General features: G+C 44.7%; 110 protein-coding genes and 1 pseudogene (2 of these 111 running past the window's edge). 59 read left to right on the forward strand and 52 right to left on the reverse strand.

Annotation, left to right across the window (positions count from 1 at the left end; all coding sequences use genetic code 11):
- Positions 1-234 carry the 3' portion of a hypothetical protein gene (locus AC6R00_RS07970; protein WP_004747311.1) on the forward strand. It extends 996 nt beyond the left edge of the window, so 234 of the gene's 1,230 nt are visible here — the last part of the coding sequence; its start codon lies beyond the left edge, outside the window; it ends in the stop codon at positions 232-234.
- A 71-nt stretch (positions 235-305) separates the two neighbouring features.
- Here AC6R00_RS07970 and AC6R00_RS07975 read toward each other — a convergent pair whose 3' ends face one another.
- Positions 306-596 (reverse strand): hypothetical protein, encoded by a 291-nt coding sequence (locus AC6R00_RS07975; RefSeq protein WP_500639967.1) that lies wholly within the window; start codon positions 594-596, stop codon positions 306-308.
- 100 nt (positions 597-696) lie between these two features.
- The gene (locus AC6R00_RS07980; RefSeq protein WP_500639968.1) at positions 697-1,572 is read right to left on the reverse strand and encodes a LysR family transcriptional regulator; all 876 of its coding nucleotides are present in this window, start codon (positions 1,570-1,572) and stop codon (positions 697-699) included.
- A 100-nt stretch (positions 1,573-1,672) separates the two neighbouring features.
- Here AC6R00_RS07980 and AC6R00_RS07985 point away from each other — a divergent pair, with 100 nt between their 5' ends.
- From AC6R00_RS07985 to AC6R00_RS07995, 3 genes are all read left to right on the forward strand, one after another.
- Positions 1,673-2,044, forward strand: coding sequence for a nuclear transport factor 2 family protein (locus tag AC6R00_RS07985; protein WP_500639969.1), 372 nt, complete (start codon positions 1,673-1,675; stop codon positions 2,042-2,044).
- A 224-nt stretch (positions 2,045-2,268) separates the two neighbouring features.
- Positions 2,269-2,877, forward strand: coding sequence for a hypothetical protein (locus AC6R00_RS07990; protein WP_004747318.1), 609 nt, complete (start codon positions 2,269-2,271; stop codon positions 2,875-2,877).
- A 198-nt stretch (positions 2,878-3,075) separates the two neighbouring features.
- Entirely contained in the window at positions 3,076-3,561 is a 486-nt protein-coding gene (locus AC6R00_RS07995; RefSeq protein WP_171320293.1) for a VOC family protein, read from the forward strand.
- Positions 3,562-3,612: 51 nt separating this feature from the next.
- Here AC6R00_RS07995 and AC6R00_RS08000 read toward each other — a convergent pair whose 3' ends face one another.
- A complete protein-coding gene (locus AC6R00_RS08000) occupies positions 3,613-4,674 on the reverse strand; it encodes a permease (protein WP_500639970.1) in 1,062 nt (353 codons plus the stop codon).
- Positions 4,675-5,087: 413 nt separating this feature from the next.
- Between AC6R00_RS08000 and AC6R00_RS08005 the strand changes: the two genes are divergently transcribed.
- Entirely contained in the window at positions 5,088-6,335 is a 1,248-nt protein-coding gene (locus tag AC6R00_RS08005; RefSeq protein ID WP_500639971.1) for a peptidoglycan DD-metalloendopeptidase family protein, read from the forward strand.
- Here the strand turns inward: AC6R00_RS08005 and AC6R00_RS08010 are convergent.
- The gene (locus tag AC6R00_RS08010) at positions 6,313-7,299 is read right to left on the reverse strand and encodes a LysR family transcriptional regulator (protein WP_500639972.1); all 987 of its coding nucleotides are present in this window, start codon (positions 7,297-7,299) and stop codon (positions 6,313-6,315) included. The genes AC6R00_RS08005 and AC6R00_RS08010 overlap by 23 nt on opposite strands.
- A gap of 108 nt (positions 7,300-7,407) precedes the next feature.
- Between AC6R00_RS08010 and AC6R00_RS08015 the strand changes: the two genes are divergently transcribed.
- Positions 7,408-8,352: an NADP-dependent oxidoreductase gene (locus AC6R00_RS08015; protein WP_500639973.1), complete on the forward strand. Its 945-nt coding sequence runs from the start codon at positions 7,408-7,410 to the stop codon at positions 8,350-8,352.
- Positions 8,353-8,355: 3 nt separating this feature from the next.
- On the opposite strand, the gene AC6R00_RS08020 is transcribed toward AC6R00_RS08015, so the two are convergent.
- Complete coding sequence (locus AC6R00_RS08020) at positions 8,356-9,081, reverse strand: glutamine amidotransferase (protein ID WP_500639974.1); 726 nt, start codon at positions 9,079-9,081, stop codon at positions 8,356-8,358.
- Positions 9,082-9,274: 193 nt separating this feature from the next.
- A complete protein-coding gene (locus AC6R00_RS08025) occupies positions 9,275-9,457 on the reverse strand; it encodes a hypothetical protein (RefSeq protein WP_004749160.1) in 183 nt (60 codons plus the stop codon).
- 209 nt (positions 9,458-9,666) lie between these two features.
- On the opposite strand from AC6R00_RS08025, the gene AC6R00_RS08030 reads away from it, so the two are divergent.
- The 4 genes from AC6R00_RS08030 (at position 9,667) to AC6R00_RS08045 (ending at position 11,625) form a co-directional block, all read left to right on the forward strand.
- The gene (locus tag AC6R00_RS08030; protein WP_004747330.1) at positions 9,667-9,960 is read left to right on the forward strand and encodes an ArsR/SmtB family transcription factor; all 294 of its coding nucleotides are present in this window, start codon (positions 9,667-9,669) and stop codon (positions 9,958-9,960) included.
- The gene (sigZ, locus tag AC6R00_RS08035) at positions 9,947-10,525 is read left to right on the forward strand and encodes an RNA polymerase sigma factor SigZ (RefSeq protein WP_500639975.1); all 579 of its coding nucleotides are present in this window, start codon (positions 9,947-9,949) and stop codon (positions 10,523-10,525) included. Before AC6R00_RS08030 ends, sigZ begins: the two co-directional genes overlap by 14 nt.
- A gap of 192 nt (positions 10,526-10,717) precedes the next feature.
- On the forward strand, positions 10,718-11,104 hold the full coding sequence (locus AC6R00_RS08040) for an MAPEG family protein (protein ID WP_500639976.1): 387 nt from the start codon (positions 10,718-10,720) through the stop codon (positions 11,102-11,104).
- Positions 11,104-11,625: a DNA mismatch repair protein gene (locus tag AC6R00_RS08045; RefSeq protein ID WP_367939182.1), complete on the forward strand. Its 522-nt coding sequence runs from the start codon at positions 11,104-11,106 to the stop codon at positions 11,623-11,625. Before AC6R00_RS08040 ends, AC6R00_RS08045 begins: the two co-directional genes overlap by 1 nt.
- Before the next feature lie 88 nt (positions 11,626-11,713).
- On the opposite strand, the gene AC6R00_RS08050 is transcribed toward AC6R00_RS08045, so the two are convergent.
- The gene (locus tag AC6R00_RS08050) at positions 11,714-12,736 is read right to left on the reverse strand and encodes an acyltransferase (RefSeq protein ID WP_500639977.1); all 1,023 of its coding nucleotides are present in this window, start codon (positions 12,734-12,736) and stop codon (positions 11,714-11,716) included.
- A 245-nt stretch (positions 12,737-12,981) separates the two neighbouring features.
- Between AC6R00_RS08050 and AC6R00_RS08055 the strand changes: the two genes are divergently transcribed.
- Positions 12,982-13,569: a TetR/AcrR family transcriptional regulator gene (locus AC6R00_RS08055; protein ID WP_500639978.1), complete on the forward strand. Its 588-nt coding sequence runs from the start codon at positions 12,982-12,984 to the stop codon at positions 13,567-13,569.
- 108 nt (positions 13,570-13,677) lie between these two features.
- Positions 13,678-14,526, forward strand: a complete 849-nt coding sequence (locus AC6R00_RS08060) for an alpha/beta fold hydrolase (protein ID WP_171320277.1) — start codon at positions 13,678-13,680, stop codon at positions 14,524-14,526.
- Between the two features lie 42 nt (positions 14,527-14,568).
- Here AC6R00_RS08060 and AC6R00_RS08065 read toward each other — a convergent pair whose 3' ends face one another.
- Together AC6R00_RS08065 and AC6R00_RS08070 are read right to left on the reverse strand one after the other, a co-directional pair.
- Positions 14,569-15,564 carry an AraC family transcriptional regulator gene (locus AC6R00_RS08065; RefSeq protein ID WP_500639979.1) on the reverse strand — a complete coding sequence of 332 codons (996 nt, stop codon included), beginning with the start codon at positions 15,562-15,564 and terminating at the stop codon, positions 14,569-14,571.
- Positions 15,565-15,568: 4 nt separating this feature from the next.
- Entirely contained in the window at positions 15,569-16,345 is a 777-nt protein-coding gene (locus AC6R00_RS08070; RefSeq protein ID WP_500639980.1) for an SDR family NAD(P)-dependent oxidoreductase, read from the reverse strand.
- Between the two features lie 337 nt (positions 16,346-16,682).
- Here AC6R00_RS08070 and AC6R00_RS08075 point away from each other — a divergent pair, with 337 nt between their 5' ends.
- Together AC6R00_RS08075 and AC6R00_RS08080 are read left to right on the forward strand one after the other, a co-directional pair.
- On the forward strand, positions 16,683-18,071 hold the full coding sequence (locus AC6R00_RS08075; RefSeq protein WP_239855841.1) for an SLC13 family permease: 1,389 nt from the start codon (positions 16,683-16,685) through the stop codon (positions 18,069-18,071).
- A 152-nt stretch (positions 18,072-18,223) separates the two neighbouring features.
- Entirely contained in the window at positions 18,224-19,096 is an 873-nt protein-coding gene (locus tag AC6R00_RS08080) for an aspartoacylase (protein ID WP_500639981.1), read from the forward strand.
- A 44-nt stretch (positions 19,097-19,140) separates the two neighbouring features.
- Here the strand turns inward: AC6R00_RS08080 and AC6R00_RS08085 are convergent, their stop codons facing one another.
- The 3 genes from AC6R00_RS08085 to AC6R00_RS08095 all read right to left on the reverse strand — a co-directional run bounded on the left by AC6R00_RS08085 (position 19,141) and on the right by AC6R00_RS08095 (position 22,056).
- Positions 19,141-20,142 (reverse strand): CobW family GTP-binding protein, encoded by a 1,002-nt coding sequence (locus AC6R00_RS08085; protein WP_500639982.1) that lies wholly within the window; start codon positions 20,140-20,142, stop codon positions 19,141-19,143.
- A 39-nt stretch (positions 20,143-20,181) separates the two neighbouring features.
- Positions 20,182-21,516, reverse strand: a complete 1,335-nt coding sequence (locus AC6R00_RS08090; RefSeq protein ID WP_500639983.1) for a dihydroorotase — start codon at positions 21,514-21,516, stop codon at positions 20,182-20,184.
- A gap of 72 nt (positions 21,517-21,588) precedes the next feature.
- Positions 21,589-22,056: a Fur family transcriptional regulator gene (locus tag AC6R00_RS08095; RefSeq protein ID WP_500639984.1), complete on the reverse strand. Its 468-nt coding sequence runs from the start codon at positions 22,054-22,056 to the stop codon at positions 21,589-21,591.
- A gap of 161 nt (positions 22,057-22,217) precedes the next feature.
- On the opposite strand from AC6R00_RS08095, the gene AC6R00_RS08100 reads away from it, so the two are divergent.
- Positions 22,218-22,676: a carboxymuconolactone decarboxylase family protein gene (locus AC6R00_RS08100; protein ID WP_500639985.1), complete on the forward strand. Its 459-nt coding sequence runs from the start codon at positions 22,218-22,220 to the stop codon at positions 22,674-22,676.
- A 30-nt stretch (positions 22,677-22,706) separates the two neighbouring features.
- Complete coding sequence (locus AC6R00_RS08105; RefSeq protein ID WP_500639986.1) at positions 22,707-23,435, forward strand: AraC family transcriptional regulator; 729 nt, start codon at positions 22,707-22,709, stop codon at positions 23,433-23,435.
- Here the strand turns inward: AC6R00_RS08105 and AC6R00_RS08110 are convergent.
- The gene (locus AC6R00_RS08110; RefSeq protein WP_500639987.1) at positions 23,428-24,345 is read right to left on the reverse strand and encodes a LysR family transcriptional regulator; all 918 of its coding nucleotides are present in this window, start codon (positions 24,343-24,345) and stop codon (positions 23,428-23,430) included. The two genes, AC6R00_RS08105 and AC6R00_RS08110, sit on opposite strands and share 8 nt — an antisense overlap.
- A 116-nt stretch (positions 24,346-24,461) precedes the next feature.
- Between AC6R00_RS08110 and AC6R00_RS08115 the strand changes: the two genes are divergently transcribed.
- The 4 genes from AC6R00_RS08115 to AC6R00_RS08130 all read left to right on the forward strand — a co-directional run bounded on the left by AC6R00_RS08115 (position 24,462) and on the right by AC6R00_RS08130 (position 29,195).
- On the forward strand, positions 24,462-25,130 hold the full coding sequence (locus tag AC6R00_RS08115) for an SDR family oxidoreductase (RefSeq protein ID WP_500639988.1): 669 nt from the start codon (positions 24,462-24,464) through the stop codon (positions 25,128-25,130).
- Between the two features lie 82 nt (positions 25,131-25,212).
- Positions 25,213-26,391, forward strand: a complete 1,179-nt coding sequence (locus AC6R00_RS08120) for an MFS transporter (protein WP_500639989.1) — start codon at positions 25,213-25,215, stop codon at positions 26,389-26,391.
- Between the two features lie 69 nt (positions 26,392-26,460).
- The gene (locus AC6R00_RS08125; RefSeq protein ID WP_500639990.1) at positions 26,461-27,564 is read left to right on the forward strand and encodes an alkene reductase; all 1,104 of its coding nucleotides are present in this window, start codon (positions 26,461-26,463) and stop codon (positions 27,562-27,564) included.
- Positions 27,565-27,767: 203 nt separating this feature from the next.
- Positions 27,768-29,195 carry an NAD-dependent succinate-semialdehyde dehydrogenase gene (locus AC6R00_RS08130; RefSeq protein WP_500639991.1) on the forward strand — a complete coding sequence of 476 codons (1,428 nt, stop codon included), beginning with the start codon at positions 27,768-27,770 and terminating at the stop codon, positions 29,193-29,195.
- A gap of 68 nt (positions 29,196-29,263) precedes the next feature.
- Here the strand turns inward: AC6R00_RS08130 and AC6R00_RS08135 are convergent, their stop codons facing one another.
- From AC6R00_RS08135 to AC6R00_RS08145, 3 genes are all read right to left on the reverse strand, one after another.
- Positions 29,264-30,925 carry a methyl-accepting chemotaxis protein gene (locus AC6R00_RS08135; protein WP_500639992.1) on the reverse strand — a complete coding sequence of 554 codons (1,662 nt, stop codon included), beginning with the start codon at positions 30,923-30,925 and terminating at the stop codon, positions 29,264-29,266.
- 199 nt (positions 30,926-31,124) lie between these two features.
- A complete protein-coding gene (locus AC6R00_RS08140; RefSeq protein ID WP_500639993.1) occupies positions 31,125-31,511 on the reverse strand; it encodes a thiol-disulfide oxidoreductase DCC family protein in 387 nt (128 codons plus the stop codon).
- Between the two features lie 44 nt (positions 31,512-31,555).
- Positions 31,556-32,329, reverse strand: a complete 774-nt coding sequence (locus tag AC6R00_RS08145; protein ID WP_500639994.1) for a DUF4344 domain-containing metallopeptidase — start codon at positions 32,327-32,329, stop codon at positions 31,556-31,558.
- Positions 32,330-32,547: 218 nt separating this feature from the next.
- Between AC6R00_RS08145 and AC6R00_RS08150 the strand changes: the two genes are divergently transcribed.
- Both AC6R00_RS08150 and AC6R00_RS08155 read left to right on the forward strand, forming a co-directional pair.
- Entirely contained in the window at positions 32,548-33,189 is a 642-nt protein-coding gene (locus AC6R00_RS08150; RefSeq protein ID WP_500639995.1) for a CatB-related O-acetyltransferase, read from the forward strand.
- Between the two features lie 80 nt (positions 33,190-33,269).
- A complete protein-coding gene (locus tag AC6R00_RS08155; RefSeq protein WP_004743013.1) occupies positions 33,270-33,626 on the forward strand; it encodes a YibL family ribosome-associated protein in 357 nt (118 codons plus the stop codon).
- A gap of 45 nt (positions 33,627-33,671) precedes the next feature.
- Here the strand turns inward: AC6R00_RS08155 and AC6R00_RS08160 are convergent, their stop codons facing one another.
- The 3 genes from AC6R00_RS08160 to malT all read right to left on the reverse strand — a co-directional run bounded on the left by AC6R00_RS08160 (position 33,672) and on the right by malT (position 38,310).
- Complete coding sequence (locus tag AC6R00_RS08160) at positions 33,672-34,532, reverse strand: nuclear transport factor 2 family protein (protein ID WP_500639996.1); 861 nt, start codon at positions 34,530-34,532, stop codon at positions 33,672-33,674.
- Positions 34,533-34,643: 111 nt separating this feature from the next.
- The gene (locus AC6R00_RS08165) at positions 34,644-35,522 is read right to left on the reverse strand and encodes an AraC family transcriptional regulator (protein WP_500639997.1); all 879 of its coding nucleotides are present in this window, start codon (positions 35,520-35,522) and stop codon (positions 34,644-34,646) included.
- Positions 35,523-35,601: 79 nt separating this feature from the next.
- Positions 35,602-38,310: an HTH-type transcriptional regulator MalT gene (gene malT, locus AC6R00_RS08170; RefSeq protein WP_500639998.1), complete on the reverse strand. Its 2,709-nt coding sequence runs from the start codon at positions 38,308-38,310 to the stop codon at positions 35,602-35,604.
- 566 nt (positions 38,311-38,876) lie between these two features.
- Here malT and AC6R00_RS08175 point away from each other — a divergent pair.
- From AC6R00_RS08175 to AC6R00_RS08190, 4 genes are all read left to right on the forward strand, one after another.
- Entirely contained in the window at positions 38,877-41,330 is a 2,454-nt protein-coding gene (locus AC6R00_RS08175; RefSeq protein WP_004743947.1) for a glycogen/starch/alpha-glucan phosphorylase, read from the forward strand.
- A gap of 99 nt (positions 41,331-41,429) precedes the next feature.
- Entirely contained in the window at positions 41,430-43,610 is a 2,181-nt protein-coding gene (gene malQ, locus AC6R00_RS08180) for a 4-alpha-glucanotransferase (protein WP_500639999.1), read from the forward strand.
- A gap of 186 nt (positions 43,611-43,796) precedes the next feature.
- Positions 43,797-45,974 carry a 1,4-alpha-glucan branching protein GlgB gene (gene glgB, locus AC6R00_RS08185; protein ID WP_500640000.1) on the forward strand — a complete coding sequence of 726 codons (2,178 nt, stop codon included), beginning with the start codon at positions 43,797-43,799 and terminating at the stop codon, positions 45,972-45,974.
- 135 nt (positions 45,975-46,109) lie between these two features.
- Positions 46,110-46,766: a hypothetical protein gene (locus AC6R00_RS08190; RefSeq protein WP_500640001.1), complete on the forward strand. Its 657-nt coding sequence runs from the start codon at positions 46,110-46,112 to the stop codon at positions 46,764-46,766.
- A gap of 16 nt (positions 46,767-46,782) precedes the next feature.
- Here AC6R00_RS08190 and AC6R00_RS08195 read toward each other — a convergent pair whose 3' ends face one another.
- The 3 genes from AC6R00_RS08195 to AC6R00_RS08205 form a co-directional block, all read right to left on the reverse strand.
- A complete protein-coding gene (locus AC6R00_RS08195; protein ID WP_425667534.1) occupies positions 46,783-47,424 on the reverse strand; it encodes an START domain-containing protein in 642 nt (213 codons plus the stop codon).
- Between the two features lie 50 nt (positions 47,425-47,474).
- Positions 47,475-47,888 (reverse strand): alternative ribosome rescue aminoacyl-tRNA hydrolase ArfB, encoded by a 414-nt coding sequence (arfB, locus tag AC6R00_RS08200; protein ID WP_500640002.1) that lies wholly within the window; start codon positions 47,886-47,888, stop codon positions 47,475-47,477.
- Positions 47,889-47,996: 108 nt separating this feature from the next.
- Positions 47,997-48,563, reverse strand: coding sequence for a TetR/AcrR family transcriptional regulator (locus tag AC6R00_RS08205; RefSeq protein WP_500640003.1), 567 nt, complete (start codon positions 48,561-48,563; stop codon positions 47,997-47,999).
- Positions 48,564-48,661: 98 nt separating this feature from the next.
- Between AC6R00_RS08205 and AC6R00_RS08210 the strand changes: the two genes are divergently transcribed.
- Positions 48,662-49,195, forward strand: a complete 534-nt coding sequence (locus AC6R00_RS08210) for a dihydrofolate reductase family protein (protein WP_500640004.1) — start codon at positions 48,662-48,664, stop codon at positions 49,193-49,195.
- A 49-nt stretch (positions 49,196-49,244) separates the two neighbouring features.
- Here the strand turns inward: AC6R00_RS08210 and AC6R00_RS08215 are convergent.
- Positions 49,245-50,333, reverse strand: a pseudogene (locus tag AC6R00_RS08215) (hypothetical protein); the annotation flags it as partial.
- Between the two features lie 37 nt (positions 50,334-50,370).
- Entirely contained in the window at positions 50,371-50,820 is a 450-nt protein-coding gene (locus AC6R00_RS08220) for an ati2 chaperone (RefSeq protein WP_239824968.1), read from the reverse strand.
- A gap of 246 nt (positions 50,821-51,066) precedes the next feature.
- Between AC6R00_RS08220 and AC6R00_RS08225 the strand changes: the two genes are divergently transcribed.
- Positions 51,067-51,447, forward strand: coding sequence for a VOC family protein (locus AC6R00_RS08225; protein ID WP_500640005.1), 381 nt, complete (start codon positions 51,067-51,069; stop codon positions 51,445-51,447).
- A 55-nt stretch (positions 51,448-51,502) separates the two neighbouring features.
- Here AC6R00_RS08225 and AC6R00_RS08230 read toward each other — a convergent pair whose 3' ends face one another.
- The gene (locus AC6R00_RS08230) at positions 51,503-52,804 is read right to left on the reverse strand and encodes an alpha/beta fold hydrolase (protein ID WP_500640006.1); all 1,302 of its coding nucleotides are present in this window, start codon (positions 52,802-52,804) and stop codon (positions 51,503-51,505) included.
- Between the two features lie 177 nt (positions 52,805-52,981).
- On the opposite strand from AC6R00_RS08230, the gene catB reads away from it, so the two are divergent.
- From catB to AC6R00_RS08255, 5 genes are all read left to right on the forward strand, one after another.
- The gene (gene catB / locus AC6R00_RS08235) at positions 52,982-53,611 is read left to right on the forward strand and encodes a type B chloramphenicol O-acetyltransferase (protein ID WP_500640007.1); all 630 of its coding nucleotides are present in this window, start codon (positions 52,982-52,984) and stop codon (positions 53,609-53,611) included.
- Positions 53,612-53,842: 231 nt separating this feature from the next.
- The gene (locus AC6R00_RS08240; protein WP_500640008.1) at positions 53,843-54,340 is read left to right on the forward strand and encodes a DUF2867 domain-containing protein; all 498 of its coding nucleotides are present in this window, start codon (positions 53,843-53,845) and stop codon (positions 54,338-54,340) included.
- Between the two features lie 117 nt (positions 54,341-54,457).
- On the forward strand, positions 54,458-55,306 hold the full coding sequence (locus AC6R00_RS08245; RefSeq protein ID WP_500640009.1) for a pirin family protein: 849 nt from the start codon (positions 54,458-54,460) through the stop codon (positions 55,304-55,306).
- A gap of 177 nt (positions 55,307-55,483) precedes the next feature.
- On the forward strand, positions 55,484-56,077 hold the full coding sequence (locus AC6R00_RS08250; protein WP_500640010.1) for a LysE family translocator: 594 nt from the start codon (positions 55,484-55,486) through the stop codon (positions 56,075-56,077).
- 33 nt (positions 56,078-56,110) lie between these two features.
- On the forward strand, positions 56,111-56,935 hold the full coding sequence (locus AC6R00_RS08255) for a helix-turn-helix domain-containing protein (protein ID WP_500640011.1): 825 nt from the start codon (positions 56,111-56,113) through the stop codon (positions 56,933-56,935).
- A 53-nt stretch (positions 56,936-56,988) separates the two neighbouring features.
- Here AC6R00_RS08255 and AC6R00_RS08260 read toward each other — a convergent pair whose 3' ends face one another.
- Positions 56,989-58,842: an ABC transporter ATP-binding protein gene (locus AC6R00_RS08260; RefSeq protein ID WP_239852221.1), complete on the reverse strand. Its 1,854-nt coding sequence runs from the start codon at positions 58,840-58,842 to the stop codon at positions 56,989-56,991.
- A 361-nt stretch (positions 58,843-59,203) separates the two neighbouring features.
- On the opposite strand from AC6R00_RS08260, the gene AC6R00_RS08265 reads away from it, so the two are divergent.
- A complete protein-coding gene (locus AC6R00_RS08265; protein ID WP_500640012.1) occupies positions 59,204-60,181 on the forward strand; it encodes an arginine deiminase-related protein in 978 nt (325 codons plus the stop codon).
- A 60-nt stretch (positions 60,182-60,241) separates the two neighbouring features.
- Here the strand turns inward: AC6R00_RS08265 and AC6R00_RS08270 are convergent, their stop codons facing one another.
- A complete protein-coding gene (locus AC6R00_RS08270) occupies positions 60,242-60,907 on the reverse strand; it encodes a Crp/Fnr family transcriptional regulator (protein ID WP_500640013.1) in 666 nt (221 codons plus the stop codon).
- 193 nt (positions 60,908-61,100) lie between these two features.
- Here AC6R00_RS08270 and add point away from each other — a divergent pair, with 193 nt between their 5' ends.
- A complete protein-coding gene (gene add, locus AC6R00_RS08275) occupies positions 61,101-62,093 on the forward strand; it encodes an adenosine deaminase (protein WP_004743923.1) in 993 nt (330 codons plus the stop codon).
- 76 nt (positions 62,094-62,169) lie between these two features.
- Here the strand turns inward: add and AC6R00_RS08280 are convergent, their stop codons facing one another.
- From AC6R00_RS08280 to AC6R00_RS08300, 5 genes are all read right to left on the reverse strand, one after another.
- Positions 62,170-64,326, reverse strand: a complete 2,157-nt coding sequence (locus AC6R00_RS08280) for a TonB-dependent receptor (RefSeq protein WP_500640014.1) — start codon at positions 64,324-64,326, stop codon at positions 62,170-62,172.
- Positions 64,327-64,635: 309 nt separating this feature from the next.
- On the reverse strand, positions 64,636-65,592 hold the full coding sequence (locus AC6R00_RS08285) for a GntR family transcriptional regulator (protein ID WP_500640015.1): 957 nt from the start codon (positions 65,590-65,592) through the stop codon (positions 64,636-64,638).
- 198 nt (positions 65,593-65,790) lie between these two features.
- Positions 65,791-67,788, reverse strand: coding sequence for a Fe(3+)-hydroxamate ABC transporter permease FhuB (gene fhuB / locus AC6R00_RS08290; RefSeq protein WP_500640016.1), 1,998 nt, complete (start codon positions 67,786-67,788; stop codon positions 65,791-65,793).
- On the reverse strand, positions 67,788-68,681 hold the full coding sequence (locus AC6R00_RS08295; RefSeq protein ID WP_500640017.1) for an iron-siderophore ABC transporter substrate-binding protein: 894 nt from the start codon (positions 68,679-68,681) through the stop codon (positions 67,788-67,790). Before AC6R00_RS08295 ends, fhuB begins: the two co-directional genes overlap by 1 nt.
- A 17-nt stretch (positions 68,682-68,698) precedes the next feature.
- Entirely contained in the window at positions 68,699-69,466 is a 768-nt protein-coding gene (locus tag AC6R00_RS08300) for an ABC transporter ATP-binding protein (protein WP_500640018.1), read from the reverse strand.
- Positions 69,467-69,620: 154 nt separating this feature from the next.
- On the opposite strand from AC6R00_RS08300, the gene AC6R00_RS08305 reads away from it, so the two are divergent.
- A complete protein-coding gene (locus AC6R00_RS08305) occupies positions 69,621-70,829 on the forward strand; it encodes an MFS transporter (RefSeq protein ID WP_500640019.1) in 1,209 nt (402 codons plus the stop codon).
- On the opposite strand, the gene AC6R00_RS08310 is transcribed toward AC6R00_RS08305, so the two are convergent.
- Positions 70,826-71,557, reverse strand: coding sequence for a siderophore ferric iron reductase (locus tag AC6R00_RS08310; RefSeq protein ID WP_500640020.1), 732 nt, complete (start codon positions 71,555-71,557; stop codon positions 70,826-70,828). The genes AC6R00_RS08305 and AC6R00_RS08310 overlap by 4 nt on opposite strands.
- Before the next feature lie 138 nt (positions 71,558-71,695).
- On the reverse strand, positions 71,696-72,616 hold the full coding sequence (locus tag AC6R00_RS08315; protein WP_500640021.1) for a polyprenyl-phosphate transporter: 921 nt from the start codon (positions 72,614-72,616) through the stop codon (positions 71,696-71,698).
- Between the two features lie 654 nt (positions 72,617-73,270).
- Between AC6R00_RS08315 and gltS the strand changes: the two genes are divergently transcribed.
- The gene (gltS, locus tag AC6R00_RS08320) at positions 73,271-74,497 is read left to right on the forward strand and encodes a sodium/glutamate symporter (RefSeq protein WP_500640022.1); all 1,227 of its coding nucleotides are present in this window, start codon (positions 73,271-73,273) and stop codon (positions 74,495-74,497) included.
- 58 nt (positions 74,498-74,555) lie between these two features.
- On the opposite strand, the gene AC6R00_RS08325 is transcribed toward gltS, so the two are convergent.
- Positions 74,556-75,290 (reverse strand): flagellar brake protein, encoded by a 735-nt coding sequence (locus tag AC6R00_RS08325; protein ID WP_500640023.1) that lies wholly within the window; start codon positions 75,288-75,290, stop codon positions 74,556-74,558.
- 171 nt (positions 75,291-75,461) lie between these two features.
- Here AC6R00_RS08325 and AC6R00_RS08330 point away from each other — a divergent pair, with 171 nt between their 5' ends.
- On the forward strand, positions 75,462-75,743 hold the full coding sequence (locus AC6R00_RS08330; protein ID WP_500640024.1) for a GNAT family N-acetyltransferase: 282 nt from the start codon (positions 75,462-75,464) through the stop codon (positions 75,741-75,743).
- Between the two features lie 2 nt (positions 75,744-75,745).
- On the forward strand, positions 75,746-76,711 hold the full coding sequence (locus AC6R00_RS08335) for an aminoglycoside phosphotransferase family protein (RefSeq protein WP_500640025.1): 966 nt from the start codon (positions 75,746-75,748) through the stop codon (positions 76,709-76,711).
- Between the two features lie 16 nt (positions 76,712-76,727).
- Here the strand turns inward: AC6R00_RS08335 and AC6R00_RS08340 are convergent, their stop codons facing one another.
- Positions 76,728-77,219, reverse strand: a complete 492-nt coding sequence (locus AC6R00_RS08340; RefSeq protein WP_500640026.1) for a GNAT family N-acetyltransferase — start codon at positions 77,217-77,219, stop codon at positions 76,728-76,730.
- A gap of 214 nt (positions 77,220-77,433) precedes the next feature.
- Between AC6R00_RS08340 and AC6R00_RS08345 the strand changes: the two genes are divergently transcribed.
- Positions 77,434-78,612: an MFS transporter gene (locus AC6R00_RS08345; RefSeq protein WP_494504215.1), complete on the forward strand. Its 1,179-nt coding sequence runs from the start codon at positions 77,434-77,436 to the stop codon at positions 78,610-78,612.
- A gap of 7 nt (positions 78,613-78,619) precedes the next feature.
- Positions 78,620-79,549 carry a Gfo/Idh/MocA family protein gene (locus AC6R00_RS08350; protein ID WP_500640027.1) on the forward strand — a complete coding sequence of 310 codons (930 nt, stop codon included), beginning with the start codon at positions 78,620-78,622 and terminating at the stop codon, positions 79,547-79,549.
- Positions 79,550-79,593: 44 nt separating this feature from the next.
- Here the strand turns inward: AC6R00_RS08350 and AC6R00_RS08355 are convergent, their stop codons facing one another.
- Positions 79,594-80,508, reverse strand: a complete 915-nt coding sequence (locus AC6R00_RS08355) for a LysR family transcriptional regulator (protein ID WP_500640028.1) — start codon at positions 80,506-80,508, stop codon at positions 79,594-79,596.
- Between the two features lie 99 nt (positions 80,509-80,607).
- Here AC6R00_RS08355 and AC6R00_RS08360 point away from each other — a divergent pair, with 99 nt between their 5' ends.
- The 3 genes from AC6R00_RS08360 to AC6R00_RS08370 are packed head-to-tail and all read left to right on the forward strand — an operon-like array spanning position 80,608 to position 83,485.
- Complete coding sequence (locus tag AC6R00_RS08360) at positions 80,608-81,819, forward strand: argininosuccinate synthase-related protein (RefSeq protein WP_500640029.1); 1,212 nt, start codon at positions 80,608-80,610, stop codon at positions 81,817-81,819.
- Positions 81,820-81,834: 15 nt separating this feature from the next.
- Entirely contained in the window at positions 81,835-82,578 is a 744-nt protein-coding gene (locus tag AC6R00_RS08365; protein ID WP_500640030.1) for a 2OG-Fe dioxygenase family protein, read from the forward strand.
- Between the two features lies 1 nt (position 82,579).
- Entirely contained in the window at positions 82,580-83,485 is a 906-nt protein-coding gene (locus AC6R00_RS08370; protein WP_004749152.1) for a DMT family transporter, read from the forward strand.
- A gap of 32 nt (positions 83,486-83,517) precedes the next feature.
- Here AC6R00_RS08370 and AC6R00_RS08375 read toward each other — a convergent pair whose 3' ends face one another.
- Genes AC6R00_RS08375 through AC6R00_RS08385 form a run of 3 tightly spaced genes read right to left on the reverse strand, consistent with a single transcriptional unit; the run spans position 83,518 to position 85,183 of the window.
- A complete protein-coding gene (locus AC6R00_RS08375) occupies positions 83,518-84,009 on the reverse strand; it encodes an enoyl-CoA hydratase (RefSeq protein WP_500640031.1) in 492 nt (163 codons plus the stop codon).
- 30 nt (positions 84,010-84,039) lie between these two features.
- Entirely contained in the window at positions 84,040-84,705 is a 666-nt protein-coding gene (locus tag AC6R00_RS08380) for a PH domain-containing protein (protein ID WP_004743899.1), read from the reverse strand.
- Positions 84,706-84,751: 46 nt separating this feature from the next.
- Complete coding sequence (locus AC6R00_RS08385) at positions 84,752-85,183, reverse strand: c-type cytochrome (protein ID WP_500640032.1); 432 nt, start codon at positions 85,181-85,183, stop codon at positions 84,752-84,754.
- Positions 85,184-85,329: 146 nt separating this feature from the next.
- Here AC6R00_RS08385 and AC6R00_RS08390 point away from each other — a divergent pair, with 146 nt between their 5' ends.
- The 3 genes from AC6R00_RS08390 to AC6R00_RS08400 are packed head-to-tail and all read left to right on the forward strand — an operon-like array spanning position 85,330 to position 87,437.
- Positions 85,330-85,950: a cytochrome b/b6 domain-containing protein gene (locus tag AC6R00_RS08390; protein ID WP_500640033.1), complete on the forward strand. Its 621-nt coding sequence runs from the start codon at positions 85,330-85,332 to the stop codon at positions 85,948-85,950.
- Positions 85,951-85,976: 26 nt separating this feature from the next.
- Positions 85,977-86,405, forward strand: a complete 429-nt coding sequence (locus tag AC6R00_RS08395) for a MarR family winged helix-turn-helix transcriptional regulator (RefSeq protein WP_054961828.1) — start codon at positions 85,977-85,979, stop codon at positions 86,403-86,405.
- Between the two features lie 33 nt (positions 86,406-86,438).
- On the forward strand, positions 86,439-87,437 hold the full coding sequence (locus AC6R00_RS08400; RefSeq protein ID WP_500640034.1) for a succinylglutamate desuccinylase/aspartoacylase family protein: 999 nt from the start codon (positions 86,439-86,441) through the stop codon (positions 87,435-87,437).
- Between the two features lie 9 nt (positions 87,438-87,446).
- Here the strand turns inward: AC6R00_RS08400 and AC6R00_RS08405 are convergent, their stop codons facing one another.
- From AC6R00_RS08405 to AC6R00_RS08430, 6 genes are all read right to left on the reverse strand, one after another.
- Positions 87,447-89,279 (reverse strand): MFS transporter, encoded by a 1,833-nt coding sequence (locus AC6R00_RS08405; RefSeq protein ID WP_500640035.1) that lies wholly within the window; start codon positions 89,277-89,279, stop codon positions 87,447-87,449.
- Between the two features lie 138 nt (positions 89,280-89,417).
- Positions 89,418-89,570, reverse strand: coding sequence for a hypothetical protein (locus AC6R00_RS08410; RefSeq protein WP_004743893.1), 153 nt, complete (start codon positions 89,568-89,570; stop codon positions 89,418-89,420).
- Between the two features lie 63 nt (positions 89,571-89,633).
- Positions 89,634-90,929 (reverse strand): sensor histidine kinase, encoded by a 1,296-nt coding sequence (locus tag AC6R00_RS08415; protein WP_500640036.1) that lies wholly within the window; start codon positions 90,927-90,929, stop codon positions 89,634-89,636.
- The gene (locus AC6R00_RS08420; protein ID WP_500640037.1) at positions 90,930-91,604 is read right to left on the reverse strand and encodes a response regulator transcription factor; all 675 of its coding nucleotides are present in this window, start codon (positions 91,602-91,604) and stop codon (positions 90,930-90,932) included.
- A gap of 7 nt (positions 91,605-91,611) precedes the next feature.
- Positions 91,612-92,502: a sterol desaturase family protein gene (locus AC6R00_RS08425; RefSeq protein ID WP_500640038.1), complete on the reverse strand. Its 891-nt coding sequence runs from the start codon at positions 92,500-92,502 to the stop codon at positions 91,612-91,614.
- A gap of 16 nt (positions 92,503-92,518) precedes the next feature.
- Positions 92,519-93,058 (reverse strand): hypothetical protein, encoded by a 540-nt coding sequence (locus AC6R00_RS08430; RefSeq protein ID WP_500640039.1) that lies wholly within the window; start codon positions 93,056-93,058, stop codon positions 92,519-92,521.
- 182 nt (positions 93,059-93,240) lie between these two features.
- On the opposite strand from AC6R00_RS08430, the gene AC6R00_RS08435 reads away from it, so the two are divergent.
- Genes AC6R00_RS08435 through AC6R00_RS08450 form a run of 4 tightly spaced genes read left to right on the forward strand, consistent with a single transcriptional unit; the run spans position 93,241 to position 99,329 of the window.
- Positions 93,241-94,140, forward strand: coding sequence for an ABC transporter six-transmembrane domain-containing protein (locus tag AC6R00_RS08435; RefSeq protein ID WP_367937253.1), 900 nt, complete (start codon positions 93,241-93,243; stop codon positions 94,138-94,140).
- On the forward strand, positions 94,130-95,269 hold the full coding sequence (locus AC6R00_RS08440; RefSeq protein ID WP_500640040.1) for an efflux RND transporter periplasmic adaptor subunit: 1,140 nt from the start codon (positions 94,130-94,132) through the stop codon (positions 95,267-95,269). The genes AC6R00_RS08435 and AC6R00_RS08440 overlap by 11 nt, the downstream gene beginning before the upstream one ends.
- Positions 95,269-98,361: an efflux RND transporter permease subunit gene (locus tag AC6R00_RS08445; RefSeq protein WP_500640041.1), complete on the forward strand. Its 3,093-nt coding sequence runs from the start codon at positions 95,269-95,271 to the stop codon at positions 98,359-98,361. Before AC6R00_RS08440 ends, AC6R00_RS08445 begins: the two co-directional genes overlap by 1 nt.
- Positions 98,358-99,329, forward strand: a complete 972-nt coding sequence (locus tag AC6R00_RS08450) for a helix-turn-helix domain-containing protein (RefSeq protein ID WP_500640042.1) — start codon at positions 98,358-98,360, stop codon at positions 99,327-99,329. Before AC6R00_RS08445 ends, AC6R00_RS08450 begins: the two co-directional genes overlap by 4 nt.
- Positions 99,330-99,365: 36 nt before the next feature.
- On the opposite strand, the gene AC6R00_RS08455 is transcribed toward AC6R00_RS08450, so the two are convergent.
- Positions 99,366-100,325, reverse strand: a complete 960-nt coding sequence (locus tag AC6R00_RS08455) for a nitrilase family protein (protein WP_500640043.1) — start codon at positions 100,323-100,325, stop codon at positions 99,366-99,368.
- A gap of 95 nt (positions 100,326-100,420) precedes the next feature.
- On the opposite strand from AC6R00_RS08455, the gene AC6R00_RS08460 reads away from it, so the two are divergent.
- From AC6R00_RS08460 to AC6R00_RS08490, 7 genes are all read left to right on the forward strand, one after another.
- On the forward strand, positions 100,421-101,323 hold the full coding sequence (locus AC6R00_RS08460) for a LysR family transcriptional regulator (protein WP_500640044.1): 903 nt from the start codon (positions 100,421-100,423) through the stop codon (positions 101,321-101,323).
- Positions 101,324-101,508: 185 nt separating this feature from the next.
- Complete coding sequence (locus AC6R00_RS08465; RefSeq protein ID WP_004743877.1) at positions 101,509-102,882, forward strand: YjiH family protein; 1,374 nt, start codon at positions 101,509-101,511, stop codon at positions 102,880-102,882.
- Positions 102,883-103,161: 279 nt separating this feature from the next.
- Positions 103,162-103,875: a hypothetical protein gene (locus AC6R00_RS08470; RefSeq protein WP_004749148.1), complete on the forward strand. Its 714-nt coding sequence runs from the start codon at positions 103,162-103,164 to the stop codon at positions 103,873-103,875.
- A 27-nt stretch (positions 103,876-103,902) separates the two neighbouring features.
- Positions 103,903-104,376 (forward strand): hypothetical protein, encoded by a 474-nt coding sequence (locus tag AC6R00_RS08475; RefSeq protein WP_500640045.1) that lies wholly within the window; start codon positions 103,903-103,905, stop codon positions 104,374-104,376.
- 631 nt (positions 104,377-105,007) lie between these two features.
- Complete coding sequence (locus AC6R00_RS08480; RefSeq protein WP_004745678.1) at positions 105,008-105,367, forward strand: hypothetical protein; 360 nt, start codon at positions 105,008-105,010, stop codon at positions 105,365-105,367.
- A 1-nt stretch (position 105,368) separates the two neighbouring features.
- Positions 105,369-105,608: a hypothetical protein gene (locus AC6R00_RS08485; RefSeq protein WP_500640046.1), complete on the forward strand. Its 240-nt coding sequence runs from the start codon at positions 105,369-105,371 to the stop codon at positions 105,606-105,608.
- 310 nt (positions 105,609-105,918) lie between these two features.
- The gene (locus AC6R00_RS08490; protein WP_500640047.1) at positions 105,919-107,580 is read left to right on the forward strand and encodes an SgrR family transcriptional regulator; all 1,662 of its coding nucleotides are present in this window, start codon (positions 105,919-105,921) and stop codon (positions 107,578-107,580) included.
- Between the two features lie 39 nt (positions 107,581-107,619).
- On the opposite strand, the gene AC6R00_RS08495 is transcribed toward AC6R00_RS08490, so the two are convergent.
- The gene (locus AC6R00_RS08495) at positions 107,620-109,011 is read right to left on the reverse strand and encodes an aminotransferase-like domain-containing protein (RefSeq protein ID WP_500640048.1); all 1,392 of its coding nucleotides are present in this window, start codon (positions 109,009-109,011) and stop codon (positions 107,620-107,622) included.
- A gap of 98 nt (positions 109,012-109,109) precedes the next feature.
- Between AC6R00_RS08495 and AC6R00_RS08500 the strand changes: the two genes are divergently transcribed.
- Positions 109,110-110,006 carry an EamA family transporter gene (locus AC6R00_RS08500; RefSeq protein WP_500640049.1) on the forward strand — a complete coding sequence of 299 codons (897 nt, stop codon included), beginning with the start codon at positions 109,110-109,112 and terminating at the stop codon, positions 110,004-110,006.
- Between the two features lie 43 nt (positions 110,007-110,049).
- On the opposite strand, the gene AC6R00_RS08505 is transcribed toward AC6R00_RS08500, so the two are convergent.
- From AC6R00_RS08505 to norR, 4 genes are all read right to left on the reverse strand, one after another.
- Positions 110,050-111,081 carry an FAD-binding oxidoreductase gene (locus AC6R00_RS08505; RefSeq protein WP_500640050.1) on the reverse strand — a complete coding sequence of 344 codons (1,032 nt, stop codon included), beginning with the start codon at positions 111,079-111,081 and terminating at the stop codon, positions 110,050-110,052.
- 56 nt (positions 111,082-111,137) lie between these two features.
- Positions 111,138-112,799, reverse strand: coding sequence for a hydroxylamine reductase (hcp, locus tag AC6R00_RS08510; protein ID WP_500640051.1), 1,662 nt, complete (start codon positions 112,797-112,799; stop codon positions 111,138-111,140).
- A gap of 381 nt (positions 112,800-113,180) precedes the next feature.
- Positions 113,181-114,470 carry a phosphatase PAP2 family protein gene (locus tag AC6R00_RS08515; protein WP_500640052.1) on the reverse strand — a complete coding sequence of 430 codons (1,290 nt, stop codon included), beginning with the start codon at positions 114,468-114,470 and terminating at the stop codon, positions 113,181-113,183.
- A gap of 389 nt (positions 114,471-114,859) precedes the next feature.
- Positions 114,860-114,972 carry the final stretch of a nitric oxide reductase transcriptional regulator NorR gene (gene norR, locus AC6R00_RS08520; RefSeq protein WP_500640053.1) on the reverse strand. It continues 1,417 nt past the right edge of the window, so 113 of the gene's 1,530 nt are visible here — the last part of the coding sequence; its start codon lies off the right edge, out of view; it ends in the stop codon at positions 114,860-114,862.

Here is a 114,972-nt window from a genome sequence, read left to right on the forward strand (position 1 = left end):
CAGTTGTTGACGCCAAAACTTGAGGTTATCTCCCAAGGGGAATTTGATAAAGCGGTGGTCTACATTGATAAGCTAAAATCCCTCTCAAGCAAATACGTTCAAGAATATGTCGATAGCTACAGCGTGGACTTTACCAGCAGTGATGGTGTGGTGACAGCACGCTTAAATGAACTTAAGAATGGCAAAGGGATTTTGGATGGGCATGAGTTTGTTGTTAAGAAAACAACGCCTTAATCGTTAGCCTATATAAGAATTTAGCCATATCAAATCTCAGCTTTGATATGGCTTTTGAACGTTAGCAATGCTCAGAGATCGCGCATTAAGGTCTCAAACTCTTCACTCGCTTGGTCGATCAAACGATTTATCTCTTCTGCATCTCTATTGTCTAATTCCAACTGCCATGGTTTTTTATTTTGTTTGCCACACAATCGCGTGTGACCACCGACCTTTTGAAATGACAGTTCAGTAAACTCCGCTTGATGATGTTGCTTGTTTTCCATGATCTCTACGTCAATCAGACCGATAGGATTAATCTCAACATGGGCATGGGAGTGGTTAACATCGATTAGTTCGTATTCTCTATGTACTGAAATCACGGCATTCTCCTTACTCTAGTCACTGACGTTTTAAACAAGTGTAGGCGATCAATTTTGAATGATTAGTGAAATAAATAAGAATATTGATGCAGGTTAATTTCTACTCGTTTTTACCTGAGTAAAAACTTATTAGCTGCTCTTCAATTGCATCGCTTGCCATTAAAACAGCAATAGGTGGCGTTCTTGAATATGGGTGTAAGGCGTAAACATTCGTACTAGGAAGTGCATAATTAGGTAAACAAGGACAGAGCTCGGGGTATTGAGAAAGTACAAACTCAGGCACGATACCTATTCCCATACCGTGAGCGATCATGGCAGCAACTTGATTAATGGTATTGACTCTATGCTTAGCTAGGAAATGGTGTTCAACGGTATCTCCAGTCGAAATGGAGTGCATAGTGTGAGTGACCTGTTTGCCTTGCCAGTGGTTAGCGATGTAATTTGCATCTTTGAAGGCTGTTCTGCATGAGGCTTTCTGGCACAAAACGTCGCGAAATGCGCCTATTTTCCTTTGTTTATAACTGCTGTCGCCAGATTCTCCGACTCGAATAGCGAGATCAATATCATTTTGCATCAAGTCTAATTGGTCATCGTCCGCCCTTAGATCGAGACAAACCTCAGGATAGGCCGCAAATGCGTGTGCTAATGCAGGAGTAATCACAGTTTCTACTAACGCATGGGGAGCCGTAATAGTGAGATTGCCGGATGGAGTCTGGTGTGTTTCTCGCATCTTGTCCCAAGCTTGATCGACAATCTTGTTCATCGCTAAGCAGTGCTGGTAGAACATCTCTCCCTGTACGGTAAGACTTTGCTTGCGAGTAGTGCGTTTAAGCAAAGTAGTGTCCAGTTCGCTTTCTAGCTGTTTGAGTGCGCCACTCAGTACTGATTTGGAAAGTTCTAGCTTTTCGGCGGCCTTTGAAATTGACCCACAATCAACAATGTACATAAACAGGGTCATTTGGCGATGTTTGTTCATTTAATTGTTCTCTATTTTAGAACAGTGATTTCTTATTTGTTTGTTTTTACGTGTCAATCATAGCACTAAACTGAGCTCAATCATTGAGAGGGGAATAAAAATGAGTCAAGCCGTATTAGAAGCCTGTCAGGCAGGCATAGCAGCGTGGAAGCACGCTTTCAACAACCAAGATGCAAAGGGCTGTGCGAAGCAGTACCAAGAAGGCACGATCATGCATGCCAAACCTTTTGGTCGTTTTGAAGGCCGAGAGCAGATCCAAGCCTTTTGGCAAAACATCATTGACCAAGGTTTCAGCGACGTTGCGTACACAGAGACAAGATGGGAAAAAGTGGATGAGAGCAGTTATATTCTGACGTCAAATTGGACGATGAACAAAGCATTCGGTGTGGTTCACAAGGAAGTATGGACAATTCAAGATGATGGTAAGGCTCGCTTAACCTACGACGAGTTTGAAGTACAAGGTGAACGTTAGTACCTATCAGAATGAATATCTGAACATCGTCTTATCCCGATAGCAAAAAAGTCAATTTAGTGAGATTAGAACATCACACCACTGAATTGGCTTTTGTTTTATTTTCCAGTCTTAAATTTGATTTAGAATTCATGCTCTAAACTAAAGTTGTATTAACATTTTTGTAATCTCCATTAATGTGCCATGATAAAATTCAAACGTTTATTACCCGATAGGAGCCAATAATGTTTGAAGTTGTGCCTCGTAATGATCAACGCACTCCTCTGTCACTGATGAATGATCATCTTATCTCGTGCCCTGATGATCCGTGGACAACCTGTCCTTGGGTTCAAGTCGGCAGGCTTTATCTTTCCGTTACTCAGACAGCCAACTCTTCTTGGCCTACATTGGCTCGACACCTCAACCATCCCGGCGGATATGTCGTATTCTCAGGTCGACATGGTACTCAAGCAGGTCAAGCCGTTGATTCGAGTACCGGCCAGTTCAATAAAAAGTACGTCATTGAAAAGCAGTTTTATCTCGATGATTTAAAAGCGGCCCAAGAATTTGGCAGCAAAGTCGAAGTTGTGGATGTCGCGACACTCAATACGACAGAAAAACTCAAAAGTGCAACCTTAGGTAAAATAAGCCAAGGTAAAGTGGTGATTTATGCTTGGTGTCATTCGATGTTCTCAATGATGGACCATAACGAGGATATGTATGACGATATCTACAATAAAAGAAAAGGCGCAGGTCCTTTGCGAAACTATGTCGTAGAATCACGTGCAATGACGTTGGTGAATCAATCTGTCCGCGCACTCTCTACCGAATGGTACAGTTGGTCTAACGATTAAATATCTACTCAGGCTCCGAAGTAAAGGAGCCTGACTTTCCTCTGGGTTTTCTATCCCATTGCTATATACGTTCCTCTCCTTTTTATATGATAAATTTATGTTATTGTTTTTATAATTATTGATAATTTCATTTAATCAACACCAGTGCATACACTCTCTCCATCGAAACAAAACATCGCACTAATTCTGGAGAAAGTTATGAAAATGAATCACGTTGGTATCATGGTGGGTGATATGGACAAAGCGGTTGAGTTTTACACTCAAGCGTTAGGCCTGAAGATTGTCATGAATAACACTAAAGTCGTTGAAGAGCGCGAAACGGCTATTGGTCGTATGTGTATCGCCGTATTTGGTGAGGGTTTTAAAGGCTTCAATATTGCTCACTTGGTGACAACTGATGGTATCGGTGTTGAGTTATTTGAGATGAAGGAGCGTCAAGAGCGCCATGAGGTCGACTTCTCACGTTTAGGCATCTTCCATTTCTGTTTACAAACTGATGATTTCGAAGGCGTAATGGAAAAGGTCGAGCAGTTCGGTGGCAAAGTACGTATGGATGTGATGCGCTATCACCCAGAAGACGACTCTAAGCCTGCAAAAATGGTTTACCTAGAAGACCCGTTTGGCAATCTATTTGAGTTGTACTCTCACACCTACGAAGAGACATATGCATCAGACTACGAGTAATGTGCTCTAAACCGAAAAAAGGATTGGCAACAATGCCAATCCTTTTTTGTATTAACCAAAGAGGAAGCTATATAGAAATCCGGCACCTATTGCCATGCTGAGAATGACAACCAGAAAGGCAGCAATCATCTGATTTTTGAAGATAGACTTAAGTAAAATCACCTCGGTCAAACTTGCACCTGCACTACCTATGATGAGTGCCATGACTGAGCCTAATGCCATGCCTTTTTGTACTAATGCTGCACTAAGTGGAATGACTGCTTCGGCGCGAATGTACAAAGGTATACCGATAATGGCTGCGACTGGTATTGCGTACCATTTTCCTGCTCCTGCGTACTCAGCAATCAACTCAGTAGGAATAAAGCCGTAGATAAACGAACCAATAGCAATACCTAGCATTAGGTAAGGGAAGACTTGTTTAAAATCTTTCCATGTTGAATACCAAATTTTTGCCCAACGGCTTGGTTCTTTGTTCTCAATTACAGTCGCTGTTGCTGTGCCATCTGCCGAGCAGCAAGAGACTTCAACTTTTGGTTCACTGCCACAAGCCGTTTCTTTTGCTGCAACGGGCGTGGTCTCACCGCAGCGAGATGTTGCACATGACGACTCTGCTTTTACTGCAGGTTTACTCTCTCCGCAACTTGAAGGTTGCGCTACCTGGTAGGCTTCTGGTTTTACATAGCGCTCAAAACCGAGTTTTTCTAGCGTATAACCTGCGACCACGGATACCAACATTGCAATAGCGAAGTAAAACAGCGCGACTTTCCAGCCAAATGTCACCACAAACAAGCCAATGATGACAGGGTTGAGGAGTGGGCTACCAAATAAGAACACCATCATGGGACCAAACCCTGCTCTAGCTCTGAGCAGACCTTTCAAGAACGGAATTGTTGAGCACGAACAAAATGGTGTAATCGCGCCAAGTAACGCAGCGATAACATAACCCTTACCGTTGCGAGAACTTAGGATCGATTGGATCTTCTCCGGTGTTAAGAACTCTTGCAACACCCCAACAATGTAGCTAATGGCCAAAAACAGAATGATCAGTTCAGTGGCTAAAAATGCAAACATATCGAGCGCTTCGCTCGCCATGGTTATAAATTCGTTATTCATCTAAATACATCTCCAAAATCATTTCGATTATTCTCGAATTATAGAAGTGAGATGATAAAGATCAATATATATTTCCATAAAATTCGAAATAAATTACAAAGGTTCGTTTTATCAGGTAGATAGCTCTAGTTAGACAAATGAAACTAAAACGTATCGAGAGAGAATTTATTTTTTAATCATAAATGATTGCAGATCTGGTTTTGTGGAATCGATATGTGCTTTAAAACTATGCTTTTCTAACTGATTTGATGTAAATATGATTTTGTTTGTGGTTGGTTTACGCTATTTTAGATATGAAGTTCGTTTGTGAAACTTTGGTACTGTCATTGGGAAATATTAAGTAGCAAAGATCGCATGTAAATACCACACCATAAATGTTATAACATAACATTAAGTTCTGATTTGTCTGTTTTATGAAGCTCGTTCGTCCCATACTGATTGCGGTAGCGATCACCGCCTTTTCTCTCTCTGCTGTGCTGACTTTCAAGTTTGAGCCGAAGAGTGAGCCAACTCCGATCAAAGTGACTGCTTATCAATCCTTAGAAAATGCAGTTCCAGCTACCCAGCAGCCGTCTGAAATTCGTGCTCACTACTTTGTTAAAGTCGGTGATACCTTAAGCACGATATTTTCGGCATGGAACATACCTTACGAGACGCTGCAAAGTATTCTAGAGGCCGATCTCGAGTCGCTGAAGTTAGACACGATTAAGCCGGGTGATCACCTGGAACTTGTGCTTGATAGCGATTCTAAACAACTCGCGAGCTTGATCTACCACCAAAGCTTGGTTGAAAGGGCGGTGTTTACTCGTGAGGCAGACAATAGCTTTAGCTACCGCTTTGTTGAAGAAGCGGGTGTGTGGCAGGAAAAGCTCTATGCGGGCGATATTCAGGGGAGCTTTTCGCTATCGGCTTACCGTGCGGGTTTAACGCCTAATCAGATCGCTAACATTACCCGAGTCTTACGTGACAAAGTTGATTTCGCAAAAGAATTGCGCGCTGGGGATCGTTTTAATGTGTTGGTCAAAGAGCAATATTTAGGTACTCATCTGACGGGAAATACCGAGATACAAGGTATTGCCATTTATCTTCGCGGCAGAGAAGTCGCAGCATTCTTGGCTGAAGATGGCCGCTTTTACGACAGGCAAGGTAATAGTCTAGAGCAAGCATTTGATCGCTACCCAGTAGCAAAACAATATCGCCGCATCACGTCTCCATTCAATCCACGACGCAAGCATCCAGTGACGGGGCGTGTTACTCCGCATAACGGCACAGACTTCGCCACTCCTGTAGGAGCGCCTGTCTACTCAACTGGTGATGGTAAAGTGATCGCGGTACGTAACCACAAATATGCGGGTAAGTATCTTGTTATCGAACACAACAGTGTTTACAAGACGCGTTACCTTCATCTTCACCGCTTTTTGGTCAAGAAAGGCCAACACGTTAAACGTGGTCAAAAGATAGCGATTGCAGGTGCTACGGGTAGGATCACAGGCCCCCACTTGCACTTTGAAGTCTTAGTACGTAACCGTGCAGTAGACCCAATGAAAGCCAATCTTCCGCTCGCGAGCTCCATTTCAAAACAAGATAAGCCGGCATTTTTGGCTCGAATCTCTGACTTTGATAGTCGAGTAGCGAGTCTTAAATTGGTGTCTGTTCGTTAATCTCGCTAAGGTTTCCTAGGCTTGAACCTGTTGATGGTGACGCCTGGAGTAGGGGCGCTGTAAAAATTTCTGAGTCATGGATGACGAGTTGCTCTATCTCATTAATTAGCCACTTCAGTGCGAGGCTAGGTTGATTTCGAGTATGCCAAGCCACCGATATAGTGGGCGAAGGTACAGAAATAGGCACGGCTTTATCTACCAGTTGTTCTTTACGTATCGCCTTGCTCGCGACAGTAAACGGCATAACACAGATTAGATTCGATTCTTGGAGCAGGTCAATTGCAGATGAGAAACTATTGACTGTCATTGCTACCCTTCGCTGCTTCCCCTTCTCCATAAGGCACTTGTCTACAGCTCCGCTAGGATCTCCAGATAATGAAACGAGAAGATGATCTGCGTGGCAAAATTCTTCCAGCGACAAATCTTGAGCTGCTAGGGGGTGAGAAGGGTGCATTACACAGGTAAAGTGGTTGTCGTACAAATGCTTTACTGTGATGTGACGATGTTTGGTTGGAAAATAATCCAACACTAAATCGACCTCGGCATTTAATAAAAGTTGTTCGCCATTTCCTTGAAATGGCACAGCATAAAGATCAATTGCGTGCGCCCTTTGCTCTATGACCGCCCTGAGCTTAGGCCAAAACAAACCACTAATTCCGTCTGTTAGTGCGACCCTGAGTTGGGTTGAGGAAGTCATAGGGTCAAATTTGGGAGGCGAAATGGAACCATTTATCTGGCGCAATGGATCAGCGATTTCTTGCCATAGCTTTTTCGCATAAGGAGTCGGTGTAATTCCTCTGCCCTGCTTTAAAAACAGTGGATCTCTCCAAGCATAGCGCATTCTGGAAACGGCTTTAGACACTGATGGCTGAGTCATTGCCAGTTGTTCAGCAGCAATCGTAATTGATTGCTCGCGCATAATTGCATCAAAGATAACAATCAGATTTAAATCAACTTTAGCCATATAATTCATTCCCCTGTGGAATAATGTTTATATCAACTATTAATTAGAAGAAATAGGTGAATCGCTGAATACTGAAGCTGTTCTCATCACATATTAAGGAAGAAAAACATGAAAGCAGCATTTATAAAACAATATGGGGAAGTGTCTAACCTAGAGATCGGTCAGTTGGAACAGCCTTCAATTAAGGCAAATCAGGTGTTGATTAAGGTTGTGGCTTCGGGGGTTAATCCTGTCGATTTTCATCTGCGTAACGGCATGATGGCACAAACTGATACCCATACCTTACCTCTCGTTCTTGGATGGGATTGCGCAGGTGTTGTTGAGTCGATTGGCGATGAGGTTGAGTCATTTGCGCTTGGCGATAAGGTGCTTTCTTTTACTCCGATCTCAGGGCAAGGCACTAACGCAGAGTTTGTGGCTGTTGATGCGGATCTAGTGGTTAAAAAGCCGGATGATTTGAGTTTTGTGGAGGCGGCTGGGCTACCACTGGCTTCTGTGACTGCTTGGCAAGGGTTGCATCATCATGGGCGACTACAACGTGGAAACAAAGTGTTGATTCACAACGCTTCTGGCGGTGTAGGTGCATTCGCTGTTCAAATTGCAAAGGCTAAGGGGGCGTATGTTGTTGCAACAGCTTCAGCAGCAAAGCTCGATTACGTTAAAAGCTTAGGAGCGGATGAAGTCTACGATGAGCAATTGCCAGAATGGCATGCTTCAATGCGGTATGACCTTGCGTTTGTTGCAAAACCAGGCGTTTATTTACTTCATAGAACCGTTTCTTGCGTTAAGTCGGGTGGTGCGATTGTTTCTACATTTGATGAACTTGCCGAAGGTGAAGTGGGGATATATGGCATCGCATTTAATCGTATGTGGGTTGAAAACAGTGCCAAAGACCTAGAGCAAGTCGTTAACCTCATAAAAGATAACCAATTAAAAGTTCCGATCGATACCGTCTATCCACTTGAAGATATTCAAAGTGCTCATCGCCGAAGTGAACAATATCAAGCTGTAGGCAAAATTGTTCTGGTCATCGATTCAACCCGAAAGTTCTAGTTTTTATCCATGCCTAGTGTTGAGTTTAGCTAGGCACAAACTCGCAAAGCGCTTCAGAACTTGTTGGGCGTGTGGTGTTGAGGTTACTTGCTGTTTTTTGGCCTCGATTTGCGCTTCTCCCAACTCTTCCTGAAAGTTCACAAGTACATCGAGCATGATGTCGGCAGTAAACTCGGGATGAAACTGCACGCCCCATGTGCACGCGCCGACACGAAACGCATGGTGCTGGTCCATATTGCTTTGTGCCAACCGGACAGCTTGCTTTGGTAATGTAAGTACAGATTGAAAATGGACGGCTTGAGCGTCGAAGTGTTCGGGTAGCTGGTTAAGCAACGGGTCGTCGATGCTATTTTCCAAACGGGAGATATTGACTGTACCGACTTCCAGCCCATTTGGATTGAAGTCGACTTCTCCACCAAAAGCGTAGCTAATAAGTTGATGACCAAAGCAGATACCCAATGTAGGAATGTTAAGCTCTGCGAGCTGCACAATTTCTGCTGCAAGCCGCTTCATCCAGTTGGTTTCTTCTGTCACCATGGACAGTGAACCCATGATGATAACGCCCGCGAGCACTTGCGGTTTTGGCAGTGGATTAGTGATTCCGTCGTGAAACTCGATCTCAAGCGTGGTGGAGCCAATGGCTTGCTTTGCCCACAGTTCAAAATCACCAAATTTGCTCAGTTGGCTTTCAGGGGCTGAGCCAACATTGACTATCAATAGCTTTTTCACAATCTACCTCCAATAACATCCATGCAGCTTGGCTAAGTTATAGAAATGAAAGACCGATAGCAATGGATAATGAGGCAAGAAAAACCGGAACAGCAAGCTATCTGTGGGAATAGATTGGTTCCGGTGGTGGGTATGCGTTTGGCGATTTGGGGAGGTGCAAACGAACCCTTAAGTCGAAATCGGTTTGCAGCAACTAGCTTTGAAAAACAATCTCATCTTCTTCCGTAGTAAATAAAACGGCTTTGTTCTGCTCTATTAATCGAACAGCCGAAGAAGGTGTCACTGCTTGAACTTCCCCCTTTGCTTTAAGCGTCAGGGACTCCCATACTCGATCTTTATATTTTCCTGTTTGTGTGTATTGGATCAGTACTTTCATTGATTTCTCGCTCACTCCTGTAGCACGTACAAGAAACATTAGCTCCATCCCAAATGTTTTACAGCTGTTAAATATGCAACATTAGATTAACCAAATATGGGTGGTGAAATCGTCATTTTATGCTTGTCTAGAAAGTGGGGCTGTTAACTATTGCATCTTGGATATATTTCGATTATTTTGGAAATATATCATCTTATGTGGAGTCTGTAATGGAACTTGAAGTCGTTGCCAAAGCACTTAAAGAGCTTGGTCACCCAACTCGTCTTTCGATATACAAAAGTGTAGTCAAAGCAGGTTATCAAGGTATTGCAGTGGGTAGCTTGCAAGAGAAGCTAGGTATACCAGGCTCAACGCTTTCTCACCATATCTCTAGCCTTGCTTCAGCGGGATTGATTAGCCAACGTCGAGAAGGTCGAACACTTTACTGTGTCACCGATTACCAATGTCTAGAAGGTGTTATTGGCTTCTTGCAGGATGAGTGTTGCGCAGATGAAAACTGCTAACCCAAGCCTCAGCTTAGAGCAAGTGTGGGCAGAGTATCAGCAGGCGTTAAAGTCTTTCCTTCACTCTAAGGTTAGTAACCCAGATGATGCGGAAGATTTGCAGCAAGAGATTTTACTCAAAACCTATCAGAACTTATCTACCATCGCGGATGTCAGCAGTGTCAAAGCTTGGCTGTTTCAACTGGCTAGTCGCACCATCATCGACTTTTACCGTAAGCGTGCTCGCCAGCAGCGTGATGGCGAACTCGAAGCAGATGACTTGTGGTTTGAAGAGCAAGAGGCCAGCTTAGAGCAAGAAATGGCAGAGTGTATTAAGCCCTGTGTTAATGCTTTGCCTGCGGAGCAATCTCAACTGCTAGAAGCTATTGAACTAAACGGCGAAAGCCAAAAGCTACTCGCTGAGAAAGTTGGCGTCAGCTACTCAACGTTAAAATCGCGCGTGCAGAAAGGCCGTGTTGAACTTAAAAAACTGTTCGAGGCATGCTGCACCTTCCAACTCGATAAACACGGCAACCTCGTAGACTGTGAAGCAAAATCAAAACAGTGTGGACGTTGTAAGCCTTAAACCTCGCTATTGAGCGCTTCAGAGTGATAGCTCCCTTTATTGAAACGCTTTGATAGGGCGACAGAAATTTCCGTATCTGGGCTTAAATATTCAGCCCCGCTATTCAGCGGGGCTTTTTTATGCTTAATTAGTAATACTTAGAGATGAGAAAAATATCAGGTGTTAGAAACCTGAATCATAAGGAGAATGTTGATGGTTACAGCGCTTTACGCTGCAATTCTTGCTGCACTAATGATTTGGCTCTCTATTCAAGTGATTAAGCAGCGCCGCAAAGCTCAGGTAAAATATGCGGATGGCGGGGTGGATGCCCTGACCATCGCCCGAAGTGCACAGGGCAACGCGGTGGATTACATTCCAGTTACCCTGATTTTGATGGCTATGGTGGAGTACAACGGTGCAAGCCCTTGGATGATCCATGCGTGTGGTATTGTGTTTGTTCTTGGCCGTATATTACATGCGAAAGGTATCCTTGCAGACAGACTAAAAGGTCGTATTTCGGGGATGAAGATGACCTTCTTAGTGATGACGGTTCTGATTGTACTGAATATTGCTTACTTACCATTCGATAGGATGTGGTAATGATATTTCGTTCTCCTCCTGCATGGGCGCTAGTGCTGACGGGGCTAGTCCTCAATGTCTTGGCGCTTTTGATGTCGAGCATTGTGCTGGACAAATTGAGTGGGGAGATTGGTCAGCTATCTGAGCAAAAAGACGAAAACATCTATTCAATTCAGCTCGCGTGGAACAGTGTTGAAATGCTCGAACGCAAGCGTGAAATGTTGCTCCTGCATATCGCTCATGAGGGCGAAGTTCAACAGCAACTGCAAGCGACGCTACAGGGTCAATTGAGTCAGTGGGTTAATCAGCCAATACCAGAGATTAGTTTGGACAACCTTCCGCAATTGATGATGCTGATAAACCAAGCCCAGCAATCGTATCGAAATCAAATTGATGACTTTTATCTAGAGAATCTATCTATATCAGAGCTGATGACAACGCTTAATGAAAGGATCGCTTGGTACAAGAACATTGGCTTGTTTCTACAGGTGTTTGGTTTAGCTTTGATTCTTGCCAGAGACTTGGCTCGTAAGCCCAATTAACCACAAAGCGATGGATTACCCATCGCTTTGTTTTTGTCTATTGTTCAACGATTACCTAAACAATGCTCTCTATAATACTCCAACATAGCTACCTAAATAGCAGTCGATAGAGGGACGTTTTTTCTAACCCTTTAATCAAGCCAAAGGTTATCACTATCGCGCCAAACAGTACGGTCATATCTTTGGCAAATCCAGTCAGGTCCAATACTCCAGAAACGTTCATCATCACAATAATCATAGGTAGATGAGCCACGTAGAGAGGTAACACATACTTAGATTGCTTGGTTAGCCAATAATGAGTTCCGAGTGCTGGGTTTGATAGTAACCACATAAAGCAGCCCGTTCCCCACAGCACAGTGCCAAACAGGAAGTCGTTGCCATTAAACGGTTGCTGATAGTTATTGAGGATAAAGGCTTCAGCGAAATGTAACAGCATACCGACTAACGCCAGCAGCAAGGCTTGACGAGAAGTAGCATTTATCGTTTGCTGACGAATCGAAAAACCAATCGCAAACAGCAAGGTACTAAAGAACGGGCCGTTTCGGGTAAAGAATGGAGACCAGAACTCTGTTAGCCCCTGATAGCTGCCTGCAAGAACACCGTAAACATACAGTGCGATGCCAAGCGGGATAAAAAGCTCTATCTGCTTAAACTTTTTCAATCCAGCACCAATCGCAGCTGCAAAAATCAGCGCGGGAATAAACCATAAGTGGACGAGACCGCCTTCTAGCAGCGAGTTGAGTGGTGCTTGCCCAAGGTAACCCCAATATCCTTGGCGTTCGGCGAGATACCCATGCTCAGCCACAGTCGCCCAGTTAAAAGGCATAACAAGGCATATCACACTCCAGACAATAAAAATGCGCAGCAAAGGAGTGGTGTAGCGCTTAAGCGTCGCGATTGGATCAACGGTTAGCTTAGGTTGGATCAAATAACCTGAAATCAAAAAGAACAAAGGGACGGCAAAGCGTGTTATCTGGTTAAACACATATCCCACCCAGGGAGTCTCATTAATTTGCCAATAGCTGAGAAACATCTGACAGTGCATGGCGGCAATGGCTAAAATCGCTATCACGCGGCCTAGCTCAATACTTTGAATTTTCTTACTTTCCATAACGACATCAAAACCATTAAAAGTGTTCAGGGTATATCAATAAATCAGCCTTAAGGAATGAATCTAAATCAAATTATGCAGCGGCTACTATCAGTTATCAGAGTAATTTGAGAGTCAAATCTAACCCTAAGAATTGTTACATTTACGGGTTAGACTTTGTGATTTCATTCAGTGACAAGTGAGATAAAATTTGCAAAAAAGAACGAGTGTGCTAAAAATAGCATTAACAGTAACGAGAGAGCAGTATGAGTAAAGGCAAAGTTACCCGAGAAAATATCTTAAGCAAGGCATTTGAGCTAGCGAGTGAAAATGGGCTTGAGAGCCTAACCATTGGGGAATTAGCCAAGCAATGTGGGATGTCGAAGAGTGGCTTGTTTGCTCACTTTAACTCTAAAGATAACCTGCAAATAGCGGTTTTGGATTACGCCAACCAGATCTTTACTCAGCGCGTGATTGCGCCCGCGAGGGAGCGAACTTCGATCACCATCGAAGAAAAGCTCACACTGCTGCTCGATAACTGGTTAGGGTGGAACCACTCTTTTCAAGGCAGCTGTATGTTCTTAGATGCTTGGAAAGAGACGAGCGCAGAATCGGCCCCTACCCAGCAAGTACTAAAGAAAACCATCGCGACTTGGATAGAGTACTTACGAATTCAGGTTGCGAAAGGGGTCGAGAATGGTGAATTTCGTCAAGATCTTAAACCTAGGCAGGCCACGTTTGAATTGTATGGTTTGTATTTAAGTGCTCATCTGTTTTATTCGATACACGGAGAACAGGCGAGCAACGAGCACTTCTGGCAGGGCGTTAAACGTTTGATTGCAAGCTGGAAGTAACCGAATTCTAAGCTAAGTAGACACTACTTGGCTTATTATTTAATTAAAAATAGCACGGTCGTTCGCTTTTTGGCGAGAAGTAGAGACTGGCACCAAAAGGATAAAACCATGAGTGAGAAGATTTACTTTAATACCTCGCAAAAGTTCAGTGTAAAGAAGAGCTTGGTTAACATAACTACTCGGCTTCATCACACTCTCGCACCTAATCATGCGAAGAACACCGCGCGCAAGTTACTGCTGACCCCAGCGCGCACAAAGCCTAAGAATGCTGAACCAACCGGATTGATTAAAGGTGAAGTAGAATCTAAGGAAGGGGTACTCAAAACGTACCAATTAGGCACAGGCCCAGTGTGGGTGCTGACCCATGGTTGGTCGGGGAGTGCGAGTCAGTTTTACCCCTTGATGGAGCACATCGCTAGCCGAGGCTACACCGCATTAGCGTATGATCACCCGGGCCACGGTCAAAGTGGCGGCGTGTACGGGCATATTCCGGCATTTGTTCATGGCTTAGAAGCGATTTTGGATAGTGTTGATGATGTGGCTGGGCTTGTTGGTCACAGCATGGGAACGGCGTCTTCAATCGAGTGTCATCATCAGAAGTTGGTCGATAAACCATTCTTGTTGATTGCGCCTGTATTGGATTATCTCGACAACTTATTTGGCAGCGTCGCTCGCTCAGGATACTCAATGCGTTTGTTCAATGCAGTCGTTTCTGAGGTTGAAGATCAGTACCACTACCCAATTCAATCCGTCGACCCATACAACAAGCTCAAGTTACGCAGTGCGCAAACCATTATTGTCCACGATCAAGGTGACAAGTTTACTAAGTTTGAGGTGTCACAAAAGGCGGCTCAAGAAATGGAAAACGTTACGCTGGTGGCAACCCAAGGACAAGGCCACGGCAGAGTGATGAAGTGTGCTGAAGTAATGGAAAGCTTCGATAAGCTGATTGGATAAGTTTATTAAAGGGGGCTGCCAAGTCCCCTTTTAACCACCTGATTAATGGTATTGCTCTCGGTAGTGACCAGGTGAAACGCCTTTCCAAGCACTGTAGGCGCGAATAAAAGAATTGGACTCCTGAAAGCCAAGCAGAAACGAAATCTCTCCTAAAGACATCTCTGATTTCTCTAAGTAATGATCAGCAAGTTCTTCTCTAACCGTTTGTAAGATACTTTGGAAACTCTCCTTTTCAGCACTGAGCTTACGTTGAAGTGTGCGCTTACTCATCGCAAGTTTTTCTGCGACGTCTTCAATACTAGATTGACCACTTGGCAGCGCTTCCAGTAGTACCGCTCTGACTCGATCAGATGTAGTGGCCCTGCTATCGAGATCAGATAATTTTTGATTGAGTTTCGCCTCGAAAAACTCCCACATAGCCGCATTCGAGGTAAGGAAGGTTCGTGCGGCATCTTGCGCAGAAAATCGAATTTTTACCTCTTCCCCTTTGCGAATGGAGCAGCCGAAGTAGCTTTCATACTGAGTGATATCCTTCGGTAGCACTTGCAGTTCAACACTCAGTGGGCGAATTGGCTCTCGCGTCGCCAATCGTGCCAACTGGGTAAAAAAGACAGTTTCCATTAGGCCAAGCGTTTTTGGCAGTGCTTCGCGGTAGCCGTAGCAACGTACGGTGATTTCTGTGTATTGATCGGTTTGATTCACCACAGACATCATTGGGCCAATCAGCGGTTTGTATTGGCTCAAACGGCTTAAGGCTGCGTTGAAGTTTGGACTGCAGATAGAAGCAAACAGAGGAGCATCAAAAGCTTCCACTGAAAGGTGCTGTGCGAACAAGAGAGGGACCTCTTTATCCCCTGCTGCTTTTTCTAAGCCATTACACAATTGAAAGTACTCGTGAGGCGCTAAGCTGGCATTTTCTCTGCTAAATAAATCCCCTGGCAGGTTGGCATAAGCCAACACAGTTTGGAGATCAATTTGCATGTCATTGAGTAGCACTTTCCATATTGGAGAGACGGCAAATCGGTTCGCACGTTTCATTTTATTAGTTCTTTTCCATAAACTTACGAGACATTTTTAATACCATCTTACGCGGTAAGAATGGAATTACCCAGTTAAGTTGAAATTTTAGCCCACGTTCGTTGAATGCAACTAGCTCGCCTTTTTCCATTGCCTGATAACCGCACTGAGCGACTGAACGAGGTGATTTGGCATTTTTCCAAATGTCGACACCATCTAAGTTCCCCGCTGCTACAAAACCTGTTGCGACAGCCCCCGGACATAAAGCGGTTGCAGTAACATTGTACTGTGCAACTTCTTCGGCAATCGCTTGAGTAAAAGAGGTGACATAAGCCTTAGTGGCGTAGTATACCGCTTGCAATGGTCCTGGAATAAATGACGCAGTCGATGAAACATTGAGAATGCGCCCATTTCGTCTCTCAACCATACCTTGCAAAAAGTGGTGAGTTAGGTTGGTTAGGGTCACCATGTTTAACTGCATCATGGCTTGGTCATCCGTGAGTGCTCGTTCGTGGAACAATCCATGGCCGCCGAAACCCGCATTATTAATTAAAGTATCGATTTGTAGTCCCATCGCTTCGACGCTAGCAGCAACCCTATCTGCTGACTGAGGATCAGATAAGTCTTCGGCAATAACAAACACCTTGCTTTGGTATTCGCTTTCCAATTCAGCTTTCAGTTGATTTAACTTATCTTCAGATCGCGCCACCAATACAAGATCGCCACCTTTCTGTGCGTGTATTTTTGCTAGCTCTAAACCGATACCACCTGATGCGCCAGTAATTAATGCTGTGTTTGCCATATTGTGCCTCATTTTCTGATTGTTAAACGTTATGTTGTTGGGATGAGGAAATAATAAGCAATCAAATTGCGCCACACACTGGCAAAAGGTGACACATTACTCGCCAATGACGCCAATTGAATTTTTACTAAGCGAGGTTGATAAATAATTGGGGTGAATTATTTTTGTGAAAATCAATTTAGGTGTTGATGGAAAAATATCTAATTCATTCATACCATTAACATTCATAACCTTGTTGTTGATATGGTTAACAAATTCGCAATGAAAAATATTTCCAAATGGCGTTTATGTGGGATCATTTGCTATGCCACAAGGCCCTAATAAGGAAAAAATAATAATGAATAGAAATGATAGTGTCCCTTTGCCCAACAATACTAGAGAATGGTTTTTCAACCGCAATAGTCTGATTATCCTCGCAGACGTTGCTCTGTTTCTCATCTTGTATTTTACCTTGCCTTTTGACCCTCAAGTGGTGCTAGGTATTAGTATGCTCACCTTTGTCGCGATTCTTTGGCTGACAGAAGCATTGCATGTCACCGTGACGGCCATTTTAGTCCCAATTATGGCTGTTTTGTTTGGTGTATTTGACACCCAAACTGCACTGAACAACTTTGCTAACTCAATTATCTTCTTATTCTTGGGTGGCTTCGCCTTAGCTGCCGCTATGCATCGTCAGGGACTGGATAAAGTTATTGCAGATAAAGTGCTGATCCTCGCTAAAGGTAAAATGAGTGTGGCTGTGTTCATGCTGTTTGGTGTTACCGCTGCGCTATCAATGTGGATCAGTAACACTGCGACCACGGCGATGATGCTGCCTTTGGTACTCGGCGTGTTAAGCAAAGTGAATTCTGAAAGTGGTCATAAGACCTATGTGTTTGTTCTGCTCGGCATCGCCTACAGCGCAAGTATTGGTGGTATTGCAACGATTGTTGGTAGCCCACCGAATGCTATCGCCGCTGCGGAAGTTGGTTTAACTTTTACTGAGTGGATGAGCTTTGGTGTACCAACTTCGCTAATTTTATTGCCTGTTGCTATAGCTGTTCTTTACGCGACTCTAAAGCCAAACTTATCTGGAGAGTTCGAGTTAAATCGCGACGCGATCAACTGGGATAAAGGTAAGGTTGTGACTTTGGCTATTTTTGGCGCCACCGTCTGCTTATGGATCTTCAGCAAGCCGATTAATGCCATGCTCGGTGGTTACGCTAAGTTTGATACCCTTGTGGCGCTAGCGGCCATTATCGCAGTTAGCTTTGCCCGCGTTGTTCACTGGAAAGATATTGAGAAGACCGCAGATTGGGGCGTTTTGCTCCTGTTCGGTGGTGGTATCTGTTTGAGTAATGTTCTAAAGGCAACGGGAACAAGTGTCTTTCTTGCCAATACCCTGAGTGAGATGATTGCTCACTGGGGGATCTTCTTCATCATCGCTATCATTGCGGTTTTTGTTGTGTTCTTAACGGAATTCGCCAGTAATACGGCGAGTGCGGCCTTATTAATCCCTGTATTTGCAAGTGTTGCTGAAGCGTTTGGCATGTCGCCTGTCATCCTGTCTGTTCTGATAGCGGTTGCCGCATCCTGTGCCTTTATGTTGCCAGTTGCGACGCCTCCGAATGCGATTGTGTTTGGATCTGGGCACATTAAACAGAGTGAGATGATGCGAGTTGGTATTATCCTTAACATTGCTTGTATCGGCGTGCTAACCTTTATCGCTCTGAGCTTTTGGACCTAGCCACTAGTTAGCTTGATGCCTAAACTCCCTTAAGCCTACCTACTTCGGTAGGCTTTTTTAGTTGTGCGTATTTCAAACCCTAGAAAGTTTATTTTGCATGTTTTGTTATGTTATAACATTTGCATCATTTAAAACCTTGGAATGGAAATATAATGGACAAGATCAATAGCGCGCTGATTGTTGCGGGGACACATGGTAATGAGCTTTCAGGTATATATTTACATAAGCTGATTAATGACAGGCTTTACTCCGCTGAACGTTCAACATTTACTACCTCTTCGGTGATCGCTAACCCAGAAGCGGTAAAACAGAATGTGCGCTATTTAGAGACAGACTTAAATCGAGAGTTTGCTGAGCTTGGTAACGAGAAAGAACGCGTATTGCATGAGAGTAAAGCCGCTTCTGCGTTCGCTGCCAAATATGCTGCCAGTAAAAATCAGCTCATCGTTGATTTACATAACACGACCAGCAATATGGGCGCGACGCTCATTCTACTCTCTACGGATCGCTTCTACCGAAAAATGGGGGCCTACGTAAAACAGCGCATGCCAAAAGCAAACATCTTGTTTGAAGATAGAAAGCCATGGTCAGAGCAACCTTATTTGTGCTCAACAGGCGAGTATGGCGTGATGATTGAAGTCGGGGCTCAAGCTCATGGCTCGCTGAAGTCGGAAACACTTGAGTTGATGAAACAAATGCTCACGGCGGTGCTAGATTACGTAGAAAAGCACAATCTCAATCAGCTAGATAACTTGCAAGATTACAGCGCGTTTTTCTACACGGAAGAGGTGCCAATTCTGCTCGATCAAGATGGAATGCGCAGCGCTATGGTTCATCCGATGGTATGCGGGCGAGACTTTGAAGTGGTGAAGCAAGGAGAGCCGCTACTAGCAACGTTTTTAGGCCATGATATTCTTTGGGAGAAGGCACAAGATATCTACCCACATTTCATCAATGAAAGTGCCTATAGCAAAGCCAACATTGCGATGGCTTTGGCAGAGAAACGCACGGTGTCAGCAAGTTAGAAAAATCCTGAGTGCTCGTAGAGAGCACTCAGGATTGACTGCATTTAGTGTATAACACATTCAAGGAGCTTGCTTTCTAAGTCTGCCGCTACCGTTTCGGCGATCACTTCGATACGAGTTTCACTACATTCATCGAGATCAGACTCAGTCAGACCATCCTCGGTTAGGTTATAGCCGAAGATGCCATCTTGGGTAATGAATACCGCTTTCATGCGTTCAGCTTTTAAGCCGACTAACAACCTCAGCAATTTTTGGCGGTCAAAGATTTTGTTCGCTGAAAATCGCCATCCTGCGCTCTGATAACCTTCACCTGAGTTGGTGGCTTTTAGCATACCGCTGTCTGGCATCGGCAACTCGGAAGCCAGTGGTTTACTTTCATGATGATGGTGGTGGTGTGGAGTATGCGCGTCTAGGTTTGCTTTTCCTTCAAACTCAGACAATGAAAGTCTGCCATGCTCAGCAAAGACAACCTTAGTATTTGGACGACTGACCTCAGCAACATAAGCTTTGAGTTTGGCTTTGTCACCGGGCTGATACAAATCCTGCTTGTTGCCGACCACGGTATCAGCAATGGCAATCTGCTGATTGAAGGTCTCGTGATGAGTATAACGTTGATCAGACAACTTACGCGCGTCGACCAAAGTGACGTTTTTTTGCAGTGACAACACTTGGCGATAATGCTCAGAAGAGAGAACCTCTAACACTTCTTTAGGGTGACCAAGACCTGTTGGTTCAATCAATAGGCGATCAGGTTTTGCCTCTGATAGCAGCTGATTGAGGGCGATTTGCATCGGCAGACCAGCTGCACAGCACATGCAGCCCCCAGGCACTTCCCGGATAAATACTTGCTGACCTTGATTGGTTTGCCCGTGGAACAAACTGCCATCGACACCAATTTCACCAAACTCATTAACCAGCACCGCCCAGCGTTCATCCTCTGGTTTGCTTTTCATTAGATTCAATATCGCCGATGTTTTCCCCACGCCGAGAAAGCCTGTGATGATGTTGGTTGGAACTCCCTTTATTGCGGAGTTATCAGTGCTCATTGGTTATTCTCCTATAGACTGACTTAGAGTGATTGACGGTTATCGATTGAATGACAAGCGCATTGCTGGGTTAGATGAAGGGTTTATTTGCTGGTTTGCATACACTAAGTCACCGTTGACCCAAGTGTGTTGAATCTGGCTAGAGAAAGTATGCCCCGCAAACGGCGACCAACCGCAGTGGTATAAACTATTTTCGTTGCTCACTCTTGTCGTTGATTGAGGATCGACCAGAACTAAGTCAGCAAAATAACCTTCACGGATAAATCCGCGTTCCTTGATTGCGTAGCGAATGGCAGGGTTATGCGCAGCCTTTTCAACAACCTGTGCCATGGTCAGGTACCCCGATTTGACCTGATCAAACAGGGTCAGTAGCGCATGTTGTACTAAAGGCAAACCCGCAGGGGCTTGTTCATAGGCGACCTGTTTTTCTTGCCATGTATGAGGGGCGTGATCGGTGGCAATAATATCAATTTGGCCTGTTTTCAGCGCGTTGACCAGCGCGTCTCTGTCACTAGGAAACTTGATTGCTGGGTTACATTTGATCTGGTTACCTAAGGTTGCATAATCTTGGTGACTAAACCACAAATGATGGACACAGGCTTCCGCAGTAATCTTCTTGTTTGCGATTGGACCTGATTCAAACAGAGCGAGTTCTTTTTCCGTTGTAATGTGTAAAACGTGCAATTGGCTTCCATGCTTTTTCGCCAACTCAACCGCGTAAGAGGAAGAGGCGAAACAAGCTTCGTCATCTCTTAGAAGAGGATGATCTTCGATGGTGAGTTCCGATTTGTGTTGCAAAAGGCGTTGTTTGTTTTGAGCGATAACCGGACCACTCTCACAATGGGTAACAATCAGAACGGGAGAGTCACGGAAGATAGCATCGAGCGCCTGCGGTGCCTCAACCAAAAGATCACCTGTAGAGGCCCCCATAAACACTTTAACGCCGCAGTGTCTCTTAGGGTCGAGGCGCTTAATCTCCTCTAGATTGTCCTCTGTCGCACCGAGATAGAAGGAATAGTTAGCCAATGAGCTGGCCGAGGCAATATCAAATTTACGTTCGAGAGCTTCAACGGTTGTCGTTGCAGGGCTAACATTGGGCATTTCCATATAGCTAGTGATGCCACCGGCAACTGCCGCGCGGGACTCTGATGCAATAGAGCCTTTATGTGTGAGTCCCGGTTCTCTGAAGTGAACCTGATCATCAATCATTCCGGGAACAAGGTACTTGCCATTAGCCTCTATGATGGTGTCAGCAGGTTGGGCGGTCATACCCTGTTCAACTTTTTCTATCCTTTGGCCGACGATGCGTAAGTCGGCTTCGATAACAGTGCCTTCATTGACGATTCGGGCATTTTTAATGAGCGTGGCAGACATGGTTTTTGAAATCTCCTTGTTTTAAAACTAAGCGGGGATGAGCAGTAGGGATTGGCTTGAGAGGTGATTGCTTTAGCCGCCCGATTCCTTTTTTGCGCAATCATCGCACACACAACTGATCTCGAGTTGCGGATTAATCATGGTAAAACCTTCTTGGCGCGCGTTGGACTGAAGCCCTGAAACCATCGCAGGATCAATTGTTTGCTCACTGATTTTGTTGCACTTAGAACAAATTAAGAACTGAGCGACACCGTGGTCATGGTCACAATGAATATGTGAACAGGCGACGTACTTGTTAGACACTTTGATCTTGTGAGCCAACTGTTCGCTTTCTAAAAAGTCTAAAACACGATAGATGGTCATCGCCTGAATGTTGGCGTCGAAGTGCTCTTTGCAGTAGTCGACCAATTCATAGGCAGACAAAGACTTGTTGGAGTGTATTAAGGCGCGTAGAACGATCTTACGTTTTGTCGTTAATTGCTTGCCGCGATGTTTGCAGCTTTGCTCAACGTGCTTAATGGTCTTTTCGATATCTTGCATTCAATCCAGTGAATTTTGCTTATTTTGGTTATGTTATATCATAACACTTGAGATTGCCATGACTGAGCACGGCTTGCAAGACTGGATGGGTGTCGAAAATCTTCAATCATAGAGTAAGGGAAAGCAATAATCTGAGCGTATCTATTAAAGGAGATAATACTATGACTCAAAGATTAGACTATTTTAATGCTGCGCCAGAAGGGATTCAGATTCTACTAGGTCAAGAAAACTATTTAAGAGCGCAGTTTGATCAGCAACCAACGCTCTCATTGGCTCTATGGGAGTTGGTTAAATTAAGAGTGTCTCAGCTTAATCAGTGTGCTTTTTGTGTCGATATGCATAGTAAAGAGGCGTTGAGTAGTGGAGAGTCTGAGCATCGCTTGATTGGATTAACTGCATGGCGAGAGATGCCTATATATAGCGACGATGAGAAAGTTGCGCTACATTGGGCTGAAATGGTCAGTAGTAATAATGCGATATCTGATGACGATTTTGCGTCGACATTAGCAGTCTTTGGTGAGCAAGGCCTAGTGGTGTTAACACTTGCGATCAATGCTATCAATAGCTGGAATCGCGTGGCCAAAACATTCAAGCCAGAAATTGGCAGCCTGTCAAAGTAACAATCTGGCTGAGGAGAATTTAATAACGAAATGGATTTTCGGATTTTTAAACCGCGGGGCAAGTTATCCGACCATATTCAAGCGATATGGTCGGTAAACGTCACGGGTGGGCAGCGTGGCGTTATTAAGAAACCATTGTATTGTGATGGTGGTTCTGGATTGACCTTGCTGTTGAGAGGTGAAGTTTGCCTATCAAATACACCGATAAGTGATCCAATTATTGTTCAAAAATACAATCACAGAACTCAAATTATTGAGCTTTATCATGGCGCCCTGCTATGTGGAATTCGTTTTCAGCCAGGGATGATGTTACCGTCATTTATTAACAATGATACGCAGATTATGTCTGTACTTATGGCACTTCATGAGCAATTGTCCGAGCAAAATCAAAGTAGACATCTCACGACACTTTACCGATGGTGTGAACAGCAAATACTTCCTTTGGAAGCGGATTTTGCTAAGCGAGCGATGCTAATCAAGTTAGCGACACAAGGGAAAATTGGAGAGCAGTTTCCATACAATCAAAGGCAAGTCGAGCGCAGGTTTCGCCAGTGGCTCGGAATGAGCCCCAAATATTTTCAAAGGTTGCGTAGAGTCCATTCCAGCTTGAGTAAACTGAGAGAAAACCCAGATGTCTCGCTTGCAGATTTCGCATTTGAACATGGTTTCTCGGATCAAGCGCATATGACCAGAGAGTTTAAGGCATTTGTGCTAACCACCCCAGGAGAGCTAAGTCGTCGCCTTAAGACAACTAGCTAGAAGGCTGAAATTTCTCAATCAAAAAATCAATAAACAGTCGGATTCGTTTTGGTTGGTACTGCCTGCTTAAATAGATAACATTTAAGTCTGCGCCAGCCGAAGAGGTTGAGGCATTGAAGTTCTTCATATAGCCGTTCAACAGCGTCACTAAACGTTGCTGTTTGATGTCTTCTTGCACGTCAAGAATCGATTTCAGCGCAATACCTGCGCCATCGAGTGCCCACTGACGAATGACTTCACCATCATCAGAAAAGCGTTTTGGCACTACAGTAATCGCATTGTGTTTGTCTTCGTCTTGAAAGTGCCACGTTTTGAGCTCTTCATTACTTCGCACCATAGCTAAACAGTCATGATGGGCTAAATCTTGCGGGGTGATAGGTGTCCCTTTCTTAGCTAAGTAAGTTGGAGAGGCACAAAGCACTCGTCGACTTGGTGCTAGCTTGCGAGAGATAAGATTGCTATCTGCAAGTTCTCCATAACGAATCACGATATCCAATCCAGACTCCGCCAAGTTAGACAAGTTATCATTCAGATAGAGGTAGGGAATCACTTCTGGATACAGTTCGCTAAACTCAGATAACATCGGTGAGATGTATTGTTTACCTATGTCTCTTGGTGCGGAAATTTTTAATGTCCCGCGTACTTCTTTGATACCCGTTTGAAGCAAGTTCTCTGTTTCTTTGACGCTGTCGATGATTTCAAGGCAAGCCTGATGATACATAGCGCCCGAATCAGTCAATGAGATGTGCCGAGTACTTCGATTGAGCAGTTTAACGCCATAACGATCTTCTAATGCTTGCAATCTTGCCGTCACCGTTGCAGGTGATAGGCCGAGCTCTCTCCCAGCGGCCGCTAGCCCCTGATTTTTGATAATGCTGACAAACAGTGTCATATCGGAAAACTTGTCCACCTTTCTCTCCTTTATTATTCGGTATGGCTGAATAATCAATTCAAATATTACTCAATTATCAAATCCAATCCAATCAATATACTGGCCTCATCGAAACAAGATTGGAGCAATAAGTCATGAAAGCAGACAAAACGGTATACGTTGTCCTCGGTGGAACATCAGGTATTGGTGCGGAGCTCGCTAAACAATTAGCCAGTGATAACAGCATCGTACATGTAGCCAGTCGTAAGACAGGACTCGATATTAGCGATGAGCAGGCGGTTTACCATTACTTCGAAACGATAGGCGCTTTTGACCATCTTATCGTCACTGCGGGATCTTATGCTCCGGCTGGCAAGGTAGTAGACGTTGAGGTTTCCCAAGCCAAGTACGCTTTTGATACTAAATTCTGGGGAGCAATAAATGCGGCAAAACACGGTGCTCGTTTTGTTAAGAAAGGCGGCTCTATCACCCTTACTTCCGGCATGTTGTCGCGCAAAGTCGTCGCCAATACCTATGTAAAAACCGCGATCAATGCAGCAATGGAAGCGACGGCAAAAGTATTAGCGAAAGAACTGGCTCCGATTCGGGTCAATGTTGTCAGCCCAGGATTAACGAAAACCGAGGCATATCAAGGCATGGCTGAAGCAGATAGAAATGCTATGTACGAAAGAACGCAACAAAGCCTGCCTGTTGGCAAGGTCGGAGAAGCGAGCGATGTAGCGGCGGTTTACCAGTTTGCGATTCAAAACACCTACATGACAGGTGCCGTGCTTGACGTCGATGGCGGCGCGTTGCTGGGTTGATTCATTCCGCGAGTACTAGGTATCAGCCACTAAGAGTCGTTGGTACCTAAGTTCCCCATTCGATTTCAATAGAGATATTCCAATGAATAAAGAAAAAATGCCGCTGCAGGTATGGATCTTAACACTTGCAGCTTTTGCTATCGGCACTGCCGAGTTTGTTATTGCTGGCATACTGCCTCAGGTCGCACATTCGCTATCCATTTCTGAGGGACAAGCTGGTTACCTGATTAGTGCATATGCGCTTGCGATTGTATTTGGTGGGCCATTGCTCACGATTTATCTCGCCAGATTCAACAAGAAAATGGTACTCGCAGGGCTTATGGTTCTGTTTATCGCGGGTAACGTGTTGTCAGCTTTTGCGCCGAATTATCTAACTCTGATGATAAGCCGGGTTATTACTGGTCTGGTTCAAGGTCCTTTCTATGGTATTGGTGCAGTTGTTGCGAGGAATCTGGTTTCAGAGAAAATGGCAGGGCGCGCTGTTGGACAGATGTTTGCAGGCTTAACTTTGGCAAACGTGCTAGGTGTTCCTGGAGGGACTTGGATTGGCTTACAGTTCGGCTGGCACACCACATTCCTGACCGTGGCTGCATTTGGATTCGTCGCACTGTTCTTCATCACTTCTGTCATTAAGTCGACAGGTCACGGTGAAGCGAAGGATGTGAAGGCGCAGTTAGCTGCATTCAAAAATCCCATGCTTATTATTAGCTTAGCAATCACAGTATTTGCTTGGTCTGGCTTTATGACTCTGTATGGTTACCTAGCTCCTATTGCAATGCACATAACAGGCTTTGGTGAAAGCGCAGTGACTTGGATTCTGGTCATTGTCGGTGTGGGTTTGATTGTCGGTAACACCATGGGCGGTCGTTCGTCAGACAAAAACTTACAAAAGGCCTCAATGTTTTGGGCCCTAGCCATGATTGTATCTTTGCTGCTTGTGGGGGTGGCTGTCGAAAGCAAAGTAATGTTTGTTGCCACAGCCTTTGTGTTTGGTATCGCTTCGTTCGCCAATGTACCTGCAATGCAGCTTCGAGTGATGAATCACGGTGGTGAGGGCCAAGAGCTGGCCGCAACAGCCAATATCTCTGCTTTCAACCTAGCTAATGCATTTGGCGGATTCTTAGGAGGGATGGTTCTAGATAGTCAATTGGGAGCAAGCATGATTCCTTATGCCGCCATCATTGTTCCACTCATCGGTTTGCTGTTTATTGCCAAAGCCAACCGTGGAGAGAATCCGCAACCCGTTAGTGTCACTAATTAATCTGACCAATCCCCTCAGTAATCGCAGCCAGAACAGTTGTCTGGCTGTCCCAATGATAAGGAACTCATCATGAGTAAACTCTTTCAACCAATTCAGCTTCAATCCGTTAATCTGAAAAATCGTGTTGCAATGGCACCAATGACTCGGGCGCGAACCAGTCAGCCGGGCAATATTCCTAATCAGATGATGGGGACTTACTATAAACAACGAGCCAGTGCTGGACTGATTATCTCCGAAGCGACTCAAATCTCAGATGACTCGCAAGGTTACTCATTTACCCCAGGGGTTTATACCGATGAGCAAGTTGCTGGTTGGAAACAAATTACTCAAGACGTTAAGCAGCAAGGCGCGGCAATGTTTTGTCAGCTTTGGCATGTTGGTCGAGTTTCACATCCTGTGTTTCAAAACAGTGAGTTGCCAATAGCCCCTTCGGCATTAAAGCCAGTGGAAACGCAAGTCTGGATTGCCGACGAGCAGGGTAACGGCAATATGGTGGACTGCGTTGAGCCAAGAGCTATGACGCAAAAGGACATTGATCGCGTGGTTCAAGATTTTGCCAATGCGGCGAAGCGGGCAGTTGAAGCAGGCTTTGATGGTGTCGAAATTCATGGCGGCAATGGCTATCTTATCGACCAGTTCTTGCGAACCAACTCCAATCATCGTACAGACACCTATGGAGGTAGCAGAGAAAATCGCCTGCGCTTTTTACTCGATGTTGTCGATGCAGTCAGTGCTGCTATCGGTGCAAGTCGCATTGGTGTGAGGTTGGCTCCCTTTATTACTTTTAAAGATATGAATTGCCCAGATATTGTGCCAACAATTTTGCAGGCAGCGAAACAGCTTCAGCAAAGAAACATTGCCTACTTACATTTGTCGGAAGCGGATTGGGGTGATGCCCCTGTGATACCAGAAAGTTTCCGTATTGAGCTACGCGAGTATTTCACCAATACCATTATCGTCGCGGGAAGTTATACCCTAGAACGCGCGAATGAAGTGCTTGAGAAAGGTTATGCCGATCTGGTCGCATTTGGGCGTCCGTTTGTCTCTAATCCGGATTTGGTTGAACGCTTAAAACACAGGCATCCGTTAGCAGAGCTTGATGGTTCAACCCTATTTGGTGGAAATGAAGTTGGCTATACCGATTACCCCAACTTACCGGGAGCCAGTATTTAATGAATACAGCGTTGAATGTACAGAGACCTTTCGTAATAAAAACAGCGCACGAGTAAAAGATCTGCCCTATCAATATCTGATAGGGCTTTTTACGCAATTTATATTATCAAAAACAGTAAATGCTATTTACGTTTAGCTGACGTAAAAGCCAAGTGCAGTATGATAGATAGTAAGGACTACGCGCTTATCCATAAGGAATTACCATGCAGTTACTCACTAATCAGAGCCTTGTCTCATTTATGGCAGCAAATAATGACCAAGGTCTTGAGGTCACAAACCCTGCTACGGGTGAAAGTTTAGGCTTTGCACCTATATCCACTGAGCAAGATATAGTTGCCGGTATAGAGAGAGCACATAGCGCTCAAAAAGAGTGGGCGATGCTACCTGCTAAGGCTCGCTCGAATTTGCTGCAACAGTGGTTCCGATTGCTGTTAGATAACAAAGATGATTTAGCAAGATTAATGACTTTGGAGCAAGGTAAGCCTATTACTGAGGCCCAAGGTGAAGTGCTATATGGTGCGAGCTTCGTCGAATGGTTTGCAGAAGAAGCGAAACGTACTTACGGTGAGACGATTCCTGCGCCTAGTCAAGACAAGCGCCTAGTGACCATCAAGCAGCCAGTAGGTGTCGCTTGCGCAATTACACCTTGGAACTTTCCAATCGCAATGATCACACGTAAAGCTGCCCCTGCTTTAGCGGCAGGTTGCAGTTTTATTGTTAAGCCTTCAGAGCTAACACCTTTGTGTGCGTTTGCGGTGGCAGAGCTCGCGTATCAAGCGGGAATTCCACGCGATGTGTTGCAAGTTGTGCTTGGTTCTGACCCTAAAGCAGTGGGAGCGATCTTTACCTCTCACCCTTTGATTCGTAAGCTCTCTTTTACTGGTTCAACTCAGGTCGGTAGTATTTTGATGCAGCAGAGTGCTCATGATGTTAAGCGCACTTCAATGGAGCTAGGAGGTAATGCGCCATTTATTGTCTTTGAAGATGCCGATATTGACGCTGCAGTCGCAGGGGCAATGGCCTCTAAGTTTCGCAATGCAGGTCAAACTTGTGTGTGTGCGAACCGCTTCTATGTACATAACAATGTGTATGAGCAGTTTGTTGCTAAGTTTGATGCAGAGGTTCAAAAACTAACGGTAGGCAATGGTTTAGAGTCTGGAGTCACTATAGGCCCAGTCATCAGTGAAGCAGCAAAACAGAACATCCAAACCTTGATAGATGGGGCGATTGAACAAGGTGCGATCCCTGTGACTCCATTGCAGTCGTTAGATGGGCTGTTTATGCAGCCACTGGTGATAAAAGGTGTCTCGCATAGTATGGATATCGTGCATCAAGAAATCTTTGGGCCTGTCGCCCCGGTGATTTCTTTTGACAGTGACGAACAATTGATAGAGATGGCTAACGATACTATCTATGGATTGGCTGCCTACTTCTATAGTCAGAATATTCACCGAGTCTGGAAAATAGCCGAAGCGTTGCAATATGGGATGGTGGGTATCAATGAAGGGATTATTTCGACAGAAGCGGCTCCGTTTGGTGGCGTTAAGCAATCAGGGATTGGTCGAGAAGGTGCCAAGCAAGGGATTGATGAGTATATGGATGTGAAATACCTCTGTTTTGGTGGTAATTAAAAGCGGCTAATTGAGATGTAAAAAAACGCCCTAACCGTATGGATTAGGGCGTTTTTTTACGATCTGTTTTAAACAGTAAAGCGGTCAACCAACTCGTATAGTTCGTTCGCTCTATGGTTGAGCTCTTGGCTGCCCGAGCGGTTTTCATTGGCCAGTTCAGCCGATTGAGAACTTTGATCAGAGATCACCACAATACGTTGTGAAATTTCTTGGCCGACTAAGCTTTGTTCCTCTGTCGCGGTTGCAATTAGCGAGTTCATATCCATGATAGTGCCGATAGATTCTTGGATTTGAATCAGCGCCTGAGCTGCGGCATTGGCTTCTTCCACTGTGCTAGCGCCACGTCTTTGGCTTGATTCCATGGCTTTTACTGCATCATCAGAGGCGGCTTTTAACTGCTCAATCATTTTATGGATTTCACCAGTACTGTCTTGTGTGCGACTTGCTAGTTTACGTACTTCATCAGCAACCACGGCAAAGCCGCGACCTTGTTCGCCTGCACGAGCTGCCTCAATCGCTGCGTTCAGTGCTAACAGGTTAGTCTGTTCGGCAATATCTTGAATCACCTCAAGAGAAGACGAAATGTTTTGCACGTCACCCTCTAAGCGAGAAATTACTCCACTTGCCTGCGAGACTTCTTCTGCTAGCGCTTCAACAGACTGAGCCGCTGAATTAACAATGCCTTGTGCTTCTTTAGCGTTATCGTCAGCTTCTTTGGCAGAATCGGCAGCTTGGCTGGCGTTATTTGAAATTTCACCAGCGGTGGTTGTCATCTCTGTCATCGCGGTAGCGACTTGCTCTGTCTCTTCACGTTGCCCTGTTGCTAGTTCATCAACTTTTGCAGCGCGCATCGACATGTTGTTGGTCTCGGAAACCACTTGTTGTCCCACATTACTGACGCTACTGATAATGGTTTGTAGGCTTGCAACGAAGGCATTGAAGTTCTTACTGAGTTGCGAGAATTCAGGTGCTTTGAAATCATCCATACGCGCGGTTAAATCCGCGTCACCACTAGCGAATGAGCTAATTGATTCGTCGAACATTTCTAGAGGCTTCATAATTGTACGGTTCACTGCAACAGCGAAGACAGCAACAATACCTGCAATGACCAAGCAGAACACAATAATGGCTGATAGTGTGGTTTGTAGTGCGCTGGTGGTAGCATTTTCCATTTCAGTAATAATGGCGTCGATGTCGTCGGTATAGAACCCCGTCCCTAACATCAAGTCCCACTCAGGAATGTATATAGAGTAACTAAGTTTTGGCAGTGCTTCCGTTTCTCCCGGTTTTGGGAAGTAGTAGGTGGTAAACTCGCCTGTTTTAGCGTTACGAATAAGATCTTGAATCAGATAGTTACCTTGCTTATCTTGCAGATTCCAGTAACTTTCTCCAATCCCTTTACCGCTTTGCCCCTGTACACGACGTATCCCTTTGGAATCGTAGCCAAATACATAACCTGTTTTGCCGTATTCAAGCGTTTTCAATGTCGGATAAGCCTCTTCTAATGTGGCTCCTTTATCAAGAAAAGGTTGAACGGCTGATTTTGCCATTTGAAGGTAGTTTTTCAGTTCCGCTTTTTTCATGTTCATCATGTTAGTGCGGGTAACTTCTATCTGCTGCTCATTGAGCTGTGTGGTTTTCATATAGGTAAAACTCAGCATACCTAATGCAATGACTAGCAGCGGGACCAGTGCCAAAATGTAGAGGCGGCTACGAATAGTAAGACTCATACAAACATCCTGTTTTAGTAATAATGGCTTCCCAACTCAGAGACAAAACGTTGCACTTAATCTTCTAAGATGAGAGCTTGGTTATTGGAATCATGCTTATAGACCAAAAGTTTATAAATATAAGATTAGCCAATTTATCGGCAAATGGCTGTGATTCTTGAAGGGTTTATAGGTCTTATGAGTTAGACGTTAGTAGAATCTAGCGAAAACATTGACCGTTGTCGCACTTAGCCTTTCCGGTCAATAACTTAGAGATCTGGTATCGATTGTCGGCGAATTTGATGTAAGCCCAGTCTGCAATGGGTCTAATCAACGGCCATCTGAGTGGAGCGTAAAGCCAGCCTTTTCCAACTAGCTTCCATGCGCAGTGAATCGCGTCGAGCCCTAAAAGTAGCGTGTCTTGCTCGTCAACCGCGTGCAATATTTTCGCGGCTTTCTGTGCATCAATATCAGGATAGTTGTCGAACATAGGTGAGTGTGTATCGACGAGAAGCAGTTGAGAATGTGTGTCGTACCCTTTGAGTTTGTTCATTTCTTTAACGCAAAGTGGGCAGTGACCGTCGTAGAAGAGAGTGAGTGTTGGCATATGGGCTCCTTTTTAGCTTTCTACGACCTACGACGTTTTCTAACTTATTGATCAGCCACTTCTACATTTAAATAGTTGTGCCAATTTTGGGCGATGTTCTGGTATTGGAACACGCAGAAGTCTTTACGATCGGCAAGGTAGTCGTTTTCCACTTCGTCGAGCAGGTTCTGATGTTTTTCTGGGTTGCTGCCGTAGACTAAACAAAGCGTTGAAAAGTAGCGTTGCAAGTCGAAGCTGTGTTCATCAATGTACTCGCCAAACTCATAGTAATCAGGTTTGTCTTCTGACTCAAAAGCAAACATATCCGCAGCACTGATGGCGGCATCTTCACCGTTCTCAACGTATTCAATCATCATCACGGCAGCAAAGTTATCTACTGCATCTTCTTCTTTGCCCAAAATAGGGATGTTCTGATCGGCAATATAGGCGTGGCCAGCTTCGTGAAGCAAGGTGTGCAGTACGGTATCTATCGCTCCAAGCTCCGCAGATTTACCGTACTTTTCTTCATATTTGTTGTTTTTAAAGTACTCTAACGCCTCTTGATAAAAGTGATACGGCATCTGCACAACATGCTTTTCCGGATCGTACAGTGGTCCATCTTCGCTGCCATACTCTATGGTGAGTGTTTTGTTGAAAGGAAAGAGGTCGTCAGATAGGTCAATGAGAGTTTGGTTGACGCCACTTTGCTCAATCTCTGATTTTAATTTAGCTTCCGCGTTATTGTCCGGCTGAAGATAACGAATGGTGATGTTATCTGAAGCGGAAAAAGCGTGAGTTGAGAAAGCGAGCAAAGGCAGCAGCACGAAGCGCAAAAGCATAAACATTCCTTATTGTTCTTTTACATAAATAAACTCACTTAATACTGACATAAATTCTAAGCTTTGGCCTATAGTTTGCGCACAAAGGAGTCTTAACATGAAAGCTCAACCACTATTAAAGCAACCTTGGGTGCAAAACGCGTTGTTTAGTTTGAACGTGTAAACAACGCCACGAAAATTCGTTCCGTGGCAATCCTAAATAATCAGAGGAATTTGTCATGACTAAAAAACATTGGTCTAAATTTCAGTTACTTCATCAAGTGGTGAGTAACAAAAACATCCATGTTAAAGGTACCCACAGCTATTACAGTGATTGCTGGGATAATGGGTTTGAAGAGTCTGTTGTCCGCTACTTACATGGGGATGAGATAAGTAGACAATGGGAGCCAAGGTGGGAGATCGACCAACTTTACATCGGCGATTATGTTTGTATTGCCGCTGAAGCCGTTATCTTAATGGGGGGCAACCATAACCATCGTGTCGATTGGTTTTGTCTATACCCGTTTCTCGAAGATGTCGAACGCTCGTATCAAAGCAAAGGTGACACTATCATTCACGATGGCGTCTGGATCGGTATGCGAGCGATGATCATGCCGGGTGTGACTATTGGTGAAGGCGCGGTTGTTGCTGCGAATAGCGTAGTGACTAAAGATGTTGAGCCTTATGCTGTGGTTGGCGGTAATCCAGCTAAGCATATCAAGTATCGTTTTGAGTCTGAGAAGATAGCAAAATTGCTAGAGATGGGGATTTATCAATGGCCAGAACAAAAGTTCTCGGCGCTACAAAACCTGTTGGCCCAAGCTGACTTTGATTTACTTGAGACTGCAGTAAATAAGTACGACCAAAAGCACGACAAGTAGATTTGAAAGATTATAATTAGGGCAGTGAGTGGGCTTGTGCTACACTCGCCGCCCTTTTCCGTTTCTATATGAGTGTAACCATGAGCCTTAAGCAAGAACTACAAAACATCCACAATCGTCTAGATAACTGCAAACGTAAACTAGAGGCAGCCAAAGGCCGTGGTGACCAAGAAATGATCACTAAATTTACCAACGATATCGACAAGCTGACGAAGAAAGCTAACTCAATGAAGCACAAGCAGAGCTACGATATGAACAAAGAGCGTAAGAGTCTGTTGGATATGCCATTTTCACGCGAGATCACCAAAGCAGAGCAAGCGGATATGGGTAAGCTAAAGAAGTCGGTTAAGGGACTTGTTGTGGTTCACCCAATGACCAAGCTGGGTAAAGAGCTACAGCTTAAGGTAATGACAGGTTACGCACCGAAAAAATTCTAATCGGGATTTGAAATTAAAAAAAGCGCCGCAATGGCGCTTTTTTTGTTAGAAACCAAACTTACCATTTTGGTTCTTCCACTGAGATTGAGGAGCGATAGCTTCTATGACGTCCCAGTGTTCTACAATCTTGCCATTCTCCACTCTAAACAGGTCGTAGAATGAGGTATGTTTTCCTAGGAACTCGCCCTCGCTGATGGATAGCACGAAATTTCCTTGTCCAAGAATCTTATGGTTTACATTGTAAATCATTGGAGTACCAGCTTTTTCGAGCGCAGTTAGTGCTTTACCCAAGCCACTTAAACCATCAGCTACCATGGCATTGTGTTGAATATAGGCGCTATCTTCGTTGTCGATAAAGTGATTGATTTTTGCCATGTCGCCATCGATCAAGATGGTCTGAACAAAATCGGTGACGAGCTGTTTATTCTGTTCCGTTTTCTCAAGATCTAGTAGTTGTGTTGGTCCGTCTAGCTGAGTGCGACCACTTGGGTTCATTGGCATAATGCTTTGTAAGTTATCCCAATGTTCGACGATTTTTCCATCTTCGAAGCGGAACACATCAAAACCAACTTTGGGGCCGAAAAAGTTGTATTCGGTGTGGGTGACAGCGTAGTCGCCATCTTCGAATGCTCGGACTACATTTGCCTTCGCACTGCCTTTCGGTAACGCTGCCAATACTTCGCCAAACCCGGCTAAACCATCACCTACAGCTAGGTTATGTTGGATGTATTTGTTTGGGTTGATATAGCTAATTGCAGATTGGTCACCAGTTTCAATACTGGAGATAACCGCAACGGCTTTTTGCGTCTGGCTTGGCTCGGTTAACTCGGATTGCGTTGCGCAAGCACTTAAACTCACTGCTGCTGCAACAAGCGTGGTTGTTTTTAATGTAGTTAACAATTTCATTCTGATATACCTCAATGTTGGCTCGAGAAACATGTTAGGGATATCGAATTAGCAAATCATTGTGCATTTAGGATAAAAAATGGTAGATATCGAACCCGTAAGCTTACGGGGTCACAATTTTGGAGTTGTGTGGTACTTGGCAAATTGACTCGGTGTCATTTGGCTATGCTTCTTAAAGAACTTTACGAAATTGCTTGCATCTTCAAAGCCAAATTCATAGGCAAGGTTTTGAGATGTTGCTTGGTTCACCACTAACCGACGTTTGATTTCGATAATGACAAATGCGTCGATCAATTGCTTTACCGTTAAGTTCGTTGCTGATTTGCAGGTGAGATTGAGAGTTTTGTATGTTGTTCCTAGTTGATGCGCGTACCAGTTGGCGTCACGTGTTTTGTGGAAGTTGGCCTGAAGTTGTTCGAAAAAACGCGCAAACTTTGCGCTTTGTTCGTCAGACAACTTATCCTGAGGAACTTCAGGTCTTAACCGATGTAAAATGAGTGCGAGGGCTGAAAACAAATACATAACGATTAATGGATCAGGGTTAGGTTGCCTCATCTCTAGTTGCATTTGCTCTACCAATATATCTATTCGGCTTTTACTATTTGCGTCGAGATCGAGCAGAGGAGAGTGGTGCGGATTTAAATGCGTAGGCGTGTAATTGGGCAAGCGCATATTGATATGGACTTGGTCGAGAAATGCTTGAGTGAAAATCAGCATTTTGCCTTTCGGCTGTTGACTAAAGTCGAAAGCCTGAACTTGTTCACGTTGGACGAACAGAATTGAACCCGGTTTAAAAGGGTAGGGTTCAAAGTCGATGTGGTGAATACCAGAGCCTTTTTGAATAAAAATCAAAGCAAAAAATGCAACACGGTGAGGTTCAGTTGGATCGTGACGTAGCCCTTTTCTCTGGTAAAGGCTCTCTAGTTCAAAAATCTCTAACTCTGCATTGTTTGCCTTACGGTGGTTGAATGCAATTTCTGGAATTGTCATTAGCTGCTCCACAAAGTGCCCTATAGAGTAGATAATAGGAAAGCACCTCTTGAACGTAAGAGGTGCTTTAAATCCTCACTTAATAACCCATCAATTGCAGAAGGTTTTCAGCGGTTTTAATCGCTTCTTTGCGGTTAGCAATATTGAGCTTCTGATATAGGTTACGAATATGCGTTTTGATCGTTGTGCCGGCGACATCGAGCTCTTGAGCAATCTGTTCGTTGCTAAACCCAGAATAGATCAGCCCCAGCACCTGCCACTCACGCTGAGTTAGCGGGCTAGTACGAACAAGCTCTGGGATATTTGGGTGATTGACTAGCTTTTCAACAAACTCTTCATCAAAGTGAACGGAGCTGCTGCGTTGGGTAGTTGAAATATCTTTAAGCAACTGCTGTGCGCGATGGCGCTCTAAGTCGCCGAGTTCACTTTTCTGGTTAAGTTTCTCTAAGATATGGCCAATCTTGGCGCCATCGACGAGGAAATTACCCAACATACCGGTTTGATTGGTTAACTCCAACGCGCGTTTTAGGTGTTCACGTGCAGTTTCTTCATCATCTTGAGAAACGGCAAGTACCGCTTCAACAATCAAGTTTCGATTGGTATCAGTCAACAACTCGTTTTCTTGCGCTTGTTGCTGTAAGAATTCAAGTGTTTTGCCTGCATCTGCATATTGCTCTAGAGCGATTTGCGCGCGAGCGATATTGCGCCACTGCAGTTGAGTGAAGTGATTGCATGCCGTTTCAGGACGTACTGTGGTTTCAAGCCACTGTTGAATGGAGTCTAGATCGCCTCTAGCTTGCCAGAACAGAATCAGCGAAAGTGATGCGTTGGCGGTCCAGTCAACATGGTAAGTGGACTGTTTAAGTAAGTGAGCAATCTGCTCGATAAACTTACCCGCTTTATCGAGTTCACCACGACCAATTGCGATACGTGCCAACATTGAGTAGCTATGTAAGTGCTTACTTGGACTGTGGTCGCCTAGAACATGTAAACCCTTGTAGGCACACTCTTCTGCCTCATCTAAGCGGTTCCAACACCACAGAATTTGCGCTCGGACGCGAAGCAAAAATTCATGCAGAGGCACTTGCTGTAATTGGTGCTCTTCGATCAGTTTGAAGGCATTATCCTGTACCTCATATGCCGCTTGAACATAGCCTTGAGCAATGAGGATTTCACTCTGCTGAAGCATTGCCCACAAGGCCTGATGATAGACTTGGTATTGGCGAGCCAGCTTTTCTGTTTGTTGCATCATAGGTAGGGCGCGGCTTAGATGCCCGAGTACGTGGTTAACTTCACCGACCACTGAGGTTGCAACGATGCGACTGCGATAAACCGTACTGTCTACTTGACTCAGTGCTAGTTCAGCAAGTTCGAGCGCTTTCTCTGGTTCGTCTTGGTTAATCGCAACCTGAGCACGCAGAGCATTGAACTCTCCCTGCTCTTTAGCACTTAATACAATGTTTAGCTGCTGCATCTGCTCATCGGCTTTCGACAATAAGTCACCGACATCGTTATATCTGTGCTGGCTTTGAGCCAACCAAGCTTGCAGCATGCAGAGTTTAGGCTCGCTATAAAGTTGCTCAGAGGTGAGGGTATTGATCGCTTTTTCTAGCGTAATTAGCTCACCGCCGTTAAACATCTTCCAACCATACTGGCTTAAGATATCCGCTGTCAGTTGGCTGTTATTGGCTTCTTGAGCATGACGCAACGCTTGGTGAGGTGAAGAGAGTTTCAACCAAGCTTTTGCTGCTGTTTGATGCAGTTGTTTCTCTTGTTGAGGAATACGCGCAGTACGTTCGTGAGCGAGAAATTCTGCAAACAGGTTGTGGAAGCGATACCAGTTTTGCTCGCCCTCTAGCGGGTGAATAAACAGGCCGAATCGGTTTAGTGACTCAATCATGCTAAGGGCATCTTCACGCTCTGTCAGCTCGCAGACCAACTGATCATTGAAATGATCGAGTACCGAACATTGAAGTAAGAAATGACGCGTTTCTTTGTCGAGAAGATCAAACACCTCTTCAACCAAGTAATCCCATAGATGAGCGTGATTAAACTGAGAGAAAGATTCCGCTGATTGAGCTAAGGTTTTATGCTGGTGCTGGGCTTGCAGAGCGATAAGTTGCAATGCTGACGGCCAACCTTCCACATAGTTTCTTAGATTACTTGCCGTTGCATCGTCAATGCCGTCCGCGACTCGTTGGTTAAAGAATCGAGTGGTCTCTTCCGTATCAAACGCGAGTAACTCGTCGCCAATTTCGATCATCAGATCGCGAACACGAAGGTTAGCGGTGCCAAGTGGTGGAGCTGCTCGGCTGGTTACAACCAAAGTGACGTTATCTGGCATATGTTTGAGGAAGAAGCGCATCGCTTCGTGAATTTCATCTTCTGAAATTAGGTGGTAGTCGTCTAGCACCAAGTAACACTCTTGATGGAAGTTCGACATTTCCGTGAAGACTTCGCCAAACAATGAGTGAAGCGACGAGAATTGACGCTTTTCCGCTAGCTTTTGTGAATTCGGGCAACTGCCATCCGTCGCTTTATTGAGCGCTTGTAGCAGGTAGTTGATGAAGCGGAATGAATCGTTATCGCTCTCATCAATACTGTACCAGCCTACGTGTGACTTATCTGATAGCCATTGGGCGGCCATCGTGGTTTTTCCATAGCCAGCAGGAGATCTAAACAAGACCAGTTTGTAAAATGGAGCTTGTTGAAGAAGGTCTAGTACTCGTGGTCGGACAATCGCATTATGTAAGCGAGCCGGGCGAGTTAATTTCGAAGGAATCCACATCTTTTTGTCCCTATGCCGTGCCCTATATTTAGAGGATCACGTAATTCCAATCAGCTTGGTACGTAATTGAGTAAATATTGTGCAATTAAGCTTATTGGCAAGGATGTTACTTGAGAATAATCGCTACAGTTATTGATCGACGGCGGGTTTTTCGCGTAATTCACATTTTGATGCTAACTACGCCCTATTTTTGTGATTCTTGTCACTTATTGGTGGGGTGAATAATGGGATTTGATCACCCACTTGCACCAAAAAGCATGTAATTTGCATCGTCTAGCAAATCTTATTGTGACCGAGTATGCATATTGTTCAATTGACTATGTTCCTCTACACATATCTTTAATACATCAGTTATAGGTTAAATGCGTTGATGGCGTGATCCCTATCACCAGAGCTCAGACGATGTTGAATTTAAATGAGAGTTAGATCACTGAGCCCTTGGTAATACGCCCTCTACGCCCTTCGTCCTCCTCCCAAATTGCCGTGTTGTGGGAGGATGTTTTGCTGTTCATGTCAATGCACGATATGGCACAGATGGATTAGAACCAATAAGTGAGATTTCTCTAATGAAACCTACGCAACAGAAAAATTTTGATAAAGCGACTTTCCAAGCTGATGTGAAGAAGCACCTTTCAGCAACTTACGCTAAGACTGAAGAGACTGCGACAGCGCGTGAGTGGTATTTAGCTATGGGCAAAGCGCTTGCTGAACTAACAACATTTGACTTGCTTAAAACCGAGCAAGATCCAAAAATCAAAAACGCAAAAAGCGTTAACTACTTATCTCTAGAATTCCTAATTGGTCGTCTGACAGGTAACAACCTAATCAGCATGGGTCTATATGATCAAATCACTGATGCGATGGCTGAACTAGGTCAAAACCTAACGGACCTACTTGAAGAAGAGCGTGATCCTTCACTGGGTAACGGTGGTCTAGGTCGTTTGGCAGCGTGTTTTATGGATTCGTGTGCTGCACAAGAATACCCAACAGTAGGTTACGGCCTACACTACGAATACGGTCTGTTTAAACAATCGTTCGAAGAAGGTCGTCAGCAAGAAGCACCAGACGCATGGCGCGGTGTTGAAGGCTACCCTTGGGAAGTCGCGCGTCCTAAACTTGCGCAAGAAATTGGCTTCTATGGTCATGTCGAAGTAACACATGAGAACGGTAAAGAAGTTCGTAAATGGGTACCGGGTATGAGCGTAAAAGCAATGCCTTGGGATCTACCAATCGTGGGTTACGAGTCAGATACAGTTTACCCACTACGTCTTTGGGAATGTCAGGCAATTGCACCATTCTCACTAGCGAGCTTTAACAACGGCGACTACTTTGAAGCGCAGCACGCTCTTATCGATGCGGGCAATATCACTAAAGTTCTCTACCCGAATGATAACCACGAGAAAGGCAAAACTCTGCGTCTAATGCAGCAGTACTTCCACTCGGCGGCATCGGTACGCGACATTCTACGTCGTCATGAAGAAGCAGGTTTTGCGCTGGCTGATCTTCCTAAGCAAGAAACAATTCAGCTTAACGATACGCACCCAACAATTGCTATCCCAGAGCTAATGCGCATCCTTATCGACGAGAAAGGTCTATCTTGGGATAAAGCGTGGGATATCAGTGCAAATACTTTTGCCTACACTAACCACACGCTACTACCAGAAGCACTAGAAACGTGGCCAGAGTCGCTGATTCAGCGTCTACTACCTCGTCATATGGAAATCATTTTTGAAATCAACCACCGCTTCCTACAAGAAGTACGTAAGATGTGGCCTGGTGATGGTGAGAAGCAAGCGAAGCTGTCTATCATCCAAGAAGGTTTCAACCGCATGGTTCGCATGGCTAACCTTTGTGTTATCGGTTCTTATAAAGTCAACGGTGTAGCAGCGCTTCACTCAGAGCTAGTGAAGAAAGACCTATTCCCTGAGTTTAACGAAATCTTCCCAGGTAAACTGACTAACGTAACAAACGGTGTAACGCCTCGTCGTTGGTTGAAGTTCTGTAACCCAGGTCTGTCTCAGCTGATCACTGACAAGATTGGCAGCGAGTGGCCAGCAAAACTTGAGCAGTTAGAAGGTATTGCTAAGTTTGCAACTGACGCTAAGTTCCAACAGGAATTCATGGCAGTTAAGAAGCAAAACAAACAGCGCCTAGCTGATTGGGTTCAAGAGAACATGGGCATCGAGCTAGATACAAATGCTATCTTTGATGTTCAAATCAAACGTCTGCACGAGTACAAGCGTCAGCATCTAGACTTGCTACACATCTTGTCTCTGTACCACCGCATCATCAATGAACCTGGTTTTGAGTGTACGCCACGCGTATGTTTCTTCGCAGCGAAAGCAGCGCCAGGCTACCACCTAGCGAAAGAGATTATCTTCGCAGTGAACAAGGTTGCTGAGAAGATCAACAACGATCCGCGCATTGGCAACAAGCTGAAAGTGGTATTCATCCCAGACTACCGCGTAAGCATGGCTGAAATCATCATTCCAGCGGCTGATGTTTCTCAGCAAATCTCGCTAGCGGGCAAAGAAGCATCAGGTACGGGTAACATGAAGATGGCGCTAAACGGTGCACTAACTATCGGTACTATGGATGGTGCGAACGTAGAGATTCGTGAAGAAGTTGGCGATGAAAACATCTACATCTTCGGTCTAGACGTTGAAGGCGTGCAAGCGGTGAAAGCGCAAGGTTACAACCCTTACGACTACTACCACGCAGATCCTCTACTGAAAGCATCGCTTGACCTGCTTGCGGGCGAAGAGTTCACCCCAGGTCAACCAGGCCTACTTCGTGCAACATTCGATAGCTTGCTAGATGGTGGTGACCCATACCTATGTTTAGCTGATTTTGCTTCTTATGTTCAAGCACATGAAGATATGGGCAAACAATACAAAGACCAAGCGGGTTGGGCGAAGAAAGCCATATTGAACACCGCCTTGGTTGGTAAGTTCACCTCTGACCGTTCAATTAGAGACTACGTGAACAACATTTGGAAATTAGAAGCTGTTAAGCGCTAATTGATTAAAAAGCCAAGGCCATGTGCCTTGGCTCTACTCTTTTTATAATGATTAATAACCCTACATTTTGAAGGTATTAGCAGTCCTTCGGAGAGAGCGATGAAACAAGATAACGCATTAAAACAAGTCGCTGAAATGGCGAGAATTGCCGACAGCTACGTTAGCGCGTGGGGAGATGAAGCTAAAGTTGAAGACGAAACCATTCGTCACTTACTTGCGTCTTTAGGCTATGACACGACAAATGATGAAACTCTTCTGAAATCAGCAGAGAAAAAGCATAAGAAAGATGTGCTAGACCCAGTACTGGTTGTCCGCGATGGTGAACCTGTCGAAGTGGCGCTGAATCTAGGAGCGAGTGCTCGTGAAAGTGAGTTTAGCTGGCGCTTAGATACTGAGCAGGGAGAGGTACTTGAAGGCTATCTTCAATCGCAAATCGTACGCGATGAGCGCAAAGAGGGTGGCCCTTTAGTGTTTGCATTACCGAGAGATATCGCTTGGGGTTATCACAAGCTGACTATCACTCGTAAGCGTCGTAAAGCCCCTTATGAGATGACATTGATTGTGACGCCAAAAGCGTGTTTCAAACAAGATGGCATCTTAAACGGCAAGAAAATGTGGGGGCCAAGTGTTCAGCTTTACACGCTTCGCACTCAGCACAACTGGGGTATTGGTGATTTTGGTGACCTTAAACAACTGGTTGCCGATATCGCATCACGCGGTGGTGATTTTGTTGGCTTAAACCCAATTCATTCATTGTTCCCGGCAAACCCAGAAGGGGCGAGCCCATACAGCCCGTCGTCACGCCGCTGGCTAAACATCATGTACATTGACGTTAGTTCTGTGCCGGAGTTTGCACTAAGCATTGAAGCGCAGCAAAAAGTGGGCAGTGCAGAGTTCCAACAACGTCTGCAAAAAGCACGCGAGTCACACTGGGTAAACTACACCGAAGTCTCTGATCTGAAAATGAGTGTCTTGCCTCAGCTATTTACTGAGTTTAAGAAACGTCACTTAGATAAAAATTCAGAGCGAGCGCAAACTTTCTTAGCCTTTGTTGAAGAGGGTGGCGAGAGCTTAGTTCATCAAGCGGCGTTTGATGCGCTTCACGCTAAACTGCACGCTGAAGATTCTAATGTTTGGGGCTGGCCTGTATTCCCTGAAGAGTACCGTAAGTTTGAAAACAGTGCGGTGCAAAGCTTTATCGAACAAAACCAAGATCAAGTTCATCTTTACATGTACCTACAGTGGGTTGCCGATACTCAGATTAAAGAAGCGCAAGCTTTGGCTGAAGAAAAAGGCATGTCAGTGGGCTTATACCGCGACTTGGCTGTGGGTGTGGCGGATTCAGGCTCAGAAACTTGGGCGGATGATGGTAACCTAATCATGGATGCAAGCATCGGTGCTCCACCAGATGTCCTTGGACCACTTGGTCAAAACTGGGGACTACCTCCGCTGAATCCACAAGTGCTGCAAGCGACTGGCTATGATGCATACATCAAGCTGCTGCGCGCGAACATGAAGCACTGTGGCGCACTGCGTATTGACCATGTGTTAGGCCTGCTACGTTTATGGTGGATTCCTAAAGGTGAAAACGCAACTAAAGGCGCTTACATTTACTACCCAGTGGAAGACATGCTAGCGATTCTGGCATTAGAGTCGCATCGCTATCAATGTAGTGTGATTGGCGAAGATTTAGGTACTGTGCCTGATGAAATCGTCGAGATTCTACGCGACGCTGGCGTTCACTCATACAAGGTCTTCTTCTTTGAAACTTCAGAAGATGACGGCGGCTTTATTTCACCTGCTCATTACGCAGAGCAATCTATGTCTGCCCTGTGTACTCACGATATGCCAACGCTCCGTGGTTTCTGGCACTGTGAAGACCTTAAGATGGGTGAAGAGCTTGGCCTTTATCCTGACGCAGAGCAGCTCAAAGGTCTGTTCGCTGACCGTCTAGAGTGTAAGCAAGGTATCCTTGACTCAGTGGCATGGCATGGTTACCTACCAGAAGGTGTGGGCCGTGATGCGCAATATGTACCAATGGACTCTTACCTAGCGGAAGCACTTCAACTTCATGTTGCAGCAGGTTCTTCGACACTGCTCAGTGTCCAGCTGGAAGATTGGCTTGAAATGGACAAGCCAGTTAACATTCCTGGCACGGTCGATGAGTATCCAAACTGGCGTCGTAAACTGTCGATGAATCTCGACGAAGTGTTCGCGCATGAAGGGGTTAATCGCATTGCTCACAAGCTCACCGAAGTTCGAGCGAAAGTAAGCAAATAGTCGTCTAATTGCAGTTCATACATAGAAAATTTTAGGTTGTATCACTCTATGTAGAGCCGGAATTCGGTAAACTGTCATAACGCTAATTAAGCCCGCTGCATAGCGGGCTTTTTGGGTCATTTGACCTGTCAATACGACAACTAATCTTATTTGGATTATGAAAGTTAGGTTAGGGAGAGAAGTAACTTGAAAACAACAACGTTAGATAAGGCAACAAAGATTTATAACCGGCTTTCACACGCGACATTCGCTGACCCATTTTCGTTTATCGGGCCTTTTATCGATCCAGAGCACGGTGCTTTGCGTGTATGGATGCCAGGCGCTGATAAAGTTGAATTAGTGATCGACGATCAGCGAGTAGAACTTGAAAGGGAAGATGCCTCTGGCTTTATCCTTAAACAAGAGCAAGATTTACACTTAACACACTACCTGCTTGCCGTCGATTGGAATGGCACCGAGCAACTGGTAGATGATCCTTATCAGTATCACAACATCTACGCTGAATATGATGAGCTGCATACGCCTAAAGAAATGTACAAGCATATGGGCGCGCAGTTTATGACGCTTGAGCGTGGTGGCAAACAGATTTCGGGTATCCGTTTTTTGGTATACGCTCCGCATGCTTCTGCGTGTAGTTTGGTGGGCGAGTTCAACCAGTGGGATGGACGCCGCACGCCTATGCAGCGTCTCGACTATGGTATCTGGGGTATCTTTATTCCAAATCTCCCTGAAGGTACTCAATACAAATTTGAGTTAAAAGGGCCAAATGGCGAAGGCTTACCTCATAAGGCTGATCCTTGGGGCGCGTTTGCGGAGCAGTACCCTTCTTTTTCTTCAGTGACTTACGATCATAGCCGTTACCAATGGCAAGATGATCAGTGGCAAAATCGTCCAGTGACGGAAAAGCGCAAAGAAGCGCTCTCTTTCTATGAGCTGCATGCGGGTTCTTGGCGTCGTGGTGCGAACGGTGACTTCTTAAACTACCGTGAGTTGGCTGAGCAGCTAATTCCTTATCTTGTCGATATGGGCTACACCCACATCGAATTGATGCCTGTTTCCGAGCACCCATTCTATGGCTCTTGGGGCTATCAGCCAGTGGGTTTATTTGCGCCAACCAGTCGTTTTGGTACACCAGATGACTTTAAATACTTCGTCGATCAGTGTCACCAGGCCGGTCTAGGTGTGGTACTTGATTGGGTGCCAGCGCACTTCCCATCAGATGATCACGGCTTAGCGAATTTTGATGGTACGCCTTTATTCCACGACCCAGACCCTCGTCGCGGTTGGCACCAAGATTGGAACTCATACATCTACGATCTAGGCCGTGAACATGTAAGACGTTTCTTAGTTTCTAACGCATTGTATTGGTTTGAGCAGTTCCATATTGATGGCATTCGAGTCGATGCTGTCGCGTCTATGTTGTACCTCGATTACTCACGTAGCCATGATCAATGGATTCCAAACGTTGATGGTGGCAATGAAAACTACGATGCGATTGCCACGCTGAAGTGGATGAATGAGGAAGTGTACAAATACTTCCCGAATGCGATGACCATAGCTGAAGAATCGACCGCATTCCCGGGAGTGTCTGCACCTACCTTTATGGGCGGCTTAGGCTTTGGATTTAAGTGGAATATGGGCTGGATGCACGACTCTTTGTCTTACATTCAAGAAGACCCGATTCACCGTCAATACCATCACAATACGATTACCTTCCCATTGGTTTATGCCCACAGCGAGAACTATGTACTGTCGCTATCACACGATGAAGTGGTTTACGGTAAAGGTTCTATTCACAATAAGATGCCTGGCGACGAGTGGCAGCAAACGGCCAACTTGCGTGCGTACCTTGGTTACATGTACGCACAACCGGGTAAAAAGCTTAACTTTATGGGCGCAGAATTTGGTCAGACAGCGGAATGGAACCATGACGATCAACTGCAATGGTTCCTGCTTGATTTTGAACGCCATCAAGGGGTTCAGGCGTTGACTCGCGATCTCAATAAGCTATACAGCAGCGAGAAAGCAATGCATGAGCTAGATTGCGAACCGCGTGGCTTCGAGTGGCGATTGCAAGATGCTGCTGAAGCGTCGATTTTGGCTCATGAGCGCTTGAGTGATAGTGGAGAGCGTATTCTTGTCGTGACCAACTTTACTCCTGTCCCGCACGAAGAGTTCAGATTGGGTGTACCACATGAAGGAACCTATCAATTGCTGCTTAACACCGATGACAACAAGTACCACGGTAGTGGATTTGAAGTACTTAACTCGGTGACGAGCGAAGAGGTAGCAAGCGAGGGCTTAGAACAATCCATTCATTTACGATTGCCGCCGTTAGCGACCGTCTTCTATAAGTTAGCCTAACCAAACTAGCCCAGTGAAAACTGGGCTTTTTTAGCTCTGACATTTGATGACAAAGCCTTACAACATCCATATACATTAATAATCAATGGCTCAATAAACTATCCATAACAATAATGAATGGTTTTGGAGCTGAAATTGAAACCCTTAATCCCACTATTTATCGCCGTTACCGTACTCTCTGGTTGTCAGTCTTCAAAAGATAATCTTGCTCCCTATGTCTTCCAGTCGCAATGCCAAGAAGCAGATGAGTATGATTTTGAGCCTCTGACTTTTACCGTCGACTCCTCATTTGAGCAGGCGCGAGTGAATGGTGTTATCTGTTCGGGGTCGTACACTGCATTTGAACAAATGACTAAACAGTACCCGAAAGTAAAGCTACTGCGATTAAAGGAGATCCCAGGTTCTGTCGACGATGAAACCAATCTTCGCTTATCGAAGAAGATTCATCAGATGGGGATCAGTACTTACTTAGGCGAGAATGGCATCGTTGAGTCAGGTGGGACGGACCTGTTTCTTTCAGGAGTGACCAGAAAGGCGGAAAAAGGCGCGAAAGTAGGCGTTCATTCTTGGGCTTTCGAAGATGATGATGGAAAAGTGGTGGGTGGCGTTGACTTACCAAAAAGCAGCCCAGAACATCAGCCGTATATTGAATACTATCAAGATATTGGGCTAAGCAAACCTGAAGAATTTTATTGGTTTACTATGCATGCGGCGTCTGCGGAGGGAATCTATTACATGTCCCCACAACAGCTTGAACATTTCGGCTTTAATACCCCAAGCTTTGCATTCTAGGTTAGCGGGTTCTCTATCACTCTTTGATATTGGGGTGCGCACTGCCTTGGTAGTTAGGAAGTTGTTCTCGCAGTCCCATAAAGGTATTGCGAGCGCTTTCTTTAGCGAGTTTGTTGGCCAGCCAATCAGGCAGAGCGCCGCCAGGATCAGCGAAAGCAACGTATTCGATAAGAGCACTACCATTGGTGAGCTTTTGCAGCGTCCATGTGGCTTTTACTGAGGTAATGCGGATGTAATCCTCTTGCTCGGGCAAACTGGCTGGAGGGGCGTCTTTGATGTTGAGTGTAAAACCTATCTCATCGACGGAATATTTTGAGTAAGTGACCATATCGCGGTCTTTCGCAGGCCAAGGTGCGGCAAATTGTGTGTAGACAATGTTTTCGTTGGATGAGATTTGCTTTATAACGCGGCTTAGGCTGACGTTATCAATCCAGTTCGGCACATTAGCGGTATCTTCCAGCAACAACAAAAACGCGCCGTAGCTGGTGGGGGCGAACATTCTGGCTCTAATCTCGACTAGCCCATCACTATGCTCACGAGAGTAGATGGTTATGCCGTCACTGTCGCTTTCAAACTTCCAGTTAGCAACTGGCTTTGCCCATACAGCGCTTGAGGCGATTAAACTGAAGATACAAATACTTTTCCCTAAGTTTGTCATTATCTTACCTGATTCCTAACCATCCTTGTTTAGTCTATATGACACTGAGCTTAATGCTTAATTCGGCCACGAAGAGACTTGGTCTGCGATTTGATGTTTTTACTTTTCAGCCGTCTTTCTTTAGATGCGCGGGTTGGTTTTGTCTCTCGACGTTTCTTTTGCACCACCATTGCCGATGTGATCAGTTCAGCGAGTCTGTTGAGCGCATCTTCTTTGTTTTGCTCTTGAGTTCGATATTGCTGAGCTTTTATTGTGATGACACCTTCTTTAGAAATACGAGAATCACGCAGAGCAAGAATTCGTTCTTTATAAATGCTAGGTAAGCTAGAGTGCTTAACATCAAACTGAAGATGAATAGCACTCGAGACTTTGTTGACGTTCTGTCCGCCCGCACCTTGAGCTCGTATTGCTGTGAGTTGGATCTCCCAAGCTTGTAGGGTGACGTTGTTGGATATCTTTAGCATTCAGTACATGTGATTTAGGCTATGAAGAGTCATTGTAGCCTGACTGAAGCGCTTCGCCATGGTTTTCAGGTTTTTTGAAGCCATATCGTTGGTAAATCACATAGTGTCTTATCGGTCAAAATGAGGATCTAAGCATTGATAAACAAGGTTTAATGGTCCAGAAAGCATATCTAATGTGAGCTCACTGCTAGGCTGGCAGTTGAGTGCCAAAGCGAAACCATGCAAGTAGTCGGCAAGGAGGTCGATAGCGTGCTTAGTGGTTTCAGGGGAGAGAGCAAGAGGCTGCACTATCGTTTCAAAGCGTTCGATAAATACATTGGCAGGACTGACGGAGTCCATTTTGAGTAGCGTTTCAAGTAATCCAGGGTAGCGATGCAAAAGAGATACGTAGCTGATGCAGAGCTGTGATAATTGAGTTTGCCAATCTTCACTCGCGTCAGGCTGGTAGATATCTTCAATCAGAGAAATGACGATAGATTCTTGCAATGCATTCTTGTTACGGAAGTAGTGATATATCGCCATTGCGTCAACGAATAACTCGGTGGCTAACCCTCTGACACTTGGCATTTTATTGTCTCTAAGCATCAACTCTTTTGCTTTGCTAAGAATGCGTTCAGCATCCAATTGGCTTGTTTGGGCTTGAGGGCGCCCTCTGCGTTTTTGCTTGACAGACATCTTAGGATCTCATTAATCTAATATTAATTCTACAGTGTAGAATTAATTGTAACTCAGTTTTATACTTTGTCCAAACTCGTTTATCGGAGAACCTGACCATGGCAAATATCGTATTTATTGCAACCAGTCTTGACGGTTATATCGCAGACAAGGATGGGGGACTCGATTGGCTGCATTCGATACCTAACCCAGACAATATTGATATGGGATTTGTGCCCCTGCTTGAGCGTGTCGATGCGTTGGTGATGGGCAGAAATACCCTTGAAGCAGTACTAAGCTTTGACGTTGATTGGCCATACAGTAAGCCCGTCTTTGTGCTGAGCAACACATTGAAAGAAGTCCCATCTGGCTATCAAGACAAGGTGTTCTTAGTCAGTGGAGATTTGCCTGACATCGTTAAGGATCTTAATGAACAAGGTTACCAAGATTTGTATATCGACGGTGGAGTGACAATTCAAAACTTCTTAAAACAAGATCTGATAGATGAACTTGCTATCACCACTATTCCAGTTGTTCTCGGTGGCGGCGCAAAACTGTTTGGGGAACTGGATGGTTTGCAAAAATACAATTTGGTTGAAAGCAAAGTCTATCTCGATGCGATTGTTCAAAGTCGCTACCAGCGCCAGCGATAGTTACAAGACCCTCTGATAGTCGAGAGGGTCTACTAAATCTTCTTTAACCTCTTACTGTAAAGGTTGAGGCTACAGGCTTATGGTCACTCACGTTGTCAAATCCTTCATCTAAGACCTTAGTTTGCAAGTCTTTAAGATTCCCAGTTTTGTTGGTCAATCCAGTGTTGTCCAGTTCGCCAAAGTCTGGACGATCTCGGCCTTCTTTATGCTTGATCTTGCCTGTTGAATCTAACTGCATGTAGGTATGGCTGTTAAGAGCCTCAAACTTAAATCCATGCTTCGCTAAATGAGTGTCATCGTGTGATACAGGATCATACATGGTTCCATCGCCTAAAAGCTTTTCACGCTCATTCAAGTCACCGGTAATTAGAACTTCCTCATTGGATTTAATTCCAGCCATAAGTTTGTTGCCTTCTAATTCACGCTTGGCCTCTTTGTTGGAGTCTAGGTGTGCGGAAATAGCGGTAATATCTTGTCCATTGACTTCTAAGGAAGTTTTAACGCCCCCTTTATTGCCAGTAATGCCTAACAAGAACTCCATATTCTTGCCTCCCCAACCGTGTCGGTATTCAGACTCTCCTTTTACTTTAACGTCGGCACCATCTTTGGCAAATACAGACATAGACGTGTAGCTGACGCCTTCACCTAGTCCTTTGGTCATAACCTTCATCTTGTTTTGGCTGAGTAGGTTCATGCCCTCAAGCTCTAGATCTTTGGCAAGCAGTTTAGATTCTTGCTCAGCAAACAGTACGACATCATAGTCACCACTTTTGATTAGGTTCTGGAAATAGTTTTTTGTTTCTTCCGGCATTTTTTGGTTTGCCTGATTGTAGGTAACGGTGAGTACTTTCGCTTCACCGATTCTTCCTTTGTTGTGTAGCTGTTGATTCATCTGATTGAGCTTCAAGTCATTGTTTTTTGTTGCATCAGACTTGTTGAAAAAATGGCTAAAGAAGCTTTTGCTCTCTTTCTGTTTTAAGCTTATTTCTCCATCGCTATTTTTGGTAACGCTATATTCTTTGCCAAAAATAGAGCCAAATTTAACGGTATCACCTTGTTTGGCTTCATTTTTTAATCTGTGAATATCAGCAAGATCTAAATTACCTCTATGCTGACTATTAATATGAATGGTTGACATGATTTTCTTCCGCTCTTGATTTAATAATGGAAAACAATTAAATGAAAATGCCTGAGTTCGGTCTTTCTATAGACTCAGTAGATGTTTCAACTTGTTCAATGAACTGATGCCATTGTTCGACTTTATCGAGCAACTGCTGAAGTGTGTTTTGGACATAGCCTTGAGGTTTGTTGGATAGGGCTATTATCTTGTAAATGCTTAAACGACGGCTATCGGGTATGAGACCAACACCGAACCCGCCTCGAAAAGGCTCTAGCGCCTGCTCGCCTAAAGCAACAGCTAGTTGATCTGGCATGGGAATAGGTAGCTCAATAGGGCTAGTAATAGAAACATGTAGGTTGATTGTGGCTTCATTTTTGAAAATAGTAAGAAAAAGAGCTTCGTCATGAATGCCGCTTTCTGGTGATAACTCACACTGAAATAATCCGTTGTCATCGAATTCAACATTATTGCCTAAAAAACTAATACTCTCTTGATAGATATCCATTACTACGCCTTTACCTCACTAATAATCTTGGTATGTTTTTTATTATTTAATTGCGAGGAGTTTATAGCGCTTATGGGCGAAAGGAATATTAGATATGGCTGTGATTTTTTATGATTTACATATTTAGATTGACGGCTTATTTGCCTGTATTCCACCAATTGAAACTTGAAAGGGCGTTGTACTGACTGGAATTGTTGAAGTCCTGCGCTAGTTTTAAAGAGTCATTCGCTCAGGTCTAGGAGGAACATGCAAATGAATCCAGTTGGTTGGTTTGAAATCTATGTTGACGATATGTCGCGTGCGAAAGCGTTCTATGAAGCAGTGTTTGAAACGTCGTTAGAGAAACTTGATGGTGACGCTAAGATGGAAATAGAAATGTGGCTTTTTCCATCCTCTATGGAGCAGTATGGCGCAGCGGGTGCGTTAGCAAAAATGGAAGGGGTTTCTCCAGGTGGCAATAGCACACTGGTCTACTTTTCTTGCCAAGATTGCGTTAATGAGCAGTCAAGAGTCGAAGGCGCTGGTGGCAAGGTGGTTCACACTAAATTTGCTATTGGCCCACACGGTTTTATCTCTATGGTCTCCGACACTGAAGGCAATATGATTGGTCTTCACTCGATGGAATAACACCGATGACACATTTTAAGTTGGCCCCCCAACCTGTGTGCGGGGGGCTCTTTGGTTAGATAAGTGTCGCTGCGGTTTGGTCACCCATTGCAATCAGAGTATCTAAGATCTTCTCGCCATCAGCACGTAAACCGTTGTGCTCATATTCATTCGTAATCCAAGCTTTGGCATTTGGCATCTCTGCCAGTGTTTCTCGGCTGATATCCATCTCAACAAACATGTCATCGGCATAGACAGCGCAGCTTACTGGTACTTTATTGTTTGCTAACTGTTTCATATCGTATAACGGTTGCCAGTCTTCTTTCGCTGCGAGTAACTCAGCGGCGGCTTTTAGTGGTTGCAAGTTCTTGTATTGATCAAACATCCAAGGGAAGACCATCTCACCAGTAAAGTAGAAAGGTTTGTCTTTATCGTAGTTAAACGCTGGGTTTTGCTGACGAACTCTATGAGCACTCCAGTTTGACGCAAAGCCTTGGCAGTAGATTGATTCATGCAAAATGGCATAGATCGGATTCGTCTGGAAACCTTGCTCTATCAGCATGCTGCTCAAAAACTCATAGCGCAGCTCGGTTTTTCCATTAACCTCAATAAGGGCGTTTTCTAGTGCGTAGTAGGTTGGCAAGAAAGTATCACTCATACCGAAGTTAATTCCAATCTGCTGGAATTGCTCAACGGTAAATCGCTGTCCGTTGGGTAGGTATTCTTCGTTATCGATCAAGTGATCGGCAATCTGTTTACACAGCTGTTGAGCTTTAGGGAACTGCTGGAAGAAAGCTTGGTTCTTCTCCATCGTTCGTTTAAAAGTCGCCTGATATACATCGTCTGGGTGACGAGAAATCGACGGGACACCGCCAGTAATAAAGCTGCGAGACAAACTCTGAGGAAAAAGTGATAGATAGGTGAGTGAACAGAAACCACCGAAGCTTTGACCTAGAATTGACCACTGCTCAACCCCAAATTGCTGGCGAATAAACTCGGCATCGCGAACGATGTTGTCAGCACGAAAGTAGCTTAAATACTCCGCTTGCTCTTCAGGTGTTAGGTGCGCCAGAGTTTGGTGAGAGATCACTGAACTATTGCCCGTTCCGCGTTGGTCTAACAGTAAAACACGGTAATCTTGCAGCGCGCGCTTTACCCATCCGCTATTGCCATTTTGACGAGGAGAGGGGAAGCCTGGGCCGCCTTGAAAGTAGACCAACCAAGGCTTTGCGCTGTTACCATCTGAAACCAAGGATAGCTCGCGAGCAAAAACGGTAATTTCACCTTGCGTAGCGTCTGAGTAATTTAAAGGGACTTGAAAGTAATGCGGAGTGTATTTTACTCCTGCATCAATAAATTGCTGAGCGGTATTGATCATTATTAGTACATCCGTGACGTTGAGATGCGGTATCTTATCGTGTTGCCATGCGGATACCAATGCCAGTTTGGGTTAGTGTGGACTGAGCGATGGCAATGATAAATCTCAGTGACCTGAGTCATCTTTATCCTTATCCTAACCTTGGACTAAATCATAGATAACCAAAAGAATGAAATTATGAATGTTTTTGACTCTCCATTTGCAGGCAAACCGCTGACCGAGCAGGTAACCAACCCCAATATTATTGTTGGTCGTCATAGCTACTATTCGGGCTATTATCATAGCCATGGTTTTGATGATTGCGCACGTTACTTAAATCCGGATAGAGACGATGTCGATAAACTGATCATCGGTAGCTTTTGCTCGATAGGCTCGGGCGCTGTATTTATGATGGCAGGAAATCAAGGACACCGCAGCGACTGGATCTCGACCTTTCCTTTTTTCTATCAATATGATGAGAACTTCGCAGATGCGCAAGATGGATTTTCATGCGCAGGAAATACAGTGGTGGGGAATGATGTGTGGATAGGCTCTGAAGCGATGATTATGGCGGGGGTAACCATAGGAGATGGTGCTATTATTGCCAGTCGCGCTGTTGTGACCAAGGATGTCGCACCCTATGAAGTCGTGGGATCAAACCCAGCCAAGCACATTAAGTATCGTTTCTCAGAAAGTGAGCGAGAGAAGCTAAATGAAATGCAGTGGTGGCACTGGCGCGATGAGCAGCTTAAAGGCGCTATGTCATTACTCTGCTCGGGTGATGTGGATGGGTTGTATAGCTACTGGCAGCAACACATCACTGATTAAAATTGAGACAAGGCACAGATATTCACTTCTGTGCCTTTGTTTTATCTATGGTCACCTTTAAGGTCATAATACCAACCAGAATAAATTTCTGGTCATTCTTGCTGGTTAAAATCGCTGATAGCTACAAAATCTATGCCTTGCTCTAAGCGATTTTTCCTGCGCAATTATCTGATCAGCTATTTATCCCGATTGGTATAAATTGAAGGATTAATCACCCAACAAGGTTTTGCTATGGAACTGCCCAGTCACTCTAACATTCACCCCTATTTGCAAGGGGCCTACTTCGCTGATACACACAACATAAAGTTGGCTTGTAACGGTGAATCCGCACTCGAAGTCTACTTTGCGATGGTGAATAAGACGCCCCGCTGGGTTAATGCGCTAATGGATTTACGCAATCGCATTGTTTCAAAACTGGGGTTGAAACACCTAGGGCGTATGGCAGATTTGGATGAAAACAAACCGATTGGCGAGTATCGAGTTGGCGATCAAGTGGGTATCTTTTCTATTGTGAGTTTAAGCGACAACGAACTGCTGGTAGAAGACTGCGATAAGCACCTCAATGTTCGGCTCTCTTTTCTTATTGTTCCTGATGGCGACACAATGACCTTGCATGCAACAACGGTTGTCGATGTTAAGAACACGTTCGGCAAAGTGTATATGTTTTTTGTTGCCCCAGTACACAAGCTGATAGTACCCACCTCTTTAAAAACACTCGTACCCGCTTAAATCTCATTGTCGTTCGAATTATTCGAACGACAGGCTCTAATCTCCCCGCTCAATTTACTCTTCAAGGTCAGTAAACTGTCTTCATTCCTTCATGGAGCCAAACTAAGGGGAGACAGCATGAGTGTAACCAGACAAGTTAATCAAGTAATCCAAGTTCATCCGACCTCAGATGGTGATGGGGTTAAGATACAGCGCGTGGCTGGGTTTAACAATGCGCAGTTTTCTCCATTTCTAATGGTTGATGAGCTTAAGTCGGACCAACGTTCAGATTACGTTGGCGGCTTTCCACCTCATCCTCACCGCGGAATAGAAACGCTAACTTATATGCTCAAAGGTCATTTTCAACACAAAGATCATATGGGCAATGTTGGCGAGCTGAGAAGTGGTGGGGCTCAGTGGATGGCGGCTGGCCGAGGAGTTATCCATAGTGAAATGCCTATTATGGAAGAGGGGGATTTGCACGGTTTCCAAATTTGGATAAATCAACCTGCGCGCGACAAAATGAAGCCAGCTCAATATGTCGATTTTCAGCCAGAGACAATCACTGAACATAGTGACGAGCAGCTTGGTTTGATTCGTGTGCTCGCCGGAACGATCAATGCCAATGAAATGCAGCTTAAAGGTCCGTTAAGTAATACGGGTGTTGAGCTTAGCGTGTCTGATTGGCGCGCCGAAAGTGACCAGCAAGTGAGTGTGTCAGTACCTGAGCAATTCAACATGATGATCTTAAACTATCAAGGTAAGGTTCAAGTTGGTGATTACACACTCAAGCAGGGTGAACTTGCGCTGCTGGGTAAAGGTGAGCGAGTCGACTTGAAAGCGTCCGAGCAAAGTGGCGTGTTAATTTTCGCTGGCGAGCCAATTGATGAGCCTGTCGTTCATTACGGCCCGTTTGTCATGAATACGATGGATGAGATAAATCAAACCATACAGGATTACAATTCCGGTGTGTTTGAAACTTACTAAACAACTTTAGGAGTTCAGCTTGAACTTCACTTAACGCAAAGCGAACTATTCACTGCCAGTTCTTTTTGTTTTGCCACACCTTAGCGTGTGGCTTTTTTCTATCTGGATGCCTGCAATATCGTTCAATAACTCTTACTTCTCTTTGGCTAGGCTAAATGGCTAGTGAAGGAGAACAAAATGAATAGTTTAATTATTGCTATGTTGGCATTTGCGTTTGTGGGTGCCGCTACACCCGGGCCAGTGAATCTTTTGGCGACAGCCACAGCCGCCCAACGAGGTAGTCGAGAAGCCGGTAAACTGGTGCTAGGAGCGTCAATTGCTTATGCTTTAGTTGTGCTCATCTCTGGCAGTGTAATGCATGAGTTGGTTGAGCTTTTACCCTTGTTGGAAGCTAGATTGAAGTGGGTAGGCAGCGCATTTTTACTCTACCTCGCATACCAGATATTTGCTGCACCTGTGGCTGAGTTGGAAGGGCAAACGACGCTGACCTCAGGCTGGTGGATAGGATCGCTTACCCAATTGCTTAATCCCAAAGCTTGGTTGGTGGCGATGTCTGGAGTCAGTTTGTATGTGGTCGGACAGGGCAATACAGATTACTGGCTTTGGGTGTTTACTCTGGTGTCGTTAGTTTGTTGCTTAGTGGGTGTTGGCTTATGGGCGATGAGTGGGCGTGCTTTATCTAGTTACTTATCTCAGCCCCATAAGCAGCGCATTTTTAATCGAATGATGGCGATAACCTTGGCTGCTTCTGTTAGCATGATTTGGTTATAGTTTTGCAAACCTATACAGCGCAAGGAGCTGCGCATGAAAAAAGATAACAGCGCGAATTTTAAGCAAAGTACGGTACTGCCTTGGATTGAGATGAGAATCGCAAGCCAAAGCACCGCTTGTTATGCAGCGCATTCTCACGATGAGTTTTCATTTGGGATAATCCAACAAGGCAAAGCTGACTATCGTAATCACAGCTCGACGCATCATATTGGTCGCGGTGACATAGTGACGATTAATCCCGCCGATGTTCACTCTTGTAACCCGGAAGCGGGAACTTGGTCTTATAGCATGCTGTTTGTTGATACCAAACAGATGGGGGCGATTCAGCGAGAAATTCTCGGCCAATCTCAGGCTGGGTATAGTGCAGACTACACACCATTTCGTCACGCATTTGAGCGCAGTGAGCCAATCAAAAATAACTATTTAGCTCTGTTTAACGATCTCCAGTCAGAAGCGAGCCAAATACAGGTGCAAACTCGTCTGTATGACTTTATTGAAGCTGTTCACGTACAGAGTTCAATGGAGGTTAAACCATCCCCCTCTTCATCATTAAAAAGGGTGCAAGAAAAACTGCTTGATGACGTTAGCCAGATTCATCAGTTGGATCATTTAGCGCAAGAAGCCCAGATGAGCCGTTACCAGCTCCTTAGAGCGTTCAAGCACTACTATGGTCTTCCACCTCATGCCTATTTGATGGATGAGAAAATCAAACGTGCCAAGGTGATGCTTAAATCCGGTCAGGAGATCGCCGAGGTGGCTCAAGAGCTTGGATTTTCTGACCAAGCGCACTTTCAACGTCAGTTTAAAAAGAAAATTGCCGTTACCCCTAAGTTCTATCAATCACATTTTGTTGATTGAGCAGCAATAAAAAAGGAAGCCGAGGCTTCCTTTTTGTCTATTTAACGTGTGATTTAAGCGCTTTGCTTTTCAGCCTCTTCATCACCGATAAAGCCACCAGTCTGGTGTGCCCAAAGTTGGGCGTAGATTCCGCCGCTTTGAACTAACTCTTGGTGAGTGCCTTGCTCAACGACTTCGCCTTTATCGAGAACGATCAATCGATCCATTGCGGCGATGGTTGAGAGTCGGTGCGCAATGGCAATAACCGTTTTACCTTGCATCAACTCATTCAGGCTCTCTTGAATGGCTGCCTCAACTTCTGAATCTAGAGCTGAGGTTGCTTCATCAAGAATCAGAAGCGGAGCGTCTTTCAGTAGGACACGTGAAATCGCAATACGCTGACGCTGACCACCAGAAAGCTTCACACCACGTTCACCAACCTGAGCATCGTAGCCTACGTTGCCAAACGGGTCGTTCAGTGTTTCGATGAACTCATGTGCGTGTGCCTGTTTCGTCGCTCGGTGTAACTCTTCTTCGCTCGCATCAGGGTTACCATACAAGATGTTATCGCGGATAGAGCGGTGCAGCAGTGAGGTATCTTGCGTTACCATACCGATGTTACTGCGCAGTGAGTCTTGAGTGACATCAGAGATAACCTGACCATCAATCTTGATCTTACCGCTTTCAACATCGTGGAAGCGAAGAAGTAGGTTAACCAAAGTAGATTTACCCGCACCAGATCGACCCACTAACCCCACTTTTTCACCTGGCTTGATGTTCAGGTTAAGGTTGCTGATCACGCCTTTAGTTTTGTCACCATAGTGGAAGCTAACATCGTCAAACTCGATACCGCCTTGATTGACTACTAGAGGTTTCGCGTCTGGTTTGTCTTGAATATCAATGGGTTTAGACATGGTTTTCATGCCATCAACTACGGTACCCATGTTCTCGAACAGAGCACCGACTTCCCACATGATCCACATCGACATACCGTTGATACGCAGTGCTAGGGCAATCGCAATCGCAATCGCACCGATACTGATCGAGTTATCCATCCACAGGTAGATAGAAAGCGCGCTGATTGAGAACACCAAAACGTAGTTAGTAATCTCGACCGCGACATCAAACCCTGTCACCAAACGCATTTGACGGTAAACCGTGCCTAAGAAGCCATTCATGCCTTCTTCGGCGTACTCTGTTTCACGTCGGCTATGCGAGAACAGTTTCACGGTTGCAATGTTAGTGTAGCTATCGACGATACGACCTGTCATGGTTGAGCGAGCGTCCGCTTGTTCAGAAGCAACCTGTTTCAGCTTAGGTACAAAGTAGAGCTGAATACCGACATAGCAGAATAGCCAAATGATCATTGGGATCATCAGGCGCCAGTCGGCCTGAGCTAACAGCACGACAATCGAGGTGAAGTAGACAGAAACGTAAACAAACACGTCCATCGTCTTCATCACGGTTTCACGTACCGCTAGCGAGGTTTGCATCACTTTAGTCGCGACACGGCCAGCAAAGTCATCCTGATAAAAGTTCAGGCTTTGCTTAAGTAAGTAGCGGTGAGCTAACCAACGAATCGACATTGGGTAGTTACCAAGTAACGTCTGGTGAACGAGTAGCGAGTAACCAACCACAAGAACAGGCATTACAACCAGCAAAAGGGCGCCGTAGAAAATCAGATCACTCTGGTTATCTTGCCAAAACGTTTCTGGGTTACTGTTCGACAGCCAATCGACCAAGTTACCCATTGCTCCAAATAGAGAAACTTCAACAATTGCGACAATGGTTGCCATTACAGACATGATGATCAACGGGATTTCGAACCCGCGAGTGTAGTGGCGACAAAACGCAAAAATACCCGAAGGAGGCTGTGTCGGCTCCTGCTCGGGGAAAGGCTTAGTAAAGCCTTCAAACTTTTTAAACATAAATAAATTCCTAAACACGCAAAGATAGAAAGTTGCCTATGTGGCAGATGCGTACGTCCACTAGGGTCAATAGACCCTAAAAGGAAGGGTGAAACACCAATCTAGTCACCTATCTAGCTTGGTACAGCAATGGTATACCCTTAGTGGGGGAAATGTAACCAGTTTATTATTCTTTCCTTTGCATAATATTCAATCAAAGATCATAAAAAGTCATTGTGACAATAAAAATAACTGGCTGTAAGTTTAATAGCGGTAATTATTACTGTGGTTGTAGTTAATTATCAGGTTAATTCAGTAATATTTCATTTAACATTATGTCTACAATTGGCAGTAATGAGTGAGATTAATTGAGTCTGTCACAATGTTGAAACAGAAAACCCTACTACAGAAAAATCAATCAACAGTACAAAACGCTAATTGTGTGGTGATGGTGCCACCAAAAGAGTTTGCGTTTAATGCCGAAACGGCGCAGGACAATGAATTCCAACACCAAGTTTCTCTGTCTACCAGCGAAGTACGCCAAAGTGCGATGCAAGAGTTTAACGCCATGGTGGCGGAGTTGCGTCAAGTGGGTGTTCAAGTGGTGGTCTATGATTACCCATTGGGTGAGGTGGAAACACCTGATGCAGTGTTCCCAAATAACTGGTTTAGTACGACTGCCAGTGGTGAGCTATACACATTCCCGATGGCGTGCAAAAACCGTCAGCAAGAAGTTAAAGTCGATGCATTAGTTGCAACGCTTGAAAGTGCAGGTCGCCCAGTACAATCTCAAGACAGTCTTCTGTCATATCTAGAGCAAGATGCGCACCTTGAAAGTACAGGCGTGATGGTAAAAGATCATGTCAATAGAACCGTCTACGCTGCGCTTTCTCAACGTTGTGATCGTGAAGTACTGGAAGATTATGCTGAGCGTATTGGTTACGATCGAGTGGTTTCGTTCCAGACTGCATTGCCATCAGGTAAGCCGATTTATCACACTAATGTGATGATGGCGATTGGGGAAAGCTTCTGCGTTATTTGTGATGAGGTCATCCCTGAGTTTGAGCGTCGATTTGTCATCAAGTCATTAGCGAAGGACAAGCAGGTGATTTCGATTTCACTAGAACAGATGAATCAGTTCTGTGGCAACATTTTACAGCTTGAAACGGTTAACGGTGAAAAAGTGATTGCGATGTCTCAATCAGCATTTGATACGTTTTCTCCAGCTCAACGTGCTCAACTGTCGAGCCATGGTAAGTTGCTGCCATTTAACGTTAAAACGATTGAAAACATTGGCGGTGGTAGCGTTCGTTGTATGTTAGGTGAAGTGTTCTTACCAACACGTACCAACAACCTATAAGCTTCAAGCGAATTTAAAAACCAAATGGGCACCTCATCGGTGCCCATTTTAGGTTTAGTGCTATTGATAGTACTGTTCTAGATAGTCGGTTAGCTTGTCGATATCAACGGGCACTATCTCAGAGCTATCTACGCCTTTCTCGACCAATCCTTCCTTAATCAGTTCGTGGATAATGCGTGTATAGGCTCTTTCGGTGCAGCCGAATCTTTGTGCTTCTTGGTACATATAACTGTGACCCCTAGTGTGAGTACCAGAGGTATATCGAGTGATCATATCCTTGATGATATTGAACTTTAGCGGATAGAGAGAACGTTCCATCGCAATATGCATGGTATTTAGATAGATGTTCGACATACGGTGACTCATCCAAAAGGCCACCTGGGCATCTTCAAGCAGGAACTCAGCAAAGCGTTCTTTTGGAATCACGGTCAGCTGAGCATCTTGTGTCGCAATGACACTAAAAGGGCTAGGCTTACCAGAGAAAAATTCCATCTCACCAAAGAAGTTATCTTCCAGATAGTAGTCCCCTAAGCTGAGAGTTTTCCCATTCTCTGCGGTGTGCAGCACTGAAAACTGCGCCGCTTCTGTCCAATACACTTCATTGACTTCGCTATGTTGGCGAATGATGAAATCGCCTTTGCTGACGTGCAAGGTTTTGTACTGTTCACGTTTCACTAGTTGGCGGATCTTATTCAACCCGTCACTTAAAATCTTATTCTTATCCATAGTGAATTTGCTTTGCTTAACATTGATTTGGCTATTTTGGCGTGCGACCGGACAATTGTCGTGTTATATATCATCGTTAATCATATACCATGAGTTTTATCGTTATCAAAACAAATGATTAAGTGTCATTACCGCCACTTTGGTGTGTTGAGCTACGCTTACTCAATAAGCAGGAAAGTTAGGACAAAAACAGATGAACTACTTTGATCTCCCTAAAATCGATCTTCATTGTCACCTAGATGGCAGCCTTCGCCCGCAAACTGTGCTTGATTTAGCCGCTGAAAATAACATTGAGCTGCCTAGCCAGAATGCCGAAGAGATCAAAACAATGATGATTGCGCCGGAAACTTGTCCTAACCTGCAAGAATACTTAGACCGTTTTGCACTGCCAATTAAAGTGATGCAAACCGCAGACAGCATTGAGCGTATTTCTTTTGAGCTGTTCGAAGATGCTGCAAAAGAGAACGTGAAGTACCTTGAAGTACGTTTTGGCCCTCAGCTGCATACACAGCAAGGGCTGACTTACGCAGAAATCATTGAGAGTGCGGTCAAAGGCATGAAACGTGCTGAAGCGCAGTACGATATTAAAGGTAACTACATTCTGTCATTGGTGAAACTGCTACCAATCGATTCAGTTAACGACATTATTGATGCTGGCGCTCCTTTGTTAGGTAAAGGCGTTGCTGCGTTTGACTTAGCGGGTGCTGAGCTAGACAACTTTGCTCATGAATATGTTGAGTACACTCAGTATGCTCGTGATAAAGGCTACCGAATCACCATTCACGCGGGTGAGCAAGGCTGTGGTCAAAACGTTTATGACGCCATCGAGCTGCTAGGTGCAGAGCGTATTGGTCACGGTGTAGCAATCAAAGATCATGCAGAGGCTTACAAACGCGTTAAAGAAGATGTGGTTGGTCTTGAAGCTTGTCCAAGTAGTAATGTTCAAACCAAAGCGATTCCAGAGCTTAAGCAGCACCCACTGAAAGAGTTCCACAACGACGGTCTAGCAGTCACGATTAACACAGACAATCGCACTGTATCAAATACGACGATGACCGATGAAGTGCAAAAGGTGATGGAGCAGTTTGAACTTACCGCTGAAGATTACAAACAGATCTATACCGCGAGTGTTGAACAGTCTTTTGCTTCTGATGAAGTGAAAAAACACTTAATGCAGTACGCGTAAATCACTAGGTCAACAGAACCTAGTAGATAAAACAAAACCGCCGAACAGGGCGGTTTTGCTGTATTGGCGGCTTTGTTTAGAACTTAACTTGGTAGTTAAGAGTGTAGGTACGTCCACGACCTTTGTAATCATAAGCTGCTGATTCATAGTGCTTTGAGTAGATGATTTGCGCACGTTGACCCCAAGCTGTGGTGTAGTCCTTATCAAATAGGTTTTGGATACCGAAACCTAGGCTACCTACTGGAAGCTGGTAGTTACCGACCAGATCAAATAAGGTGTAGCCATCTAGCTTGTTGTTTGAAGCATCTTCATAGTCAAACATGGTTTGGCTTTGCAGTTTTACCGCAAGATCTGCGTCGTACCAACCTGCCCAAGCATTGGCCTTAGAAGTACTTGCATAGCCAGCATCATAGTCTTCCCAGCCATTATCGCCTTTCACTTCAGATACTACATAGTGACCAGAAGCACCAAGCTGAATATTGTCATGAACCCAGTAAGATGCCATTGCCTCTAAACCGTAGACACGTTTCTTATCTTCGATTTCTTCGATAAGCAGGGTCGTCTTATTGTACTTAACATTCTTGTCTGATTGAGAATAGTAAGCCGCAGTTTGTAGGTTTAGATCGCCTGTATCTAAGCGGTAACCTAACTCAAAACTATTGGTCTTAATCCCTGACATTTTTGATTCATTGACGTTAATGCTGTCGTTTAGTTGCCAATGATCTCCAACCAGTGTGTAGTTACCTTGTCCGTAGTACTTAGCAGGATCAGCAAGATCAAACCCTTGAGAGAAGTTTGCCCATACTTGAGAGTCACTGTTTAGGTGATAAATTGTTCCCAAGTTAAATAGTGCGACTCCATAATCTGTCTTACCCCCAGGGACTGCATCAGCTGAAATACCATTTCCTTTGGCAATTTCTTTTTGCTGGTCGTAATCAACAAAATCATTAATCTTGTTTGACATGTATTGGTAGCGTACACCACCTTCGACTGTCCAATCTTCAGTGATTGAATAGTCTGCTTGAGCAAAAGCGGCAACTGAGCTGACTTCAACTCCCGGGTAACGTCCAACTTGGGCATAAGTCTTGTTGATTAGGTTGCCAGAGTTATTGGCAATGGTTGGATCATACAGTGCTTGGTTACTTTCCAACTTGTCTTGATAAGCATCGACACCATAAACAATGTTAAATTTATCGAAGTTTTTCGCGAGTGCAGCTTTAAGCGAAATGACATCGGTAATCTGCTGACCAGAAGACTGGTAGTAAGGAGTGTAAGTCTGGTCTTCTTTACGGTATGACGCTTCCGCGATGAGTTGATGTCCAAGGAATTGCTCATCTACATAAGAGGCACTAAGCATGATGCGTTCCGTACCGTGTTCACGATCAGAATCAAAACCTTTACGTACATCTACAAAGTCGCTGCCGACAATATACAGTCCATATGGCGAGTCTTGTTGGCTATCATAGTATTGCGCAAGAAGGTTCAGCTTTTTGGTGTCTGAAACATTAACACCTACTGTTGTTAGAAAATCTACGGTTTGATTAAACTGTAATGAGCCCTGTGAGATATCTGGAGTTACAATGGTGCCATTAGCATCGAAGAAGCCTTGAGTCTCTGTGTATACGACAGAAGTACGAGCTTGAACTTTTTCATTGCCGCCCGAAATAGACTGTGCAAGTTTGTAGTCGAAGTCTTCACTTGAGTTAAGGCCCGATGTTCCACCTACATAGGATTCAAATTCTAATTCTTCGCTTTGCGCTTTTTTGGTGATGATGTTAACCACACCGCCTGAAGCACCTGCTCCGTATATTGATGTAGAACCAGAAAGTACTTCGATACGATCAATATTGAACGGGTCGATTGAATCTAGATGGCGGCTGATAGAGCGCGAAGATTGCAGAGAAACGCCATCGATCATCACGAGCATCTTACGTCCGCGAAGGTTTTGACCTAGATTAGTGCGGGCACCGCTGCTGACATCCAAAGATGGAATTGCCGAAGCCAGAATATCACCAAGGGTCTTACCACCGCGGTATTCTTGTTCGATGGTTTCTGATTCTATATACCAAACCGTACCAGGAATATCGCTGATCGCTTTAGGCGTACGACTGGAGACAACCACCATCTTGCCTTCAGTTGTGTATTCTTGTGCTTGGGCTGTAAACACTGTGCTTACTGCGGCGATCGCTAGCACAACAGTGGATAGAGGGAACTTCCCTTTACTCGCTTTCATTATTTTCTCTATGTTTTTCAATACAAAGCTGCGCAAATTAGTATTTGGCGGCAAGACTGTTTTGTTATTTCTAAATAAGAATCATTATTATTGTATTTTTGCAGCGAAAGTGCAATATGCTAATGCGAATTATTTTCTTTTAACTCAATAGCGGTGTGATAATTGTGGTTTGAAGAGGACCAAAGAGTCGGTAGCGCTCAGGTGTATGGTGACTTCAGCGTGGGTTTATGAGTAAAAACAGATTTGGGGGTGGGATAGAAAAACAAGGCAGCTGTGCTTTAGCTGCCTGTTAATCCCGATTGATATTAACTAGATGTCGATGTCAGCAATACTGGTTACGAGCTTTTCTCGTTCTGATAGCGAAAGGTTAACCACATTGCCATAAGTGCGCTGCATGACGCGAATATCATTTTCTAGTAGTTGAGTGAGCTTCTTGGATGCACCTTGGTTGTCGCCTGCCAGTACAAGTTCGATGATATCTAGGCGGCGTTGACAAGACTTGGTGACAGAAGATTGAATATGCATAGATACGAGATCGGTCGCTTTACGCATTCGATTATGTTGCTGCATATTACCAAGCAAAAAGCGATTACCAGAACATGCGGCAATCCGCTCATGAAATTGTGCACTTAAGTTAAATAACTCACTTGCGCTCACTGCATCAGGATCTTGAATCGCTTTAAGGTGATGGTCGCGACACTCCTCTAGCGCGTGGCGGTCGAGTGACCAACTCGGCTCAAGAAGACCAGCAGGTTCGAAGATAAGTCGACATCGGTAGCTCTCGGTGTGTCGTTCAAGCGTGTTGAGTACGCCATCCAGGTGCCATTTATAGCCGGGACTGCGGCGTAAGATGCCATCACTTTCGAGTAGGCGGAGTACACTTTGTACTTCACCTCGGTTGGCGTTATAGCGCTCTTGAAGCTCTTTCTCAGAAAATGCAGCGTCGATATCACCGAAGAACAGATCCATGAGTAGTCTCAGGTAAAGCTTCTCCTGGCGAGATTCTTCCTTATTGGAGGCATCATCGGATTTGATGGCTTGCGCATCTAGCTGTAGGACAAAGCCTTTATAGGGAACCGCTTTGGCGATACCTAACGCTGACATATAAGTGAGCACAGCGCGCATCGGCGTTCTTGAGACTTCAAACTGTTGGGCTAATGAAGATTCGTTCAGGTTGTCGCCAACTTTTGCATGCTCCGCTTTGAGCTTGCTGATGACTTTATTGAACAAATCTTGCTGAAGTTTAGTAATTGCTGTCTTTTCCATGAGTGACAATTTGTAGTGTTCTTGCCCCCATAGTAATCATAAATTCATCTCATTACCATTAATTGTATTTTTGCAACCAAAATGCAATTTAATGAATTTGGAATAAGTAACAAATAGATAGGGCGCTTCAATAGAGAGGAGGAGTTGCCACAGAAGACCAATACATTAGCCTCCTATGGCGAGTTGTGGTTCTAGAGGCTAACGTCTCATTAGGTAGAGGAAGTAGCCGCCACCAATCAAGGACGCAAGCAGTCCAGCAGGGAACTGCCAAGGGAACCAAAGTGTTCGTCCTATCCAATCCGCCAATACCATGATGGTTGCCCCGAGTAAGGCTGCGGTGAGCATTTGCGGAGTTGCTCGATATTGGTGAAGTGAACGCGCCATATGCGGAGCCAGTAGGCCAATAAAGCTGAGTGGGCCAATCACTATGGTGCACAGCGTCGTCAAGGCAGCAACCAGTAACAGTAGCACCAACCTAACCACAGTGGCGTTCATACCAATACTATTCGCCGTGACTTCACCTAAGCCAATCAACTCAATCCAACGATTGAGAGATAGCGCAATCGCACCAACAAAGGTGACGCCAATCGCGAGCAGAACAACGTCATTGTGTGCTACTAAGTAAGTCGATCCAGATAGCCAAGTGAGCAGCGCAGACGCGTTATCATGGCCTGAGCTCATTGCGATTCTAAGTAAAGCATCTAAACCTGCACTTAAGGCTATACCCGTCAGTAGGGTTTGTGTTGGGGCAAAATTGTGTTTTCTGCCCATTAACCATACCACTGCTGTTACCGAAACCGCGCCAATCGTACCGAGCAACATTTGTTGTTCTCTGCCCACTGCGATACCAAACAAGGTGCCGAGAACCAATGCGAGCGCTGCACCCGAACTAATCCCTAGCACTTCTGGGCTAGCCATTGGGTTGTTAGAGATACGCTGAATTATCGTTCCTGCAAATGCTAAACCTATTCCCGCAATCAGCGCGACAAGTACGCGTGGTGCTCGCAGTTCAAACATTGCTTGGTTGAAACCAAGACTCCAACCCAACTGATTCTTACCGACCATAATCGCAAAGAGAGAAGCTGCGATGAGTGCAACGGTCAGTGCAGCCAAAATATTGCGAGTGCTGACTAATTTGTAATGCTCGACATGTTCAGAGCGTGCTTTAAGGTCGGATTGCAGCTTAGTTCGTTGTAGTAGCCACAACAAAAAAGGCGCGCCAATTAAGGCTGTCATCGCGCCTGTCGGTAACAGCTCTCCACCGACACCAGAGAAAGGTTGGATCACTAGATCAACAGTGAGCAAGATACCACTACCAATAGCGCCACTGGCTAGAATTTGTTTGGCAAGGGCTCTAACGCCAAGCATTCTGGCGATAGCTGGCGCAACGATGCCGACAAAGCCAATTAAGCCCACCTCACTGACCACGGCAGCGGTAATGAAGATGGCTAACGATAAGCAGAGTAGTTTGATCTGTTTGATATTCACGCCCAACGATGTAGCGACATTGTCACCAAACTGCAGTGCGGATAATGGACGCTGTAAGACTAAGAGTAAGCAGGTAGGTAAGAGAACCAAAGGCAACAGCATTTGTGTACTCGACCAATCGTTCTGATTAAGTACACCCGCTCCCCAGACAAAGATGCTGGTGAGTCGCTGTTCATGGAGCATCAATAGCATGGTGTTGACTGAGCCTAAAAACAGGCTCACCACCATACCTGCGAGCACCATATGCAGTGGTGAAAACCCTCTCGCAGAACTTAAAACAAACACCAGTCCGGTCGCGAGGCAGCCGCCAATAAATGCCGGAATAAAACCTGGGATGACAAGGTTAGCGGGGAGCAACAAAATACCTAGCACCATGCCCAGTTCAGCACCTGCTGCGACGCCTAATGTTGTTGGAGAAGCGATAGGGTTGCGTAAGACAAACTGCATCACACAACCCGCAACGGCGAGCGCAAATCCACAAATGATCGCGACAGCCAGTCTTGGTAAATAGGTTAAATGGGTGATGAGATGCTGATAATTGGCAGAATCAAAATGAAAAATGGTGTCCCAAATGAGGCCAATACCTTGTGAATAGGGAGCGGTGATTTGCAGCAGAGAGCCAATGATCAAAACAGCAGCGCTGAATATCGCTGCTGTTTTAAAACTTAATCGCCTGTTAGCTTGGTTTGCGATCTTTAAGGTATTCATTATTGTTGGATGAGTTGCTCGGTAATGTGGTCACTAAATCTTTGTGCTGCGATTAGTCCACCAAACGTCCAAATTGCAGGAAGCTCGTAAACAGAATCTGTACGAGTAAATTCCATCGCTTGCCAAAGAGGAGACTGCGTAAGTTGCTGACGTTCTTCCTGTTTCAAAGGGCCAAAAATCATCACGTTAGCCTTTTGATGCTCGGCCAGCTTTTCTGTTCCCGCTGTTGTGAAACCCCATAGATTGGTTTGCTCTTGCCAGTCATTCTTTAGCCCCATCGCACTGATGGTGTCTTGCGCCAGAGAGCCTTGGCTGTGAATTCGTAGTGTTTTATCGTTAATGAATCGTGCAAACAGTAGCGGTTTGTCTGCTTTTCCGGCTGAAACAACTTTTTCTCCGTTGTTCGCAAGGCGTTGATCCGTTTGCTCGATCACTTGCTTGGCACGTTGCTCTTTGTCGAACAGTTTACCCAAAGAGGTCGTAATGGATTTTGCTGACGCTAATGGTTGCTTTTCTTCACTATAAACACTGTAAACGAGAACAGGCGCAATCTTATTCAACTGCTCATAGGCAGCGGCCATGTGTTTGCTGATTAAGATGACATCGGGGTTGATATCCGTGAGTAACTCTAAATTAGGTTCACGGCGCGAGCCGACATCAATCACATCAGAACCTAAGCTTGGTTCTACAACCCATTGCTGATAGCCGTTGGTATCGGCGACACCTTCGAGGTCAACGCCTAAGCTGAGTACGGTTTCGGTCAGTACCCAATCTAGTGCCACGACTTTCTTCGGCGTCGTTTCAAAGGAAGCCGTTCCCATTTCATGGGTAATATCGAGCGCGTAGCTATTGAATGCCAAAGCTGCAGAGAGCATTACTATGAGTTTTTTCACAACAGGATCCTTCTGGTTTAAGGGATGTAGCTGATTGGTTTGCCCGTTTTAGGGTGCTCGAACAACGCGAGCTCCATACCGTATATTTTCATTAATGTTTCAGGCGTCATTAACTCTTGAGGAGAGCCAGCTGCGATCAATTTTCCAGAGTGAAGGGCAATTAGGTGATCGCTGAACTTAGCGGCCATGTTGACATCATGCAGTACCATGATCACCGTTAAACCCATCGATTGGTTGAGCTCTCGGATTAAGGCTAATAGTTCATATTGATGGGCAACATCTAAAGCCGAAGTCGGCTCATCAAGCAAAATACATTGGCTTTGTTGAGCGAGTAGCATAGCGACCCAAGCCCTTTGTCTTTCACCACCTGATAAGGTAGCGACAAATCGCTGCGAAAATGGTGTTAAGCCAACTTTCTCTATCGCTTCGTCGACAATGGCGTAATCTTCTTTTCCGTAACGACCAAATGCCCCTTTCCATGGGTAGCGTCCAAAACATACCAGCTCGCGAACGGTAACACCGTCAGTGATCGGCGGATGTTGAGGCAAATAAGCCACTTTATGGGCGAACTCTAAGCTCGAAAACGAAGAGACGAGTTGTTGATCAAACAAAACTTGTCCATGGGTTGGCGCATTTTGACGACTAAGAAGTTTGACTAAAGTCGATTTACCGCAACCATTGTGACCAAGGAGAGTTGTTACCTTCCCCGGAGCAAAATCAAGCGTAGTGGGAGATAAGATAACTTTACCGTCGATTTCGAACGACGCATCGACAAGTTGATACATAAGTGAAATATGAAGTTGAGTTATTGGCTTTTAGCCGCTAACTTTACCACGCCAAAAAAGCAATGAGAATTATTTTCACAATCAATAACTCTATCATTAATGATAATGGATAGGGCATTGCTGACTTTTATAACAATTACAATGAATTACAAATATGTCGGTTTTACACAGCAAAAAGACTCAACTGTGGGCAATCAGTTCAGCTGCAGCACTCATGGGTATTGGCCAAAATGGCTTGCTCGTTTCGTTGCCTTTTTTAGTTGAACGCTCTGCATTTAGCTTACCTACTTGGTCGATTCTCATCGCGATTGGGAGCTTTCTGTTCTTGCCCTCGGCACCTTATTGGGGCAGATATAGTGATAAACGTGGGCCGAGAAATGTGGCTGTCCAAGCCTTGTTTGGCATGGCGATCAGTTTCGTGCTCTTGTTTCTATTTGCCATCCTAAGTGAGTATCAGCCTCATATGGTGATGGTCTGGTTAGTTGGCTTGCTACTCGCTCGGGTTATATACGGTTGCACTGTGTCGGGAATGGTTCCCGCTTGCCAACATTGGGCAATCCTTTTGTGTGGTGCAGAGAATCGATTACAAGCCATCACGAGTGTCAGTATTGGGTTGAGCACGGGTAGGCTTGTTGGGCCTTTGATTGCTATAGTGGCGTTAAAGTTGTCTCCCTATGCGCCATTAATGCTGATGATCGCGCTTCCTGTTGTCGCTCTCTTCGCGGTGCTCTTGCTGCCAAGGCCTCAACATTGTGTAAAGAGTAAGAAATCGGCTGAGGCTTTGTCTTGGTTGCCGAATAAATCTTTCATGCCTTATCTGGTGAGTGGTTTGCTACTTTGCGCGGCGATAGCGCTGTTACAGTACACCTTCACCCCGCTGATGAGTTCGGTAACCAGTTGGTCGACGGCTCAAATCAGTGACGGGATTGGGGTGCTGTTGACGATCAGCGCGGCGTGCACGTTTACCGTTCAGCTGCTAGTTGTTAAAAACAGAAAAATCACGCCAGTGAAAATGTATCGACTCGGGGCGTTGGGCTTGCTGTGTGGCTTGGTACTTTTCCTCTTACCCAATATCTGGCTGTACGCTTTAGCGATGGCAATTGCCGCGTGCGGAGCTGCTCTACTTGTTCCCGCCTATACTTCTGAGGCGACTGAAAAGCATAGCGATGCCCCAGGCTCCGTGGCGGGTTACATCGCTATGTCACATACTATTGGCTATGGATTAGCATCGTTACTGGCGTTCACCGCAACCATTAACGCTTTGTATCCTATTTATTTGTGTATCGCGTTTTCGGTGCTGATAGTCGCAACCGCTTATTTAGTTACCAAGAGCCCCTCTAAAGACGTTTCCGAGCTGTCTTAACGTTTATTGTCCGGGTGCCGAGGGCAGTCAGTACAGAGTTCCCGTCCTTGGCACTTATAGACTAAGCAGCAAGAAGTTCGCACGAAGACGAGTTGCTTCGATGCTTCATCATAGCTAAGTGAAGCCATGAGTTTTTCAGGAAGGTTGCAGGCAGCTAACCATTGTCGAGCTTGACCAATTAAATACTCTCCGGGAAGGTCGGGAGCAAATTGACTTAACTTAACTAGACAACCGAGTATCCCGTCTGCAAATAGGTGATTAGTAAATCCAGGTCGGATACGAGTCCAGATACTCATCTCATGGCGGAAATAATCAAATAGAGCGTTGAGCTCTTTGCCAGCATGTTCAATTAACTCTTTTTCAGTCCCCTCAAAGTAGTCTTCACTGTCAAACTGATAGCCACTGATAAAATTGGGCTGAACTTGTTGGCCAATAGCTGAGAGTTTAGGTAAACCTTGGCAAGAGTAGATAGCAATAAAAGCGACATAAATAGGCTGCCAACAAAGCAGTGTCCAAGTACGAGTCAGCCAGTAAGCCGCTCCGGCTTCGGGATGTTCTAGTTGAAGTCTTTCGTACAGTTCACGAATACTCTCTGAGCTCGAGCGATCCATATGAATGAGCGGGTGCTCGGTATTGACCTCTGTTAGGGGTTTTATTGAGCCGTGCAGATAAGGGGTGACTTGCTGTGAGTGCTCGAAGAGGTGCTCAAAGAATGAATGGCCACTCATATTGTTGTACTTATTCCGTTAAATCAGTTGAGCCAAGAATAAAGAAACCTAACCCTTATTACAATTGATTATCATTACAGATTAGATTTATGGCAATAAAAAACGGCTTCAATGGAAGCCGTTGTTCAAAGCTGAAGATTAAAGGTCTCTATTTTCGGCGAACTTCTCTAAACCTAGAACTAAGCCGATTGCACAAAGCATTAAGACAATAGCAATGCCGAGTTGAGATGGTTGAGAATTCAATGCTTCAAAGGCAGAAGGTGATAAGTTGTGCTGAATCAGAGGGACTTGCTCACCGCTAGAGTTGGTGCGCCAACTGATGGTTTCTTTCCACGGCCAGATTTTAGGTAAAGTGCCTAGCATTAAACCAGTTAGGAAGACGAGAGTAAGATCTCTGAAACGTTTTAGAAGCCAAGAAAGAACGTGAGAAAAACTTAGTAAGCCTAAAACACAACCCGTTAGGAACAAAGCGAGGATCGGAAGATCAAAGGATTTAACCGCTGCCAATACTGGGGTGTACATACCAATCAATAACAAGATAAAGCTGCCAGAGATGCCTGGTAGGATCATCGCACAAATAGCGATACCGCCCGCGAGAAGAACATTGATGCTGGTTGGTTCAAGTTGGAGTGGGTTAAGTACCGTTATGCTATAAGCGAATGCGACCCCGAGAAGCAGAAAGACCAATCGGCTTAGGCTTTTTTGTTCAATCTGCTTAAGCATATGGAACACAGACACAAGAATCAGCCCGAAGAAAAATGACCATAGTGGAATGGGGTGAGTCACCAGTAGCCATGAAATCAGTTTAGCGAGGGTTGCAATACTGGTTAGTACACCGCCAAACAGGGCAATGAGAAAGAAACCATTGATATGTGCAAACGCTGCTTTAAAACCTTCGCGCTTCCAGATGCCAATAACACTAGGGTTAATGCGACGAATACTTTCAAGCAAGGTGTCGTAAATACCAGTAATGAATGCGATTGTCCCGCCTGACACACCAGGTACAACGTCTGCTGCGCCCATTGCCATGCCTTTGAGAAAAGTAGTTAAGTAGTTCATTCTTCGTGATAACTAAATTTAGGTGCCAAGAGTATACCGACTCTTATGTAGAAAAAGTATGAAAAATCAACGTTGATAAATGTGTTTATAGGAACATGGTTTAATATGTTTTTGCAAATAATTGCAAAATGCAATTTTCATATTGCATTTTGGCAAGTAAAACCGCCCAAAAAATGCGGTGTAAGACAAAAATAACGTGGTTTTAAAGTTGGCACGCTAACTGCATTATTAAAAGCGACCCTTATTAAGCCGAGGGTCACCTAGCCAACTGACGTTGTTAGTGAATGTAATTTGTTCACACTATATATAAGCCAATCGCAACATTGCGGTTGGCTATTTTTTTGCCGAAAACCTTGTCAATCTTTATCTCGTCTGAATGTGTAAAGCTAATATCTGGCGCACGTTTACACCCTCTTAAGTCGTGTTTTTTAAGTCAATACTCGACAAATGGGCGCAAGTTTATTAATAATGCCCGCTTTCTTTTCGCAACCCAGACTAATATTTACAGGGTTAACTGTTGAAACGAGCATCTTGAGGCTGTTTGTATAAGGACAAATTTCAATAGAAAAATTGAATCAATGAGCATAGCTCCACAGAGTCAATAAGGGCTCTGGACTCGTTAGGGAAGATGAGTGAATCAAAAAAAGAGGTTATATGAATCAGATAATTTCAGTTGGACCGCTAGAATCTTTCTTAATCGCTATCAGCGTTTTATTCTTAGGGCACTTCGTCAACTCTAAACTTCCTGTCTTAAAGAAGTTCAATATCCCTGAGCCGATTGTCGGTGGTCTTATCGTAGCTGTCATCATCACATTAATGCATTTCAATGGCATAGACCTGGAGTTCTCTCTACCGTTGCAAGAAGTGTTTATGTTGATGTTCTTTAGTACTGTTGGCCTTGCTGCTAACTACACCCAGTTGATGAAAGGGGGAGCTAAAGTCTTTATCTTCTTAGCCGTTGCGTCTTTTTATATCATTATCCAAAACGGTGTCGGAGTCTCTATGGCGACCGCTTTGGGGCTTGATCCTTTAATGGGCTTGATTGCTGGCTCTATTACGCTTTCTGGTGGGCATGGTACTGGCGCGGCTTGGTCGCAAACATTTGCTGATAGTTATGGCTTATCTAACACGCTTGAAATCGCAATGGCATCGGCCACGTTTGGTTTGATCATCGGTGGTATTATTGGTAGTCCAGTCGCGCAAAAGCTGATTAACAAGAATGGCTTTGAATCTGAATATGGTACTGGCATACATACCCATGAGCGTTTCCCTGAACTTGTTACTTACAATGAATATGAAGAAGACAAAGTAACCGCGAAAAAAGTCATCGAGATTTTGTTTATTCTTCTTATCTGTGTGACGGGCGCTAAATATCTAGAGCAGTGGGTCAGCAGCTTTGAGATCAGTTGGCTAATGATTCCTGATTTCGTTTATGCGTTATTTATCGGCGTATTCATCACCAACCTGTTAGAAGTGACTAAGACGCATAAAGTGGATGCGGAAACGGTGGATATATTAGGTACAGTTTCCTTGTCTCTATTCTTAGCAATGGCGCTGATGAGCTTGAAGCTATGGAATATCTTTGACTTAGCGATTCCGTTCTTAATCATTCTGGCTGTGCAATCTGTTGTGTTAGGTGTTTTTTCATACTTTGTGACTTTCAAAGTCATGGGCTCAAACTACGACGCGGCTGTTATTGCTGGTGGTCACTGCGGTTTTGGCCTAGGTGCTACGCCGACTGCGGTAATGAATATGGGGTCTCTGGTGAATAAGTTTGGTCCGTCACCACAAGCATTTATGGTCGTGCCAATTGTTGGTGCATTTTTCATCGACATTGTTAACTTGATTATCCTCCAAGGCTACATTTCATTTATTGGTTAATAAGCCCTATATAACAAAACGCCCTGCAAATTTGCAGGGCGTTTTTGTATTTGTCTGGTTATCTTAGCGTAAGCTTAGTGCCATCAAATTTTAAATGACCGAGTAATACTTTGGCGTTGTCTTTTCCATCATCAGTAAATGCAACACCATAGCGAGCATAATGTAACGAGCGCTGTAAGTTGCACACTTTTCCATACAAAGGAGCGAACTCTACGCCTTTTAGTGAGCTTAGTTGAACATTTAAAGCGATCTCATCGCCAACTTGGAAAGGGCGGCTCAATGGGGCAGTGATAAAGCGACAACCACTTTTCGAGAGGTCACGAATTTCACAATCGAGTTTATGAGTTTCAGCGATCACTCTTGCTGCTAGATTCACTTCGAAACGCGGTTCTTTACGCAGTTGCGTGACCTGCATAGTTTGAGGAACAGAGAGGGTGAAAATCGGCACAGGGGCTTTCATGACATGTTGGAGTTGTCCTCGAAAGTGAACAATAGCCCCTTCTCCTCTCGGCGAAATTGCTCGAATGGTTGCCCAAAAACCCTCTTGGAAGAAAAAGTTTAAATCGTCTTCTGAAAGCTTTGGTAGCTCGGCTAAAATGACATTGCCGGAGTGAGTACCAATAAAAGACGTTTTACAGCGAAACGTTGTCCCTACAGGTGTTGTAATGCCAATCGTCAACTCACCGCCATGTTCAATCATGGCTAACGCATCAGTGCTATTTAAGGTTGAAACATTTCTGTCGTTTGTAGAGCGAGCAGGTTGCTCTTTAATTACCGCTGCTTGGGTATTCATCTAGCCTCCGTTGTTCCCACCATGTTATTGTTTTTGAGGTAGGTGAATATGTGACGTCCGTATGACAAACAAATATACTTCGGACAATGCCATTCTATGTTTGCTTGGCGGTATGTTCAAACATCAAATCACTCAATAAAGTTGAGCTAAGTATCATTTTTAGGAGTCAACATGTCTCATAAGGTAATTCTTGATGAAGTAAACTCACAGTTTCGTGTTCATCTTGAGGGAGATCACTACGCAATCGTGAAGTTTGAAGACAAAGGCAATGTGTACGCTATCACCTCGACCAAGGTACCTGAGGAGCTTCAGGGTAAAGGTTACGGGAAAGTGATGATGGAAGCCGTCTTACCGGAAGTGGAACAACTTGGTGTAAAGGTTGAGCCGATTTGCAGCTATGTTGTGCATTACTTGAATCGCAATGCTCAGTGGTCTCATCTCAAAGCAGAATAACAATGAAGTACAACTATCAACCGCTTCTTTCAGAGCTTGGCTACTCCGCACTACATTCGTTAGATGTATTACAAACCTTATGGGGTGGCTATGGTGAGCTCGTTCGTCTCAATGTCGATAGCACCAGCATTATCGTCAAACATGTTCTGTTGCCGAAACCTAAGCATCACCCAAAAGGCTGGAATACTGATGTCTCGCACCAACGTAAACTTCGATCGTATCAAGTCGAACTAAATTGGTATCAATTTGCGGCGAAGCGATGCCATGCCAAAGTTCCACAAACGATACTGGTTGAGCAGCATGAACAAGAGCTGTTATTGGTGATGGAAGATCTTCAGCAAGTGGGTTTTACCGAAGTCGTCACAGCACCAACTCAACATCACTTAAGTGCTTGTCTAAGCTGGCTTGCCGATTTCCATGCCCAGCATATCGGTCATCAAGGAGAGGGGCTGTGGGAAGTTGGCACCTATTGGCATTTAGCTACCCGAGCTGATGAGTTACAAGCATTGAGTGATGAGGGGCTGAAGGCAAAAGCAAAGCAGATAGATAGTGTACTCCAGAGTGCCGCTTATACAACGCTCGTGCATGGCGATGCGAAGCTGGCTAACTTCTGCTTCTCTCCAGATGGTAAAAACGCAGCTGCAGTCGATTTTCAGTACATAGGTAAAGGGTGTGCGATGAAAGATGTCGCGCTGTTTATGAGCAGTGCGGTGGAGCCGCAACAATGTGCTGAAATGGAAGCTTGGATTCTGGATGAGTATTTCGCTGCTCTTCAGTTGGCACTGCAGAAACATCAACCTCATTTATCTGCCGAAGAGGTTGAAGCGGCTTGGCGTCCTTTGTTTGCCATTGCATGGACAGACTTTCAGCGTTTTGTGAAAGGTTGGAGTCCAAAACATTGGAAAATCAATGACTACACAGAGGGTTTGAAAGAACGCGCGTTAGAGATGTTAAAGGCTTACCCTTAGGTAAGCCTCGCAAAAGTTACACTTTGATACGCGCCATGTAATACGTGTTAATGTATTCACCTTCTCGGTAAGATCCGAATTTGGACTCACCTTCTATCTCGAATCCAAACTTCTTATAACAAGCAATGGCTTTGTCATTGTCGGTATTGACTTCGAGCTGTACTCTTTTTACTTGCAGCCAGTTGTCGGCTAAGTCAAGCACAGTCTCTATTAACTTGCTGCCTATACCCAGCCCGTGGTAATCATCGTGCACGCCGATACCAAAGCTTGCACAGTGAGCCGTGCGGGGCCGTTGAGAGTGCTCAAAGCCAATATTACCAACCACTTTACCGTCAACTTCTGCCACAAAGCTATAGACACCAGTAGGCATGTTTTCCAGTCGGGTCGTCCACATGCTCAACGAAGGTTTTGGGAGCTGGAGTGTCTCACGTTGCGCTTTAGGTTGTGAGTAAATTTCACACAATGCAGCGGCATCGCAGACTTGAGTCGGACGTATTATTATTTCCATATTATTTGCCTTTTCGACTGGTTAAACATTCCTTCACCATAACCAGAATAATAGGAATGTTAAAGCATTGTTTTAAAGAAATTTTTTCTTGAGTATTGTAGGTGATACACCATTTCAAAGCCTAAGCGCGCTACGATGGTATAAATTGTAAATTCGTTTGTTTCTGGGACGAAGGCGATCTAATGTAACAGCTTGTTCACATAAGGAATCACTCATGAATCATTCCGCGAGTTGGAAAACTCCGCAAAACTTCCTCATGCTTATTTCAATCGTCGTCCCCATTGCTTTTTCAAGTTGGATGGCGCTGCTTAACAACTTCGTTATTGAGCGAGCAAACTTTGATGGTTCAGATATAGGTTTGCTGCAAAGTGTGCGCGAAATACCAGGCTTTCTCGCTTTTACGGCAGTGTTTGTGTTGCTGTTCATTCGAGAGCAGCGCTTTATGATACTTTCCCTCGCTGCTTTGACACTAGGCACTGCAATCACTGGCTTTTTTCCTTCACTTTTTGGATTGCTGTTTACGACTCTTCTCATGTCTACCGGCTTTCATTATTTCGAAACGCTGAAACAGTCTTTATCACTACAGTGGCTTTCTAAAGATGAAGCACCCGAAATGCTTGGTAAGTTTATCTCTGTTGGCGCATTGGCCTCATTGGTGACCTATGGCTCGCTTTGGATTTGTCTAGAGGTCTTCAAGATGGATTTCCAATGGGTCTACTTAACCTTTGGCGGCGTTGGGTTCTTGCTCGTGGTGTGGATGGCGTTTGCTTTTCCTCAATTTGAAACCAAGGTGCAGCAAAATAAAAAATTGGTTCTGAAAAAACGTTATTGGCTCTACTATGCGCTGACCTTTATGAGTGGTGCACGCCGTCAGATTTTCACTGTGTTTGCAGGCTTTTTAATGGTGGAGCGTTTTGGTTACTCTGCCGCCGATGTCACGCTACTATTTATCATCAACTACGTGTTTAACTTCCTTTTCGCCAAGCGTATTGGTCGCTTTATTGGTCAAGTCGGTGAGCGTAAAGCGTTAATGTTTGAATACGTTGGCTTGATTGGGGTCTTTGTTGGTTACGCTTTGGTAGAGACAGCAGAATGGGCTGCGGCACTTTATGTTATCGACCATCTGTTTTTTGCTCTAGCGCTGGCGATCAAAACCTATTTCCAAAAAATCGCTGACCCTGCTGATATGGCGTCTACCGCCGGTGTCTCATTCACCATCAACCATATTGCAGCTGTGTTTATTCCAGTGACGTTCGGCTTTATCTGGCTAGTATCGCCAGCGGCGGTCTTCTACATTGGTGCCGGAATGGCGTTGGTTTCTTTGTTATTGTCTCTCAATATTCCGAGATTACCTGAAGAGGGTAATGAAGTTCGAATTTTAAAATGGAGCTAGTGAGTAGATGAAAGTAGCCATTATTGGATTAGGTGATATTGCGCAAAAAGCGTATTTGCCAGTGATTTGTCAACGCGCTGATGTTGAGCCAATTTTCTGTACGCGCAATCCTGAAACTTTAGCTAGCCTCGGTCAACAGTATCGAGTTGAAAAGCAGTGCCAAGATTACCAACAGCTTTTAGCTTTTGCTCCTGACGCGGTAATGATTCATGCTGCTACCTTCGTTCACCGTGAGATTGCCGCCTATTTTATCAAGCAAGGGATTCCTACTTTTGTCGATAAACCACTAGCTGACAGTGCACAAGACGTTGAGTTTCTGTATGAGCTGGCTGAAAAGCACAACCAGCCACTGTATGTCGGTTTTAATCGTCGCCATATTCCTTTGTATAACCAGCACATCAAGGAACTTGGTCAAGGAGAGGTTGGCGACCTTACTTCCCTAAGGTGGGAGAAACACAGATTCAATCAACCGGGTGATATTCGCACCTTTGTGTTTGATGACTTCATCCATCCTCTAGATAGCGTAAACCTAAACGCGCAAGCTAAGCTAGACGATGTCTATGTGACTGCGCAGTTTGAACAGCGTCAGCTTGCTCGGGTCGATGTTCAATGGCAATCGGATTCAACGCTGCTGCATGCGTCGATGAATAGACAATTTGGCGTTACTAAAGAGAGAGTGTCAGCGACCTATGCAAACAAAGCGTTAGAGTTTGATTCTTTTATTGAGGGGCGGGCTTGGCAGCAAAATCAAGAATCAAAACTCTTGCTGAAAGATTGGACACCAATGCTTGCCAGCAAAGGGTTTGATTGCATGATTCAAGATTGGCTTGATGTAGTCAAAGTTGGCAAGCTTGCTACGGAAACGATAAGTCGAAATATTGCTAGTCACCAACTTGCAGAACACTTGGTTAGCCATTTAGAAGCGCAGATGAAATAGCAATACTGATCAAATAGAACAAGCGGAGGGGAACCTCCGCTTTTTTATAACTGACTGAACCTGTCTTGAATGTAGTCGACAAAGGTTTTTATTTGCCCTGGGATAAATTTAGACTGAGCATACTGAGCAATGACCTTGCCTTGATAGTTGCCGCCTACATGCCAATCACGCAGAATTTCAATCACCTCACCCGATTCCACATAGTTTTGAATGGCAAACTCAGGGAACACTGAAATTCCAACTCCTCGCAATACGGCCTCGCGACGGATCTCACTGTGGTTGACGGCAAATGAGCCATTAACATTAATCGATACTTTCTTGTGATTATTGGTAAAGTCCCACACCCGATCGCGAGGGTTTTCACCAAGACAAAGGCAGTTGTGGGATGAAATATCTTCCGGATGGATTGGGATGCCATGTTGCTCAAGATAATCAGGACTGGCGCACATGACTAGGCGGCACTGGGTTAACGTTTTGGCGATTAGCCCTTCCGTAGGTTTGTCAGTGATGTGAATAATGACATCGACTTCATCACCAATAGGATCGATATAGTGATCGGCGACTTTGAGTTGCAGCGCCACGTTAGGGAAGGCATCAATAAAATCTAGCACCATCGGCATCAGAACTTGTCTAGAGAGGGCTTTCGGCGCTGCGACGCGCAGTACACCCGATACTTCGGTTTTGTCCGCTTGAGCCGCTGAGACTGCCATTTTTGCTGAGTTAATCATATCGCTGCACAGACTATAGACTTCCTGACCGGTGGAGCTTAGGCGCATTTGTCTCGTGGTTCTCTCAAGCAGCTTTTCCTCTAATGCATTTTCTAAGCGGGTTATCGAGCGGCTGACCGATGAGGGGGAAACCCCGAGTTTTTTTGCCGTGTTTGAAAAACTACCAGAGTCGACGACGTTGACGAAGATTGCCATCTCAGATAACAGTGGAATAAGCCTATTTGTGTCCATGGCGCAAAAATCCTTTGCATATTTGCAGTATTGTTTCGATAAAGTTACTTATGGATACTAATTAAGTCAATTGACAGCAAGGAAAGCGGAAAGGACATCGTGAAGAAGTTAAGAAGTATTGAAGACATTCGTACCATCTCTAGTACGGTTAAGCATGTTTTAACTCTGTTCAGTGGTGGCTTAGATAGCACATACCTCCTCGAGATACTTAAAGAACAAAAAGTGAAGGTGACCGCATTAGTGGTTGATCTTGGAGAAGGCATTGATGAGTCCAATTTAAAGCTGATTACCGATCATTATGGTGTCGAACTCATGATCCTCGATGCTAAACAAGAATTCGTTGAACATAGTTTGGTTTCTGCAATACAAGCACAGGCCCTCTATCTTGGCGACTACCCTGTCAGTTCTTCATTATCACGTCCAATCATTGTCAAAAAGGCAGTGCAAGTGGCACAAAAGCTCAATTGTCAGGCCATCATCCACACCGCTAATCAATCTCAAAATAGCCTCAGACGTCTAAATGGCGCAATTGAGGCGAGTGGCTATCAGGGATATTACGGCTCGCCCTATGAATACTCCGCACTGACTCGTGAAGAGAAAACCGCAGCGCTATTTCATTCTGGTTTAGTTGGATTTAAATCTCGCAATGTCAGCGGTGATGCCAATCTTTGGTGCCGTGAATTTGAGTCGGGTGTTTTGGATGACCCAGAATCATTTACTGTCTCAGAATCTCTGTTTAGCTGGTCAAAATGGAATCCAGCGAAGCAGCTTGACAACCATCAAGTAAGAATAGGATTTCGTAAGGGATATCCGGTAACAATCAACGATTTACCGATGAATCTTAAAGAGTTAATTGCTTTCATTAACAACCACGTTGGCGCGTATGAAATCGGTCGATATGTAGGTTTCGACCACCTAGATGAGGATGAGAAAGTCTTAGAGGTGCGCGAAGCACCCGCTGCTCACATCCTTATGAAAGCATATAAGTTGTTGGAAACAGCAACTTTACCTACCGATGTTCTCAAAGCAAAAGCGATGCACAATGAAATGTGGACTCAAGAAGCGGTTGAAGGCCGTTGGGGAAGCATGTTGCAGAGCTCAAGTTATGCGTTCATCGCTCACACTGCCGAGCATGTCTCTGGCAGTGTTTTATTCTCACTATCACGTGGACATGTTCTCGCAACTGGCATAGTTGCAGATGAGCCTAAGTATCTTCGTGATAGAGATGCATGGGAGGTGCAAACCGCTCATAAAAGAAGTTTGCGCACACTCTCTCCCTCATCATTAAAAAAACAACAACAAACGGCGTAGTGCGAGGTGGCCTATATGGAAACGGTGAAAAAGCCTATCGAGCGTCATGCATCGGTTATTGCTCAGATACTCAGTCAAAATAGTTACGTTTTTGTCAGCGGTAAGCAGATGACCAATCTGCTGACAACCAATGTGGATGAGGTAATTCGATTTAAAAACTGCTGGAACCACCTAGAGCGTGATCGCTATATGGCAGATGGTGGGGCGTATCGTTATCGACGTTATGGTCAGTTCTTAAAAGCAAAAGGTGGTAAGCAGATTTCAATGTTGCCCCATGAGCCTTATGTTCAGCCTTCTTATATCAATTCATTAAATGGAGACATTGAGCGTCATTTTGAGCCTTTAACGGATCGTTTTGTCACATCCCCAATTCTAGAGAGACTTTTGCTGTTGCTGAGCGATGTGTATGACTTGGCAGAAGAACAGGCAACGGATTGGAACATTCGCTTACACCCCTATCGAATCATCGCTGATGAAGCTGAACAAGGTGAGCCAACTCCAGAAGGTTTGCATCGTGACGGCGTGACCTATATTGCGTCACTGATGATCAATAAGATCAATGTGTCTGGCGGTGAAACTACGATCACAGACGACAAGGGCAATACTTTGGAATCCCTGACGCTGGATAAAACATTTGATGTGGTGTTAGCCAATGATGAAAAAACCATGCATGAGGTGACCGCCATCACACCAAACAGTATAGATAAATGCGCGTACAGGGATGTACTCGTTATCGCTTTTACAAAAATGGAGGAATAAGATGACAACGGCTACGGGTCAATTAAAAAAAGGAAGTTTTAAGTTTCCGTTAACCGAATCATTGTTGCTACTCGTCGCAGTTTTTTGGGGCACAAGTTATGGACTGACCAAGAGTGCTCTTGTTTACACTAGCGTTTTAGTTTTCATTTCGATTCGTTTCTCGATCACTTTTCTATGTATGCTACCTGTAGTGATTCGAGACTTTCGCCGCGGGCTCAATAAAGACTGGAAGATTGCCATACCGACCGGTTTTATCCTATCGGCGATTTTTTTCTGCGAAGTGTTCGGGGTTTCTCAAACCTCAGCATCAAATGCGGCGTTTTTGATTAGCTTATCAGTGATACTGACGGCCTTCGCCGAGTTGATAATCAATAAGAAACGAGTCAGCAATACCTTATGGGGTTTAACTTTGTGCAGTGTAGTGGGCGTCTTGTTGCTAACCAGTAACCAAGGTATCGAATTGTCACTCAATACAGGTGACTATTTTATCCTAGGGGCGGCATTGCTCAGAGCCTTAATGGTGACGCTAACTAAGCGTTTTACCGAAGGAAAAGAAATTACCACAAGTACGCTTACGTCACTCCAATCGCTCGTGGTCGCGGGTGTTGCGATATTCGCTGCTATGGCGTACTTGCCTGCATCTGAATTTGTAATCCCAACCAGTACAGAGTTTTGGATTACAGTGGCTTACCTTGTGTTGTTTTGTACTTTGTTTGCCTTCTATGTTCAAAACTATGCGGTGCGCAGAACGTCACCGACACGGGTTTCTTTGCTGATGGGCAGCGAGCCATTATTTGGTGCGATATTCGCTATGGTGTGGCTGCAGGAGTCATTGAGTCTGTTACAGGTGGTTGGTGGGGCACTGATTCTGTTTAGTGTTATTGTCACCTCAACGAAAGAGAGTTAAAGATCGGGTCAATAAAGACCCGACTTTCTACGTCAATCAGTGAATGTTGGCTTGGGGCGTTCACCAAACAACTTAGGTTTGAAGGAACCAAGCACTAACTCTAAGAATAACGGTATAGCGTTAGACATACCTATAAGCTGCTCGATTTTAGCTTTCTCAAAATACTCTGGATCGAGAGTATCTTTGTTGAGTGAAGCTTTAGCTAGTTCGACCATTTCCGGCATCATTGGGACTAAGAATACAAACGCGTTGACTGCGAGAAAACTTAAAAGTAATAGTTTTATTCTTAACCAATTTGGCTTGTAATCGGATTGTCGGTAAAGGTACAGGTCTGCAAGCACCTTCAGCCCTAGCCCAGGTAGTATTAGGATATATGCACTTAACTCCTTATATATTCCCACATGATAAGCCGTTATTGGGCTTTCATGGCCTAGTGTTGCACCAATCACGATGTGAGAAAGAATCCCTCCCACATACATGATAGTTCCTAATTCGTTGATAAAATTAATAAATTTAATTTTCATATATGGAATCGTTGGATTTAAATCACTGATTTAGCGTTTTAAATCAAGCTTATGGCCCAAGTGCTGAACCTGAATCGTCGCGTAGCCAAGCATCACGGCTTCAAACTGTTTGCTCAACTCTTGAGCATGTTGTGCGTCTTTAGCAAGAAAGGCAACTGAGTAAATTGGACGTACAATTCCGTCGTTAAGTTCTTGTGTATCTAGGTAAGATGACGTGACGAGCCCCGCCTGATTTAGACTGATGACACGTTGCAAGTCGATGCCTAGTACACGATCCATCTCTAGTGCTTCTATCCCTTTTTTCCATGTGATTGTTACTCCATAGTTGTTGTAAACAGGTGTATTGTCTAACCATTTTGAACCCATAGGCTGAATGTTTGCTATTTTGACCAGCTCCTTTTTGTAGAGTGGTAAATCCTTAAGTTTTTGTTCTACTTGTGCGGGGTTGTCTGCTTCGATAACAAAGCGCAGCATCTGTACGGAGCGGTTATCAATCTGGCTACGAGACACGAACATATCTTTGATTTCGCCTTGTTCCACGAGTTTGCCAAAGGCTGCTTTTTGCTCTGGCATAGTGTTAAGAACTTCTTCTGCATTGTCGGTGTTCCATTCGAGTGAGACACCGAAGTCTGCCGCGATTGTAAAAGTTGAAGCGAAAAGTGATGTGATGAGTGCTGCGGTAGTTAATGCTTTCATGTCATGTTCCTCTATGTAATTTGGATAAGTTATCGTTTGTGGTTGATTACCAGCGCGAGCGGTAGCTTCGGTGGCAGCTTTTACAGGTTTTTTGCGCGGAGTCTAAGCTAGACTCAGCAAGGGATAGGTTTTGTTGCTGACTAGCCTGATAAAGCTGTTCAAAACCTTTATCCATTTGCAGCAACAGTTGATTAAATTTCTCGGGTTTGCTCCATACACTCTCTTTCGCTTTACTGCCTTGTTGGCTGCCAGTTGGAAACAGAGCTAATAGGCTTTGGCTATGGTTTTTTAACTGTGAACTGGTAGAACCAAGCTTATCCCACTCCGTATTTGAACCATCTAGGGTGCGGCTCGCACTCTTAACGAGTGTTTCTACTTGCTCAAAAACATGCTGCCTTTGTTCAATTTGCTGCGAGTAGTCTTGCGCGTTAACCAGTAAAGGGGTTGAGCACAGTAGGCTGACAATGACTTTGTTCATATTGGTCGTCTCTTCTTATCGTTTGATCATTTTCGATCATGGCGTGTTGTTGGGGGTAATTTACACAGCAATAGTTGCAATTGCAACTATTGCTGTGTAAATTAATGCAAATGAAATAAATAACCAAACAATTGAAGAGGCATCAAATGAAAGTATGGGATCTATCAACACGCTTATATCATTGGGCTCAAGCAGGACTATTTATGGCGCTATTGGCAAGCGGTTTTTCCGGTAATGGCCCGCATGTCCAGTTGGGTTTAGCTATTACGACCTTGATCATATGGCGGATAGTTTGGGGATTTGTTGGCAGTGAAACGAGTCGTTTTAGGCAGTTTCTGCGTTCACCAAGGAGTGTATTCAACTACCTATTGGGTAGGGAGTCATCGCGACCAGGTCATAACCCAGCGGGAGGGTGGATGGTGCTAACCTTGCTCTGTGCTTTACTTGTTCAATGTATTTCAGGAATGGCCTTGGCGGGGTTGCTTGATAATTTGCCATATGCTGAAGTTTGGTTAACGGATTCAGTGTTTTCTTTGCTTGAAAGTGCGCACTTAGTGTTGGCAAGTCTTCTACCTGCGTTAGTGGCTCTACATGTCGGTGCAATTGTGTTCTACAAGTTGCGCTCCAAACCACTGACTTGGGCAATGGTAACTGGTAAGCAACGCTTTCTAAATCAAGAGAGCAGTGTGTTGCTAGTCTCGCAATGGCGCGCTTTATTAGTGCTAGTTCTTTCTAGTTCAGTTACCATGGTATTAGTTTTATTCTAATTGCCTTGGGACAGAGCAGATCGCAAATGAGTGAAGAGTTTGATAGACAACGGAGTTTTGGGTGGTTGATTAACGTAGTTGCTAACTTTGCTTCAAAGACATTTGATGCTGAACTAAAAAAACGTGGTTTGAGTATAGCCTTATGGCCTACTTTAATGTGCTTGTGGGAAGAGGAGGGAGTTACGCAAAGAGAAATAGCTAAAAAGTCTAAAGTAGAGAACTCGACCACGACTCGAACTCTCGACAAGTTAGAAAATCTCGGTCTGGTAGAGCGACAAGCAGATCCGCAAAGCCGCCGCTCTTTTCGGATTTATTTAACTGAGAAAGGTCGAGCGTTAAGAGAAGAGTTAATTCCTATTCCTATTGGCATAAACAAAAGCATTCTCAGTGCTCTTGAACCTCACGAACGTGATGAAATTGTCCGTTTACTACAAAAACTGGTTGATGAAGTGTAACTTGTTAGAGGCTAGATGGAGGTGGAGAATAAAATGACCAAGTCACTCAATGAATGTATTGTGCCAATGTACCCAACTATTCAAGCGCTAGACGTCAACGCGCTTGAGGCGGGAGAGCATAAATTCTGGTTTGCGGTGGCAACGGACGCGATTGGTCATCCGCAAACATTGCCTGTTAGAGTGTTTAAAGGGGCTAAGCCCGGAAAACGCATTGTGATTACGGCGGGTGTGCATGGTGATGAACAAAATGGCATTTTAACCGCGCAAAAGCTTGCCCGAGAGCTAGAGGGCAAAGCGATTTCCGGCTGCGTTACTATCGTTCCGGCGGTTAACTTATCGGGCATTGCCCGCCACAGTCGTGATTTTCACTCTGCTGCGCCAGACAGTTCTTCTGCGAACCTTAATCGTATATTCCCAGGTAACCCAAATGGCGATGATGCCAGTCGCTATGCCTATAGCTTGTGGGAAAATCTACTCAAACCCAATGCTGATCTCGCGATTGATCTCCACTCTCAAACTAGCGGTAGCGCGTATCCACTTTATGCGTTTGCCGATTACCGAATTGACGATGCAATTCGGATGGCGAGGCTGATCAACCCTGATGTGATTCTCAATGACCCCGGTGACCCTGGAATTCTTGAAACGGTTTATAACCGGGCAGATATACCTTCAATCACTATTGAGGTGGGCGTGGGGCGTTATACCGATTTAGAGATGGTTGATAGAGCAACGCTGGGTGTTTTGAATGTACTGCGCTCTTACGAGATGCTTGCTGGAGAGGTACAGACGACACAAGAGCAATGCGTTGAGGGAAATACCATCACCAGTGTGAGGGCAGAGCAAGGTGGCTTTGTGATTTGTCATGTTGAGTTGTTGGAAAATGTCGAACAGGGGCAAAAACTTGCTACGCAATACAATAGCTTTGGTGATGAGATCCAAACCTACTACTCACCTACAAGCGGAACCGTGATCAGCCATAACGTAGAATCGGTTCGCGCTCCGGGTTCGCTAGTGGTTCGATTGATAAAGTAACCCCGACAACTATGGCGTGTCAGGATTGATCTGCTCTTCGTGTTCTTGAATCGATTGCTCAACTAGCTGAGTAATCTCTTCTACTTGCTCGGGAGCAGATTCTGCAATCGTACTAATAAACTCTTCGACCGATTCATTAATATCACTTTCCTCTCGGTCCGCAAGCCTTAGGTTTTGGTTGGTTTCAACCATATTGGCGACCATTTCTTGACTGAATTCGGCCAACTTCTCTGGAGATTGTTCTGCGAGTGTTTCAACCAAGTTGTTTGGTTGTTCTTCCATGGCATCACTGATGGCCACCAAGATCTGCATGGTATTCTCAGGTTCTTTTTCAATCAGCCATTCAACAATCTCATCGACTTGTTCATGCTCTGACTCTGCGAGCTTTTTCGCGATCTCAATCGACAAGTCTGGGTTGGTCAGGGTAAGAGAGCGAAACAGCACCACCGTATCTATGTTATCTAGTTGGGCGGCTTTCTCTGCTAAAGAAGCGGCCCACTCTGGGTTTTTGTTTGATAGTCCACGTATCAATGCAATTGCCTTGCTCGGGTGGTCTTTGGCTAACGACTCAACCTGCTCCCAAGCTTCATCAACATAGAGTGAATAGTCTTGATACTCAGTACGTGGATCAAGCTCTTCATGGATTGACGCTGGAGTATGCATGACGAAGCTTTCTTGCTCTTCCACAGGGAGTGCTTGTCTGACCGACATTCGGTAGATGGTAAAGACAATCAAGCCAAGATCGACAAATATTAAAAAGCCAAATAGAGCACTACCATTAAAGCGCTCCATGATAAGTGCCGCTGTATAAGGGCCAATGACTGAGCCGATAGCATAGATACACAGTAGGCCTGACAAGACGGGAACTAACTGAGCTTTGAGCGCTCTATCAAAGGTTTCTGAAATACTGAGTGGGTATAAACAGGCGATTAATCCCATAGTCAGTGCAACCAAGATAAGCGGTGCTACTTGCCATTGATACTGCATTGAAACGGGTAACGCGAAACTGACGATAGCAAGAACAAAGCACCCAGATAAGATAACTTTACGCCGTTCAAACTTATCGGATAAATAGCCCATTGGCAGTTGGAGAATGATACCGCCCGCTGTCGCTGCACCCATAAAAACAGACAACTGGAAGCCAGCAATACCTTGACCATCTGCATAGACAGGTAGCATGTTCGCGATGGTTGAATAGAGAATGCCACACACAAAACAGGTCATAAAACCCAGTGGTGATAAAGTATAGATTTCTCTGAGCGGAATCGATTCGGTTTGCTCTATTTGTGGTTCAAAGTGAGATACGAACACAACAGGTGAGACCGAAATACTAAAAAGCACCCCACATAGAATAAACAGCGTGGTTTCACTGGGCGGCGCTAGGGCTAAGCCAAATTGACCCAAGGTTATCGCACTCAAGATCACCACCTGGTTGACGGCTAAGATCTTGCCACGATTAGACTCGGTCGACACGCTGTTGAACCATGTATCTAGTGTTGCGGTAGCACAAGCGATACAAAACCCCATCACAGCACGCATAATGGCCCAAAGCCAAATCTCTGAGCTAAGCCCCATGATTAAGATGGCACTAGCACCTAAGCTACCACACATGGCAAAGGTTCTGACTAAGCCAATTTGACGCAGTACTCGCTTACCAATTATAGCGCCAAGCAGAAAACCGACCGAGTACATCGAAAGTACAAAACCAATTGATTGCACTCCGACTTGCTCATCGGCTAGTTTTACAGGAAGGAGGATGCCACTTAAGCCATGACTGCTCATCAGCAAAAACGAGCTGATAAAAAGTAGGGTGAGTGGTCTTAGCGTCGCCGTTAAAGTCATAGCTTTGATTTAAAGGTAAAAAAGAGCCATTTACAAGAGGTTTGTAAATGGCTTGTAGCGTAAATGTGTTGTAAGTGTGCTATTCAAAAAGGAGAGAAACGTGAATGAAAAATTGCTCGATAGGTAGGGGAAGTTTACTTAGCTTCGCCAGCTATTTCCTAACAGTAGAGAAACCCCGACGGAAATACCCAATGCGATGAGAATATTGGGTAGGTTGAAGCCCCAAATTGCTACACAGACAGCAACGGTGACAATTGCCCAAAGTAGAGTTTCTAAAATCCAAGTACCCATTAATTGACTCCTAAAATTCACTATACGAGTAAGTTTAGGTGAATGGGGGTTAAGATTTGGTTATCACTCTGATTGCGAGCGATGGGATTGAAAACTTACACTGGCGATAAACTCTGTCTCTTGATGATATTCAAACTTCCATTCTTGGTGGCGACATAATCGCTCGATTAGAATGAGGCCGATACCAAATGAAACTTCAGAGCTACTTGATTCCGAGTCTTCCAATGAATTAGTGACTTGAACATCAGAGCCCGAGAGTTCGATATTTATTGCCCCTTGCTTAGTATGCTGTAAAGCGTTGCGGATAAGATTTGTTAGGACAATTTCAACCAAGATGCTTGGCAGTATTACTGGTGAATTGGAGGGGAATGCACTCACTTTGATAGCGACTTGTTTTCCATCTTGCAGGTATTGATGGTTGGTTAAGATAGTCTGTATCAATTGCTCTAAATCGACCTCTTCAATTTCGAGATCATCAAGTTGGTTTCTGCTCATCCAAAGTAGGGTGGTAATAAGGTTTTGCATCGTTACCACGGAGCGATTGATCCTAGCGACTGCGCGTTGACCGCCTTTGGTCATAGAGCCTGAAAGGCGGGTTAACATCTCACCACTGGCGGAAATAATGGATACGGGGGTTCTTAACTCGTGGCTAGCGGCGCGGAGAAAGAACTCCTCCCTTTCAATTGCCTCACGCTGTTGTTTAACGCTCTCTACAAGCTGCTTTGCTAAAAGGTCGACCTCGGTATAGCGAAACTTCTCTAGCTTGTTGGTCTCTTGTAAATTGAGAGTCTGTGACCATTGAGACAAGGTAATAATCGGTTTGGTGAGTCTATGAATCAGTAAACGAATCAGAAGAAAGACGAACAGCAGCAATGCGCCGACGATCAAGAAAGCGGAGTTAAATTTGCTGACGGATTCTGGTGGGCTCTGGCTAAGTAGCTCGGTATAGACGGCCTCGTCATATTGGGAGACGATGTACAAATAGCTGTTTTTTGCTTCGACATAGTGAAGAGCAGCGTAAAGGTACTCACCATAACCGCCACTGGCATTGGCGATATAGTCTTCGTAAATCACATCGTTTTCAAACGTCTCCCAATCGAACTGTTGGAGAAACTTTGCTGGGATTTGATTGAAGTCTGAGTAAACTTGCAGGGTACTACTTTGAGATTGAGGGGTTTTGCCAGTAGCGAGAAACTCAGTCTCAGCGAGCTTCAGCTCATAGAGAAAGCCATATTTAGCCGATTCATTGAGGCCAATCTGGTAACTTTGGTTGATCATCAAGCCATAGATAGCCGTTAAACTGATCACTAAACCAAACAAGTAAAGGTATATATCTCGCTTAATACTAACGCGCTTCACTTACTCTTCCTCTCTGATCGTAATACCTACACCGTGGAGGGTGTGAATCAGCTTGTTTTCGAACGGCGCATCAATCGCTTGTCTTAGCTTAAACAAATGCACTTTCAAGCTGTCAGCATTGGGTAGCTCATCGCCCCATACTTCTTCTTCTAGCTTGGATTTGCTAACAACGTTGGGGCTATTTTGAATCAGACATACCAACATCTTCCAGCACACAGGAGGAAGCTTAATCGCTTGACCTGCACGACTCACTTGGTGCTGATCGAGGTCGACTTTGAGATCGCCAACTGAAAGTGAGGTCACTGCCCCTTTAGTTCTGCGTACCAGTGCGAGTACGCGAACCTTGAGTTCTTCCATGGCAAATGGCTTGACCAGATAATCATCAGAACCTGCGGCAAAGCCAGTCAACTTATCGTCCAAGGTATCTCGGGCGGTGAGCATCAAGATTGGCGTACTGACCCCTTTCTCTCGCAGAGATTGGCAGACATCAATGCCATCCATCTTAGGCATGTTTAGGTCGGTAAGAATGATATCGTAGCTGTTACTTAACGCTAGGTTAAGCCCTGATAATCCGTTGTAGGCAAAGTCAAATTCGACTCCGTCTAGCTCCATGTAATCACTGATTGCTTCGGCGAGATCTTTATCGTCTTCAATTAACAGGGCACTAATCGTCATTGAACCTTTACTTCCTTTTTTGTTCTTGCTGCCAAGCCCAGATAGGCGGTTTAACCAGTAGTTTAAATTTGACGCTCCACTCCGGCGCATGCCATATCTGGCTGAAAAGCTTCATATATCCATTGAAGTATACTTTAAATGGATTGACGGAGTTAATCCGTGGGTAAACGCCATATTTTACTTCTTCCTCTTCACGGGCAAAGGTACCAAACATACGATCCCAAATAATCAGTATTCCGGCATAGTTTTTATCGAGGTACTGTTTATTGGTTGCATGGTGAACCCTGTGATGCGACGGCGTATTGAATATCGCTTCAATCGGACGAGGAAACTTTCGCACCGCTTCAGTATGAAGAAGGGTTTGAAATAACTGAACGAAGGTTTCACACATCAAAACAACAAACGGATTGAAGCCGAGTAAAATCAAAGGCAAATGGAAAAAGAACGGGAAAAACCAGTCCAAAGGTCCAAATCTGTATGCCACCGATATATTGAAATAGGGCGAGCTATGGTGAACGGAGTGCGTTCCCCAAGCGATTCCATTACTGTGTAAAAATCGGTGCTCCCAGTAGTAAGCTAAATCTGCAAGAATCAAACAGCCAAGAATTGTCCACCCCGTGATCGGTAACTGAGTTAGGCTAAAGTTTTCGTAGGCAAAAACAAACGCGCCCACATAAGCTAGACCGACAACAAACAGTGTCATCAGTAGGAAAAATAGCGTGACAAAGTTAGTCGCACTATCTCCTATCATGTTCCAGCTAAGCTTCTTTTTAAGCGCATAGCGGATAAGTTCGATTAAGAAGATTGCGACCGCAATAAGCAGGAAATTATCATCCACCCAGCTTTCGGTAAATATGATGGTGCTTTCCGAGAACACTTGAGACATAGACTCAAACATAGTTATCTCCTTTACCCTATTGCTTATAGTAGACGGACATTTGGCTCGCTTCAGGTAAGCCGTGTTGGTTGAGGTAGTGAGTTTCCACTACCGCATAAGGCTTTTTAGCAAAGTCTATTTTCTGCCATGCCTCTGTCAGCTCAGCTTCATTGTGCTTTCCTTCCTTGAGCAGAAGTTTTGCATCGACTATGTCTGGTAATTTGGTCAGGTCACTTGCTATTGCGCCCGTTGTGGTCGGGTAACCAATTGTCACCTCTGCTTCAGAGAAATCTGCATTAAATGCTTGGTACAACACGACGATGCGATCAACCTTCTTAGGTAGAGGGTTAGCCTCATCGATCCTGGCGTAGAACTTATCCCATAAGTTTGGCACGCCTTGTAATGCGATGGTCTGAGTGACGCCGCGCAAATAGTTGTTGGGCTTGTTATCGACGACGGGTGTTGCTGACGATTTTGCGCCACTGGCATCTTCGGCAACGGCAGGTTGAGCTAAGACAAGCCCCCAGATTGAGCCAGTAATTAAGGCGGTGGTGGCGATGGATGCGAATAATTTCATGCTGACTCCATACCTAGGTTAAACACATACCTAAGTGTGATTTATTGATTATGGTAGGAGTGTAATCGGGTAGGCGTTAACAAAAGGTTATCGATACTCAAATGATCAAAACAGCAATCTGGGACACTTTTTCTTGAAATGAATTGGCAATACTAACGCCAAATTCATTCACAGGAACAATGATGTCTGACCGCTTCCAAGTAACACTTAAATCCACCATTGGCTTAGAGCCCTTCAAAGTAGCGCTTACTTGGTTCATGGTGTTGGTGGAAAACGTGATGCTGATATTACTGCCACTCGCGATAGGCTACGCGATTGATGGTGTATTAAATCATGACATGCAACCCTTGATTCACTTCGCCCTGCTACTGCTAGCCGTTGTGGTCGTGAGCGTATTGCGCCGTTTTTATGATACGCGCGTCTATGGTCAGATTCGTTTTAAGTTAGCCAGATTGGTTGAGCGAAACTTAAATCATGCGCCAGTATCAGTACGTAGCGCACGCTTAACCATGTCTCGTGAGCTGGTGGACTTCTTAGAAGATGATTTGCCGGCGTTAATGACGGCAGTGGTACAGCTTGTTGCTACCGTTGTTATCCTCGCTGCATTCCACTTCTATCTTGCTCTGAGTGTCTTAGCGTCGGGTATCGGCATCTTGATTATCTACGCCCTGTTTCACGGCACTTTCACTCGCTTAAATGGTGCGCTAAACGATCAGCTAGAACAGCAAGTAACGGCGCTTAATAGCGGTAAGTTTGCCAACATTCGCGGGCATTTCAAACGGCTTAAAAACTGCGAAATTAAACTGTCAGATACCGAAGCCATCGCTTATGGATTGATTTTTATCGTCTTACTGAGCGCGGTTTTAGCCAACCTGTGGATGGTGAGTGCCTTGGTCGAACCTAGTGTCGGGCAGATCTTTTCGATCGTGACTTATTCGCTTGAGTTCGTTGAAGTCGCAGTTGTGTTACCAGTGACGCTACAGACATTGTCGCGTTTGGCTGAGATCACTCAACGTCTCAATGTTTCGTCTAAGGCTGAGGCCCAAACCCCTAACCAACAGGAGATTTCTTATGAAGGTTAAATCTATCTTAGCTGTCGCGTTAGGCGTAAGCGCAATTTTCGCTGCCTTGGTTATGGTTGACTACTTAGAGCCACAGCCGACTCCGATTAAAGAGAAGGCGGAGCTGAAAGCACCTGTTTCAATTATTGAGGTGACGCCGCAAGCGCATAAATCGTCTTTGACTTTACTTGCCACCACAGCAGCAAGGTGGCCGATTCAACTTAAAGCATCGAGCACTGCTCAGCTAGCTTGGTTAGATTCTCGATTAGAGCCGGGGATGACGGTGGCGAAAGGTGATGTATTAGCCAAGCTAGAGACTAGTGCGTTAGCGTCTAATTTGGCGCAAGCGAAAAGCCAAGTAACGCAAGCTGAGCTTAATCTCAAGCAGGCGAAACATGAACAAACCGTGGCTTTGAAAATGTTATCAGCTAAAACCAGCTCACCTTTTGCACGCAGAGAGCCGCAAGTGGCGGCAGCGAAAGCGGAGTTAGACAGAGCACAGCAAGCGCTGCAGAGCGCCAACAAATTGCTGAGTGAAGCCAAAATCGTAGCGCCATTTGATGCGATTATACTACGACGCATGATTAGCCCAGGTGAGTGGTTAGAGTCAGGACAAGTGTTGTTTGAGTTAGCGGCGAGCGATTCAGTTGATGTGGCGCTGCCCGTCTCGGATCTCCATTGGCAGAAAGTACAAGGTGCGCTGAGCAAACCAGAAATTTCGGTATCAAATAGAGCAGGGCAGCATTGGCCTGCTAAGGTTCGCTATGTTGCCCCTCAAGCCGATGCCAACACTCGTCAACGTCAGGTTGTGCTAGCAGTCAGCGAGCCTTATGCAGAAAAGGAAAAGTTGTTACCTAATCAGCAAGTTAAAGTTGTAGTGAGTTTAGGTAATCAGCAGAGCATTGCGACCTTGCCACTTAGCGCCTTAACACGTGATGGCTTTGTTTGGACTTTAGATAACCAAGATAGATTACAGAAAGAGTGGGTAACGCTGGTTGGTCAACAGCAAGATCAAGTGTTCGTTCGTTTTGACAAGCAGAGTGAGCAGTCTCGTCGAGTAGTGGTTTATCCTTTAATTTCGATGTTGGTTGGTAAGCAAATGGCACCTCACAGCATGACTGCAATGACGGCCAAATTGAGGAGTGAATAATGAACTGGTTAACCAAGTGGTTTATTAACAACTCTGTCGGCGCTAACTTGCTGATGCTTGCCATCATCGCAAGTGGCGTGATGGCATTTGGACAGTTACGGGTTGAGTCATTTCCGCAGATTGCTCCATCTTCTATATCTATTACAGTGGCTTACCCCGGAGGAAGCGCTAAGCAAATAGACGAAAGCATCACCCAGCGTATCGAAGAGTCCATCAGCGGTATTGCAGGAATCAAGCAGATCACCAGTCAATCTAGCGCGGGTCAGTCGAGTGTTGTGGTGCGCAAAACCAGTAGCACGGATTTGAACAAACTCTTGGATGACGTACGCAATCGCGTCAATGCCATCAATGGCTTCCCTGCTCAAGCAGAAAGACCACAAGTGGTGCGCAATGAGTTTACCAATTTAGCGGCTTTCGTCGTGGTGTCGGGTGACCGCAGTGATGAGCAGCTTCAGCCAATTGCGCGTCAAGTCGAGCAAGCATTAAAGAGCAATCCACGGATCTCAAAAGTTAGTAACTGGGGCTCACGTGCTCCTCAGCTGATTATTGAGCCTCGTCCTGATGAGTTAAAAAAGCTCGGCATGACCTTAGACGATCTTGCCAACACGATTAACCAAATGTCACTGGAGTCACGAACTGGCGAGTTAGTCAGTGATAAAGGAAGAATGGTGATTCGTGGTGACGGTTACGCCGATGACTTGCAGAAACTTAAGCAACTGGTGGTGGTGTCTAGGCCATCAGGTACGGTTTATTTAGGTGATATAGCCACACTTACTAGAGATTACGAATCAAGCGGTGCAATCGTAAGAAACAATGGTTCTAATGCCATTGCTTTGTTGGTCAGCACTAGCCAAACCGATAATCTACTTAAAGTGAGCTCAGCGATTGAAGAGACGTTAGTCGAGCAACAGCGAATTCTACCTAACGATATCGAGCTCAATGTGATGGCTGATATGGCGCCTTATATCGAGGAGCAGCTATTTCGACTCGGAGATAATGCATGGCAAGGCCTAGTGATTGTCGTCGTTTTACTGGGAATCTTTTTAGAGCTTAAACTGGCTTTTTGGGTCGCGGTAGGGATCCCAGTTGCGCTAGCAGGTACGTTAGGTGCAATGCAAATTGCCAATTACAGCATCAACGATATTACGCTATTTGGCTTTATCTTAGTGCTGGGTATTTTGGTCGATGATGCCGTTGTTGTCGGTGAAGCCATTCATGAAAAGCGCTCTCAATACAAGAGTGGTAAAGAAGCGGCGTGGCATGGTGTCCACTCTGTGTCTGTAGCGACTGTCTTTGGCGTCTTGACCACTATAGCGGCGTTCTCTCCTATGCTGTGGATCAATAATGACTTTGCCAAAATACTGGCTGGTTTTTCGGCAGTGGTGATTTTCGCGCTAATTTTTTCTTTGATTGAAAGTAAGTTAATTCTGCCATCGCATTTGGCGCAGCTCTCTACGCATAAACAAGGAAAGGGGATAATCGCTAAGATTCAATCCACAGCACAAGGCGGCCTGACTTGGTGCAATCAACGTATTTATAAACCTGCGCTTGAGGCAGTACTGGAGTACAAACTTGCTAGTTTGATGGGCTTTGTCGCCATGATCGTATTGGCTTACGGAATGTGGTCGACTGGAACGATTCGCAGTGCGATTTTTCCTGAAATTCCGGGGCGTTACATTACCGCTAAAGTGGCGCTGGAAGATGGCGCTCCGCTACCTTTGCAAAAGCAAGCATTGGATAAGATTGAGCAGTCGATGCTCTCTGTCGAGCAACAGCTTCAAGCCGATTACTCACTTAGCAAACCACCGATCGTTAACCTGTTAGCATGGTCTGATGGATATGGCGAGATTGAGGTAACGGCAGAGTTGACCAGTGAGTCTCTTAGTATACTCCCTGGCAACCTATTGACTGACAGTTGGCGACAACAAGTCGGCGCGATTGAAGGGGCTTACTCTGTTGAGTTTAGTGCTGCAGAAGCGCCCGCTGGTGGCACCTTTATTTCTATATCATCCCGCGATAGAGAGTTAGCAAAACGCGTGGCGATTGAACTGGGTGATACCTTGTCAGTGCTACCGGGTGTTGCCGATGTATTCGATGATGCTAAAGGTGGACAGCCACAGGTTCGCTTGGTGCTTAATGAGTTTGGTCACCAGCTTGGCTTAACGCAGGATAAATTGGCCAAACTGGCGGGTGAAGCCTATGGCGAGCGTGAAATTCACCGTCTTTTAGAGCAAGGCCAAGAAACGAAAGTATTGCTTAAATACCCAAGGGATGCGCGTAAGACCTTGGCGCAGTTAGAGCAATCACAGGTAATGTTAGCAGGCGGAAAAACCGTTCTGTTAGGCGATATCGCTGAGTTTCAGCATGAGCAGCAACCTCAAATCTTGTATCGTAGAAATCGAGAGCAGGTGGTGAATCTCTACTGGAAGCAAAATCGAGATATACAAGCTCCCGAGCAGACTATGACTCAACTGACACAGCGGATTGAACAACTTGAACTTCAATACCCCGGCGTGAAAATAAAAGCGGGGGGAGAGTTTGAGGAGATCAGTGAAGTCTCCGATGGATTTAAATCGGCAATGATTCTGACCATCTTATTGATTTACATTTTGTTAGCGGTTCCTCTTAAGTCTTATTGGCAACCGTTTATCATTATGGCAGTGATTCCTTTTGGTTTTGCCGGGGCGATATTTGGCCACTACATTATGGATTTACCCATCAGTCTGTTATCTATGTTCGGCATGATGGCGATGACAGGGATCGTGATTAACGATTCATTGGTTTTGATTACTCGTTTCAATCATGAATACCGTAATGGCATGCCTCTTAAGCAAGCATTGGTGACAGCAGGTACGAGTCGCCTGAGAGCTATTTTCTTGACCACGATTACCACGGTTTGTGGCTTGCTGCCATTGTTGAGTGAGACGGCAGAGCAAGCCCAGTACCTTAAACCTGCCGCGGTATCATTGGTGTTTGGCGAGCTATTTGCTACAGCGGTTACTTTATTATTGATTCCGATTCTACTCGGACTGACCAGTCGTAAGCAGGCGAAACCGATGGAAGAACAACTGGTGATGGACACAGTGCAATGAGCAAGGTATTTGATTTAATCGAACAAGCGAGCGATAGTGATTTTATTGATCTAAAAGGACCGAGTGCAATGGCAGAAAATGAAAAGCAGCCCTTCTTGCTAGTTCCCGAGATAGCCTTGCTAGAGCCGCTGCCTGAGCATCTGCGTAAGCGATTTTCACACGCCTTGTATTTAATGCATAAAGAACTTGATGAGCACAGAACTTGGGAGCAAGTCGCGACGGCCAGTGCGATTTCTCCCTATCATTTTCACCGCCAATTTACCGAGCTGTTTAACGAGACGCCCGGGCAATACTTAAGTCGCTTAAGGTTGCAGGTGTCGGTTAGCTTACTGATGAACAATGACCCTTGGAGCGTGACAGAGATTGCTCAATATTGTGGGTTTTCTTCTTCTCAAGCTCTGGGTAAAGCGCTTAAGCGAGAGCTCGGAGTGACGGCTAAACAAGTACGTAAAATGGGTTGTGAATTAACGCCGCGAGAATCTGCTGCATTTATCCGTCAACTCGGCCATCCGGGGAAAGATATCCCTTTAGAAAACGAATTGGCTCAGTCTATGCCGACAGAGCTTATATGGCATCCGAAACGAGGGATGAAAAAGCTGTCTATGGTTGACCCAGATTGGGACAGTGTGATGGAAATCTATGGTGAGAAATCGGTTCGTTTGATGGGAGCCACCCCAGTTAATCAACTAGAGCAGAGCTGGGATCAAATCGATACCTATATTGGCGACTGGCAAGTTGAAGAACAAAAGTATGATTTTATTCTGCCTGAAGGTTACTACTTATGCAGTGATGTTTACCTAGTCTCTGATGCTGGTTACAGTGCCGCGCTTGAAGCTTTGTTTGATATCGCGTTGAAAAAGAATCTAGAGATTGATGAAGACGGCTTTTTTGTCGAAATGATACGTTATATAGAGCTGACAGAAGTGGGCGGCGTCACTTTCTCTTTTCAGATCCCCATTGTTAAGTGACCTTAGAGTCTAGCTCTAAGGTCAGATAGTGGTGAACTATTTTTCGTTAAACCGGGCATGATATGGGTCAAGCTCATAGCCTTGTCGCTGGGCAAGCTCACGATAGAGTTCTGGTCTGCGCCCCCTTATCCAACGCCTACCTGTGCACATATCAAGCTCCTTGGGATCAAGGTCGGCAATGATCATCGCGTTGTCTATCGCGTCAGTTTCAACCATGGTTTCACCGTAAGGGTTTAGGATCATCGCATTGCCTGTTCTCACTTCATCCATATCAACGCCAACACCATTGCTAAATATCAGAAACACCCCATTGTCGTGCGCTCGTGCAGGCAGCCAACGCATTAGCCAAGCGCGCCCTTTTCGTCCCTGCATTTCAGATCGAATAGCTTCTGGATCTTTATGTCGATTAAGCCAAAGTTGCGGATTGATCCTTCCCATCGCGTTCGGACTACGTGAGTGACAACCTCCTGTTTGATGCGGGGCAAGCAGTACGTCTGCGCCCTTGAGTGCTGTCATCCTTACGTTCTCAACTAAGTTATTATCCCAACAGATCAATATGCCCACTCGCCAACCTTGCGGGGTTTCAACCACTGTGTATTGGTCGCCGCTACTCATGTGCGGGCTGACAAAGGTATGCAGTTTTCTGTGCTTGGTGATATTGCCGTTCGGCATGGCTAGGATAAAGGTATTGTAGAGACAGCCTTGCTCATCAATTTCAATCAGCCCAACGCCAATGTTGATCCCCGTTTGTTTGGAAAGTGACAAAATCTGCTGGCTAGAACTGCCTGCCGGAATAGGTTCAGCAAGTTGAACGATTTGCTCTCTGCCCAGTTTAGAAACATGCCAGTAGCCTGAAATACACATTTCTGGGAAGCAGATAAGCTCAACCCCTTGCGTTTGAGCGCTTTTTACATAGTGCTCAATCACAGCAAGATTATACGCTTTATCCCCAGGGTGATGATTAAATTGAACGGATGCGACACGTAACTTTTCCACGGAGATTCCTTACTTGATAAAAACTGGTTGTGAGTTTAAGAAAATTATTTCATTCCATATAATGAAATAAATTCTCTGTTCAATAAGGGTTTGGAATGGAAATTGAGTTACTTAGAGCGTTCTGCATTTTGGCTGAGAGCCAAAACTATCGCTTGGCATCGGAGAGGCTGTTTCTCACGCAACCTGCCATTACCAAGAAAATTCAACGTTTAGAAAGCAAAGTGGGTGCTCCATTGTTTGAGCGTGGTCGCCATGGGGCGCGTTTGACCGCAGCAGGACAGTCGCTGTTACCCGAGGCTCAACGCCTACTGCGTCAATTTGAGCAGTTCGACACCCTGTCGCAGCGAGTATCATCTGGGTTGTACGGAAGTTTGAAAATCGGCTTTGGAGTTTCGACCTACCATGAGGCGCCTCGTTTTGTGGCCGCATTCAAGCAGCGCTACCCTGACGTCAATATTGTGCTGAATGACATTCCTTCCCAAACCCAACTAGACCAACTGCAAAGTGGTGAACTCGATGTAAGCTTCAATCGCATTCCGAGCGATAGTCAGTTTCAAACTTTATCTCTGTTTGATGATCAATTGGTGGTCGCCATTCATCGAGATGAAGACATTGACGAGCAAGAGCTGTGGCATTCGTTAGCTCGGCATAACTATTTAAAATTGGCGACTAATCGAGGCCCAGGACTCAGCCGTCAAATAGAGGGCTATCTCGCAGCCAATCAATTGGAGTTAACCATTGCCCAAGAAGCGGACGATATCTTAACGCTACTCGCATTAGTCTCTGCTCGACTGGGATTTACTATCGTTCCTCAAAGCGCTCAAGCGATAAGCAATCCATATGTGCGTTTTATTCCATTGAAGGGGAGCTATGCCCAGTGGCCAATCGGTTTGGTGTGGTTACCGCACTCGCCCAATGCACTGCTAGATAATTTTGTTGAGTTAGTGACAGAGCTAAACTCGCGAGGAGGGACACCAGATACTCTCAGTAAGTCGTGAAGTATTCCCTAGTGTTATGTTTTGTTGTTTAGTTATTGTTATAGATGTTAAGTTTGATTTTTTATTTATTAATGGTGAATAAAATTGCAATTTTAGCTTGTGTTGGACTTTTTAGGATATATAATCGCTCATATTGAAGATTTATTCACTTTAAGTGAAATTGTAGTCATCTAGGGAGTAGTCAGATGAGCGATACACTTCTCGTTGAAGAGAACCACAAAACTAACCGGAATCTGCTGATGTTTGCGATTCCATCATTGCTAGGATTATTCTTTTTCCTTGCACCGCTAACATACGACGGTAACTTTACCTTCCCGCTAGCTTTAATGGCTAAAGGGGTTAAAGCGCTGCTAGGGGATGCGATTTTACCGACGGTCACTGGCGTGATCTGTTTTTCAGCTTTTGCATCACTTGCCGCAAGTCTTTTAAAGCCAACTTTTGTTACGCAATCTTATCTGCTTACAAGACTTTTCATTCTGACGCCAACCTGGCTGGTGATTCGTTCGTTAGGTGCGTTATTTACGCTACTGGCGTTGCATCAAATCGGGCCAGAGATCATCTGGAACGGTAACACGGGTGGGCTAGTTTTAAATGACTTGCTTCCATCACTATTGGTGACTTTCTTCCTTGCGGGATTATTGCTTCCGCTACTGCTTAACTTTGGTCTGCTAGAGCTATTGGGTACGTTACTGAGTAAGTTTATGCGCCCTGTTTTCCGTCTACCGGGTAGAGCGGCGATTGACTGTATGTCTTCATGGTTAGGTGACGGTACGGTCGGTGTTATCTTAACCAGTAAGCAGTATGAAGATAAAAAATACACAGCGCGTGAAGCAGCGGTGGTTGCAACTATGTTCTCGCCAGTGGGTATTTCATTCTCGCTTGTGGTACTGACTCAAGTTGGATTAGCAAACTATTTCGTACCGTTTTACTTTGCGATCTGTTTGTCTGGCGTTGCGGCGGCGATGGTAATTCAGTTCCTGCCACCACTATCTTACAAAAAAGATCTCTACATTGATGGTAGTGCACCGAACCGAGATGATGAACTGGTTCCAGCAGGTAAATCGACTCTAGGCTTTGGTATGGAGCTAGCACTGAAGCGTGCCGACAAAGTAAAAAGCTTAGGCTCAGTGGCTAAAGAAGGTGTGCATAACGCGCTAGATATGGTGTTTGGTGTTCTTCCTGTTGTTATGGCGATTGGTACACTAGGCCTAGTGGTTGCAGAAGCGACGCCATTGTTCTCGATGCTGGGTGCTCCGTTTGTACCTCTACTAGAGCTACTTAATGTGCCAGAAGCAGCGGCGGCGGCGGAAACTATGCTGGTGGGCTTCACTGATATGTACGTTCCTTCAATCATCGCGGCGTCATCTGTGAATGCGGATTTAACCAAGTTTGTTGTTGCAGCGCTGTCTGTTACTCAGCTGATTTTCATGTCAGAAACAGGTTCGGTGATCTTAAGCAGTAAGGTGCCAATTAACTTCCTAGAATTGGTGGCAATTTTCCTACTACGTACGTTAGTGACGCTTCCGATTATTGTTCTAGTGGCACACGCGATCTTCTAATCGAACTGAACTGCTCAGTCCTAAAAGCCCTACAAATAGATGTTTGTCGGGCTTTTTCTTTTTCACAAGCTTACAGAATCCTCTTTTCACCTATATCTTTTCTCCTATTCAACACCTTGTTTTTAGACAATGAATTTATTGCTAATAATATGATTATATTGGAGTTTTCTAACTTTTATCGATTCTAAAATAGCTCGGCCGTTACTGATAACAATCGTTTTAATTTGAGGCTAAGGTATATGTCATATCAAGGTAAACCTCGCAGTAAGGAAGAATTAAATGTCGATTAGTGGTGTTAACCCCGCAATTACAAATGCGGTTAGCAATAACTTACAGTTTGATAAAGTAAACACGGGTGAAGAACAGAAATTCCACCTTAACTTAGGTATGGGTAAAGATTACACCATCACCGTGGATGGGAGTGGGCAGGTTTCTGCAACTCGGGATTTAGGGCATTTATCAAAGGCAGGACGAATTAAGAACGCTGTCGTTGATTTTTTCAGCAGAGCTGCCAACAAGAATGAGAGTGCATTTACGACTAGAGCCACTCAGATAAAAACAGAAGTGCAAAAACAGTTAACAGAGGCCATCCCTGTACAAAATTTAGTGAAAGCAGCGTTTAGCCAGACAGCCGGTGATTTTAAGAATGATGCCCAGTTTTTAAAGCCTGGCACAGATCCTTCGACAGCCACATTCGACGATGTCACTGATGCCAACAAGGCTCGTTTAGGCCTAGAGAATATGGATAGCGGCGCACTAGAGTTCATTAACCAAAACTTCTCTAGCTTTATCGTTGGTAAAGATGCCATTTTTAGTCGTCTGACCGATGAGTATTTACAGCAAGCCCCAGCTTTAGCTGGTGACCAGAAAAAACTGGTTGAACTAAGAAATCACTGTGAAGACCTCAGTCATAGAGTGAATGCGGAATTTAACGCTCAGTTCATAGCGCCGTATGAGCAACAAAAGGACCAAAATTTACAGCTCGGGATGTAAATAGTGAGCTAACAGGAGTAATTACCTTTGGATATATATAAAAAGATACTTGCTGACTTGGCCGTTGAGCAGCTGAGTTTTGATGAGAACCAAATCTGTTGTTTTGAAGTTCATTCAGCAGCAGGTCCCGAGGGCCCCCCTTATGTTGTCAATATAGTTGGCAATACTGTATCACAGGAGTTAGCCTTCTCTGTAACGACAACAGTGACTATTCCAAGTCAGATACCTAAACAGCTTTTCTCGTTGTTTGCGGAGTACGCTATGGGACCTCTTCGCGGCGAGCCCGGTATCGGTGTTTTTTCAGGTACTGAACAGGCATCTGTTTTCACTACAGTCAGGTTAGTTGATTATCGCTCTGGCTTGATTCAGGAAACGCTGACCGAGCTACTTGAGAAAGCGCATGAATGGGATGAGCTCCTACTGGCGGACGAAGCTCCAGTTCAAGAACAGGAAACAACGCCTGTTACTCACTCTTTCAGCTCAAGTAACATCAGAGTCTAAGTTACTGTTTTATCTATGCTCTATTTCTAAAAATCAGACTGATGTTGATAAACCGATCCACTTTGCCGGAAAACAAGGTGGATCCCCTCATATGGCTTACTTCTAATACTACTAGTCACCATTTTCCTAACTAGACTAGCCTTCCACTGTCGCTTAACTGCCACGTTAGATGTTTGAATCGCGATTGTACGTCCTGGTTCGACCTGTTGTCTCATTCTCGGGCGGTCTCTTCACGTATTAGGTATTTTCCTTTATTAAGTTGTTGATTTTAAATAACTGTTGTTAACTAAAAATATTTTTAACGTGACGGTGATCACTAAAACATGCAGTTTTATGCCCTATTTGTTTCATGGTTTATTTTTCTGATAGCCGTACTATTAATTTGTTTTCGCAATCATTGATCTCCCAATTTTATTGAGAAAAGGGATCATCGAGAAACTTCTACATTGCGTGTTGATTTTAGGAATACTGCTATTGCTAGTTTAGAGATTTAGTGAAGGCCGATTAATAAAAACAATCTATCAGGATGATGTACAAGTTCGTTCTAAAGATAGAGTTTAAAATGAAATATAACGTCAGGCTGGAATTAACCATGTATAGAAGATCGGTTTAGTTTTAGTTAGGAGAAAGTATGTTTCAGGAAGTTACAGAACTACTGGATGAAATTGGTTATGCATTTGATCGTCATGAGTTAAAAATGTGTATGATTCGCGCACAAAAGAAAAAGGTTCTAAAAGCATTGATAGAAGATAGCCGAAAAAGAAACTTTGATTTGTCGTCTAATGTAAATAAATCCATTTTAGCTTCTATTGCAAGTACTCCAGACGTATCGGAGAAGAGTGCGCTTGCAGAGCTTGAACAGTATGTATCGAGAGCGTCAGATGAAGACTGGAGCTTCAGAGAAAAGTTATTGGCGAACGCTATGCGTCATACGGAAGAGTTTCGAATGCTACTTATATTAAACGGTGATGCTGTAGTGAGGTTTATGTAGCATGGAGACTCGTGTACAAGAGGCAATTCGTTGTGCTCAGTTGTTAGAGATTGATGTGAATGACAAAAATGTACGTGGTTGTATGGTTGCTGCGATTATGTGTGAACAGGTACATGAGTCGAATTTAGGCACATTGGTGAACCTTGCTTATACCAGTCAGTCTATTGTTTTTCTGCATGCGTTAAAACAAACTGAGGAATTCAAATTTATTTATTCCCTACTATCTAACCATTTAGATTAGATAACTATCTGGCAACCAAGGAAGGTTGCAAATATTAATAATCTCATACTTGAGATTATTAAATTTGATAACCAAGAAGTGGTAGTGATGTTTTAGTTTGTTTGTGATATCGGACATGATGATTATTTAAATTTGTGTCTAAATAAAACAAATTTACGGCTCTTATATAAAAATGATGGACTTCTCGTGTGTGAAAATAACAACAGTGGATGAATAACTTTATGCCGAGAAATAGACTATTTTCAAGGCACCTATCGAGCTCTAGGTACCTTTAATTTTAGCTAATGGGGCATCAATACTAAATAAGAATATGAAAGACTTACGCTTGCGTAGATTGTCGCAGTTACTCAACAATTTCAGCTATGGCCGTGGCTATGAAGTATCTATTGATGATCTCGAAGAAATTTTTTCTACCAGTAGGCGGAATACTTCGACCATTATCAAAATGCTTCAACAGTGTGGTTGGATACTTTGGACTCCAGCCGTTGGTAGAGGGAAAAATAGCAAAATTACTATTGTTGCATCTCTATATCAGGCCTTATATGAGTGTATACAAGCCGACCTCACTGAAGGAAACCTAGATCAAATACCAAAGTATCTAGAAGCTCATCGCTCTCTCGCTTCAAGAATATTACATCTATTGATGCATGAAACTGAAAAAGCTCACAAAGCCAGCAGTACGTTGACTGTTACTCAATATCCTCCAGTTAATAAACTAGATCCTGCGATGACTTATGTATCAGCAGAAATGCAGGTTATCAGCGCCATGTATGATACGTTGCTGCGAATTGATGAGAATGGTCATATTCACAATCATATTGCTTATGAATACTCAGTGACGAATCAGGGTAAACGTTATTGCTTTTGGATAAATCCTCATGTCCTATGCCACGATGGCTTGCCACTTACCAAATTAGATATCATCGAGAGTCTAGACAGACTTTTCACATCAGAGGGGCCTTATAAGTGGCTCTTTAAGCAAGTTGCTAGAGTTGGTTTCGATCGCGAGCAAAATGCTATCTTTATCGATCTTTTTGATCCTAATCCTCTCTTTGTTTTTGCGTTAACTACTCCAAATGCCTCAATTGCGACAAAAAGGTATCAGGTTTTGGGTCAGCATCGTGTCCGTGTAGGTACCGGACCGCTTCATTTAACTCATTGGGATGACAAGAAACTGGTATTGGTTAGAAACTCCCAATACTTTGCCACGGGAGCTCTTCTCAGCACGATAAATCTTTGCCATGAAGGGAAGTCATTGGACAGTTTCTTAAGCTTTGAGGCAGAAAACCACGAAAGCGAAAAGCATCCAATTCAAGCATTTTCGACTTTAGCAATTAGGCTAAGGGATTCAGTGTCAATAACCAAAGATGGACTAGCAGCACTGCTTACTTTTATTCAACAACAGCGAATAATCTACTCGAAACAGCAAGGTATTGATATTATAAGTCATTTCGGTTTGTTGAAGCACGAAGACTCTGAATATCCGGTGTTGTCGGGAGAGGTCGTCATTGGCCATAGTCAATGGAGGCTCAAATACAAACGCCACTTAATTAACTGGCTAACTGAAACAATAGAGAAAACGGGATTAAAAGTGAGATGTCTTCCGATCTCTGACTTAGATGCGATCGATGAGTATCGAGATAAGATTGATCTGCTTTTGTGTGAAGAGCTGTTGGAGCAGCCAAGTCGTTATGGCTTGTATGATTGGCTTTTAACTACCACTTCCCTGAGGTTTGCTCTCAACCAAGACCAATTTGAAGAACATAGAGTTAATGTACAAAAAGTCGTTGCCAATTTGAGCGAGGAGCAAGAACTACTCGATCTCATTAACATCAAAGTACATCATCACCATTTGCTGCCCTTATTTTGGGGACAAAAGGTTGTGACTAAAACGAAGCAAGTTTCAGGTTTACAATTGAAGAAGAATGGGTACTTGGATCTACATCGGCTTTGGAATAACCATACTTTATAAATCCTGATGTTCCTTGTAAGAAAGAGTTAAGTCTCACCGTTAATATGTGGAATTGTGTTTTCGGATCAGCTTAATCAAGGTGTCTAACTCGTTTTTTACCGCTCCCTGTAATGGATAGCCCATATTGATTCGAATGCACTCGCTATACAGGTCGAGCGTGGTAAATAGGTGACCAAGCCGAACATCGAGTTGATGCTGCTCGACACTTTGCGCGAGTGCATTTTGGTCCAAGTTGGGTATTTGAAGCCACAGCACCATGCCACCTTGTGGGTGACTGAATTTCACGTCACGCGGTAAATGCTGCGTAAGGTAGTCAAGGTATTGTTGCCTCAGGCTAAGTAATTGGGTGCGCCTTCTTTTTACATGTTTGGCGTACTGACCTGATTCGATAAAATCTGCCACAGCGAGTTGGGTTGGAAGGGCAACCCCATAACTTGTCGATGCAAATTGGGTTTTGTACGTATCTAGGTATCTACCTGGAAGGCACCAGCCCAAACGGTAACTGGGAGAAAGGCTTTTTGACACAGAGCCACACCATAAGACATAACCCTCCTTGTCATAATATTTAGCTGGTAAGGGTGTATGGGAAGAGTAGGAAAGCTCCATATAGACATCGTCTTCGATCACCGGAATGCGGTAATCATTGGCGAGCTGTGCCAGCTTTTGCTTCTGGTTAGCTGACATATTGATGCCTTGTGGATTCATATGCGAGGTACAAAATATCGCTGCATCGACACGTCTGTGCTTGAGGTGGGCTTCAAGTTGTTCAAGGTCGACACCATCATCTAAAGAAGGGATCTCAATGATCTTGCGCGACATCTTGCCTAGCAGTTCCAAAATACCATTGAAGCATGGAGAGCTGATCGCTATGGTGTCGCCTTGTTTGGTGCAGGCTTCCAATGCTGCCTTGATTGAAGACATACACCCCGCGGTAACGACGATCTGGTCAGGATTAAAATGTAAGTCGAGCTTAGCAAAGTGGGTGGATAAAGCACAGCGTAGTAAAGGCTCACCTTGAATATCGGGATAGTGATTGAGCCTGTCTCCCATCCGTTTCAGTGCGCGGCGAAAGCTGCGTTCCAGCTCAATCACAGACTGTTCATCCGCCGTGGTGCTCGACACGCCCAATGGACCACTTTTCGCACTGTGGGTTGGTGAACTTCTGATGACGTGAGAGACCTTACTTTCAAATTGAGCCCAATCTGGCGTCGAGTGCACTGGCTTACGAGGTGAAACAAAGTAACCCGCTTGTGGCCTAGAGTGAATCCAACCCTGCGATTCGAGCTCTTGATAGCAGCTAACCACTGTAGACATGCTGACGGATTGCTGTTTCGCTAGCTGCCTAAGCGATGGCATTCTACCCCCTTCGACTCTTTTACCGTTTTCTATCTCTTCAATAAATTGGTTCGCTAGCTGTTGGTAGATGCTCATTCTTGTCCCTGAACTGTACTGGTTTTTATTTGGAAAATTGTATCTGTATATGATTTGCCGCTCAAGGGATACTGTGGCAAAACATAAGAGGGACGAATATGAAAAGAAATGACTTATTGCTCGCCGTGCTTGTCATGGCTATATGGGGATTTAACTTCTCGATGATCAAAATGGGGGTAACCAATGTTCACCCCTTATTGGCAACAGCAGCACGTTTTTCGCTCGCGGTGATTCCTGCGATCTTCTTTATTGCTCGGCCAAATGTCGCGTGGCGTTACCTAGTCGGCTACGGCATTGTGTTTGGGGTCGGTGTGTGGGGAATGGCCTCTTGGTCTATCACTGCAGGGCTTTCGTCTGGAATGTCTTCCGTTTTACTGTCAACCAATGTACTTATCGGCATGGCCGTCGGGATTTGGATATTCAAAGAGCAGGCACCGCTGCGAAAAATTGTTGGGGCGGCATTAGCGATGTGTGCCTTAGCGGTACTGGTTTCAGCGACGACAGGGAATGTCACCTTGAAGGGCGTTGCATTGATTATGATCGCGGCATGTTCTTGGACCTTGATGGGGGTCATTGTTAAAGCGTCGAAGACGACACAAGCTTTTGCTTTCAATGTGTGGGGAATGTTGTTTTCGCCCTTGCCACTTGTTCTATTTGCCGTCTCGCTACATGGTGAAGGGATCATCTGGCAGGCGTTTGAACAGTGGGATTGGAACACGACGATAGCCGTGGTGTTTCAGGCTTATCCAACCACTCTGTTTGGTTACTGGGTGTGGAATCTGATGCTGATTAAGTACCCGTTAAGTACTACTGCGCCACTGACGTTACTAGTTCCAGTGTTTGCTTTAGTGAGTGGATACTTTATGTATGATGAGGTGCTGTCTATGGCACAGATCATTGCCTCTGGACTGTTTTTGGTTGGGATTGGGTTAATCGTTAAGCCTGCATCGACGCAAAAGAGCCCGACTAATGCGTTTGGTAAGTTAGCACGATAGAAAGGATTCCGAGTAAGTGAAGGCTTACTCGGAATGTGTTAAATTACATCAATTCGACTTCAACATCGCTCTGAATCTGGCTAGAGCAAGCGAGCGTATAACCTTCCGCTAAGTCTTGTTCAGTCAGAGTCTCGGTGCTAGTACGAGACACTTCCCCTTTAGTTACTTTGCATTTGCAAGAACCACACATACCGCTGCGACAAGCGATGATGATGGGCACGCCATTGTCTTCTAGGACATCGGCAAGTGTCGCACCTTGCTCAACTTCAGCAGTGACACCAAAAGCGGGCACTTCAAATTGAACCACACCGCCAGCAGAAGGTTCGTGATGGGTTTCAATTGGAGTGAAGCTTTCCTGATGAAACGCTTGAGGTTCAACTCCGAGAGCGAGTGAGTGAGACTCCATATCCTGCATAAACTGAGTTGGCCCGCATAGATAAACGGTGCGCTGTGCGATGTCAGGACATAGGGTTTGTAGCCATGCCTTATCTAGGCGACCTTGCGGATGACGTGTCCCGGTGTTGTCTTTTAGCAGTAACTTAAAGTGGAAGTGGCTGTGACTGCTGTCCATTGACTCTAGCTCATCAAAATAGATGGTTTGCTGAGCGCTTTTAGCCATATGAATAAACACGATGTCGATATCTTTACCATCGGCTAACCAAGTCTTTGTCATCGACATTACGGGAGTAATACCGCAACCTGCGCTAAGCATAACGACTTTATCTTTTGGCGTGCAATCGACACTGTTAAATGGACCTGTAGGCGCAAGGGCTAACACAGTATCACCTGGGGCGAAGGTATCGACAATGTGGTTTGAGATTAACCCTCCCTCAACGCGCTTGATGGTCAGTTTTAACAGGGGTTCGTTAGGAACAGAGCTAATCGAATAGGCTCTATATTCAACTTTACCCTCCATCTCAAAACCGAGTGAGACAAACTGTCCGGGCTTAAATTCGAAAGCGATATCTTCATCACCTATTGGGGCCAGCGTTATGCTCACGGTATCTGGGGTTTCTTGCCACTTCTCTACGCAGCGTAAAGTTGTTGGCAGGTTGTTTTGCCATTCACTTGTCATAGTATTCTCTTAAAAAAGTGCCTAGCTCCAATTAGAGCTAGGCAAATTGGCGAGGATTAAGCAGCTAAGATGGTTTTTAGATCGTCTTCAACATTACCGATACTGCGCATATCGAATTTCTCTTGGATGATTGCCAGTAGGTTGTCGGTCAAGAAAGCAGGTGCTGTTGGACCTGTGTAGATACCTTTCACGCCTAAAGCGAATAGGGTAAGTAAGATAACAATCGCTTTTTGCTCAAACCAAGATAGAACTAGGGTTAGCGGCAGCTCATTGATATCACAGTCGAACTCTTTAGATAGTGCTAGTGCAAGTTGGATTGCTGAGTAAGCATCATTACATTGACCAACATCGAGCAGGCGTGGGATACCGTTGATGTCACCAAACTGATTCTTGTTGAAACGGAATTTACCGCAAGCCAGAGTCAGGATTACGCTGTCTTCAGGTGCTGCTGCGGTGAAGTCTGTGTAGTAACTACGCTCAGACTTATCACCATCACAACCACCCACTAAGAAGAAGTGCTTGATGTTGCCTTCCTTCACTTGTTCAACCACCGCTGGCGCAGCTTCCATTAGTGCATTACGACCGAAGCCAACTGTGATCATCTGTTCGATTTCATCATGTTGGAAACCGTCTTGAGCTAGAGCGCACTCAATCACTTGGCTGAAATCATCACCTTCGATATGTGCTACACCCGGCCAGCCAACAATGCTGCGTGTAAACAGGCGATCGGCGTACTGGCCGACATTTGGATTCAACAAACAGTTCGATGTCATCACAATCGCACCAGGGAAGTTAGCAAACTCTTTTTGCTGGTTTTGCCATGCGCTACCGTAGTTACCCACTAAATGAGGATACTTGTTTAGTTCTGGGTAGCCGTGTGCAGGTAGCATTTCACCATTGGTGTAGACATTAATGCCTTTACCTTCAGTTTGTTGCAGGATCTTTTCTAGATCATGTAGGTCATGACCAGATACTAGAATCGCTTTGCCTTTTACTGTCTTAACGTTAACGGCAGTAGGAGTAGGGTGACCGAACGTAGCCGTTTCACCCGCGTCTAGCATCTCCATCACTTTGTAGTTCATTAGGCCGATCTGCATTGAACACTCAAGCAGAGCGTTTAAATCTTCTGGATCGGTGCCAAGCCATGCCATGATTTGGTGGTACTCGGCATAAATATTTGTGTTGGTTTGTTCTAGTACGCGTGCGTGTTCCATGTAGGCTGCTGCACCTTTTAGGCCGTATAAGCAAAGTAGGCGCAGACCAATCACATCTTCACTCAGATGTTGGTAGCCACGGTTAACTGCCACAAGAGGAGCATGAGCTAAAATCTCTTCTGCAGTTGCTGGAAGCTCAAAGTGAGCGACAGATGGTGCTTCATCCAGTTCGATATCACCCAATTTAGCTGCCGCGAGCGTTTGTTCTTTTAAGCGAGCTTTGTATTGCGCTGCCACTGACGCAAGTTCAAGAATGCGCTCTGGGTCGAAGTTAACGTTGGTCAGCGTAGAAAAGAAAGCTCTTGGTGCCCACTGGTCGATTTCAATATCGATGATATCGAATTTGCGCGCTTGCTCAGCCCAGTAAGAAACCCCTTGTAGGGTGTAGACCAATACGTCTTGTAAATCAGAAACTTCAGAAGTTTTGCCACACATACCTTGTGCAAATGAGCAGCCCTTTACAGTAGGGGTTTGAATAGTCTGTTCACATTGAATACAGAACATTGCGCGTCTCCAGTCGTGATAATTGTTAGCGGAACCGTCCGCCATTTTATTTTGAGACTGATAGAGCAGGTAGTGTGCCAATATTTAACTATTTGTTTTTATATAATTTATTGGTTGTTCTAGTATTGGGTTGATGTAGTAAATACATCGTGAGTGTTGTACTTATTACATCGTATTAGCGTTTTGGCGCTGAGAAAGAACGACTAAGCATTGAGTTTGTGGTTAAACCTTGAACAATAAACATGCCCGTGTGTCAGTCGAATGCGATAACTCGAGGAAAATACGTAGGTTAATGGGGTGTCTAAGGAGTGATGTGATTATTACAACGCCGGAAGAAGTGGTAATCAAAAGGCTCACCAAATGGGGTGAGCCTAAGGAGTGTTAAAAGTGGTTAGTCACTGAGAGCAAAACAGACTCGGATTTGTATCGGGTGTCATACATATCCCATCGATTATTGGTGTAGGCGTACTTAAGAGCGAGCGTCCAGTCAGTGTTAGGTTTGTAATTAATCCCAGCTTCTGAGTTGAATACGCTGTCACGATCAAAGGTTAGGTAATCCATTCTTCCTTTAACCGACCAGTTATCATTAAAGGCATATTCCATTTGCCCAGATATTGCCGGAAGCACCGGTTTGGAGCTTAGCTTGGAGTGCTTACCACCGTTTAATAGATCGGTTTCCAATTCGACTAAGTAAGCGTATAAACCAGCACCGGCCGTCATAGTTACTTGATCACTCACCTGATAGTGCTTTTGATATTGTGCACCAGCACTCCATTGACGCAGAGCAATAAAGATTTCTTCACCTTGTGAGTAGCTATTGTCGCTAACCTCGAAGTTACCGCTTACTTTACCTGTACGGCGAGTTTCGTTAGGGGCTATTTGTACTTCTATCGAGCTATCATCATCTAGCTGGTACGTATAGTAAGCGGATGAGAAAGGCTGGTAGTCGTCGTCAGGTGCTGAGTTTTCTAGCGTTTGGTTTACACCGAAATCACCCAAAGTGTCGTAAGTATTGAAACCAATATCTAGAGTAAAGGAGTGACGTTTACTCTTTGCATAAACCGGATTTGTACGCTTTCTGTTAGAGTCATATTCAAACGCTTTGTTGGTCAAGCTTACATTGACCATCATGCCGTCTTTTATTGGCGCAGCGCTAAGATTTACGCCTTCCGGGGAATACTCTGAGACGAAAAACTGGTTGGTTAGAAATGCGATACCGCCGCCAGCTAAAACGTCGTCGGCATAATGGCGATTTCCGTGAACACGGCTTGCGCCTACAAAGCTTGCGGCAGCATACGCAGGAATCCCCCACTTAGCGCCGTAGCGAGTGTGTAGAAAAGAAGCTCCTGAGAATGCTGCCGCAGTGTGTCCCGAGGGGAACGACGCTGAGTTCGATGAGTTTGGTCTAATTCGGCCTACGGCGAATTTACCCGCTTGAACAATACCTATAGTTGTCGCAAGTGAGTACGTCAGCTGCTTGGCTCCTTCTCCATCATCATGTAGCCAGGCCGCGAACAGCCCCGTCACAGGTAAAGCGATTTGAATGTAGTCTCCTGCCACAACATAGTCGTCGTCAGTATTTGCAGTAATTGCATTGTTAGGAGTGTTGGCGAAAGCAGTACTTTGCTCAAAAACGAAGCTAACTGCTGCAGACAAAAGAAGTTTTTTCATTGAGTAATACCATCAACGCTGTTCTGAGTGTTGTACAAGTAAGACGACGATATGGAGTTCATTTAAGTACTCATTTGTTTCATTCATGCTATCTATAACGATTCAAAATCGAAGCCACCAGGCCTAAGTCGAGCCAATCCGAATTTTGTTTCTGTACATCTATTCGTGATCGGCAACTTAAATTAGAAACTTTTCGGCGTCTTTTAATGTTTTGTGTAACAAAAATGACCATTTGGAAATCATTTGTGGTAACTATATTTCAAAATTGATTTCATTGGAAAGGTTTTTATCTGAATATAGCGTGATTAGCGTGGAAGGTTTTGTTGGCTCTCATGTTTGAGAGGTTAGTTTCAATTATGACTATCCTGGTTTGAGTGGCAGGTGAAGTGTTAAATCTCTACTCCGAGTTTTTTGCCCATCCGGTATAGATTTCCTCTATCCATTTGCAGAAACTCAGCGGCTTTAGCCCACGTGCCATTCGATATCTCAAGTGCATGTAGGA

Source organism: Vibrio sp. R10-SF1-ISO8 (assembly GCF_059833805.1).

Bases quoted from the DNA above. Each gene is read 5' to 3' on its own strand.
- AC6R00_RS08155 (WP_004743013.1), top strand. From the start codon at position 33,270: ATGAGCCTTAAGCAAGAACTACAAAACATCCACAATCGTCTAGATAAC.
- AC6R00_RS08490 (WP_500640047.1), top strand. From the start codon at position 105,919: ATGAAAGACTTACGCTTGCGTAGATTGTCGCAGTTACTCAACAATTTC.
- AC6R00_RS08400 (WP_500640034.1), top strand. From the start codon at position 86,439: ATGACCAAGTCACTCAATGAATGTATTGTGCCAATGTACCCAACTATT.
- malQ (WP_500639999.1), top strand. From the start codon at position 41,430: ATGAAACAAGATAACGCATTAAAACAAGTCGCTGAAATGGCGAGAATT.
- AC6R00_RS08350 (WP_500640027.1), top strand. From the start codon at position 78,620: ATGAAAGTAGCCATTATTGGATTAGGTGATATTGCGCAAAAAGCGTAT.
- AC6R00_RS08385 (WP_500640032.1), bottom strand. From the start codon at position 85,183: ATGAACAAAGTCATTGTCAGCCTACTGTGCTCAACCCCTTTACTGGTT.
- AC6R00_RS08230 (WP_500640006.1), bottom strand. From the start codon at position 52,804: ATGATCAATACCGCTCAGCAATTTATTGATGCAGGAGTAAAATACACT.
- AC6R00_RS08465 (WP_004743877.1), top strand. From the start codon at position 101,509: ATGAGCGATACACTTCTCGTTGAAGAGAACCACAAAACTAACCGGAAT.
- AC6R00_RS08100 (WP_500639985.1), top strand. From the start codon at position 22,218: ATGACTCAAAGATTAGACTATTTTAATGCTGCGCCAGAAGGGATTCAG.
- AC6R00_RS08070 (WP_500639980.1), bottom strand. From the start codon at position 16,345: ATGGCAAACACAGCATTAATTACTGGCGCATCAGGTGGTATCGGTTTA.
- AC6R00_RS08260 (WP_239852221.1), bottom strand. From the start codon at position 58,842: ATGTTTAAAAAGTTTGAAGGCTTTACTAAGCCTTTCCCCGAGCAGGAG.
- AC6R00_RS08075 (WP_239855841.1), top strand. From the start codon at position 16,683: ATGAATAGAAATGATAGTGTCCCTTTGCCCAACAATACTAGAGAATGG.
- AC6R00_RS08195 (WP_425667534.1), bottom strand. From the start codon at position 47,424: ATGACAAACTTAGGGAAAAGTATTTGTATCTTCAGTTTAATCGCCTCA.
- AC6R00_RS08145 (WP_500639994.1), bottom strand. From the start codon at position 32,329: ATGCTTTTGCGCTTCGTGCTGCTGCCTTTGCTCGCTTTCTCAACTCAC.
- AC6R00_RS08060 (WP_171320277.1), top strand. From the start codon at position 13,678: ATGAGTGAGAAGATTTACTTTAATACCTCGCAAAAGTTCAGTGTAAAG.
- AC6R00_RS07985 (WP_500639969.1), top strand. From the start codon at position 1,673: ATGAGTCAAGCCGTATTAGAAGCCTGTCAGGCAGGCATAGCAGCGTGG.
- fhuB (WP_500640016.1), bottom strand. From the start codon at position 67,788: ATGAATACCTTAAAGATCGCAAACCAAGCTAACAGGCGATTAAGTTTT.
- AC6R00_RS08165 (WP_500639997.1), bottom strand. From the start codon at position 35,522: ATGACAATTCCAGAAATTGCATTCAACCACCGTAAGGCAAACAATGCA.
- AC6R00_RS08010 (WP_500639972.1), bottom strand. From the start codon at position 7,299: ATGGCTAAAGTTGATTTAAATCTGATTGTTATCTTTGATGCAATTATG.
- AC6R00_RS08065 (WP_500639979.1), bottom strand. From the start codon at position 15,564: ATGAAACGTGCGAACCGATTTGCCGTCTCTCCAATATGGAAAGTGCTA.
- catB (WP_500640007.1), top strand. From the start codon at position 52,982: ATGAATGTTTTTGACTCTCCATTTGCAGGCAAACCGCTGACCGAGCAG.
- AC6R00_RS08025 (WP_004749160.1), bottom strand. From the start codon at position 9,457: ATGAAAGTACTGATCCAATACACACAAACAGGAAAATATAAAGATCGA.
- AC6R00_RS08005 (WP_500639971.1), top strand. From the start codon at position 5,088: ATGAAGCTCGTTCGTCCCATACTGATTGCGGTAGCGATCACCGCCTTT.
- AC6R00_RS08085 (WP_500639982.1), bottom strand. From the start codon at position 20,142: ATGAGCACTGATAACTCCGCAATAAAGGGAGTTCCAACCAACATCATC.
- AC6R00_RS08210 (WP_500640004.1), top strand. From the start codon at position 48,662: ATGGCAAATATCGTATTTATTGCAACCAGTCTTGACGGTTATATCGCA.
- AC6R00_RS08325 (WP_500640023.1), bottom strand. From the start codon at position 75,290: ATGAATACCCAAGCAGCGGTAATTAAAGAGCAACCTGCTCGCTCTACA.
- AC6R00_RS08315 (WP_500640021.1), bottom strand. From the start codon at position 72,616: ATGAACTACTTAACTACTTTTCTCAAAGGCATGGCAATGGGCGCAGCA.
- AC6R00_RS08270 (WP_500640013.1), bottom strand. From the start codon at position 60,907: ATGGATAAGAATAAGATTTTAAGTGACGGGTTGAATAAGATCCGCCAA.
- AC6R00_RS08120 (WP_500639989.1), top strand. From the start codon at position 25,213: ATGAATAAAGAAAAAATGCCGCTGCAGGTATGGATCTTAACACTTGCA.
- AC6R00_RS08420 (WP_500640037.1), bottom strand. From the start codon at position 91,604: ATGACGATTAGTGCCCTGTTAATTGAAGACGATAAAGATCTCGCCGAA.
- AC6R00_RS08440 (WP_500640040.1), top strand. From the start codon at position 94,130: ATGAAGGTTAAATCTATCTTAGCTGTCGCGTTAGGCGTAAGCGCAATT.
- AC6R00_RS07980 (WP_500639968.1), bottom strand. From the start codon at position 1,572: ATGAACAAACATCGCCAAATGACCCTGTTTATGTACATTGTTGATTGT.
- AC6R00_RS08090 (WP_500639983.1), bottom strand. From the start codon at position 21,516: ATGTCTGCCACGCTCATTAAAAATGCCCGAATCGTCAATGAAGGCACT.
- AC6R00_RS08375 (WP_500640031.1), bottom strand. From the start codon at position 84,009: ATGAAAATTAAATTTATTAATTTTATCAACGAATTAGGAACTATCATG.
- AC6R00_RS08040 (WP_500639976.1), top strand. From the start codon at position 10,718: ATGGTTACAGCGCTTTACGCTGCAATTCTTGCTGCACTAATGATTTGG.
- AC6R00_RS07995 (WP_171320293.1), top strand. From the start codon at position 3,076: ATGAAAATGAATCACGTTGGTATCATGGTGGGTGATATGGACAAAGCG.
- AC6R00_RS08250 (WP_500640010.1), top strand. From the start codon at position 55,484: ATGAATAGTTTAATTATTGCTATGTTGGCATTTGCGTTTGTGGGTGCC.
- sigZ (WP_500639975.1), top strand. From the start codon at position 9,947: ATGAAAACTGCTAACCCAAGCCTCAGCTTAGAGCAAGTGTGGGCAGAG.
- AC6R00_RS08430 (WP_500640039.1), bottom strand. From the start codon at position 93,058: ATGAAATTATTCGCATCCATCGCCACCACCGCCTTAATTACTGGCTCA.
- AC6R00_RS08405 (WP_500640035.1), bottom strand. From the start codon at position 89,279: ATGACTTTAACGGCGACGCTAAGACCACTCACCCTACTTTTTATCAGC.
- AC6R00_RS08050 (WP_500639977.1), bottom strand. From the start codon at position 12,736: ATGGAAAGTAAGAAAATTCAAAGTATTGAGCTAGGCCGCGTGATAGCG.
- AC6R00_RS08410 (WP_004743893.1), bottom strand. From the start codon at position 89,570: ATGGGTACTTGGATTTTAGAAACTCTACTTTGGGCAATTGTCACCGTT.
- AC6R00_RS08135 (WP_500639992.1), bottom strand. From the start codon at position 30,925: ATGAGTCTTACTATTCGTAGCCGCCTCTACATTTTGGCACTGGTCCCG.
- AC6R00_RS08205 (WP_500640003.1), bottom strand. From the start codon at position 48,563: ATGTCTGTCAAGCAAAAACGCAGAGGGCGCCCTCAAGCCCAAACAAGC.
- AC6R00_RS08245 (WP_500640009.1), top strand. From the start codon at position 54,458: ATGAGTGTAACCAGACAAGTTAATCAAGTAATCCAAGTTCATCCGACC.
- AC6R00_RS08380 (WP_004743899.1), bottom strand. From the start codon at position 84,705: ATGAAAGCATTAACTACCGCAGCACTCATCACATCACTTTTCGCTTCA.
- AC6R00_RS08470 (WP_004749148.1), top strand. From the start codon at position 103,162: ATGTCGATTAGTGGTGTTAACCCCGCAATTACAAATGCGGTTAGCAAT.
- AC6R00_RS08140 (WP_500639993.1), bottom strand. From the start codon at position 31,511: ATGCCAACACTCACTCTCTTCTACGACGGTCACTGCCCACTTTGCGTT.
- AC6R00_RS08175 (WP_004743947.1), top strand. From the start codon at position 38,877: ATGAAACCTACGCAACAGAAAAATTTTGATAAAGCGACTTTCCAAGCT.
- AC6R00_RS08105 (WP_500639986.1), top strand. From the start codon at position 22,707: ATGGATTTTCGGATTTTTAAACCGCGGGGCAAGTTATCCGACCATATT.
- AC6R00_RS08285 (WP_500640015.1), bottom strand. From the start codon at position 65,592: ATGGAAAAGACAGCAATTACTAAACTTCAGCAAGATTTGTTCAATAAA.
- AC6R00_RS08485 (WP_500640046.1), top strand. From the start codon at position 105,369: ATGGAGACTCGTGTACAAGAGGCAATTCGTTGTGCTCAGTTGTTAGAG.
- AC6R00_RS08480 (WP_004745678.1), top strand. From the start codon at position 105,008: ATGTTTCAGGAAGTTACAGAACTACTGGATGAAATTGGTTATGCATTT.
- add (WP_004743923.1), top strand. From the start codon at position 61,101: ATGAACTACTTTGATCTCCCTAAAATCGATCTTCATTGTCACCTAGAT.
- AC6R00_RS08150 (WP_500639995.1), top strand. From the start codon at position 32,548: ATGACTAAAAAACATTGGTCTAAATTTCAGTTACTTCATCAAGTGGTG.
- AC6R00_RS08365 (WP_500640030.1), top strand. From the start codon at position 81,835: ATGGAAACGGTGAAAAAGCCTATCGAGCGTCATGCATCGGTTATTGCT.
- AC6R00_RS08305 (WP_500640019.1), top strand. From the start codon at position 69,621: ATGTCGGTTTTACACAGCAAAAAGACTCAACTGTGGGCAATCAGTTCA.
- arfB (WP_500640002.1), bottom strand. From the start codon at position 47,888: ATGCTAAAGATATCCAACAACGTCACCCTACAAGCTTGGGAGATCCAA.
- AC6R00_RS08015 (WP_500639973.1), top strand. From the start codon at position 7,408: ATGAAAGCAGCATTTATAAAACAATATGGGGAAGTGTCTAACCTAGAG.
- AC6R00_RS08095 (WP_500639984.1), bottom strand. From the start codon at position 22,056: ATGCAAGATATCGAAAAGACCATTAAGCACGTTGAGCAAAGCTGCAAA.
- AC6R00_RS08240 (WP_500640008.1), top strand. From the start codon at position 53,843: ATGGAACTGCCCAGTCACTCTAACATTCACCCCTATTTGCAAGGGGCC.
- AC6R00_RS07990 (WP_004747318.1), top strand. From the start codon at position 2,269: ATGTTTGAAGTTGTGCCTCGTAATGATCAACGCACTCCTCTGTCACTG.
- AC6R00_RS08515 (WP_500640052.1), bottom strand. From the start codon at position 114,470: ATGAAAAAACTTCTTTTGTCTGCAGCAGTTAGCTTCGTTTTTGAGCAA.
- AC6R00_RS08280 (WP_500640014.1), bottom strand. From the start codon at position 64,326: ATGAAAGCGAGTAAAGGGAAGTTCCCTCTATCCACTGTTGTGCTAGCG.
- AC6R00_RS08080 (WP_500639981.1), top strand. From the start codon at position 18,224: ATGGACAAGATCAATAGCGCGCTGATTGTTGCGGGGACACATGGTAAT.
- AC6R00_RS08460 (WP_500640044.1), top strand. From the start codon at position 100,421: ATGGAAATTGAGTTACTTAGAGCGTTCTGCATTTTGGCTGAGAGCCAA.
- AC6R00_RS08345 (WP_494504215.1), top strand. From the start codon at position 77,434: ATGAATCATTCCGCGAGTTGGAAAACTCCGCAAAACTTCCTCATGCTT.
- AC6R00_RS08115 (WP_500639988.1), top strand. From the start codon at position 24,462: ATGAAAGCAGACAAAACGGTATACGTTGTCCTCGGTGGAACATCAGGT.
- gltS (WP_500640022.1), top strand. From the start codon at position 73,271: ATGAATCAGATAATTTCAGTTGGACCGCTAGAATCTTTCTTAATCGCT.
- AC6R00_RS08255 (WP_500640011.1), top strand. From the start codon at position 56,111: ATGAAAAAAGATAACAGCGCGAATTTTAAGCAAAGTACGGTACTGCCT.
- AC6R00_RS08045 (WP_367939182.1), top strand. From the start codon at position 11,104: ATGATATTTCGTTCTCCTCCTGCATGGGCGCTAGTGCTGACGGGGCTA.
- AC6R00_RS08425 (WP_500640038.1), bottom strand. From the start codon at position 92,502: ATGTTTGAGTCTATGTCTCAAGTGTTCTCGGAAAGCACCATCATATTT.
- AC6R00_RS08160 (WP_500639996.1), bottom strand. From the start codon at position 34,532: ATGAAATTGTTAACTACATTAAAAACAACCACGCTTGTTGCAGCAGCA.
- AC6R00_RS08340 (WP_500640026.1), bottom strand. From the start codon at position 77,219: ATGGAAATAATAATACGTCCGACTCAAGTCTGCGATGCCGCTGCATTG.
- AC6R00_RS08395 (WP_054961828.1), top strand. From the start codon at position 85,977: ATGAGTGAAGAGTTTGATAGACAACGGAGTTTTGGGTGGTTGATTAAC.
- AC6R00_RS08450 (WP_500640042.1), top strand. From the start codon at position 98,358: ATGAGCAAGGTATTTGATTTAATCGAACAAGCGAGCGATAGTGATTTT.
- AC6R00_RS08355 (WP_500640028.1), bottom strand. From the start codon at position 80,508: ATGGACACAAATAGGCTTATTCCACTGTTATCTGAGATGGCAATCTTC.
- AC6R00_RS08435 (WP_367937253.1), top strand. From the start codon at position 93,241: ATGTCTGACCGCTTCCAAGTAACACTTAAATCCACCATTGGCTTAGAG.
- malT (WP_500639998.1), bottom strand. From the start codon at position 38,310: ATGTGGATTCCTTCGAAATTAACTCGCCCGGCTCGCTTACATAATGCG.
- AC6R00_RS08055 (WP_500639978.1), top strand. From the start codon at position 12,982: ATGAGTAAAGGCAAAGTTACCCGAGAAAATATCTTAAGCAAGGCATTT.
- AC6R00_RS08220 (WP_239824968.1), bottom strand. From the start codon at position 50,820: ATGGATATCTATCAAGAGAGTATTAGTTTTTTAGGCAATAATGTTGAA.
- hcp (WP_500640051.1), bottom strand. From the start codon at position 112,799: ATGTTCTGTATTCAATGTGAACAGACTATTCAAACCCCTACTGTAAAG.
- AC6R00_RS08225 (WP_500640005.1), top strand. From the start codon at position 51,067: ATGCAAATGAATCCAGTTGGTTGGTTTGAAATCTATGTTGACGATATG.
- AC6R00_RS08000 (WP_500639970.1), bottom strand. From the start codon at position 4,674: ATGAATAACGAATTTATAACCATGGCGAGCGAAGCGCTCGATATGTTT.
- AC6R00_RS08310 (WP_500640020.1), bottom strand. From the start codon at position 71,557: ATGAGTGGCCATTCATTCTTTGAGCACCTCTTCGAGCACTCACAGCAA.
- AC6R00_RS08125 (WP_500639990.1), top strand. From the start codon at position 26,461: ATGAGTAAACTCTTTCAACCAATTCAGCTTCAATCCGTTAATCTGAAA.
- AC6R00_RS08030 (WP_004747330.1), top strand. From the start codon at position 9,667: ATGGAACTTGAAGTCGTTGCCAAAGCACTTAAAGAGCTTGGTCACCCA.
- AC6R00_RS08390 (WP_500640033.1), top strand. From the start codon at position 85,330: ATGAAAGTATGGGATCTATCAACACGCTTATATCATTGGGCTCAAGCA.
- AC6R00_RS08265 (WP_500640012.1), top strand. From the start codon at position 59,204: ATGTTGAAACAGAAAACCCTACTACAGAAAAATCAATCAACAGTACAA.
- AC6R00_RS08505 (WP_500640050.1), bottom strand. From the start codon at position 111,081: ATGACAAGTGAATGGCAAAACAACCTGCCAACAACTTTACGCTGCGTA.
- AC6R00_RS08335 (WP_500640025.1), top strand. From the start codon at position 75,746: ATGAAGTACAACTATCAACCGCTTCTTTCAGAGCTTGGCTACTCCGCA.
- AC6R00_RS08130 (WP_500639991.1), top strand. From the start codon at position 27,768: ATGCAGTTACTCACTAATCAGAGCCTTGTCTCATTTATGGCAGCAAAT.
- AC6R00_RS08370 (WP_004749152.1), top strand. From the start codon at position 82,580: ATGACAACGGCTACGGGTCAATTAAAAAAAGGAAGTTTTAAGTTTCCG.
- AC6R00_RS08445 (WP_500640041.1), top strand. From the start codon at position 95,269: ATGAACTGGTTAACCAAGTGGTTTATTAACAACTCTGTCGGCGCTAAC.
- AC6R00_RS08500 (WP_500640049.1), top strand. From the start codon at position 109,110: ATGAAAAGAAATGACTTATTGCTCGCCGTGCTTGTCATGGCTATATGG.
- AC6R00_RS08330 (WP_500640024.1), top strand. From the start codon at position 75,462: ATGTCTCATAAGGTAATTCTTGATGAAGTAAACTCACAGTTTCGTGTT.
- AC6R00_RS08495 (WP_500640048.1), bottom strand. From the start codon at position 109,011: ATGAGCATCTACCAACAGCTAGCGAACCAATTTATTGAAGAGATAGAA.
- AC6R00_RS08300 (WP_500640018.1), bottom strand. From the start codon at position 69,466: ATGTATCAACTTGTCGATGCGTCGTTCGAAATCGACGGTAAAGTTATC.